At 72.1% G+C, this 111084-nt stretch carries 110 protein-coding genes and 1 pseudogene (1 of these 111 only partly in view); 61 read left to right on the top strand and 50 right to left on the bottom strand.

Going from position 1 to position 111084, the window contains the following annotated elements; genetic code table 11:
• The first annotated feature begins 145 nt into the window (after positions 1-145).
• From rpmH to OIE51_RS14330, 9 genes are all read left to right on the top strand, one after another.
• A complete protein-coding gene (rpmH, locus tag OIE51_RS14370) occupies positions 146-283 on the top strand; it encodes a 50S ribosomal protein L34 (RefSeq protein WP_059010105.1) in 138 nt (45 codons plus the stop codon).
• A 24-nt stretch (positions 284-307) separates the two neighbouring features.
• Positions 308-676, top strand: a complete 369-nt coding sequence (gene rnpA / locus OIE51_RS14365; protein WP_326598062.1) for a ribonuclease P protein component — start codon at positions 308-310, stop codon at positions 674-676.
• Entirely contained in the window at positions 673-987 is a 315-nt protein-coding gene (gene yidD / locus OIE51_RS14360; RefSeq protein WP_326598061.1) for a membrane protein insertion efficiency factor YidD, read from the top strand. Before rnpA ends, yidD begins: the two co-directional genes overlap by 4 nt.
• Before the next feature lie 12 nt (positions 988-999).
• Positions 1000-2025, top strand: coding sequence for a membrane protein insertase YidC (gene yidC, locus OIE51_RS14355; protein WP_326600634.1), 1026 nt, complete (start codon positions 1000-1002; stop codon positions 2023-2025).
• Between the two features lie 25 nt (positions 2026-2050).
• Entirely contained in the window at positions 2051-2560 is a 510-nt protein-coding gene (locus tag OIE51_RS14350) for a Jag family protein (protein ID WP_326598060.1), read from the top strand.
• Complete coding sequence (gene rsmG / locus OIE51_RS14345) at positions 2557-3288, top strand: 16S rRNA (guanine(527)-N(7))-methyltransferase RsmG (RefSeq protein ID WP_442811923.1); 732 nt, start codon at positions 2557-2559, stop codon at positions 3286-3288. Before OIE51_RS14350 ends, rsmG begins: the two co-directional genes overlap by 4 nt.
• Positions 3289-3572: 284 nt before the next feature.
• A complete protein-coding gene (locus OIE51_RS14340) occupies positions 3573-4646 on the top strand; it encodes a ParA family protein (protein WP_326598058.1) in 1074 nt (357 codons plus the stop codon).
• Positions 4643-5764, top strand: coding sequence for a ParB/RepB/Spo0J family partition protein (locus tag OIE51_RS14335; protein ID WP_326598056.1), 1122 nt, complete (start codon positions 4643-4645; stop codon positions 5762-5764). The genes OIE51_RS14340 and OIE51_RS14335 overlap by 4 nt, the downstream gene beginning before the upstream one ends.
• A gap of 47 nt (positions 5765-5811) precedes the next feature.
• Complete coding sequence (locus OIE51_RS14330) at positions 5812-6429, top strand: GNAT family N-acetyltransferase (protein ID WP_326598054.1); 618 nt, start codon at positions 5812-5814, stop codon at positions 6427-6429.
• A 100-nt stretch (positions 6430-6529) separates the two neighbouring features.
• On the opposite strand, the gene trxA is transcribed toward OIE51_RS14330, so the two are convergent.
• The 7 genes from trxA to OIE51_RS14295 all read right to left on the bottom strand — a co-directional run bounded on the left by trxA (position 6530) and on the right by OIE51_RS14295 (position 16316).
• On the bottom strand, positions 6530-6859 hold the full coding sequence (gene trxA, locus OIE51_RS14325; protein ID WP_326598052.1) for a thioredoxin: 330 nt from the start codon (positions 6857-6859) through the stop codon (positions 6530-6532).
• A 47-nt stretch (positions 6860-6906) separates the two neighbouring features.
• A complete protein-coding gene (gene trxB, locus OIE51_RS14320) occupies positions 6907-7875 on the bottom strand; it encodes a thioredoxin-disulfide reductase (protein WP_326598050.1) in 969 nt (322 codons plus the stop codon).
• Positions 7876-7987: 112 nt separating this feature from the next.
• Entirely contained in the window at positions 7988-8848 is an 861-nt protein-coding gene (locus OIE51_RS14315; protein WP_326598048.1) for a hypothetical protein, read from the bottom strand.
• On the bottom strand, positions 8845-9534 hold the full coding sequence (gene sigM / locus OIE51_RS14310; protein WP_326598046.1) for an RNA polymerase sigma factor SigM: 690 nt from the start codon (positions 9532-9534) through the stop codon (positions 8845-8847). The genes OIE51_RS14315 and sigM overlap by 4 nt, the downstream gene beginning before the upstream one ends.
• Positions 9535-9607: 73 nt before the next feature.
• Positions 9608-11296, bottom strand: a complete 1689-nt coding sequence (locus OIE51_RS14305) for a protein kinase family protein (RefSeq protein ID WP_326598045.1) — start codon at positions 11294-11296, stop codon at positions 9608-9610.
• Between the two features lie 232 nt (positions 11297-11528).
• Positions 11529-13931, bottom strand: a complete 2403-nt coding sequence (gene murJ, locus OIE51_RS14300) for a murein biosynthesis integral membrane protein MurJ (protein ID WP_326598044.1) — start codon at positions 13929-13931, stop codon at positions 11529-11531.
• Between the two features lie 51 nt (positions 13932-13982).
• On the bottom strand, positions 13983-16316 hold the full coding sequence (locus OIE51_RS14295) for a DUF6049 family protein (RefSeq protein WP_326598043.1): 2334 nt from the start codon (positions 16314-16316) through the stop codon (positions 13983-13985).
• A 100-nt stretch (positions 16317-16416) separates the two neighbouring features.
• On the opposite strand from OIE51_RS14295, the gene OIE51_RS14290 reads away from it, so the two are divergent.
• The gene (locus OIE51_RS14290; RefSeq protein WP_326598042.1) at positions 16417-17913 is read left to right on the top strand and encodes a CCA tRNA nucleotidyltransferase; all 1497 of its coding nucleotides are present in this window, start codon (positions 16417-16419) and stop codon (positions 17911-17913) included.
• A gap of 16 nt (positions 17914-17929) precedes the next feature.
• Here the strand turns inward: OIE51_RS14290 and OIE51_RS14285 are convergent, their stop codons facing one another.
• Genes OIE51_RS14285 through OIE51_RS14275 form a run of 3 tightly spaced genes read right to left on the bottom strand, consistent with a single transcriptional unit; the run spans position 17930 to position 23701 of the window.
• Positions 17930-19435 carry an MFS transporter gene (locus OIE51_RS14285; RefSeq protein ID WP_326598041.1) on the bottom strand — a complete coding sequence of 502 codons (1506 nt, stop codon included), beginning with the start codon at positions 19433-19435 and terminating at the stop codon, positions 17930-17932.
• An 8-nt stretch (positions 19436-19443) separates the two neighbouring features.
• Entirely contained in the window at positions 19444-20931 is a 1488-nt protein-coding gene (locus OIE51_RS14280) for a glycosyltransferase family 87 protein (protein WP_326598040.1), read from the bottom strand.
• Positions 20932-20977: 46 nt separating this feature from the next.
• A complete protein-coding gene (locus OIE51_RS14275) occupies positions 20978-23701 on the bottom strand; it encodes a transglycosylase domain-containing protein (RefSeq protein ID WP_326598039.1) in 2724 nt (907 codons plus the stop codon).
• Between the two features lie 400 nt (positions 23702-24101).
• On the opposite strand from OIE51_RS14275, the gene OIE51_RS14270 reads away from it, so the two are divergent.
• Both OIE51_RS14270 and OIE51_RS14265 read left to right on the top strand, forming a co-directional pair.
• Positions 24102-24722, top strand: coding sequence for a PadR family transcriptional regulator (locus tag OIE51_RS14270; protein WP_326600632.1), 621 nt, complete (start codon positions 24102-24104; stop codon positions 24720-24722).
• Positions 24723-24776: 54 nt separating this feature from the next.
• Entirely contained in the window at positions 24777-25859 is a 1083-nt protein-coding gene (locus OIE51_RS14265; RefSeq protein ID WP_326598038.1) for an inositol-3-phosphate synthase, read from the top strand.
• Between the two features lie 72 nt (positions 25860-25931).
• On the opposite strand, the gene OIE51_RS14260 is transcribed toward OIE51_RS14265, so the two are convergent.
• The 3 genes from OIE51_RS14260 to OIE51_RS14250 all read right to left on the bottom strand — a co-directional run bounded on the left by OIE51_RS14260 (position 25932) and on the right by OIE51_RS14250 (position 28555).
• Positions 25932-26963 (bottom strand): alanine racemase, encoded by a 1032-nt coding sequence (locus tag OIE51_RS14260; protein ID WP_326598037.1) that lies wholly within the window; start codon positions 26961-26963, stop codon positions 25932-25934.
• Between the two features lie 44 nt (positions 26964-27007).
• On the bottom strand, positions 27008-28126 hold the full coding sequence (locus OIE51_RS14255) for a lipid II:glycine glycyltransferase FemX (RefSeq protein WP_326598036.1): 1119 nt from the start codon (positions 28124-28126) through the stop codon (positions 27008-27010).
• Between the two features lie 105 nt (positions 28127-28231).
• Entirely contained in the window at positions 28232-28555 is a 324-nt protein-coding gene (locus tag OIE51_RS14250) for a hypothetical protein (protein WP_326598035.1), read from the bottom strand.
• Between the two features lie 204 nt (positions 28556-28759).
• On the opposite strand from OIE51_RS14250, the gene rpsF reads away from it, so the two are divergent.
• The 4 genes from rpsF to rplI all read left to right on the top strand — a co-directional run bounded on the left by rpsF (position 28760) and on the right by rplI (position 30504).
• Positions 28760-29050: a 30S ribosomal protein S6 gene (gene rpsF / locus OIE51_RS14245; RefSeq protein ID WP_326598034.1), complete on the top strand. Its 291-nt coding sequence runs from the start codon at positions 28760-28762 to the stop codon at positions 29048-29050.
• A gap of 118 nt (positions 29051-29168) precedes the next feature.
• A complete protein-coding gene (locus OIE51_RS14240; RefSeq protein WP_326598033.1) occupies positions 29169-29741 on the top strand; it encodes a single-stranded DNA-binding protein in 573 nt (190 codons plus the stop codon).
• A gap of 55 nt (positions 29742-29796) precedes the next feature.
• Entirely contained in the window at positions 29797-30033 is a 237-nt protein-coding gene (gene rpsR / locus OIE51_RS14235; RefSeq protein WP_003978893.1) for a 30S ribosomal protein S18, read from the top strand.
• Between the two features lie 21 nt (positions 30034-30054).
• Positions 30055-30504 carry a 50S ribosomal protein L9 gene (gene rplI / locus OIE51_RS14230; protein ID WP_326598029.1) on the top strand — a complete coding sequence of 150 codons (450 nt, stop codon included), beginning with the start codon at positions 30055-30057 and terminating at the stop codon, positions 30502-30504.
• 113 nt (positions 30505-30617) lie between these two features.
• Here rplI and OIE51_RS14225 read toward each other — a convergent pair whose 3' ends face one another.
• A complete protein-coding gene (locus OIE51_RS14225; RefSeq protein WP_326598028.1) occupies positions 30618-31949 on the bottom strand; it encodes an MATE family efflux transporter in 1332 nt (443 codons plus the stop codon).
• A gap of 330 nt (positions 31950-32279) precedes the next feature.
• Here OIE51_RS14225 and dnaB point away from each other — a divergent pair, with 330 nt between their 5' ends.
• Entirely contained in the window at positions 32280-33812 is a 1533-nt protein-coding gene (gene dnaB / locus OIE51_RS14220) for a replicative DNA helicase (protein ID WP_442811922.1), read from the top strand.
• Here the strand turns inward: dnaB and OIE51_RS14215 are convergent.
• The gene (locus tag OIE51_RS14215) at positions 33754-34209 is read right to left on the bottom strand and encodes a hypothetical protein (protein WP_326598027.1); all 456 of its coding nucleotides are present in this window, start codon (positions 34207-34209) and stop codon (positions 33754-33756) included. The genes dnaB and OIE51_RS14215 overlap by 59 nt on opposite strands.
• 47 nt (positions 34210-34256) lie before the next feature.
• Between OIE51_RS14215 and OIE51_RS14210 the strand changes: the two genes are divergently transcribed.
• On the top strand, positions 34257-35363 hold the full coding sequence (locus OIE51_RS14210) for a carboxylate-amine ligase (RefSeq protein WP_326598026.1): 1107 nt from the start codon (positions 34257-34259) through the stop codon (positions 35361-35363).
• Here the strand turns inward: OIE51_RS14210 and OIE51_RS14205 are convergent.
• From OIE51_RS14205 to OIE51_RS14180, 6 genes are all read right to left on the bottom strand, one after another.
• On the bottom strand, positions 35316-36236 hold the full coding sequence (locus OIE51_RS14205) for a methyltransferase domain-containing protein (RefSeq protein WP_326598025.1): 921 nt from the start codon (positions 36234-36236) through the stop codon (positions 35316-35318). The genes OIE51_RS14210 and OIE51_RS14205 overlap by 48 nt on opposite strands.
• 11 nt (positions 36237-36247) lie before the next feature.
• Entirely contained in the window at positions 36248-37189 is a 942-nt protein-coding gene (locus OIE51_RS14200) for an ornithine carbamoyltransferase (RefSeq protein WP_326598024.1), read from the bottom strand.
• Positions 37190-37375: 186 nt separating this feature from the next.
• Positions 37376-38380: an ornithine cyclodeaminase gene (locus tag OIE51_RS14195; protein ID WP_326598023.1), complete on the bottom strand. Its 1005-nt coding sequence runs from the start codon at positions 38378-38380 to the stop codon at positions 37376-37378.
• Positions 38377-39315: a diiron oxygenase gene (locus OIE51_RS14190; protein ID WP_326598022.1), complete on the bottom strand. Its 939-nt coding sequence runs from the start codon at positions 39313-39315 to the stop codon at positions 38377-38379. Before OIE51_RS14190 ends, OIE51_RS14195 begins: the two co-directional genes overlap by 4 nt.
• The gene (locus OIE51_RS14185; RefSeq protein WP_326598021.1) at positions 39312-40352 is read right to left on the bottom strand and encodes a pyridoxal-phosphate dependent enzyme; all 1041 of its coding nucleotides are present in this window, start codon (positions 40350-40352) and stop codon (positions 39312-39314) included. The genes OIE51_RS14190 and OIE51_RS14185 overlap by 4 nt, the downstream gene beginning before the upstream one ends.
• 470 nt (positions 40353-40822) lie before the next feature.
• Positions 40823-41278: a MarR family winged helix-turn-helix transcriptional regulator gene (locus tag OIE51_RS14180; RefSeq protein ID WP_326598020.1), complete on the bottom strand. Its 456-nt coding sequence runs from the start codon at positions 41276-41278 to the stop codon at positions 40823-40825.
• 149 nt (positions 41279-41427) lie between these two features.
• On the opposite strand from OIE51_RS14180, the gene OIE51_RS14175 reads away from it, so the two are divergent.
• Positions 41428-42687 carry an MFS transporter gene (locus OIE51_RS14175; protein WP_326598019.1) on the top strand — a complete coding sequence of 420 codons (1260 nt, stop codon included), beginning with the start codon at positions 41428-41430 and terminating at the stop codon, positions 42685-42687.
• Here the strand turns inward: OIE51_RS14175 and OIE51_RS14170 are convergent.
• Complete coding sequence (locus OIE51_RS14170; protein WP_326598018.1) at positions 42662-42811, bottom strand: hypothetical protein; 150 nt, start codon at positions 42809-42811, stop codon at positions 42662-42664. The genes OIE51_RS14175 and OIE51_RS14170 overlap by 26 nt on opposite strands.
• A gap of 117 nt (positions 42812-42928) precedes the next feature.
• Positions 42929-43378, bottom strand: a complete 450-nt coding sequence (locus OIE51_RS14165) for a GNAT family N-acetyltransferase (protein ID WP_326598017.1) — start codon at positions 43376-43378, stop codon at positions 42929-42931.
• Between the two features lie 263 nt (positions 43379-43641).
• Here OIE51_RS14165 and OIE51_RS14160 point away from each other — a divergent pair, with 263 nt between their 5' ends.
• Together OIE51_RS14160 and OIE51_RS14155 are read left to right on the top strand one after the other, a co-directional pair.
• Entirely contained in the window at positions 43642-44805 is a 1164-nt protein-coding gene (locus OIE51_RS14160; RefSeq protein ID WP_326600630.1) for a globin domain-containing protein, read from the top strand.
• Between the two features lie 125 nt (positions 44806-44930).
• Positions 44931-45737, top strand: a complete 807-nt coding sequence (locus OIE51_RS14155; RefSeq protein WP_326598016.1) for a pyridoxamine 5'-phosphate oxidase family protein — start codon at positions 44931-44933, stop codon at positions 45735-45737.
• 22 nt (positions 45738-45759) lie between these two features.
• On the opposite strand, the gene OIE51_RS14150 is transcribed toward OIE51_RS14155, so the two are convergent.
• The 3 genes from OIE51_RS14150 to OIE51_RS14140 all read right to left on the bottom strand — a co-directional run bounded on the left by OIE51_RS14150 (position 45760) and on the right by OIE51_RS14140 (position 48028).
• Entirely contained in the window at positions 45760-46254 is a 495-nt protein-coding gene (locus tag OIE51_RS14150) for an NUDIX hydrolase (RefSeq protein ID WP_326598015.1), read from the bottom strand.
• Positions 46255-46259: 5 nt separating this feature from the next.
• The gene (locus OIE51_RS14145; protein WP_326598014.1) at positions 46260-47426 is read right to left on the bottom strand and encodes a cystathionine gamma-lyase; all 1167 of its coding nucleotides are present in this window, start codon (positions 47424-47426) and stop codon (positions 46260-46262) included.
• Between the two features lie 230 nt (positions 47427-47656).
• Positions 47657-48028, bottom strand: coding sequence for a phage holin family protein (locus OIE51_RS14140; protein ID WP_326598013.1), 372 nt, complete (start codon positions 48026-48028; stop codon positions 47657-47659).
• Positions 48029-48076: 48 nt separating this feature from the next.
• Between OIE51_RS14140 and OIE51_RS14135 the strand changes: the two genes are divergently transcribed.
• Entirely contained in the window at positions 48077-48394 is a 318-nt protein-coding gene (locus OIE51_RS14135; protein ID WP_326598012.1) for a cupin domain-containing protein, read from the top strand.
• A 167-nt stretch (positions 48395-48561) separates the two neighbouring features.
• Entirely contained in the window at positions 48562-48777 is a 216-nt protein-coding gene (locus OIE51_RS14130) for a DUF5326 family protein (protein WP_326598011.1), read from the top strand.
• Here the strand turns inward: OIE51_RS14130 and OIE51_RS14125 are convergent.
• Positions 48740-50116: a YibE/F family protein gene (locus OIE51_RS14125; protein WP_326598010.1), complete on the bottom strand. Its 1377-nt coding sequence runs from the start codon at positions 50114-50116 to the stop codon at positions 48740-48742. The genes OIE51_RS14130 and OIE51_RS14125 overlap by 38 nt on opposite strands.
• Before the next feature lie 94 nt (positions 50117-50210).
• Between OIE51_RS14125 and thiC the strand changes: the two genes are divergently transcribed.
• From thiC to OIE51_RS14110, 3 genes are all read left to right on the top strand, one after another.
• Complete coding sequence (gene thiC / locus OIE51_RS14120; protein WP_326598009.1) at positions 50211-51851, top strand: phosphomethylpyrimidine synthase ThiC; 1641 nt, start codon at positions 50211-50213, stop codon at positions 51849-51851.
• 30 nt (positions 51852-51881) lie between these two features.
• Entirely contained in the window at positions 51882-52016 is a 135-nt protein-coding gene (locus OIE51_RS14115) for a hypothetical protein (protein ID WP_326598008.1), read from the top strand.
• Between the two features lie 161 nt (positions 52017-52177).
• Positions 52178-53503: a VWA domain-containing protein gene (locus tag OIE51_RS14110; protein ID WP_326600629.1), complete on the top strand. Its 1326-nt coding sequence runs from the start codon at positions 52178-52180 to the stop codon at positions 53501-53503.
• Here the strand turns inward: OIE51_RS14110 and OIE51_RS14105 are convergent.
• Positions 53500-54549: a BRO-N domain-containing protein gene (locus tag OIE51_RS14105; protein WP_326598007.1), complete on the bottom strand. Its 1050-nt coding sequence runs from the start codon at positions 54547-54549 to the stop codon at positions 53500-53502. The genes OIE51_RS14110 and OIE51_RS14105 overlap by 4 nt on opposite strands.
• A gap of 381 nt (positions 54550-54930) precedes the next feature.
• Here OIE51_RS14105 and OIE51_RS14100 point away from each other — a divergent pair, with 381 nt between their 5' ends.
• Positions 54931-56199: an NAD(P)-binding domain-containing protein gene (locus OIE51_RS14100; protein ID WP_326598006.1), complete on the top strand. Its 1269-nt coding sequence runs from the start codon at positions 54931-54933 to the stop codon at positions 56197-56199.
• Positions 56200-56242: 43 nt separating this feature from the next.
• Here the strand turns inward: OIE51_RS14100 and OIE51_RS14095 are convergent, their stop codons facing one another.
• A complete protein-coding gene (locus OIE51_RS14095) occupies positions 56243-56893 on the bottom strand; it encodes an FMN-dependent NADH-azoreductase (protein WP_326598005.1) in 651 nt (216 codons plus the stop codon).
• A 101-nt stretch (positions 56894-56994) separates the two neighbouring features.
• On the opposite strand from OIE51_RS14095, the gene OIE51_RS14090 reads away from it, so the two are divergent.
• From OIE51_RS14090 to OIE51_RS14080, 3 genes are read left to right on the top strand one after another with little or no spacing between them, the layout of a single operon-like run.
• On the top strand, positions 56995-57408 hold the full coding sequence (locus OIE51_RS14090) for a winged helix-turn-helix transcriptional regulator (RefSeq protein ID WP_326598004.1): 414 nt from the start codon (positions 56995-56997) through the stop codon (positions 57406-57408).
• A gap of 40 nt (positions 57409-57448) precedes the next feature.
• Positions 57449-58270: a J domain-containing protein gene (locus OIE51_RS14085; protein ID WP_326598003.1), complete on the top strand. Its 822-nt coding sequence runs from the start codon at positions 57449-57451 to the stop codon at positions 58268-58270.
• A gap of 9 nt (positions 58271-58279) precedes the next feature.
• Positions 58280-58615, top strand: coding sequence for a rhodanese-like domain-containing protein (locus tag OIE51_RS14080; RefSeq protein ID WP_326598002.1), 336 nt, complete (start codon positions 58280-58282; stop codon positions 58613-58615).
• Here the strand turns inward: OIE51_RS14080 and OIE51_RS14075 are convergent.
• Positions 58584-59786 (bottom strand): aminotransferase class I/II-fold pyridoxal phosphate-dependent enzyme, encoded by a 1203-nt coding sequence (locus OIE51_RS14075; protein ID WP_326598001.1) that lies wholly within the window; start codon positions 59784-59786, stop codon positions 58584-58586. The two genes, OIE51_RS14080 and OIE51_RS14075, sit on opposite strands and share 32 nt — an antisense overlap.
• 164 nt (positions 59787-59950) lie before the next feature.
• On the opposite strand from OIE51_RS14075, the gene OIE51_RS14070 reads away from it, so the two are divergent.
• The 3 genes from OIE51_RS14070 to OIE51_RS14060 are packed head-to-tail and all read left to right on the top strand — an operon-like array spanning position 59951 to position 62696.
• Positions 59951-60703 carry a DUF5819 family protein gene (locus OIE51_RS14070; RefSeq protein ID WP_326598000.1) on the top strand — a complete coding sequence of 251 codons (753 nt, stop codon included), beginning with the start codon at positions 59951-59953 and terminating at the stop codon, positions 60701-60703.
• On the top strand, positions 60700-61974 hold the full coding sequence (locus OIE51_RS14065) for an HTTM domain-containing protein (protein WP_442811921.1): 1275 nt from the start codon (positions 60700-60702) through the stop codon (positions 61972-61974). Before OIE51_RS14070 ends, OIE51_RS14065 begins: the two co-directional genes overlap by 4 nt.
• A complete protein-coding gene (locus OIE51_RS14060; protein WP_326597999.1) occupies positions 61971-62696 on the top strand; it encodes a TrmH family RNA methyltransferase in 726 nt (241 codons plus the stop codon). Before OIE51_RS14065 ends, OIE51_RS14060 begins: the two co-directional genes overlap by 4 nt.
• A 281-nt stretch (positions 62697-62977) precedes the next feature.
• Here OIE51_RS14060 and OIE51_RS14055 read toward each other — a convergent pair whose 3' ends face one another.
• Positions 62978-63679 (bottom strand): VWA domain-containing protein, encoded by a 702-nt coding sequence (locus OIE51_RS14055; protein ID WP_326597998.1) that lies wholly within the window; start codon positions 63677-63679, stop codon positions 62978-62980.
• A gap of 267 nt (positions 63680-63946) precedes the next feature.
• On the opposite strand from OIE51_RS14055, the gene OIE51_RS14050 reads away from it, so the two are divergent.
• Positions 63947-64195 carry a hypothetical protein gene (locus tag OIE51_RS14050; RefSeq protein ID WP_326597997.1) on the top strand — a complete coding sequence of 83 codons (249 nt, stop codon included), beginning with the start codon at positions 63947-63949 and terminating at the stop codon, positions 64193-64195.
• Positions 64196-64284: 89 nt separating this feature from the next.
• Positions 64285-65418, top strand: coding sequence for a nitric oxide synthase oxygenase (locus OIE51_RS14045; RefSeq protein ID WP_326597996.1), 1134 nt, complete (start codon positions 64285-64287; stop codon positions 65416-65418).
• A gap of 40 nt (positions 65419-65458) precedes the next feature.
• On the opposite strand, the gene OIE51_RS14040 is transcribed toward OIE51_RS14045, so the two are convergent.
• A complete protein-coding gene (locus OIE51_RS14040; protein ID WP_326597995.1) occupies positions 65459-66076 on the bottom strand; it encodes a dihydrofolate reductase family protein in 618 nt (205 codons plus the stop codon).
• Positions 66077-66162: 86 nt separating this feature from the next.
• Positions 66163-66351, bottom strand: a pseudogene (locus OIE51_RS26960) (Lrp/AsnC ligand binding domain-containing protein); the annotation flags it as partial.
• A gap of 45 nt (positions 66352-66396) precedes the next feature.
• Between OIE51_RS26960 and OIE51_RS14030 the strand changes: the two are divergent.
• Genes OIE51_RS14030 through OIE51_RS14005 form a run of 6 tightly spaced genes read left to right on the top strand, consistent with a single transcriptional unit; the run spans position 66397 to position 71062 of the window.
• Positions 66397-66513 (top strand): hypothetical protein, encoded by a 117-nt coding sequence (locus OIE51_RS14030; protein ID WP_442811920.1) that lies wholly within the window; start codon positions 66397-66399, stop codon positions 66511-66513.
• Positions 66514-66532: 19 nt separating this feature from the next.
• Positions 66533-67384: an NTP transferase domain-containing protein gene (locus tag OIE51_RS14025; RefSeq protein ID WP_326597994.1), complete on the top strand. Its 852-nt coding sequence runs from the start codon at positions 66533-66535 to the stop codon at positions 67382-67384.
• Positions 67381-68754 carry a molybdopterin molybdotransferase MoeA gene (locus OIE51_RS14020; protein ID WP_326597993.1) on the top strand — a complete coding sequence of 458 codons (1374 nt, stop codon included), beginning with the start codon at positions 67381-67383 and terminating at the stop codon, positions 68752-68754. Before OIE51_RS14025 ends, OIE51_RS14020 begins: the two co-directional genes overlap by 4 nt.
• Positions 68751-69881 carry a potassium channel family protein gene (locus tag OIE51_RS14015; RefSeq protein WP_326597992.1) on the top strand — a complete coding sequence of 377 codons (1131 nt, stop codon included), beginning with the start codon at positions 68751-68753 and terminating at the stop codon, positions 69879-69881. Before OIE51_RS14020 ends, OIE51_RS14015 begins: the two co-directional genes overlap by 4 nt.
• Before the next feature lie 14 nt (positions 69882-69895).
• Positions 69896-70735 carry a phosphotransferase family protein gene (locus tag OIE51_RS14010; RefSeq protein ID WP_326597991.1) on the top strand — a complete coding sequence of 280 codons (840 nt, stop codon included), beginning with the start codon at positions 69896-69898 and terminating at the stop codon, positions 70733-70735.
• Positions 70736-70771: 36 nt separating this feature from the next.
• Positions 70772-71062 (top strand): TFIIB-type zinc ribbon-containing protein, encoded by a 291-nt coding sequence (locus tag OIE51_RS14005; RefSeq protein ID WP_326600627.1) that lies wholly within the window; start codon positions 70772-70774, stop codon positions 71060-71062.
• A gap of 71 nt (positions 71063-71133) precedes the next feature.
• Here OIE51_RS14005 and OIE51_RS14000 read toward each other — a convergent pair whose 3' ends face one another.
• Positions 71134-71358 carry a DUF397 domain-containing protein gene (locus OIE51_RS14000; RefSeq protein ID WP_326597990.1) on the bottom strand — a complete coding sequence of 75 codons (225 nt, stop codon included), beginning with the start codon at positions 71356-71358 and terminating at the stop codon, positions 71134-71136.
• Positions 71358-72179 (bottom strand): helix-turn-helix domain-containing protein, encoded by an 822-nt coding sequence (locus tag OIE51_RS13995; RefSeq protein ID WP_326597989.1) that lies wholly within the window; start codon positions 72177-72179, stop codon positions 71358-71360. The genes OIE51_RS14000 and OIE51_RS13995 overlap by 1 nt, the downstream gene beginning before the upstream one ends.
• Positions 72180-72369: 190 nt before the next feature.
• On the opposite strand from OIE51_RS13995, the gene OIE51_RS13990 reads away from it, so the two are divergent.
• From OIE51_RS13990 to OIE51_RS13960, 7 genes are all read left to right on the top strand, one after another.
• Positions 72370-72708, top strand: a complete 339-nt coding sequence (locus tag OIE51_RS13990; protein WP_442812055.1) for a hypothetical protein — start codon at positions 72370-72372, stop codon at positions 72706-72708.
• A 71-nt stretch (positions 72709-72779) separates the two neighbouring features.
• On the top strand, positions 72780-73742 hold the full coding sequence (locus OIE51_RS13985; RefSeq protein WP_326597987.1) for an NAD(P)H-quinone oxidoreductase: 963 nt from the start codon (positions 72780-72782) through the stop codon (positions 73740-73742).
• Between the two features lie 114 nt (positions 73743-73856).
• Complete coding sequence (locus OIE51_RS13980; protein ID WP_326597986.1) at positions 73857-74096, top strand: hypothetical protein; 240 nt, start codon at positions 73857-73859, stop codon at positions 74094-74096.
• A gap of 358 nt (positions 74097-74454) precedes the next feature.
• Positions 74455-75081 (top strand): PadR family transcriptional regulator, encoded by a 627-nt coding sequence (locus tag OIE51_RS13975; RefSeq protein WP_326597985.1) that lies wholly within the window; start codon positions 74455-74457, stop codon positions 75079-75081.
• On the top strand, positions 75078-75809 hold the full coding sequence (locus OIE51_RS13970) for an ABC transporter ATP-binding protein (RefSeq protein ID WP_326597984.1): 732 nt from the start codon (positions 75078-75080) through the stop codon (positions 75807-75809). Before OIE51_RS13975 ends, OIE51_RS13970 begins: the two co-directional genes overlap by 4 nt.
• Positions 75806-78634 (top strand): ABC transporter permease, encoded by a 2829-nt coding sequence (locus OIE51_RS13965; protein WP_326597983.1) that lies wholly within the window; start codon positions 75806-75808, stop codon positions 78632-78634. Before OIE51_RS13970 ends, OIE51_RS13965 begins: the two co-directional genes overlap by 4 nt.
• 21 nt (positions 78635-78655) lie before the next feature.
• Entirely contained in the window at positions 78656-79222 is a 567-nt protein-coding gene (locus OIE51_RS13960; RefSeq protein WP_326597982.1) for a bacterial proteasome activator family protein, read from the top strand.
• Between the two features lie 162 nt (positions 79223-79384).
• Here OIE51_RS13960 and OIE51_RS13955 read toward each other — a convergent pair whose 3' ends face one another.
• From OIE51_RS13955 to pdhA, 3 genes are read right to left on the bottom strand one after another with little or no spacing between them, the layout of a single operon-like run.
• The gene (locus tag OIE51_RS13955; protein ID WP_326597981.1) at positions 79385-80770 is read right to left on the bottom strand and encodes a dihydrolipoamide acetyltransferase family protein; all 1386 of its coding nucleotides are present in this window, start codon (positions 80768-80770) and stop codon (positions 79385-79387) included.
• Between the two features lie 25 nt (positions 80771-80795).
• Positions 80796-81776 carry an alpha-ketoacid dehydrogenase subunit beta gene (locus tag OIE51_RS13950; protein WP_326597980.1) on the bottom strand — a complete coding sequence of 327 codons (981 nt, stop codon included), beginning with the start codon at positions 81774-81776 and terminating at the stop codon, positions 80796-80798.
• A gap of 5 nt (positions 81777-81781) precedes the next feature.
• The gene (gene pdhA / locus OIE51_RS13945) at positions 81782-82954 is read right to left on the bottom strand and encodes a pyruvate dehydrogenase (acetyl-transferring) E1 component subunit alpha (protein WP_326597979.1); all 1173 of its coding nucleotides are present in this window, start codon (positions 82952-82954) and stop codon (positions 81782-81784) included.
• Between the two features lie 366 nt (positions 82955-83320).
• Here pdhA and OIE51_RS13940 point away from each other — a divergent pair, with 366 nt between their 5' ends.
• Together OIE51_RS13940 and OIE51_RS13935 are read left to right on the top strand one after the other, a co-directional pair.
• Positions 83321-83980, top strand: a complete 660-nt coding sequence (locus OIE51_RS13940; RefSeq protein ID WP_326597978.1) for a response regulator transcription factor — start codon at positions 83321-83323, stop codon at positions 83978-83980.
• Positions 83981-84095: 115 nt separating this feature from the next.
• Positions 84096-84503 (top strand): pyridoxamine 5'-phosphate oxidase family protein, encoded by a 408-nt coding sequence (locus tag OIE51_RS13935; protein WP_326597977.1) that lies wholly within the window; start codon positions 84096-84098, stop codon positions 84501-84503.
• 108 nt (positions 84504-84611) lie between these two features.
• Here the strand turns inward: OIE51_RS13935 and OIE51_RS13930 are convergent, their stop codons facing one another.
• Positions 84612-85673 (bottom strand): phosphotransferase, encoded by a 1062-nt coding sequence (locus OIE51_RS13930; protein WP_442812054.1) that lies wholly within the window; start codon positions 85671-85673, stop codon positions 84612-84614.
• Positions 85645-87288 (bottom strand): protein kinase domain-containing protein, encoded by a 1644-nt coding sequence (locus tag OIE51_RS13925; RefSeq protein WP_326597975.1) that lies wholly within the window; start codon positions 87286-87288, stop codon positions 85645-85647. The genes OIE51_RS13930 and OIE51_RS13925 overlap by 29 nt, the downstream gene beginning before the upstream one ends.
• Before the next feature lie 239 nt (positions 87289-87527).
• Here OIE51_RS13925 and OIE51_RS13920 point away from each other — a divergent pair, with 239 nt between their 5' ends.
• Positions 87528-89177 (top strand): Stk1 family PASTA domain-containing Ser/Thr kinase, encoded by a 1650-nt coding sequence (locus OIE51_RS13920; protein ID WP_326597974.1) that lies wholly within the window; start codon positions 87528-87530, stop codon positions 89175-89177.
• A gap of 9 nt (positions 89178-89186) precedes the next feature.
• Here the strand turns inward: OIE51_RS13920 and OIE51_RS13915 are convergent, their stop codons facing one another.
• The 3 genes from OIE51_RS13915 to OIE51_RS13905 form a co-directional block, all read right to left on the bottom strand.
• Complete coding sequence (locus OIE51_RS13915) at positions 89187-90011, bottom strand: maleylpyruvate isomerase family mycothiol-dependent enzyme (protein WP_326597973.1); 825 nt, start codon at positions 90009-90011, stop codon at positions 89187-89189.
• 263 nt (positions 90012-90274) lie between these two features.
• Positions 90275-91558, bottom strand: a complete 1284-nt coding sequence (locus tag OIE51_RS13910) for a M18 family aminopeptidase (RefSeq protein WP_326597972.1) — start codon at positions 91556-91558, stop codon at positions 90275-90277.
• Positions 91559-91674: 116 nt separating this feature from the next.
• Complete coding sequence (locus OIE51_RS13905; RefSeq protein ID WP_326597971.1) at positions 91675-93501, bottom strand: acyl-CoA dehydrogenase; 1827 nt, start codon at positions 93499-93501, stop codon at positions 91675-91677.
• Positions 93502-93620: 119 nt separating this feature from the next.
• Between OIE51_RS13905 and OIE51_RS13900 the strand changes: the two genes are divergently transcribed.
• The 3 genes from OIE51_RS13900 (at position 93621) to aspS (ending at position 97412) form a co-directional block, all read left to right on the top strand.
• Positions 93621-94121, top strand: a complete 501-nt coding sequence (locus OIE51_RS13900) for an SseB family protein (protein ID WP_326597970.1) — start codon at positions 93621-93623, stop codon at positions 94119-94121.
• A gap of 148 nt (positions 94122-94269) precedes the next feature.
• A complete protein-coding gene (locus OIE51_RS13895) occupies positions 94270-95235 on the top strand; it encodes a pirin family protein (protein ID WP_326597969.1) in 966 nt (321 codons plus the stop codon).
• 395 nt (positions 95236-95630) lie between these two features.
• Positions 95631-97412 carry an aspartate--tRNA ligase gene (gene aspS, locus OIE51_RS13890; RefSeq protein WP_326597968.1) on the top strand — a complete coding sequence of 594 codons (1782 nt, stop codon included), beginning with the start codon at positions 95631-95633 and terminating at the stop codon, positions 97410-97412.
• A 60-nt stretch (positions 97413-97472) separates the two neighbouring features.
• Here aspS and OIE51_RS13885 read toward each other — a convergent pair whose 3' ends face one another.
• Both OIE51_RS13885 and OIE51_RS13880 read right to left on the bottom strand, forming a co-directional pair.
• On the bottom strand, positions 97473-97982 hold the full coding sequence (locus tag OIE51_RS13885; RefSeq protein ID WP_326597967.1) for an SgcJ/EcaC family oxidoreductase: 510 nt from the start codon (positions 97980-97982) through the stop codon (positions 97473-97475).
• A gap of 136 nt (positions 97983-98118) precedes the next feature.
• Entirely contained in the window at positions 98119-98658 is a 540-nt protein-coding gene (locus tag OIE51_RS13880; RefSeq protein ID WP_326597966.1) for a tellurite resistance TerB family protein, read from the bottom strand.
• A gap of 249 nt (positions 98659-98907) precedes the next feature.
• Here OIE51_RS13880 and OIE51_RS13875 point away from each other — a divergent pair, with 249 nt between their 5' ends.
• The 4 genes from OIE51_RS13875 (at position 98908) to OIE51_RS13860 (ending at position 102066) form a co-directional block, all read left to right on the top strand.
• Positions 98908-99690: a class I SAM-dependent methyltransferase gene (locus OIE51_RS13875; RefSeq protein WP_326597965.1), complete on the top strand. Its 783-nt coding sequence runs from the start codon at positions 98908-98910 to the stop codon at positions 99688-99690.
• Positions 99691-99804: 114 nt separating this feature from the next.
• Positions 99805-100008, top strand: coding sequence for a hypothetical protein (locus tag OIE51_RS13870; RefSeq protein WP_326597964.1), 204 nt, complete (start codon positions 99805-99807; stop codon positions 100006-100008).
• A 175-nt stretch (positions 100009-100183) separates the two neighbouring features.
• On the top strand, positions 100184-101200 hold the full coding sequence (locus OIE51_RS13865) for an ATP-binding cassette domain-containing protein (RefSeq protein WP_326597963.1): 1017 nt from the start codon (positions 100184-100186) through the stop codon (positions 101198-101200).
• Positions 101197-102066, top strand: coding sequence for an ABC transporter permease (locus OIE51_RS13860; protein WP_326597962.1), 870 nt, complete (start codon positions 101197-101199; stop codon positions 102064-102066). Before OIE51_RS13865 ends, OIE51_RS13860 begins: the two co-directional genes overlap by 4 nt.
• On the opposite strand, the gene OIE51_RS13855 is transcribed toward OIE51_RS13860, so the two are convergent.
• Positions 102051-105248: an ATP-binding protein gene (locus OIE51_RS13855; RefSeq protein WP_326597961.1), complete on the bottom strand. Its 3198-nt coding sequence runs from the start codon at positions 105246-105248 to the stop codon at positions 102051-102053. The two genes, OIE51_RS13860 and OIE51_RS13855, sit on opposite strands and share 16 nt — an antisense overlap.
• Positions 105249-105622: 374 nt before the next feature.
• On the opposite strand from OIE51_RS13855, the gene OIE51_RS13850 reads away from it, so the two are divergent.
• Positions 105623-106135, top strand: coding sequence for a GNAT family N-acetyltransferase (locus OIE51_RS13850; RefSeq protein WP_326597960.1), 513 nt, complete (start codon positions 105623-105625; stop codon positions 106133-106135).
• On the opposite strand, the gene OIE51_RS13845 is transcribed toward OIE51_RS13850, so the two are convergent.
• Complete coding sequence (locus tag OIE51_RS13845; protein WP_326597959.1) at positions 106108-106344, bottom strand: DUF2277 domain-containing protein; 237 nt, start codon at positions 106342-106344, stop codon at positions 106108-106110. The genes OIE51_RS13850 and OIE51_RS13845 overlap by 28 nt on opposite strands.
• 170 nt (positions 106345-106514) lie before the next feature.
• On the opposite strand from OIE51_RS13845, the gene OIE51_RS13840 reads away from it, so the two are divergent.
• Positions 106515-106982: a MarR family winged helix-turn-helix transcriptional regulator gene (locus tag OIE51_RS13840; protein WP_326597958.1), complete on the top strand. Its 468-nt coding sequence runs from the start codon at positions 106515-106517 to the stop codon at positions 106980-106982.
• A 188-nt stretch (positions 106983-107170) separates the two neighbouring features.
• On the opposite strand, the gene OIE51_RS13835 is transcribed toward OIE51_RS13840, so the two are convergent.
• The 3 genes from OIE51_RS13835 to OIE51_RS13825 all read right to left on the bottom strand — a co-directional run bounded on the left by OIE51_RS13835 (position 107171) and on the right by OIE51_RS13825 (position 110343).
• Complete coding sequence (locus tag OIE51_RS13835) at positions 107171-108166, bottom strand: ketopantoate reductase family protein (protein WP_326597957.1); 996 nt, start codon at positions 108164-108166, stop codon at positions 107171-107173.
• Positions 108167-108229: 63 nt separating this feature from the next.
• Entirely contained in the window at positions 108230-109312 is a 1083-nt protein-coding gene (locus OIE51_RS13830; RefSeq protein WP_326597956.1) for a L,D-transpeptidase family protein, read from the bottom strand.
• Between the two features lie 269 nt (positions 109313-109581).
• Positions 109582-110343 carry an LmeA family phospholipid-binding protein gene (locus OIE51_RS13825; protein ID WP_326597955.1) on the bottom strand — a complete coding sequence of 254 codons (762 nt, stop codon included), beginning with the start codon at positions 110341-110343 and terminating at the stop codon, positions 109582-109584.
• 305 nt (positions 110344-110648) lie between these two features.
• Between OIE51_RS13825 and OIE51_RS13820 the strand changes: the two genes are divergently transcribed.
• A protein-coding gene (locus OIE51_RS13820) for an acyltransferase (RefSeq protein WP_326597954.1) crosses the window boundary here: on the top strand, positions 110649-111084 show its beginning. The gene runs 728 nt beyond the window's last position; only the first 436 of its 1164 coding nucleotides appear in the window; its start codon is at positions 110649-110651; its stop codon lies beyond the right edge, outside the window.

Genomic DNA, 111084 nt, shown 5'->3' with positions numbered 1-111084 from the left:
GGCGAGGTCGAGTCTTCGACGGCTGCTGCCGCCTGCCTTCGGGCGCTGCGGGCTCCTCGTGGGCGCACGGTGGCAGCCGTCGGCGGTCCACACCTTGTCCGGGCACCTTGGGTGACGGGCACCGAAGATCTCTGGAGCCTCCGAGATGAGCAAGCGCACTTTCCAGCCGAACAACCGGCGCCGGGCCAAGACCCATGGCTTCCGGCTGCGGATGCGGACGCGGGCCGGCCGCGCCATCATCGCCACCCGTCGTAGCAAGGGCCGCGCCCGCCTGTCGGCCTGAGTCGCGGCTGACCAGGTCCATGCGGTGCTGCCCTCCGAGAACCGGCTGAGGCGGCGCGAGGACTTCGCGACCGCGATGCGCCGAGGGCGCAGGGCCGGACGCCCGCACCTCGTCGTCCATCTGAGCGGTGGTACGGACCCGCACCCGGTAGAAGAGCCTGTCTCTCCGCCGCGTGCGGGTTTCGTCGTGAGCAAAGCCGTGGGCAACGCGGTCGTCCGCAATCGCGTGCAGCGGCGCCTGCGGCACCTGATGCGGGACCGAGTGGCCCGGCTGCCCGCCGGTAGCCTGGTGGTCGTGCGGGCCCTGCCGGGTGCGGGCGACGCCGCCTACGCTCAGCTCGCCCGGGAGCTCGACGCCGCGCTGGAGCGGCTGCTGGGAGGGGTACGGACATGAAGTACCCACTGCTGCTGCTGATCAAGCTGTATCAGTGGACGATCAGTCCGCTGCTGGGGCCGGTCTGCCGTTATTACCCGTCGTGCTCTCATTACGGGTACACCGCCATCCACCGGCACGGTGCCGTCAGGGGGGCTGCGCTCACCGTCTGGCGCATCCTCCGCTGCAACCCCTGGTCCCGTGGAGGAGTCGATCATGTCCCGCCACGGAAGCGCCCGGTATGGCACCGGCGGCTGCGCGACCGTGTGCTGCCCCGGACCCTGTCCCACGCCTCGCCCGGGGGTGCCCCCGACAATGCCCAAGGAGCCTGACCCGTGGACACGATCAACTCGATCCTCAGTCCCCTCTACTGGGTAGTCACCCAGATCATCGTCCAGTTCCATCGCCTCTACAGCCTCGTCTTCGACGAGGACAGCGGCTGGGCGTGGGGTCTGTCGATCGTCTCCCTGGTGATCGTGGTCCGGATCGCGCTGATTCCGCTCTTCGTCAAGCAGATCAAGGCGACGCGGAACATGCAGGCGCTCCAGCCACGGATGAAGAAGATCCAGGAGCGGTACAAGAATGACCGGCAGCGTCAGTCCGAGGAGATGATGAAGCTGTATCGGGAGACGGGCACCAACCCGCTCTCGAGCTGCCTTCCGATCCTCGCGCAGTCGCCGTTCTTCATCGCCCTCTTCCAGGTCCTGAGCCACATCGCGGGTAACGACAAGGTCGGCGTGCTCACGCAGGAGCAGGTCGTCAGTGCCCGGCAGGCGACGATCTTCGGGGCGCCGATCGCGACCCGGTTCATGGACGGCGCGGAGAAGGTCGCGAGCCTGGGGGCCACGCTGACCGAGGTCCGGACGGTCACGATCATCATGATCGTGCTGATGTCGGCCTCGCAGTTCTACACCCAGCGTCAGCTCATGACGAAGAACGTCGACCTCACGGTCAAGACGCCGTTCATGAACCAGCAGAAGATGCTGATGTACGTCTTCCCGCTGATGTTCGCCGTCTTCGGCATCAACTTCCCGGTCGGCGTGCTGATCTACTGGCTGACCACCAACGTGTGGTCGATGGGCCAGCAGCTCTTCGTGATCAACCGCAACCCCACTCCGGGCAGCCTCGCCTTCCAGGAGCGTCAGGAGCGGCTGCGGAAGAAGGGCAAGCTCAAGGAGGAGCCGGCCGCGGTGGAGGACGAGAAAGCCGCCGAGGCCGCCCGTGCCGTCCGTACGCAGCCGAAGCGGCAGTCGAAGTCGCAGCGCCAGTCCGGCCCGGCGGCGCAGGCCCAGCCGGCCAAGAAACAGCAGCAGAGCAAGAAGACCCCGCCGGGCAAGCCCGGCAAGCCGTCAGCGAAAAGCAAGAAGTAGAAAGCCCGGAGAAGGAGTCCCACCCGTGACGGACACGACCTCAACCGCCGCCGCCGAGGACACCGATGTCCTGACCCGCCTGGAGCAGGAGGGTGAGATCGCGGCCGACTACCTTGAGGGGCTTCTCGATATCGCGGACCTCGATGGCGACATCGACATGGACGTGGAGGGCGACCGGGCGGCGGTGTCGATCGTCGCCGACGGCTCGGCCCGCGACCTCCAGAAGCTGGTCGGCCGGGACGGGGAGGTCCTGGAAGCCCTCCAGGAGCTGACCCGCCTGGCCGTGCACCGGGAGACGGGGGAGCGCAGCCGGCTGATGCTCGACATCGCCGGACACCGGGCCCGCATGCGGGAGCGGCTCACCGCCCTGGGAGCGGAGACCGCTCAGCGGGTGAAGGAGTCGGGAGAGCCGCTGAAGCTGCAGCCGATGACCCCGTTCGAGCGCAAGGTCGTGCATGACGCCGTGGCCGCCGCGGGCCTGCGCAGCGAGTCGGAGGGCGAGGAGCCGCAGCGCTGCGTCGTCGTCCTGCCGTGAGCGCGTCGTCGGCGGGCCCGGCCGAGGCCGGGCTGCCCGAGCCGCCCCCGTCGGCTCACGAGATCTTCGGGAACCGGCTGCCCGACGCCGTCCGGTATGCCGAGCTCCTCGCGGACATCGGGGTGCGGCGCGGTCTCATCGGCCCCCGGGAGGTGCCGCGCCTGTGGGAGCGCCACCTGCTGAACTGCGCGGTGCTCTCGGAGGCCGTGCCCGAGCAGGTGACGGTGTGCGACGTGGGCTCGGGAGCCGGGCTGCCCGGCATCCCCCTGGCCCTGGTCCGGCCGGATCTGCGCATCACACTGCTGGAGCCGCTGCTGCGCCGCACTAATTTCCTCCAGGAGGTCGTGGAGCTCCTGGGCCTGGACCAGGTGACCGTGGTGCGCGGCCGGGCCGAGGAGGTGCTGAGCACCTTCACCCCGGTCCACGTGGTGACCGCGCGGGCGGTCGCCCCGCTGGACCGGCTCGCCGGCTGGGGGGTGCCGCTGCTGCGGCCCTATGGCGAGATGCTGGCGATCAAGGGCGACACCGCCACCGACGAGCTGAAGAACGCGCGAGGCGCGCTGGCCAAGCTCGGCGTCGTGCGCAGCGCGGTGCTCCAGGTGGGGGCCGGGCTAGTGGATCCGCCGTCCACCGTGGTGCGGGTGGAGGTCGGGGAGAGCCCCGGCGGGGTGCGGTTCGCCACCAAGCGGGCCAGGGCCGCCCGACGCGACGCTCGCCGTTCCCACTGACATTCGGCGCGGTGCGCGGCTCGATTCGCCCGATGCGAGGGCAATAGAGCCGAATATATCTCTGATGCGGAGTGTCGTTCGCGCCGCGCCCCGGACGCATGGGCATCGTGTTTCACGTGAAACGCCGCTCGCTGCTCCAGGGAATCATCAGCCGTGGGCGCGCTGCCGCCGAGCCGCGCGACCGCCGACCCTCCCGAAGTACATCCGCAAGTGGGTCGCCGGTATCCACAGGCGGTCCGTCATCCACAAGTACCTGGTCTTCGCTGGTTCACGACCCCCAGGGCATGGCAGTCTTTGACCCCACGAAGGCTGCACGTGTCGAGGAGAGTGAACCATTGCGGTCCGACGCCAATATCGCCGGGTCGACGGCCGATCCGGTCCCCGGCCCTCGGTCCGAGCCGACGGACGCTCCCGGGGGCGCGGTCGATATCGCCCCGGTCGCGCCGCCACCCCCGGGCGCATCACCGGGTCGGGCGGCCCAGCAGGCGGTCGAGGCCATGTACCGGGCGGGGGGAAGCCTCCCGAGACCGGAACAGACCCGGATCATGATCGTCGCCAACCAGAAGGGCGGCGTCGGCAAGACCACCACCACGGTCAATCTGGCGGCCTCCCTGGCCCTGCACGGAGCCCGGGTGCTGGTGATCGACCTGGATCCGCAGGGCAATGCCTCGACGGCGCTGGGAATCGACCACCACGCCGATGTGCCCTCCATCTACGACGTGCTCGTGGAGAGTAAGCCCCTCGCCGAGGTGGTCCAGCCGGTCCGCGATATCGAGGGGCTTTTCTGTGCCCCCGCGACCATCGACCTGGCCGGTGCCGAGATCGAGCTGGTGTCTGTGGTGGCCCGCGAGAGCCGGCTGCTGCGGGCCATCAGCTCCTACGAACAGCCGCTGGACTACGTCTTCATCGACTGCCCCCCGTCCCTCGGGCTGCTCACCGTGAACGCCATGGTGGCCGGCGCCGAGGTGGTCATTCCGATCCAGTGCGAGTACTACGCGCTGGAGGGCCTGGGCCAGCTCCTGCGGAACGTGGAGCTGGTGCGGGGCCACCTCAACCCCCGGCTCCATGTCTCGACCATCCTGCTGACGATGTACGACGGGAGGACCCGGCTTGCCTCGCAGGTGGCGGACGAGGTCCGGAGCCATTTCGGTGAGGAGGTTCTCCGGACCAACATCCCGCGCTCGGTGCGGATCTCGGAGGCGCCGAGCTATGGACAGACGGTCCTCACCTACGACCCGGGATCCAGCGGATCGCTCTCCTATCTGGAGGCGGCGCGGGAGATCGCGGTGCGCGGAGCGGGTGGCGGCCAGCCCCGGACGCAGCGGGGACAGCACAGCCCGATGAAGGGGGCGTCGTGACCGAACGACGGAGAGGACTCGGCCGCGGGCTCGGTGCGCTGATTCCGCCCGCACCGACGGGTCCGGACGAGCACGCGGTCTCGGCGATCGACCCGGGTGCCGTCTCGCCTGCGGCGGTCCCGGTGCTGGCGCCCGACCGGGCGGTTCTGATCCCCACGGCACCCTCGGCCGAGAGCGACGGGCAGAACGGCGTTTCACGTGAAACGCCGTTCGCCCCGTCCACGGGTGCCGGAGCGAGCGGGGAGGTCGCCGGGGCGCACTTCGCGGAGCTGCCCCTGGACTCGATCACGCCCAACCCGCGCCAGCCGCGTGAGGTCTTCGACGAGGACGCGCTGGCGGAGCTGGTGACGTCCATCAAGGAAGTCGGCCTTCTCCAGCCGGTCGTGGTGCGGCAGTTGAGTAAGGACCGCTACGAGCTCATCATGGGCGAGCGGCGGTGGCGGGCCTGCCGGGAGGCGGGACTGGATGCCATTCCGGCGATCATCCGGGCCACCGACGACGACAAGATGCTCCTGGACGCGCTCCTGGAGAACCTGCACCGAGCCCAGCTGAATCCGCTGGAGGAGGCCGCCGCCTACGACCAGTTGCTGCGGGACTTCAAGTGCACCCACGACGAGCTGGCCGAGCGCATCGGCCGCTCGCGGCCCCAGGTGTCCAACACCCTCCGGCTGCTGCGGTTGTCCCCTGCCGTGCAACGCCGCGTGGCCGCCGGGGTCCTGTCGGCGGGGCACGCTCGGGCTCTGCTGTCGGTCGACGACCCGGCGGAGCAGGACCGGCTGGCCACCCGGATCGTGGCCGAGGGGCTGTCGGTGCGGGCGGTCGAGGAGATCGTCACGCTGCAGGGCTCGGTCGCAAAGCAGAATGGCGCGCGCGGCCGGGGACCACGGGCGGGCCGCCGGATCGCGCCGGCCCTGGACAGCCTCGCCGGCCGGCTATCCGACCGGTTCGAGACCCGGGTCAAGGTCGACCTGGGGCAGAAGAAGGGCAAGATCATCGTCGAGTTCGCCTCGATAGAGGATCTGGAACGAATCCTCGGTCAGTTGGCCCCCGGCGAGGGCCCGGTGCTCGACCAGCACCGGCTTGAGCAGGAGTCCGACGGGGCCGAGGAGAACGGCTGAGACCGGTGTCCGGTCGCGGTGGACGCCCCATGGATACGATGGCATCCATGGGGCGTCAGCTTGTTCCGCTCACCCTGGACAACCTCTCCGACCTGCCGTCTCCCTGCCGCGCCTGCGTCTTCTGGGAGTTGGACCCGGTCACCGGGGCGAGGGCGGAGCGGGACGGCCACGCCGACGTGGAGAAGGAGTCCTGGGTCTCCTCGCTCCTGTCCGAGTGGGGAAGCTGCGGCAGGGTGCTCTATGTGGACGGCCGTCCCGTGGGATTCGTTCTCTACGCGCCCCCCGCGTATGTGCCTCGCTCCGGCGCCTTCCCCACCAGCCCGGTGTCGGCCGACGCGGTGCAGCTGATCACGGGCTGGATCGCCCCCGGATTCCGGCGGCAGGGCCTGGGGCGGACCATGACGCAGGCCATGGCAAAGGATCTGCTGGGGCGCGGGGTGCGGGCGATCGAGGCGTTCGGCGATGCCCGGTCGCGGGAGCCGATGTGTGTGCTGCCCGCCGAGCATCTGCTGGCGGTGGGCTTCGAAATCACCCGCCCGCATCCCGCGTTCCCCCGGCTGCGGCTCGAACTGCGCCGGGCCGTCTCCTGGCGCACGGACATGGAGCTGGCGCTCGACCGGCTGCTCGGCGGTCCCAAGCCGATCCCGGCTCTCGGGCGGTCCTGACACGGCAGCGGTCCTGACACGGCAGCGGTCCTGGAATGACAGAGAGCCCGTGGCGTTTCACGTGAAACGCCACGGGCTCTCCCTGTCGTGTCCCGGGGTACTAGCTGATGAAGTCGGTCAGATCCCGCTCAATGGCGGCCTTCGGCTTGGCACCGACGATCGTCTTGACCACATCGCCGCCCTGGTAGACGTTCATGGTCGGGATGGAGAGGATGCCGTACTTGGCGGCGGTCACCGGGTTCTCGTCGATGTTCAGCTTGACGACGGTGAGCTTCTCGGCGTGCTCGGCGGCGATCGCTTCCAGGGCCGGGGCGACCTGGCGGCAGGGACCGCACCACTCCGCCCAGAAGTCGACCAGCACCGGCTTGTCGCTCTGGAGGACCTTCTCCTCGAAGTCGGCGTCAGTGGCGGTCACGGTGGCACCAGCCATGGTGCTTCTCCTTGTCTTTCGGGGTGATGTGCGGCAGAGCCTGGCCGTCAGACCTGGACGTCTGACGTGATCGACTCGGCGTCGGCCAGGGCGGCGAGATACCGCTCGGCGTCCAGCGCGGCGGAGCACCCGGTGCCGGCCGCGGTGATCGCCTGACGGTACGTGTGGTCAACGACATCTCCGGCGGCGAAGACACCGGGGATGTTGGTGCGCGTGGTGGGGGCGTGCACGCTCAGGTACCCCTCGGCGTCCAGGTCAAGCTGTCCCTTGAAGAGATCGACGCGGGGGTCGTGTCCGATGGCGACGAAGAGTCCCGTCACCGGGAGGGCGGACGTCTCGCCGGTCCCGGTGTTCCTCAGCGTCAGCCCCGAGAGCTTGCCGTCGGTGCCATGGATCTCGGCCACCTCGCTCTCCCAGACGAATTTGATCTTCGGGTCGGCGAAGGCACGCTCCTGCATGGCAGCCGAGGCCCGCAGGGCGTCCCGTCGGTGGACGATGCTGACGGTCCGGGCGAAGCGGCTGAGGAAGGTGGCCTCCTCCATGGCGGTGTCGCCGCCACCGATCACCGCGATGTCCTGCTCGCGGAAGAAGAAGCCGTCGCAGGTCGCGCAGTAGGACACGCCGCGGCCGGAGAGCTCGTCCTCGTTCGGCAGCCCCAACTTGCGGTGCTGGGAGCCGGTCGTCACGATGACGGCCTTGGCCCGGTGCACCGTGCCCTCGCTGTCGGTCACGAGCTTGATCTCGCCGCTGAAGTCGACCGACACGATGTCGTCCGCGACCAGCTCCGCACCGAAGCGCTCGGCCTGGGCCCGCATGTTCTCCATCAGATCGGGCCCCATGATCCCGTCCTTGAAGCCGGGAAAGTTCTCGACCTCGGTGGTGTTCATGAGGGCGCCGCCCGCGGTGACCGAGCCTTCGAAGACGAGCGGGCTGAGCGAAGCACGAGCCGTGTAGAGAGCGGCGGTGTAGCCCGCAGGTCCGGAGCCGATGATGATCACGTTGCGGACGTCGCTCACGGGATTCTTCCTTGTCTCGGGATCTCGGACCCAGGACCCCCGGGGGGGTCCGTAGTCCATTAACGGATCCTAGGGTCCCAGACATTCCCGTGCTCCCGCCGCCGCGCTGCGGTCAATCGCGGGGATAGCTCTCCTGGACGAGGATCTCCGCGGAGGCCGCCGACGCGGCGCTGACACACGCGGCGTCGACCAGATAGGCGTCCACCTGTCCGGGGTCGGCCGCGTGCGGCAACAGCACGAGATAGGCGTCAACGCCCTCGTAGTCCTCCTCCTCGGCGGCGAGCGGCAACTCCGGGCGGCCGATCGCCGTCCGTACACAGGCCGGCACGTCGGGAACGGCGAACTCGGTTGCCTCCGGCACGTGGTCGCTGTCGGGGATCGACCCGGCATCGGCCGATTCGGTGGTGAGCGCCTCGCCGCTCTCGGTCTGCTCGAGCAGCGCCCGCACCTCTGCCTCCAGCACGCCGGTGTCCCGCTCCACGGGACCCTCGGCAACCTCGTCCGCCACGGTGTCGGAGTCCGCTCCCCCGCCGATGTCCATCGACTGCAGAGCGGTGACCCCGAGTCCCAGCCCGACAAGGGCACCGACCGCCGCCAGCGCGAACCGCGGCCTCCTGCCACGCCACCCTCCGCTGGGTTCGCGCGCTGCCGCCCTCGCGCGTGCTCCCTCCGTTTCACGCGGTCCCTCTGTTTCACGCGGCCCCTCTGTTTCACGCGGCCCCTCTGTTTCACGTGAAACAGACCCGGCAGCGGCGTTCAGGGCCGCATCGATGCGGGTGGCGATGTCGTCGGGGAGCGGGCCCGGGTCGGGGAGGACAGCGAGTTCGTGGCGGAGAGCCGCGAGGTCGGCCCGGATATCCGCGCAGGGGGCGCACTCGGTGAGGTGGGTGTGTAGCCGGGCCGCGTCGGCGGGAGGCAGCAGGTCTTCGTCGAGCGCCGCGATCTCGGCGGGCTCGGGGTGGGTGTTGGTCATGACGGCGCCCCTCCTCCCCGCACGGTCTCGGTTTCTCCCGGGTCCCTCGGTGGTGGGACGGACGGGCTCGGCGCCTGGTTCCTTGCCGGCTGGTCCTCCGCGGCCCGGGGATGCAGATGGCGCAGCAGGGGCAGGAGTCGCGCTCTGGCGCGGGCGCAGCGGCTCTTCACCGTGCCGACCGGGGTCCCGAGGATACGGGCGGCCTCGGCGACGGGATAGCCCTGCATGTCCACGAGGACCAGAGCGGCGCGCTGTTCGGCCGGGAGCTGCGCGAGGGCGGCGTGCAATTCGCGCCGCAGGTCCTGGCGTTCGGCAGGGACCTCGGCGGATTCCTGGGGCTCCAGCAGGGCTTCCAGCCGCTCCGGCTCCGGCATGGGCGAGGTTCGCCGGCTCTGGGCCTTGCGGGCCCGGTCCAGGCAGGCGTTGACCGTGATGCGGTGGAGCCAGGTGGTGACGGCGGACTGGCCGCGGAAGGTGTGAGCCGCTCGGTAGGCCGAGACGAATGCGTCCTGAAGGGCGTCGGCCGCCTCCTCCCGGTCCCCCAGCGTCCGGAGCGCGACGGCCCACAGCCGGTCGCGGTGAAGACGGACGAGCTCGGTGAAGGCGTCGGGATCGCCCGCGACGTGCCGGTCCAGGAGCTCCTTGTCACGGTCCACGGCAGGCTCGCGAGGCAGGCGTCTGCCCATGGCGGACCCTTCCCCCTTCCTGATCTGCCGGGCCTGTTCTACCGGCTCCCGCCGCGGACAGCCCGGCTCCGGGCTATTCGGCGACGGCGATGTTCGTGATGCGGCCACGGTAGTTGCCATCGCTGCCCTGGGGCAGCTCGGTCAGCCAGACGAGAACGAACCGTGTCTCGACCGGGGTCTCCGCGCTGAGGGTCAGCGAGTCTCCGGTGTCCTCGGCGAGGGACGTGAAGCCGTCGATGGTGGCGGGCACGCTGTCGGCTCCGGGGGCCGCGCGGAATTCGACCGTGGTCTCACCGATGGCGTCGACGGTGATGGAGGAGACCCGCCGGGATTCGCCCAGGTCCAGGACGAGGCCGAGACCGGGCTTGAGGTTGCCGAACGACGGGCCGTAGTAGTTGCTCGTCTGCCAATAGGACGCGGGGTCGCCGTCGATGGTGTGCGGGGTGTCCTCCGGGTTCTGGCCCCCGCTGCCGCTCGCATAGGGGTCGAACTCGGTGACGTCCTCGATGGTCACCAGCTCCGGGACGGGCGGGTCGTCCTCGCCGGCGGCGGGCGGGGCCGCCGGCGAGGACGCCTCGGCCGGGGCATCGCCCTTCAGAAGGGCGTCCGCGAGCTGCCAGCTTCCGAGGCCCAGTGCGGCGATGAGGAGCGCGGAGACGCCCCACTTGAGGGCGGCCCCGGTACGGCCGGGCAGGGCGGGCATCACAGCCGCCGTGCCGACCGCCCCGGCGGGGGGGACAGCGGAGGCGCGGTGAGCGGTCAGGGTGCCGCGCTGATAGGTGGTGTGTTGGTAGCCCACCAGGTCGGTCGGGGTGGGATCCGGCGGCGGGATGCGGGGGAGGGTCGCGAGGGTCTGGCTGAGCTCTTCCGGGGTGGTGAAGGGCAGCTCGTGGCTGGCCGCGGTGGCGCCGTTGTTGTCCAGGGCGCGCATGGCGAGCTCGGAGAGCCCGCGGTGGACGCCCGCCCGGACCTGTTCCGGGGTGGCCAGCGGGTCGCGGGAGCCCTTTCCGAGGCCCGCCACGCCTCTCAGACCGTACGCGCCGTCGCCGTAGGGCCAGCGCTGCGTCAGGGCGGCGTACAGCAGGGCACCGATGGCCTCGGTGTCGGCGCGGCGCGGCTCGCGCGAGGTGATCCCGCGGAGCGCGGCGTCGACGGCGAGGCCGCGGATGCGGAACTGGCCGGGGCCGGTGCGCAGCACGGTGGCCGGGGTCAGCCTCAGGTGCGCGAGGTCTTTGCGGTGGGCGGCGGCCATCGCCTGGGACACCTGGCTGGCGAGCGCGTAGACCTCGAAGGGGTCGAGGGGACCGGTGTGCAGGACCGTGCTGAGCGGAACGGCGTCCGGCAGCCACTCGTGGATGACATGGACGAGGCCGTGCTCCTCGGCGGCGTCGAGAACCTGCACAAAGCGCAGATCGCCGACCAGGGCGGCGGAGCGGGCTGCGCTGAGAACGGCGTCGGAGCGCTCGTGACCGACGGGCAGCACATGGACGCCGACGGCTCGGCGCAACTTCTCGTCGACGGCACGCCAACCGCTGAAGCCGTCCAGTCGGGTGATGCACTCCTCAAGCCGGTAGCGCTTGGCGAGTCGGTAACCGCTGTGCGGCTCGGGCGGCAGAGAGGCTTCCGGGGGACCCTCGGCGGCGCCGGTACCGTCGGTATTCCCGGTGCCCTGGATGCCTTCGGTGTGCTCGGTGTGCTCGGTGTCCTCGTCCGTCGGCCCGTCGGCCGAGGGGCCGGCAGCCTGGGTGTCCTCAGGGTCCATGGCGTGCTGGGCGCTCGCTGGACGCTGCGGTGAGCTCGTCGCCGTGCTCCGTTCCGCCACCGTCGTTCCCGCCTCCCCGATCTTGGCTGCCGGATGTGACCCTGCCAGATTCATTGTGCCGGTAGTCCGTCACCCTGCACGACATGTGAGTACGACCGCAGGTTGTACGGCGCGTGGCGCCGGGGTTGCGTGCGCGGGCCCTGTGCGGTGATTACGGCGCACAGGGAGATGTTCAGCGTCCCAGACGGGCGCGGACCATGCCCACCAGAGCGTTGAGCTCCTCCACGCGCATGCGGCGCGCGGCGACGAAGAAGACGCCCAGCAGGATGACGCCTCCGACGGTCAGGGCCGCCAGGGAGCCGAGGATGCCCTCGCCGGCCGCGCCGAGGATGGCGAATCCCGCCACGCCGCCGAGCAGCGCGGCCGGGATGCTGGCCCCGGCCAGCCGGATGTAGGTGCGCAGCACCCGGGCGCCGTCCAGGTCGGCCCGCATCCGGTCGCGCAGGCGGCGCCAGGCGATCATGACGCCCAGCGTGTAGGCGAGGCCGTAGCCGAAGGCGATACCGGCGACCACCCAGCGGTCCGGCAGGGCGACGAAGCTGAGCCCGGAGAGGACGATCCAGGCGGCGGAGACGATCACCGTGTTGTAGAAGGGCGTGCGGGTGTCCTCGTAGGCGTAGAAGGCGCGCAGCACGACGTACTGGGCGGAGAACGGGATCAGGCCCAGGCCGAACGCCATCAGGATGTAGCCGAACGAACGGGCGCTCTCCTCGCCGGCCGAGCCGAAGAGCAGGGTGCACATCGGCACGCCCAGGGCGAGGAAGGCGAAGCCGGTGGGGACGATCGCCACGGCGGAGGTGCGCAGGCCCTGGGAGAGGTCGTCGCGCACGGCGGTGGTGTCGCCGTCCGCCGCCGAGCGGGAGAGCCGGGGGAGCAGCGCGGCCATGACCGAGACCGTGATGATGGCCTGCGGCATCTGCCAGATCAGCAGCGCGCTGTTGTAGGCGATGAAGCCGGTGCCGGGGTGACCGTCGCGCTGGGCGCTCTCACCGGCCCAGGTGGCGATTTGGGTGACGACCACGAGCCCGACCTGGTTGGCGAGGACGAACAGGACCGTCCACTTGGCCATGGTGGCGGCCTTGCCCAGGCCGTGACCGCGCCAGTCGAAGCGGAGCCGGACGCGGAATCCGGCGGCGCGCAGGTAGGGGATCATCGCCAGCGCCTGGACGACCAGGCCGAGGAGGGTGCCCACGCCGAGGAGGCGGACTCCCTCGGGGGTGATGGTGGTGACGCTCATGCCCGAGGTGCGCTGGGTGCCGTAGACCCACAGGAACATCCCGAGGGTGAAGATCACCACGATGTTGTTGAGGACCGGGGTCCACATCATCGGGCCGAAGCGGTCGCGGGCGTTGAGGATCTGGCCGAGCACCACATGGACGCCCATGAAGAAGATGGTCGGCAGGAAGTAGCGGGCGAAGGTGACCGCGACCTCGTTGGCGGCCGGGTCGTCCGCGATGGTGGCGGACATCATGCGGATCAGCAGCGGGGCGGCGAGCACGGCGGCGATGACGAGACCGGCGAGCGCGACCATGACCAGAGTCAGGAGGCGGTTGGCGTAGGCGTCGCCGCCGTCACTGTCCCGCTTCATCGCCCGGACGAGCTGGGGGACGAAGACCGAGTTCAGTCCACCGCCGATGGTGAGGATGTAGATCATGGCCGGCAGGGACCAGGCGACGGTGTAGGTGTCGCCGAGGACCGCCGCCCCGAGCGCGGCGACGAGGACGAGCTGCCGGAAGAAACCGGTGACGCGGGAGACCAGGGTGCCGGCGGCCATGATGGCGCTGGAGCGCAGCAGCCCGCTGACCCGGCCGGTCCGTTTCGCGGCGGGCGGCGGGGCGGGGGTCGGCTCGGAGCGCTGCCGTGGCGTTGGCCGCCCGGGGGCGGCCGGGGGTGGGCCGGGCGGCATGCCGCCCGCCGCGCCGGGCGGCGCACCAGGGGTGACCGGCCCCGGCTGCTGGTCGCGGAAGAGGTGCGCGAACGCGTCGTCGGTATCGGGGCGGCTTCCCTGCCGTCCTGGATCGCCCTCCCCCGCGCCTCGCATCAGCCCGTCGATGCCGGTGTACGGGGTCGCCGTCGGGTCGTCCCCGTGCGGCAGCCGGCGGGAGACGCCGTCGGGCTCGGGGGCGGGCGTGGGAGCCCAGCGCCGCGGGTCGGGGGCGTAGGGGGAGGGCGGCTGCTGCTGGTACGGCGCGGCCGGATCAGGGGCGCCGCCGGGTGGCGGTGGCGGCTGCGCGGACGGGTCATACGGCGCCTCGCCGACCGGACCCTGAGCCAGGGGGGCCTGGGCCAGCGGGTCGTGGGTCGCGTAGGGATCATGCTGGTCGCTGTCCGCGAGGTACGGGTCGTAGGCGGGGTGCTGGTGCTGGTGGACCGACGGGTCGTAGCCCTGCTGCGGGTACGGCTCCGGCTGGTAGGCGGGGGGGCCGTAGGCGCGCGGGTCCTGGACGGGCGGGGGGTAGGCCGCGGGATCGTAGGCGGGCGGCTGCTCGGGGTGGTCCCGCTGGTCCTCCGGCCAGCCGGACGGGTCTCCACCCCCCGGCGCCTGGCCGCGTTCACGGTCATACGGCGCTTGCATCGCTACCCCACCTCGAATTTCCGGGCCGGCGGTGACCCTCCGGCTGGCGGCTCACTCGTTGGGGTCCAGCCTCTCACTCCCGGGCGGGGCGCCGCTGACGTCCGCACCGGTGTCGGTGCGGCTCTCATCCCCGGACCCGTCCGTGTCCGCGCCGGTGTCCGAGCCGATGTCCGTGCCCGTGGCGTCCGCCGCGGACTTGCGGGCCGCGCGCTTGCGCTGGCTGTACATCCGGATGCCCGCGAGGACCATCAGCAGGATGCCGCCCGCGATGACCATCATGACCTCGGAGGTGATCGACGTGACGTCGGCCTCGAAGGTGATCTCCTCGCCGTACGCCTTGTCCTCGGTGGTGTAGAGGCGGGCCGAGAGCTGCATGACGCCGTTGGCGCGCGCGGTGGCGGTGAATTTGAACGACTGGCTGTGGCCGCCGTTGACCCGCACGTCCTGCGCCCCGCTGACCTCCAGGCCGAGCTGCCGCAGGGAGACCAGCCGCAGCTCCAGGTTGTGCACGTCCTGCACCAGGTTGTTCTGGACGGTGACCGGGATGGTGGCGCTGCGTCCGGACAGTGTGATGTCGGACTTCGGGATGAGCTGGACCCGCTCGGTGAGGGCCACCAGGCCCTCCTGCACGGAGTCGCCGTACTCCTCGACCTCCTCTTCGCCGCTCCGCCAGGAAGTGGACATCTCCCGCCTGATGGCGTTGCCGAAGGGGTCGTTCACCCGGTCCGGGTCGGTGAGAATCACCAGGAAGTCCGCCAGGGTGCGCTGGGTCTCGCGCATCGACTGGAAGGTGCTGGTGGACAGCTCCTGCTCGCGCAGCTCCGCCGGGTACTCCTCGGCGGACGGCACCCGGTTGTTCGCCGCGGGGTCGGGCGTGGCGTCCGCCGCCTCGGACAGGTCGGCGAAGGCGACCCAGTCGCCCTCGTCCCGGACGCCGCGGATGGCGGCGGCCATGGCCTGCGCCTGATCGGCCGTGGGCATCCGCTGGGGAGCCAGCACGACACTGCGCTCGTTGGCGGGCGCTTCGAGGGTGATCGCCAGCGTCTGGGCCAGGAGCTGCTGCTGCGCCAGCGCGGCGGCCCCCGTGCGGGTCAGGTCGCCCTCGAAGAGGGTGGAGAGCCGGGCGTCCGAGACGATCGCCGTGGTGCCGCCGCCGATGGGGCGGGCGGCGGTCGGGGTGTAGGACAGGGCGTCGCCGGGACGGAGGCTGTCGCTGCGGGTGATGACGTGCGTGGCGCCCGCCGAGGTGGCCACCGACACGATGGACGGGTCGATGGCCCCATCCACCGGCCAGGCGAAATCGGTGCTGGGCTCGGTGTCCACCAGCACGGTTTCCACCGTCTGGGCCGACGTCTCGGTGGCGGTGGCGAACTGGGACAGGGCGCCGTGCACGTCCATGCCCTGGTGGGCCAGCGACGCGACATCGGGGTCGCCGAAGGGCAGAGCGATGACCTCGTCCTGGCGCACCGCCTCCTCCAGCATCAACAGCCAGGCGAGGGCTTCCTCCTGACCTGTGCCCGGGACCAGGCCGGTGTCCGTCTCGACCAGGTGCTCCTCCCGCATGGCGTCCACGGAGGCCAGCAGGTCGGGGTCGATCACCCAGGTGACCGGCAGGTCCGCGCCGAGCGAGACGAGCTGGTACAGCCGGCCGCCGGGGGAGATCTCGCGGAGCAGGTCATCGTTACGGAAGGCCGGGGTCTGCTCCTCGTCCGCGTCCGTCCTGGAGGTGAGGTGGGTGGTGGAGACCAGCGGCCACAGCACGGTGAGCCGGGTCTGCGGGGACTGTGCGCCCGGGTCCGGCTGCCAGGGCAGCAGGGTCCGGCCCAGGCCCAGGACCTGGTCCCCCCAGCGCTCGGCCTCGGTCTGCCCGGTCAGCCCGACGCCGAGCTGATAGACGCCGGGCTCGCCCAGGGCCAGCTCGGAGACCGGGACGCGGAGGGAGAACGTGGCGGACATCCCGGGCTGGATGGTGCCGATGTCCTGACCATGGCCTCGCACTATCAGACCGTCGGTGTCGTAGTCGAAGCCGGTCCGCGCCATCGCCTGGTCGATCGCGGAGCGGCTCGACAGCGGCACTCCCTGCCGGGCGGCGACCGAGCTGTCGATGATCGGGGAGTCACCCTCGTTGGTGATCGTGCCCCGGATGGTGAGGGTGTCGTCCTCGCCGGGCACGGCGGGGCCGAGATCGGTGATGGAGATGGTCGCCCGTCGGTGGCCGGTGCCGAGCTCCTCGCCGGGCGCGCCGGCACTCGCCGACGGAAGGGGTGCCAGCCCGGTCAGCAGTGGGAGGGCGATCACCGCGGCCAGTAGTGAGGCCAGCCGCCGAGCGCCGCGCACCCGCATCCCCGACACCGCCACGCGCCAGCCCCGTTCCCTGGAGTCCACAACCCGCCCTCATGGTAACGATGATCGGCTTGCCGAGGTGTCCCGGACGGGGGCACCAGGGGGCACCCGGGCCGCGCACCGCCACGTACGCTGTGCTGTTGTGCCGAACGACAGGAAAGACACACCGCCCCGCCAGACGGCCGCCGGTCTCGGGCAGGTGCAGCGGCGGGCCGTGAGTGAGCTGCTGCGGGTCTCCCCCCTCGCTGACGACCTCGCCTCCCGATTCCAGCAGGCCGGGTTCTCCCTGGCCCTGGTCGGCGGCTCGGTGCGCGACGCGCTGCTGGGGCGGCTGGGCAACGACCTGGACTTCACCACCGACGCCCGGCCCGAGGATGTCCTGCGCATCGTGCGGCCCTGGGCGGACGCCGTCTGGGAGGTCGGAATCGCCTTCGGCACGGTCGGCTGCCGCAAGACCGCGCCGGCCGGTGCGGCCGACGGTGGCCCGAAAGACTTCCTGCTGGAGATCACCACCTACCGGTCCGAAGCCTATGACCGGACCTCGCGCAAGCCCGAGGTCGTCTACGGCGACTCCCTGGAGGAGGACCTGCTCCGCCGGGACTTCACGGTCAACGCCATGGCCGTCGCCCTGCCGCAGAAGGATTTCATCGATCCGCACCGCGGGCTCGCCGATCTTGCCGAGCGCGTCCTGCGCACCCCCGGTACCCCCGAGGAGTCCTTCTCGGACGACCCGCTGCGCATGCTCCGCGCGGCGCGCTTCGCCGCGCAGCTCGACTTCACGGTCGCGGAGCCCGTGCGGGACGCCATGACGGACATGGCCGACCGGATCGACATCGTTTCCGCCGAGCGGCTCCGGGACGAGCTGAACAAGCTCCTCCTCGGCGACCACCCGCGCAAGGGCATCACGCTGCTCGTGGACTCCGGGCTCGCCGAGCACGTGCTGCCGGAGGTGCCCGCGCTGCGTCTGGAGCGCGACGAGCACCACCGACACAAGGACGTCTACGAGCACAGCCTGACGGTGCTGGAGCAGGCGATCGCCCTGGAGACTGGCGAGCGGGACCTGGTACTGCGGCTGGCGGCCCTGCTGCACGACATCGGAAAGCCCCGGACCCGGCGCTTCGAGAATGATGGCCGGGTCTCCTTCCACCACCACGAGGTGGTGGGCGCCAAGATGGTCAAGCAGCGCATGACCAAGCTCAAGTACCCCAACGAGATGATCAAGGATGTGGCGCGGCTGGTCGAGCTGCATCTGCGGTTCCACGGTTACGGCACGGGCGAGTGGACCGACTCCGCCGTGCGCCGCTACGTCCGCGACGCCGGTCCCCTGCTGGACCGGCTGCACAAGCTGACCCGCTCGGACTGCACGACCAGGAACAGGCGGAAGGCCCTCGCGCTCTCCCAGGCGTACGACGGGTTGGAGCAGCGGATCGAGCAGCTCAAGGAGCAGGAGGAGCTCGACGCGATCCGGCCGGACCTCAACGGCAACGAGATCATGGAGATCCTGGGCATCGGCCCCGGCCCAGAGGTCGGCGAGGCATACCGGCATCTTCTGGAACTGCGCCTGGAGAACGGCCCGATGGGCCGGGAGGATGCCATCGCCGCCCTGAAGGAGTGGTGGGCCGCCCAGTCCGGCGAGTGACCCGGCGGGACCACCGTCACTCGGTCTCCTCCTCGTCCGTTTCACGTGAAACAGGCGGGGATGTTTGCGGGGGTTCGGGGGTCGTCCCCCGGGGTGTGGCGGTACGTGAAACAGGCGGGGATGTTTGCGGGGGTTCGGGGGTCGTCCCCCGGGGTGTGGCGGTACGTGAAACAGACGGGGAGGTGGAGTGGGTGTCCGGGGGTGCGGGGGGCGCGGCGTGGGAGAACGGGCCGTGGTGGCGAGGGAAGGCCGTGGTGGCGGCGGTGGCCGCGTAGAGCGCGGAGACCGTCAGCAGGAGCGCGGCGGAACGGCCGTCCGGGGGCAGCATCAGGGAGGCGAGGCCGGCCGCGCCGACGAACGTGGTGTTGAAGATCATGTCGTAGAGCGCGAACACCCGGCCCCGGAAGGCGTCCGCCACGGCCGCCTGCACCACCGTGTCGGTCACGATCTTGGTGCCCTGCGAGACCAGCCCGAGCACGAACGCGGCGAGGATCACCGGCACCGGCCGGAACGGCAGCCCCAGGGCCGGTACCAGCACCGCCGCCAGCACGGCGCACAGGGCGAACCAGCCCCGCCGTCCCAGCCGGGTCACCGCCCAAGGGGTGATCAGCGCGGCGACGAAGAATCCGGCTCCCGAGGCGCCGATCGCCGCGCCCAGCCAGGCCAGGCCGCCGTTCCTGTCGTCCGACCAGGCGTAGCGGCAGAGCATGAGCACGGTCACCAGCAGCGCTCCGTAGCAGAAACGCATCACACCCAGCCCGCCCAGCGCCCAGGCCGCCGTCGGTCGCGCGGAGAGGTGCCGGAGTCCGGCCACCAGCCCCCGCGTGGTGTCCGCGAGCGCCGCGGGGAGGCTTGCCGGGGCCGTGCCCTCGTCCGGTCCGAGCAAATCGGGCGCCATGCGCAGCGCCGCCAGGCCCGCCACGCCGTAGACGCCGGCCGCGAGCAGGAGGGCCAGCGCGTTCTCGACACCCTCGCTGTGGGCCAGTATCTGTACCGCGAACGCCGTCCCGCCGCCGATCGTGGAGGCCAGGGTCCCGGCTGTGGGCGAGAGCGAGTTGGCGACAACCAGCCGTTCGGTGTCCACGACGTGGGGGAGTCCGGCGGAGAGGCCGGACAGGATGAAGCGGTTGACCGCGGTGACTGACAGCGCGGAGAGGTAGAAGAGCCAGTCGGGCACGCCCGACAGCACCAGCGCGCAGGTCCCGGCCGCCAGCACGCTCCGCAGCAGATTCCCGTGGAACAGCACCTGGCGCCGTCGCCACCGGTCCAGCAGGACCCCGGCGAAGGGACCGAGCAGCGAGTACGGCAAGAGCAGCACGGCCATCGCGGCAGCGATGTCGGCCGCGCTGGTCTGCTGCTCGGGGGAGAAGACCACATAGGCGGCGAGGCCCACCTGGAAGACCCCGTCGGCGAACTGGGAGAGCAGCCGGACGGTCAGCAGCCGCCGGAAACCGGGGAAGCGCAGCAGGGTGCGCAGATCGGTGGCGACGGTGGGGCGTTGTCCCGGTCTCTCACGTTTCACGTGAAACGTCATGCGTCGGGCTCGGTCCGGGCGTCGGCCGGGAGCCGTGGGGCGGTGCCCCAGTCGACGAACGCGGCCGGGGCGGCCGGGGCGGGGCGCCGGCGGCGCAGCGTCACAACGTCCGCGGCGCCGTCCAGGACGCCGCCGCCCGGGTCGTCGGACCCGTCGCGGCGGACGATGTCGTACTCGGGCCGCAGGACGTCGCGGACGACCAGGACGCACAGGTAGGCCGTCCCCAACAGGTGCACCGCGATGGCGAGTTGGTATCCGCCGGTGGACAGCCCATGCTGGTCGTCGGTGTTGAGGAAGGCGAGGTACATCCAGATGCCCAGGAAGTACAGCACCTCGCAGCTCTGCCAGACCAGGAAGTCGCGCCAGCGGGGCCGGGCGAGGACGGCCAGCGGGACCAGCCACAGGACGTACTGCGGGGAGTAGACCTTGTTGGTGAGGATGAACAGCGCGACGACGAGGAAGGCGAGCTGCGCGACCCGTGGCCGACGGGGCGCGGTCAGGGCCAGCAGCGCGATCGCGGCGCAGCCCAGGAGGACGAGCACGGCCGCGTAGGTGTTGACAGCGCTGAGGTCGGCGTCGGTGCGCTGGCTGATGACCAGCCACACGGAGCCGAAGTCGACGGGCCGTTCCTCGCTGAAGGTGTAGAACTCGGCCCAGCCCTCCCGCGCCGCGATCAGCACGGGAAGGTTGACCGCCAGCCAGGCGCCGACGGCGCCCCCGGCCGTGGCACGGAACTCCCGCCACCGTCCGGCGCGCCAGCACAGCACCAGCAGCGGTCCCAGCAGCAGCATCGGGTAAAGCTTCGCCGCGGTGGCCAGGCCGAGCAGGACTCCGGCGGCGAAGGGGCGGCTGCGCGACCACATCAGCAGGGCGCAGCAGGTGAGGGCACCGGCCAGCAGATCCCAGTTGATGGTCGCGGTCAGTGCCAGCGCCGGGGCGAGGGCGACCAGCAGGCCGTCCCAGGGGCGGCCGCGATGGATGCGGGTCACGCAGACCGCGATGACCACCGCGCAGATCATCAGCAGCCCGGAGTTCACGAGCCAGTAGATCTGTCCGGGACTCGGGTCGGTGGAGCCGCCCGGTGTCAGCCACGCCGCGACCTCCATGAACAGGCCGGTGAGCACGGGGTATTCCAGATACTCCATGCCGCCGGACAGCTCCGCCGGGATGTGGTCGACATACGGCACGAGCCCGTCGGCGAAGCCGCGCCCCTGATACAGGTGCGGGATGTCGGAGTAGCAGGCGTGGGTGTACTGGTCGGCCGGGCCGTGGAACCAGCCGCTGTCGTAGCACGGCGCCTTCTGGGCCATGCCAAGGGCGAACATCCCGATGATCACCAGCGCCACGACCCGCGCCGGGCTCCACCAGCCGCCGACGGACACGGCCCGCCGGCCGGCCGGTCCGCCGATCAGCTCACTGCCCGCGGCGGCCGTGTCGTCCTGGAGGGTGGGCCGCGCCGCCGCGCGCGGAGGGGGATGCACCATGTCCACATCCTGCCGCACGGCCCACCGTCAGACGGTCAGGGCACGGCTATCCCGTACCGCCGAACAGCCCGCCGCCGTCACTCCCCTGATTGCCGTTGCCCGCGTCGGTGCCGGTATCGGTGCCGGTGTCGGTGCCTTCGTCCGTGCCGGTGTCGGTGCCTTCGTCCGTGCCCGCGTCGGTGCCGGTATCGGTGCCGCCGGTTCCGCAGGTCGGGTCGAAGGGGGCGCAGGTGTCGCTCGGCTCCGGAGTGGTGGGCTCGGCAGTGGTCGGGTCATCCGTCGGCCGTCCGCGGTCATCCGGATCCTCGGTCTCCTCCGGCTCCTGGGTCTCGTCCGGCTCCACGGGTTCCTGCGTTACCGGGGGCGGGCTCTCCGCGCCACCGCCCCAGCGGGTCTCACCGATCTCGCCCGGCTCGGGGAACTCCTCGACCGGGTCACCGGCGGTGGCCTCCTGCATGAAGGCCAGCCAGATGTCGAGCGGCAGTGAGCCACCGTTGATCCGCTCGCGGTCCGCCGTGCCGTACATCGGCATGAAGCCCATCTGCTCGTCGCCCACGAGGTCGTCCTCGGAGTCGGGGAGCCGCCACATGCCGATGGCGGTGGACAGCTGGCGGGTGTAGCCGACGAACCACGCGCTCTTGTTGTCGTCCGTGGTGCCGGTCTTGCCGGCCACCGGCCGGTTCAGGGCCTGGGCGGGCTGGGCGCTGCCGTCGTCACCCTCCACGACCTCGGTCAGCACGTCGGTCACGTTGTCCGCCACCGCCGAGTCGAACGCCTGGGAGGTCTCGGACTCGTGCTCCCAGCTGAAGCCCAGCCGGCTGTTCTCCACGCTGATCACCGAGTACGGCTCGGCCTGCTCGCCGCTGGCGGCGAAGGTCGCGTAGGCGGAGGCCATCCGGATCGGGCCCGGGGTGGAGACACCGAGCGCGAAGGTGGGCACCGTGTCGTCGGCCTTGCCAAGGGTCTCCTCCAGCAGCCCGGCGTCGATCGCGGCCTCCTTGACCGTCGCCGGTCCCACGTCCATGCCGACCTGGACGAACGGGGCGTTGGCCGACACCTCCATGGCTTCCCGCAGGGTGATGTCTCCCTGCGAGTGACCCTCGAAGTTGTTCTGCCGCCACTCGACCGGCTCGCCCGTCTCCTCGTCGTCGACCATGAGGGGATCGCCGTTGTAGTGGTGGATGAGGAGCTGGTCCTCGCTGCGGTACACGCTGTCCGGCGAGAGCGGGGTCCGCTCGTCCTCGTCCTGGTCCACGGGCCCCTCGGGGTCCCGTATGCCATCGCGCATCGCCGCCGCCAGCACGAACGGCTTGAAGGTCGAGCCCACCTGGGCGCCGGGGTTGTTCGCGTTGTTGACGTAGTGCTCGGTCCAGTCGACACCGCCGTAGATGGCGCGGATCGCCCCGTCGCCCGGCACCACCGTCGCGCCGCCGAACTGGACGTGCCGGTCCTCGTCGCGCGCCTCGGGATCGATGTTCTCCTCGCGGACCTGCTCGACCGCGGCCTCCATCTGGTCCACCATCTCCTCGTCGAAGGTGGTGTAGATCTGATAGCCGCCCGCGTCGAGGTCTTCGCGGCTGACGATCTCGTGATTGATCAGGTAGTCGTCGACGAGCGTGGTCAGGTAGCCGATCTGCCCGGCCTTCTCCATCGCCTTCGTCGGCTCCTTGGGGGCCGGGAAGCCGTCGGTGGCGATCTGCTGGCGCTCCGCCGCGCTCAGGCCCTCACCGACCTCGACCCGCCGGTCCAGCACCCAGGCCCACCGCTCCTCGGCGCGCGCCTGGTTCTCCTCGTTGACGCCCTGGGTCTCGCCGCCCGCCCACGGGTCGTACAGCTCGGGGCCCTTGAGCAGGGAGGTCAGGAACGCGCACTGGCTGGGGGTGAGGTCGATCGCGTTCACCCCGTAGTACGCCTGGGCGGCGGCCTGGATGCCGTAGGCGCCGCGGCCGAAGTAGGAGGTGTTGAGATACCCCTCAAGGATGTCCTCCTTGGAGTACTCCGCGCCGACCTTCACCGACAGCAGCAGCTCACGCCCCTTGCGCTCTATCGTCTGGTCCTGCGTGAGGTACATGTTCTTCACGAACTGCTGGGTGATCGTCGAGCCGGACTGCGTCTCGCCGCCGCGCGCCATGTTCACCACGGCACGGCCGATGCCCATCAGGTCGATGCCGGGGTCCTCCCAGAAGGTGGCGTTCTCCGCGGAGGTCACGGAGTCCTGCATCGCCCGCGGGATGTCCTGGAGGTCGAGGTTCTGCCGGTTGACGTTGCTCTCGCCGGCGACGACCATCCGGGAACCGTCTTCCCAGTAGTAGACGTTGCTTTCCTGGACGGCCATGTCGTTCGCCGTGGGGATGTCCGTCATGGCGTACGCGACGCCGATCAGGCCGATCAGCAGCCCGAAGAAGGCGACACACGAGCCCAGCACCTGCTTCCACGACGGCACGAACCGCCGCAGCCCGAAGTACCCGGAGCGCGGGTAGTCGATGAACCGCTTGCGCCGCGCGGGCTCGGCCCGCCTGCGTCGGCCACCTCCGGTCATGCCCCCGGTCACGCCCTCGGCCGCGCTGGCCGCTCGCCGCCGGCCCCCACCGCGCTGCGCGGCCCGCCTGGCCTCCGCCCGGCTGCCGTACGGCCGGTCCGGTGTCGCGCCCGGCGAACCGCCCGTGGAACCGCCCGCGGGCGGCACGGGCGGGGGCGAGGCCCGGCGACCGGACGGTGCCGCTGCGCGACGACCGCGGCCCTGCGGCGGCTTGCGACGGTGCTCGCTCATGGGACAGCTACTCCTCGGACAGACACACGTGTCTGAAGACGGCAGGTACTTCTCGTGGCATCCAGTCCCCCGATGTGCGGTCCGTCCCCGAGTCCGGGCGCACTGCACCTGGAACGAGGACGCCGCTCGGCGCCACAAGGTTCCCGGTCGTGGTGGTCTGCACGGCCCCCAGCCTACGCAGCCGCAAACTGCCAACTTTCCCTGCGATCAGGGCAATACGGGCATTACGCATCCCGTGAAGTGAAGATGTGACCCCCCTCACCGCGCCCCCACTTGCCCGGTCCGCCGCCTCGCTCTATCGTGGCGATGTATCGAGCTGATACATCGGCTCAATGCATCGCACCAACAATAAGGCTCGAAAGGCAAGGCACGACCCATGAGAACGGAGGTGACCCCCCAGGTGAGCCGACGTTCCGGTGTCCTGGAGTTCGCCGTTCTCGGTCTCCTCCGCGAGTCCCCGATGCACGGATACGAGCTGCGCAAGCGGCTCAACACCTCGCTCGGTGTCTTCCGGGCGTTCAGCTACGGCTCGCTCTACCCGTGCCTGAAGGCGCTGGTCCAGCAGGGCTGGCTGGCCGAGGAGACCGGCCGCGCCGTGGACGACCCCCGCGCCACGCCTCTGTCCAACCGCAGGGCCAAGATCGTCTATCGGCTCACGGCCGACGGCAAGGAGCGCTTCGAAGAGCTCCTCGGCCAGACGGGACCCGACGCGTGGGAGGATGAGCACTTCGGCGTCCGCTTCGCCTTCTTCGGCCAGACCTCGCGCGACGTGCGGATGCGCGTCCTCGAAGGCCGCCGCAGCCGCCTGGAGGAGCGTCTCGCCAAGATGCGCGCCTCCATGGCCCGCACCCGCGAGAAGCTGGACGCCTACACCCTCGAACTTCAGCGCCACGGCATGGAGTCCGTCGAACGCGAGGTCCGCTGGCTCAACGAGCTCATCGAGAGCGAGCGGGAAGGACGCGACCGCGGCGGCGCCCGTGAGCGCGACCCGTCGGACCCTTCCGACGACACCACCACCTAACCTCCCCGCGAAGAAGCGGGGTCATGTCGAGAACACACACAGGGAGCAACCGGAATGGGTTCGGTTCGCGTAGCCATCGCCGGCGTGGGTAACTGCGCCGCATCGCTGGTACAGGGCGTCGAGTACTACAAGGACGCCGCCCCGGACACCCGGGTCCCGGGTCTGATGCATGTCCAGTTCGGTGACTATCACGTCTCGGACATCGAGTTCGTGGCCGCCTTCGACGTCGACGCGAAGAAGGTCGGCACCGACCTCTCCGAGGCCATCGGCGCCAGCGAGAACAACACCATCAAGATCTGCGACGTGCCCCCCTCCGGCGTGACCGTGCAGCGCGGGGAGACCCACGACGGTCTGGGCAAGTACTACCGCGAGACCATCGTCGAGTCCGACGCCGACCCCGTCGACGTCGTCCAGGTCCTCAAGGACACCCGCGCCGACGTGCTCGTCTGCTACATGCCGGTCGGCTCCGAGGACGCCGCCAAGTTCTACGCGCAGTGCGCCATCGACGCCAAGGTCGCCTTCGTCAACGCGCTGCCCGTCTTCATCGCCGGCACCAAGGAATGGGCCGACAAGTTCACCGAGGCCGGTGTGCCGATCATCGGTGACGACATCAAGTCCCAGGTGGGCGCCACCATCACGCACCGCGTGATGGCGAAGCTCTTCGAGGACCGCGGCGTCATCCTCGACCGCACGATGCAGCTCAACGTCGGCGGCAACATGGACTTCAAGAACATGCTGGAGCGCGAGCGCCTGGAGTCCAAGAAGATCTCCAAGACCCAGGCCGTCACCTCCCAGATCCCGGACCGGGACCTCGGCGAGAAGAACGTCCACATCGGCCCCTCCGACTACGTCGCCTGGCTCGACGACCGCAAGTGGGCCTATGTCCGCCTTGAGGGCCGTGCCTTCGGCGACGTTCCCCTCAACCTGGAGTACAAGCTCGAGGTCTGGGACTCGCCCAACTCCGCCGGCGTCATCATCGACGCCCTGCGCGCCGCGAAGATCGCCAAGGACCGCGGCATCGGCGGCCCGATCCTCTCCGCGTCCTCGTACTTCATGAAGTCCCCGCCCGTGCAGGTCTTCGACGACGTCGCCCGCGACAACATCGAGAAGTTCATCCGGGGCGAGATCGACAGCTGAGCACCCCCGCGTGCGCGAAGGCGGCAGTCCCGGTCCGTTTCCGGGGCTGCCGCCTTCTCACGCGCCACCCTGTCAGCGATCGACGATCCGGTCCACCGACGTCGTCGTATGGCGCAGGATCACCCGGAACTCGTCGCCCACCTTCGGGCCCTTCGCGTCGTCCGGCACGAACAGGATCGACACCTGCATGTGCGGCGGCTCCGCGAACCACCGCTGCTTCCCGTCCCAGACGAACGGCGACAGATTCCGGTTCACCGACGCCAGACTCGCCCGCGCCATGCCCTTGGCCCGCGACGTCATCCCGTGCAGCGCCTTCGGCGCCTCAAGGCCGACCCCGTGCGACGTGCCCCCGGCCACCACCGCCAGCCAGCCCGTCCCCGGCGCCTTCTGCTGCCGGTACCCGAACCGGTCGCCCTTGCCCACCGGCGTCACGTCCAGCACCGCCGCCCGGTACTCCGTCGCCTGGTGGTCCCCCAGCCACAGCCGCGTCCCGATCCGCGCCCGGAACCGCGTCTGCGGGAACTGCTGCCGCAACCGCGCCAGCTGCTCCGAGGTCAGGTGACTCACGAACATCGTGTGCAAGGGCAACCGCGCGGCCCGCAGCCGGTCCATCCAGCCGATGACCTCCTCGACCGCGTCCGTGCCGTCCGTCCGGTCCAGCGGCAGATGGATCGCGAACCCCTCCAGCCGCACGTCCTCCAGCGCCGACTGCAGCTTCCCCAGATCCGTCGGCAGCACCCCGTGCCGCCGCATCGAGCTCATCACCTCGACGACCACCCGGGACCCCACCAGCCCATAGACCCCGTCCACCGACGACGCCGACCGGATCACCCGGTCCGGCAGCGGCACCGGCTCCTCCATCCGCCGGTAGGGCGTCAGCACCAGGATGTCCCCGCTGAACCGGTCCTTCATCGCCGCAGCCTCATAGGTGGTGCCCACGGCCAGCGTGTCGAGGTCCATGGACGACGTCTCGTCCGCCAGCCGGTCATGACCGAAGCCATAACCATTGCCCTTGCACACGGGCACCAGATCGGGGAAATCAGCCACCACCGACCGCTGGTGCGCCCGCCAGCGGTCGATGTCGACATAAAGGGTGAGCGCCATGGCCGGTGAGACCTTTCTTTCAGCTACCTCTGCGAGGGAAGGAGTCAGCGCCTCGACATATAGATGTCGAGGGCCTTGTGGAGAAGCTTATTGAGCGGGAAGTCCCACTCGCCGAGATACTCCGCCGCCTCACCGCCCGTCCCCACCTTGAACTGGATAAGTCCGAAGAGATGGTCGGTGTCCTCGAGCGAGTCACCGATCCCCCGTAGGTCGTACACGTGTGCCTGCATCGCGTAGGCGTCCTGGAGCATCCGCCACTGCATCGCGTTCGACGGCCGGACCTCGCGCTTGTGATTCGCGGAAGCCCCGTACGAATACCAGACGTGCCCCCCGACGACCAGCATCGTCGCGGCGGCCACCGCCTCACCCTCGTGCATCGCCAGATACAGCCGCATGCGGTCCGGGTCCTCGGCGTTCATCGCCCGCCACATCCGCTGGAAATACCCCAGCGGACGCGGCCGGAACCGGTCCCGCTCCGCCGTCACCTCGTACAGCCGCTGCCACGTCTCCAGATCGTCGTGGCCACCCCGCACGACCTCGACGCCGGCCTTCTCGGCCTTCTTGATATTCCGCCGCCACAACTGGTTGAAGCCCTTGTGCACGTCCTCCAGCGAGCGGTCCCGCAGCGGGATCTGGAACACATACCGCGGCTGCACGTCCCCGAAGCCCGCGCCGCCGTCCTCGCCCTGCTGCCAGCCCATCCGCCGCAGCCGGTCCGCGACCTCGAAAGCCCGCGGCTCGATGAACGTCGCCTCGACATCCCGCAGTCGCTTCACATCCGGGTTCTGGATACCGGCCTTCACCGCCGCCGCGTTCCACCGCCGGATCACCACCGGCGGTCCCATCTTCACCGAGAACGCGCCCTGCTGCTTCAGATGCGCCAGCATCGGCTTCAGCCACTCGTCCAGATTGGGCGCGTACCAGTTGATCACCGGCCCCTCGGGCAGATACGCCAAGTACCGCTTCAGGCGCGGGATCTGCCGGTACAGCACCAACCCCGCGCCCACCATCTCACCGCTGGGACCGAACCACCCGAGCGACTCCGAACGCCACTCCGCCTTCACGTCCCCCCACGCCGGCACCTGCATATGGCTCGCCGAGGGCAGCGAGCGGACATACGCCAGATGCTGCTCGCGGCTGATGGTCCTCAGGGTCAAGCTCATACGGGGCGCTCCTCCGGCGTCAGTCGCAATCGCAGGGTCTGGCCGGAAGCCTAACGGCGCCCGCCCCCGCACGGGACGCGCGGTGCCGTGCGCGGCAGCCCGGAGCTAGCCGACGAGACCTCCGAACAGACCGCCGTTGGCCGTCCCGAGGTAGAAGCCGACCGCCGCCGCCCCCAGCCCGATCACGGCCGCGAAACGCTGCCCCGTCGTCGCCGAGATCAACTGCGCCCAGCCGCCCGTCGCGATCCCCGCGAGCCCCGTCCAGCAGCTCACCAGATGCAGCCCCGGGAAGATTGACGTGATCACCGCGACCGCTCCCAGCAGCAGCGTCACCGCCGCGAAACCGTTCTCGACCGGATGCGGCCTGCCGTCCGTGTTCAGCCACGAACCGACTCGGGCCATCGGACCGTGGTGTGCCGTATGAGTCATGAGACACCTCCTCGCCGCGTATCCCCCAGGTGTCCAGATTGCTACGTTTTCTCGCCGGATTTCAACCCGGAGAGACAACCGGGTACGGTGTACTTTCCGCCCTCTTGGGGAACGCGCGCGTCTCCCACCCGAGCGGATCGCATCACGACCCTCCTGCCACGGATCGTCCGTGGCCGCCTGAGTCCAGAGGAGGTGGGTTTTCGCATGCGTCACTACGAGGTGATGGTCATCCTCGACCCCGAGCTCGAAGAGCGCTCGGTCTCCCCGCTGATCGAGACCTTCCTTTCTGTTGTCCGCGAGGCCAACGGAAAGGTCGAGAAGGTCGACACCTGGGGCCGTCGCCGTCTCGCCTATGAGATCAACAAGAAGCCCGAGGGTATCTACTCCGTGATCGACCTCCAGGCCGAGCCTGACGTCGTCAAGGAGCTCGACCGGCAGATGAACCTGAACGAGTCGGTCATGCGGACCAAGGTCCTCCGCCCCGCGACCCACTGAGTCAAGGCCCCACGGGCCCTGCCGCTCAGCGAGCGTCCGGGTACGCCGAGTAGCACTGTCAGTGCCATAAGTAATCATCGCAGCATCAGCAGTTAACCCGCGCCGAGAGGTACCCCCAATGGCAGGCGAGACCGTCATCACGGTCGTCGGCAACCTGGTCGACGATCCCGAGCTGCGCTTCACCCCATCCGGTGCGGCCGTCGCGAAGTTCCGCGTCGCGTCCACACCCCGCGTCCTCGACCGGCAGACCAGCGAGTGGCGGGACGGCGAAAGCCTGTTCCTCACCTGCTCGGTCTGGCGGCAGGCCGCGGAGAACGTCGCGGAGTCCCTGACCAAGGGCACCCGCGTCATCGTCCAGGGCCGCCTGAAGCAGCGGACCTATGAGGACCGGGACGGTGTGAAGCGCACGGTCTTCGAGCTGGAGGTCGACGAGGTCGGCGCCAGCCTGCGCAGCGCCACCGCCAAGGTCACCCGCTCCGCCGCTCGCGGCGGACAGGGCGGTCCCGGCGGCGGAGGCGGCTGGGGCGGTCCCGGCGGCGGCCAGGGCGGTGGAGGCGGCCAGCAGGGCGCCCCCGCCGGCGACCCCTGGGCGACCGGAGCCCCGGCCGGTGGCCAGGGTGGCGGAAGCGGCTGGGGCGGCGGTGGTGGCGGTGGCGGTGGCGGTGGCTACTCGGACGAGCCGCCCTTCTGACGGGCTCGCTCGACCCCCGCACCCACACTTCTTTTGATTCCACCGGAGAGACACCATGGCGAAGCCGCCCGCGCGCAAGCCGAAGAAGAAGGTTTGCGTGTTCTGCAAGGAGAAGATCTCCTACGTCGACTACAAGGACACGAACCTGCTGCGGAAGTTCATCTCCGACCGCGGCAAGATCCGTGCCCGCCGGGTCACCGGCAACTGCACCCAGCACCAGCGCGATGTCGCCACTGCCGTCAAGAACAGCCGTGAGATGGCGCTGCTGCCCTACACCTCCACCGCTCGCTAAGGAAAGGGTGACTGAAGCGTCATGAAGATCATCCTGACCCATGAGGTCTCCGGCCTCGGTACCGCCGGCGACGTCGTCGAGGTGAAGGACGGGTACGCCCGCAACTACCTGCTGCCCCGCGGTGTGGCCATCCGCTGGACCAAGGGCGGACAGAAGGACGTCGAGCAGATCCGTCGCGGTCGCAAGATCCGCGAGATCGCCTCGATCGAGCAGGCCAACGATGTCAAGGCCCAGCTCGAAGGCGTCACCGTCCGCCTCAAGGTCCGCGCCGGCTCCGGCGGACGTCTCTTCGGCTCCGTCACCCCGGCGGACATCGCCTCCGCGGTCAAGACCGCGGGCGGCCCCGATGTCGACAAGCGCCGCATCGAGCTCAGCACGCCGATCAAGAGCCTCGGCACGCACCGGATCTCCGTCCGGCTGCACCCCGAGGTCGTCGCGAACGTCGGCCTCCAGGTCGACGCCGCGAAGTGACACCGGAGCAGCGGTGACTCCGGTGCGGTGACACCGGCGGAAGGCCGTGCCCTCGTCGCGGGGGCGCGGCCTTTCCCCGTCCGTCCTCGGGGACCGTCCCCGGGGGGCGGTTCTCAGGCCCGCACCGCTCCCGTCACCAGCCAGCGGCCCGTCCGCGCCCGCAGCGTCAGCGTCACCAGCCGCGCCGTCATCGACAGCCCGGCGATCGCCCACCACAGCGCGGTGACCCCGCCGCCGAGGACCGGCACCAGCAGCGCGACCGGCGCGAACACGGCCAGCGTCAGCAGCATGGCCCCGGCCAGGTACGGGCCGTCCCCCGCGCCCATCAGCACCCCGTCGAGCACGAAGACGACCCCCGCGATCGGCTCGGTGACGGCGATCACCAGCAGGATGGGCAGCAGTCGGCTCCGCACCTCGGGATCGCCGGTGAACAGCAGCAGGATCAGCGGGCTGGACGCCGCCACCAGCACCGCGAGTCCCGCGCCGGAGACCGTCCCCCACCACACCATGCGGCGGCAGGCGGCCCGCGCGCCGGCCGCGTCGCCCGCGCCGAGATAGCGGCCGATGATCGCCTGGCCCGCGATGGCGATGGCGTCCAGCGCGAAGGCGAGCAGGATCCAGACGGTCAGCCCGATCTGGTGGGCCGCGATGTCGGTGTCGCCCAGCCGGGCGGCCACGGCGGTGGCGATGAGCAGCACTCCGCGCAGCGAGAGGGTGCGGATCAGCAGCGGCACTCCGGCCCTGGCGCCGGCGAGGATGCCGGCCGCGCTGGGGCGCAGCGAGGCGCCGTGCGCGCGGGCGCCTCGGACGACGACCCGGAGGTAGACGGCGGCCATGGCGAGTTGGGCGAGCACGGTGCCCCAGGCGGAGCCGGCGATGCCCCAGTCGAAGCCGTAGAGGAAGAGGGCGTTGAGGGCGATGTTCGCGGTGAAGCCGCCGACGGCGACGTAGAGCGGGGTGCGGGTGTCCTGGAGCCCGCGCAGCACGCCGGTCGCGGCGAGGACCATCAGCATCGGTGGGATGCCGAGCGCGCTGACCCGCAGATAGATGACGGCGTGCGGGGCGGCGGTGGCGGAGGCGCCGAAGGCGTCGACGAGGGCGGGCGCGGTCGGCAGCACGACGGCGACCAGGACCAGGCCGAGGATGACGGCGAGCCAGATGCCGTCCAGTCCCTGGCGGATGGCGGCGGACAGGTCGCGGGCGCCGACGCTGCGGGCCACGGCGGCGGTGGTCGCGTAGGCGAGGAAGACGAAGACGTTGACGGTGGTGGTGAGCAGGGCGGCGGCGACGCCGAGACCGGCGAGCTGGGGGGTGCCGAGGTGGCCGACCATGGCGCTGTCGGCCATCAGGAAGAGCGGCTCGGCGACGAGCGATCCGAAGGCGGGCAGGGCGAGCGTGAGTATCTCTCGGTCGTGGCGGCGCATGCTCGGTGACGCTGGGGACATGGTCCGATCCAAACATCCACAGGTAATGGATGCAAGGGTCTCTTACCCCTTACTTGACGTGTGCTGCGGTGTGATGGTCGGCCCTGGCCGCCACGATCTCGGCACAAGGGGCGAAGTTTTTCCCGCACACAGGCGGTGGATGAAGAAACCGCAGGTCAGGGTCGGTATGCGGAGAGTGGGCGAAAGTTCTCCACAGCCTCGTCCCCCGGTTCGTCCACAGGAATCACCGAGTCATCCACAGGGACCGATCTGAAATCCACATAGCCTGTGGATAACTTGGTTGGTGCTCCCCTCCACGGGCCGTACCGTAGGTCCCCGCTCGACGCGGAAATGTCAGAGCTGTGCCGTAGGAAAGAGAAGCGACGCGGTGGTTCTGGCCGGGAGGAGGTGGGGTCGGTGACGGAGCTCGACGAGCACGCTGGGCCCTCGTGGGACGGTGAGGCGGAGCAGCACCTGTCCGTGTCCCGGCCGCGCCAGAGCTTCGAGGCGCGGGGCGCCGGGAATGGTGGGGACGGCGGCGACGAGGCGCGGGCGGCGTTCGAGCGGGTGCCGCCGCAGGACCTGGCGGCCGAGCAGTCGGTGCTGGGCGGCATGCTGCTCTCCAAGGACGCCATCGCCGACGTGGTGGAGGTGCTGCGTGGCCAGGACTTCTACAAGCCGGCGCACGAGACGATCTACAGCGCGATCCTCGACCTGTACGCGAAGGGCGAGCCGGCCGATCCGATCACCATCTCGGCGGAGCTGACCAAGCGCGGCGAGCTGGCCAAGGTGGGCGGCGCCGGCTATGTGCATTCGCTGGTCCACACGGTGCCGACGGCGGCCAACGCGGAGTACTACGCGGAGATCGTGCACGACCGGGCGGTGCTGCGGCGCCTGGTGCAGGCGGGCACCCGCATCACCCAGATGGGGTATGCGGCGGACGGCGATGTGGACGACATCGTCAACTCGGCGCAGGCGGAGGTCTACGCGGTCACCGAGCAGCGGACCTCGGAGGACTATCTGCCGCTGGGCGAGATCATGGAGGGCACGCTCGACGAGATCGAGGCGATCAGCAATCGCAGCGGTGAGATGACGGGGGTGCCGACCGGTTTCACGGACCTGGACTCGCTGACGAACGGGCTGCACCCGGGGCAGATGATCGTGATCGCGGCGCGTCCGGCGATGGGCAAGTCGACGCTGGCGCTGGACTTCGCGCGGACGTGCTCGATCAAGCACAAGCTGCCGAGCGTCATCTTCTCGCTGGAGATGGGGCGGAACGAGATCGCGATGCGGCTGTTGTCGGCCGAGGCGCGGGTGGCGCTGCACCACATGCGGTCGGGCAGCATGACGGACGAGGACTGGAACCGGCTGGCCCGGCAGATGGCCGAGGTGAACGAGGCGCCGTTGTACATCGACGACTCGCCGAACCTGTCGATGATGGAGATCCGGGCGAAGTGCCGCCGTCTGAAGCAGCGGAACGCTCTCCAGTTGGTGATCATCGACTATCTCCAGCTCATGCAGTCGGGCGGGAGCCGGCGGGCGGAGAGCCGGCAGCAGGAGGTCTCGGAGATGTCGCGGAACCTGAAGCTGCTGGCGAAGGAGCTGGAGGTGCCGGTGGTGGCGCTGTCGCAGCTCAACCGTGGCCCGGAGCAGCGGACGGACAAGCGGCCGATGGTGTCGGACCTGCGCGAGTCGGGCTCGATCGAGCAGGACGCGGACATGGTGATCCTGCTGCACCGGGAGGACGCCTACGAGAAGGAGTCCCCCCGGGCGGGCGAGGCGGATCTGATCGTGGCGAAGCACAGGAACGGCCCGACGGCGACGATCACCGTGGCGTTCCAGGGGCACTACTCGCGGTTCGTGAACATGGAAGGCGGCTTCTGAGCGAGCTGCCGACGGCCGCGGCAGGTGCGTCGCAGGTCGTCGACCCACTGGTCGGGGATTTCCCGGGGAAGGCAGTGGCCGCCGCGGTCATGGGCGGCAGGTTGACGTGGTTGTACCAGGCGGCGCGGTCGCTGTCGAGGACGCCGCGAACGCGCCGGTCGGTGCTGACGCCGGGTGGATTCTCGTACTCGACGAAGCGGATGCCGGACAGGAAGTGGCCGGCCGAGGCGACCGCCACCACGCGCGAGCCGCCGGTGACGAGGGCGGAGGTGCCGGAGAGGGCGATGCCGGTGAGGACGTCGTCGGCGGTGCCGTGGGTCCGAATCCGGTGCCGAGCTTCCGTTGTGCGGTGGTCATGGGGCCGACGGTAGGAGGTGGAGCGCACACCCGAGGTCAAGGCGTGATCCGCGGTGATACCGCCCGGTATGCGTCATGATGCGGTGCATGATCACGCTCGGGGTCGAGGAGGAGTACCTGCTGCTGGATCCGGCGCGCGGAGTTCCGGTGGCGCGGTCGGCGCGGGTGCGGGCGCTGGCGGGGGGTGAGGTGGGGGCGGAGCTGCTGCGGTCGCAGGTGGAGGTGGCGACTCCGGTCTGCGCGGATCTGGCGGCGGTGGGGACGCATCTGGCGCGGCTGCGGCGGGTGGCGGGCGCGGCGGCGGTGGCGGCGGGGTGCCGGGTGGCGATGACCGGGGCGGTGCCGTTCGCGGGACCGGATCCGGTGCCGGTGACGGACGAGCCGCGGTACCGGGCGCTGGCGGCGGATACCCCCCGGCTGATTCACGAGCACGCGATCAACGGGATGCATGTGCATGTCGCGGTACCCGGACGGAAGGCGGGGGTGGACGCGCTGAACCGGGTGCGGCCGTGGCTTCCGGTCCTGGTGGCGATGGGGGCGAACTCCCCGTTGGCGGACGGGCGGGAGACCGGGTTCGCGAGCTGGCGGACGCTGGTGTTCGGCCGGTGGCCGGTGAGCGGTCCGCCGCCGGTCTTCGCCGGGGCGGAGGACTACGAGCGGCGGGTGGCGGCGCTGCTCGCGTCGGGAGTGGTGCGGGGGCGCAATCAGCTCTACTGGCAGGCGCGGCTGTCGGATCGGTATCCGACGCTGGAGGTGCGGGCGGTGGACGTGCAGTTGCGGGTGGACGAGGCGGTGATGTTCGCGGGGCTGGCCCGGGCGCTGGTGGTGACGGCGCTACGCGAGGGCGCGGCGGGAGTGCCGGTGCCCGGCGTACCGCAGGAGCTGCTGCTGGCGGTGGGGTGGGGCGCGGCGCGGTGGGGGCTGGACGGGGAGGTGCTGGATCCGGTCGGGGGCCGGGTGCGGCCGGTGGCGGAGGTGGTGGGGACGCTGCTGGCGTACGTGGGTCCGGCGCTGGCGGCGGCGGGGGATCTGGAGCGGGTGACCGGGTCGGTGCGGCGGCTGTTGCGGGAGGGGACGGGGGCGGGGCGGCAGCGGCGGGCCCTGGCGGCGGGGGGCGCGGGGGCGTTGGTGGACCTGTTGACGGGGTCACCAGTGGGTGCGGACGGTGGCGGCGGGGAGGTCGAGGACCCGTAGCGGGACGTGGTGGGTGATCTGGCGGGGCGCGTCGAGGGTTTCGAGGCGGGTGGTGCGGGAGCGGGCGGCGGTGCGCAGGAGGCGCATGAGGTCGTCGCCGGTCGGGTCGGGCACGTCGGGATGGCGGTGCGCGCGGCGGCAGGCGAGGCCCAGGATGAAGTAGGCGGGGGTGAGGTCGTCCGGGCGGCGCCACAGGACGGCTTCGCCGCTCTGTTCGAGGGCGAGGATCCGCTCCAGATGGCGGAGGGTGAACTCGCCGAGGGGGAGGGGGCAGAGGGTGATGCCGCGGACGCGGTATCCGGCGTCGCGCAGGAGGTGGACGGCGCGGCGGGGGGTGGAGTAGCTGGCGATGGTGAGGCCGAGGTCGCTGTCGAGCGCGCGGGCGTGGCCGATGATCGCGGGGGCCCATTTGAGGCCGTCCGGTCCGCCGCTGATGGAGGGGCGCCGGGCGTCGGCCCGTTCGGCGAGCGGGACGTAGGGCGGGTTGCTGGTGACCACGAGGGGCCGGGGCAGCGGGGCGGGGGCGGTGGCGAGCAGTTCCTCGGTGGTGAGGCGGGCGAAGTCGGCGTGGGCGATGGTGACGCGGGGGTCGCCGCCCGGGGAGGCGTAGTGCTCGGCGGCCCAGGCGACGGTCTCCCGGCCCGAGTCGATGCCGTGCACGCGGGCGGCGCCGGCGCGGGCCATGGCGGCGGCCGCGGCGCCGCTGCCCGCGCCGAGATCGAGGACGGAGCAGCCGTCGGTGATGAGATCGCGGGCGACCCAGACACCGGTCTCCGTGTCGGCGGGCTCGAAGAAGACGCGGGGTGAGGTGGGAGGGACGAGGTCGCCTGCGGTGAGGTGCTGATAGCTGCGGACGCGGGCGGGGTTGAGCATGGGGCCTCGCTTCAGTGAGGGGTGGGGGCGGCCCATTCGAGGACGGCCATGGCGCTGGGGAGCTTCATGGCGGCCTGGGTCCAGGCGAGGGACTCGGGGCCGTCGAGGACGTCGCCGGCGACCTCGTCGCCGCGGTGGGCGGGGAGGTCGTGCATGAAGGCGGCGCCGGGCCAGCGGGAGAGGAGACGCCGGTCGACGTGGTAGGGGCGGAAGCTCTCGCGCCAGTCGGGGTCGGCCTTACGGGTGCCGGTGGTCTGCCAGCGGCTGGTGTAGAGCACGTCGATGTGGCCGGGGGCGAGGCCGAGGTCGTGGATCTGTTCGATGACGGCGCCGGTGGTGCCGGCGCGGCGGGTGGCGGTCTTGAGCTCGGTCTCGGGGAGGCCGTAGCCGGCGGGGCTCGCGAAGGTGGCGTGGGCGCCGGGGACGGCGGCGAGGGCGTGGGCGAGGGCGACGGCCGTGTTGTTGCCCTCGCCCACGTAGAGCAGGCGGATGCCGGTGAGGTCGTCGCCGAAGGCGGTGGTGAGGGTGGCGAGGTCGGCGAGGGCCTGGGTGGGGTGTTCCTCGGCGGCCATGGCGTTGACGACGGGGAGCCGGCCGGCGCGGGCGAGGGCGCGGAGGTCGGCGAGGGGTCCGGCGGTGCGGGCGACGAGGAGGTCGAGCATGGCGCCGAGGACGCGGCCGGTGTCGGTGAGGGTCTCCCCGGTGTTGAGCTGGAGGTCGTCGGGGCCGTAGGTGACGGGGGTGGCGCCCAGCCGGAGGGCGCCGACGGTGAACGCGGTGCGGGTGCGGGTGGAGGTCCGGGTGAACAGGACGCCCGCCGCCCGGCCGTCGAGGGGGCGGTCGTGGGCGCGGGGGTCGCGGTGGAGCGCGGCGGAGCGGCGGACGAGGCCGGTGAGGGTGTCCGGGCGCAGCTCGGCGAGGGAGAACAGGCCGGTGGCGGGGGTGTCGTCCATGGGGCTTCCCTTCTGAGGAGATGGTGCTGCGGGGGAGATGGCGCTGCCTGGGATGTGGCCGCACGGTCGTGTGGCCGGCGCGGTCGTGCGGTTGTGCCCTCGTGTGGCTGGTGATCGTGCGGCTGCGTGGTCGTGTGGCCGCGCGGTCATGTCGCCGCGCGTTCGTGGGGCCGCGCGGCGGGGGTGTCACAGCAGGCCGATCTCGTGCCCGTGGCCCTTGGCGCGCGCGATGTGGTGGAGGGCGTCGAGGAGGCCGACGTCGAGGATGGCCATCCCGAAGGGGTTGCTGACGACATGGCCGGTGGTGGGCCGGATCGCGGGGACGCGGCCGGTGAGGACCTGGCCGAGGGTGCCGTCGGGGGTGATCTCGCCGTCGCGGATCAGGCCGCCGAGGACGCGGCGGGGGTTGTCGGTGACGAGCCCGACGTCGTCGACGAACAGGCCCTGCGCGGTGTGGAACACCTCGGGCAGCAGGTCGTCCAGGGAGACGTGGGCGATGAACGTGCCGGGCAGCGGCCAGGCGGCGGGCAGGTAGCCCCGGTCGCTGGTGGTCGTGAGGACGAGGACGGTGGCGGCCCGGACGGCGTCGCGCGGGTCGTCGTGGACGTGGGGGGTGAGCCGGGGGTGGTGCCGGTGGGTCCAGTCCGCGAGGGCCTCGGCGCGGGGGCGGGCGAGGTCGTGGAGGTGGAGGTGGGTGGCGCGGGGGAAGGCGCGGGCGGCGAACTCGATGTGGGCGCGGGCGAGGGCGCCGCAGCCGACGAGGGTCATGGCGTCCCAGTGGCGGGGGCCGAGGTGGGTGAGGCTGACCATGGTGTAGGCGGCGGTGCGGGCGGCGCTGAGCCAGCCGGCTTCGGCGAGGAGGCGGGGGCGGGCGGTCTCCGGGTCGAAGAGGAAGGCGACGCCGGTGGCGCGTTCGTGGCCGTGGGCGGGGTTGCTGGTGGCGGCGTTGATCAGCTTGAGGCCGAACGTGGCCGGTCCGTCGTCGTTCTCGACCGCGCCGGGCATGGCGAGGCAGCGGCAGGCGGCGCCCTCGCTGTTGGTCCAGGGCAGGTAACTCTCGGCGGGGAGGGTGACGCGGCCCTCGGCGTGTCGGCGCAGGACGTGTTCGACGACGGCGCACAGGTCGACCTCGGCGGCGCAGGCGCGGATGGCGTCGCGGTCGAGGCAGAGCAGGCCGGGCGGCGCGGTCATCCGAGGAGCTCCGCGGCGTGGAAGGCGTCGCGGCCACCGGGGACGTCGAGGGCGCCGGCCTCCTCGAAGAGGCGGACGGTGTGCCGGGCGGTCACGCGGATGGAGGCGTTGACGCGGTCGGGGGCGTAGGCGTCGCGCAGGACGTCCTCGGCGGCGGCCGGGGTCAGCCCGGCGGCGGTGAGGGAGTCGCGCACGGGGCGCGGGTCGGGGTGCAGGCTGGAGCGGATCAGGGCGGGGGCGCAGCGGGCGATCCGGGCGCGGCGGGCGGGGGGTTGCTGGGCCCACAGGTCGCGGAAGAAGCGGGAGAAGAAGGCGTGGTGCCAGCCCTCGTCCTTGGCGTGGTCGCGGACGATGTCGCGGACCACGGTCAGGACGCGGGGGTCCTTGGGGACGTCGTTGAGGATGCCGGTGATGAGGGTCTCGAAGACGACGACCTGGAGGAGCTGGGCGAGGACGGGGCTGTCGGGAAGGGCCTGGGCGCCGGTGGCGTCGAGACGGCGGAGGAACGGGTCGAAGGCGTAGGGCAGGGGGGTGATGCCGGTGGCGGTGGAGATCTGGTCGATGACGTCGAGGCTGTAGAGGGAGTGGTAGCCCTCGTCGCAGTAGATGCGGTAGGCGTCGAGGCGCACGTCGGTGCCGGTGTCGACGCCGCTGCGTCCGCCGGCGATGCGTTCGGTGGCGCGGTTGACGACGCGGGTCTCGAAGTGGGCGGTGAACGAGAGGTAGTGGAAGAGGTGGCGGGCGAGGAGTTCGGCGCGGCGTGGCGCGGGCAGGGCCCGGACCAGGGGGTGGTCGTGGTAAGGCACCAGGTCGGGGGGGAAGTAGAGGCGGCCGGCGTCGAGTTCGTCGCCGAGGCGGCGGCGCGGGCCGGTGCGGACGCCCGCCCGGCCGTACCAGTCGCGTGCGGCGGGGCGTGGCGCGTCGCCCGGCTTCATGGAGCCCCTCCGGTGCCGGTGGGGGTGGGTACGGGGGGTCGGCCGGCGCCGACGACGTGGATACCGCGGGCGATGTCGGTGGGGGTGATGCCGTTGAGCCGCCGCCAGCGCGGGGAGTAGACGGTCTCCCGGTAGTGGTCGCCGCCGTCGGGACACAGGCAGGCGATGTCGGTGCGGCCGGGGCCGGCGCGGAACATGCGCAGGGCGGCGGCGATCAGCGCGCCGGAGCTGGCGCCGACGGTGATGCCGGTGGTGTCGGCGAGCCACAGGCAGGCGCCGACCGCGTCCCGCGGGCTGACGTGCACGGCCTGGCGGTAGCCGCCCGGGAGGAACGCGGACGGCCGGCTGGCGCCGATACCGGACAGGACGCGGGGGCCGGGAGGACCGCCGAGGGCGGCGGAGCCGGTGATGTCGACGCCGATCAGCTCCCAGTCGGGGCGGGCGGCGGTGAGGTAGTCGCGGAAGCCCGCGAGGGTGCCGCCGGTGGAGACGGCGACGAGGACGCGGGCGGGGCGGCCGTGGGTCTGGGCCCGCAGCTCGGGGGCGGTGCCCTGGGTGTGGGCGCGGGGGTTGGCCGGGTTGGCGTACTGGTTGGGCCAGACGAGACGGGGCTGCGCGGCGAGCCGTTCGCGGATGTGGGCGAGGCGGCTGAGGAGGTAGCCACCGGCGCCGTCGGGCCGGTCGACGGTGATGACGTGTCCGCGCAGCGCGCGGATGGCGGCGACGAGGGAGGCGGGGCTGCGGGGGTCCATGACGGCGGTGAACGGGACGCCGTGGGAGGCGGCGAGGGCGGCCAGGGCGACGCCGAGGTTGCCCGAGGTGGATTCGATGATCCCGGCGTCGGGATCTATCCGTTCGGCGACGTCCCGCCACAGCGCCCGGGCGGTGCGGTCCTTGACGGAGCCGTGGGCGTTGTGCGATTCGAGCTTCAGCCACAGGTGGCCCGGGAGACCATCGACGGAGAGCTGGAAGGTGACGACGGGCGTGAGGGGGGCGGGCGGGCCGCCGGGGAGTGCCTGGAACTCGCTGTCGGGCATGGTCTGTCCCTGGGTGCGGCGGTCCCCCTCGCTGGTGCCTCTGTTCTAACCCGCCCCCCATATACCCGCAAATCGGGCATGGGTGGCGATCGGGCGCGGGGTGGCCGAGGTGGGGCGTGTGCGAGGCCGGAGGCCATGAGGATCTTGGTGATCGGGGCGACCGGAACCCGCGGTCGCGCCGGCGGTCGGTGGCGGCGCGCGGGCGCGGGCCGGCAGCGGCCGGCCCGCGCCCCGGGGCCCGGCGCGACATCACCCGCCTCTTGTCCCGGGGTCGGGCGGGGCGAGGGGGGCCTCGCGCGACTCGAACCCGAGGCGGCGAGGTCGTCGGTGACGATGCCGATGAGATCGAGTCGAGGTGTCATGCCCCGCAGCCCAGGTGCCGCGCGGGCGGGGGGCCTTGAATGAATCGGACGTCGGCGGGCGGCGGCGCGTCGCGCGCCGCCGCTCCCCGCGAGCGGGACTGGCCGGGACTAGCCGGCCGGGTCGAACTGCGACGTGCGGACCGCCGCCACCAGCGGGGCGAGGGCCGCGCGCCGTTCGGCCTGGTCGAGGGCTTCGCGCAGGGCCGTGTCGTTCGTCGGACGGGCCTCTTCGAGAAGCCGGCGGCCGGCCTCGGTGACATCCGCGTAGATGCCGCGCCGGTCGGTGGCGCACAGGTAGCGCGTGAGCAGGCCGCGGTCCTCCAGGCGGTTGACCAGGCGGGTGGTGGCGCTCTGGCTGAGGACGACCGCGTCGGCCAGCTGGTTCATCCGGAAGTGGCCGCCGTCGCCGTCGTGCTGCTGACTGAGGACGTTCAACACGGAGAACTCGCGGACGCTGAGCCCGTGGCCTGTCTGGAGCGCGCGCTCGATGTGCGCCTCGATGCGGTCGTGCAGCGCGGACAGGGCACACCAGCCCTGGGCGAGGCCCGGATCCGGACGTGTCATCGCCTCTCCCTGTCATTCCTCGTCGCCCTCGTCGGCGCCTCTTCAGCCTAGCTCATCGGCGAAATAGTCCGCGCTTGCATGTATAGGGCGTCTGCAATTATTGTCTAGGCCGGTAATGCTTGTCTGCACAGACCTGGGAGGGTCGGCTCATGCCACTCGCGCTCTTGGCCCTGGCCATCGGAGCCTTCGGGATCGGCACCACGGAATTCGTCGTCACGGGCCTGCTGCCGGAGATCTCCGACGAGTTCGGCGTGTCCGTCCCCACCGCCGGCTTCACCGCCTCCGGCTACGCGCTCGGCGTCATGATCGGCGCACCGGTCCTGGCCATCGCCGGTGCCAAGGTGTCCCGCAAGCGGATGCTGATGCTGATGATGGTCCTGTTCATCGCGGGGAACGCGGTCTCCGCCGTCGCCCCCGCCTTCGGCGTCCTGCTGACCGGGCGGGTGATCGCCTCGCTCGCGCACGGCGCCTTCTTCGGCATCGGCTCGGTGGTGGCCGCCACCCTGGTCGCGCCGGAGCGGCGGGCCGGGGCCATCGCCCTGATGTTCACCGGGCTGACCGTGGCCAACGTGGTCGGCGTGCCCGCCGGCACCCTGCTGGGCCAGCAGGTGAGCTGGCGGCTGACCTTCGCCGCGATCACGGTCGTCGGCGTCGTGGCGCTGATCGGCGTCGCCGCGCTCGTGCCCGACGGCGCCGGGGACCCCTCACCCGCCGAGCGGGCGTCCGGCGGCGGACTGCGGGGCGAACTGGCGGCGTTCCGCAACGCGCAGGTGCTGCTCGCCATGGCGATGACCGTTCTCGGCTTCGGCGGCGTCTTCGCCGCGATCACCTACATCGCGCCGATGATGACCGACGCCGCCGGCTACGCGGAGAGCAGCGTCACCTGGCTGCTGGTCCTCTTCGGCGTCGGGCTGGTCGCCGGGAACCTGGTCGGCGGCCGGTACGCGGACCGCGCGCTGATGCCGATGCTGTACGCGTCGCTGGGCGCGCTGGCGCTGGCGCTGGCGGCGTTCACCTTCACCGCGCACGACAAGGTCGCGGCGGCGGTGACGCTGCCGCTGATCGGCGCCTTCGGCTTCGCGGCCGTGCCGCCGCTGCAGAAGCGGATCCTGGACAACGCGGCTCAGGCGCCGACGCTGGCGTCGGCCGTGAACATCGGGGCGTTCAACCTGGGCAACGCCATCGCCGCCTGGTTCGGCGGGCTGGTGCTCGCCGCGGGCGGCGGCGAGACCCTCCCGAACCTGGTCGGCGCGGCGATGGCGGCGAGCGCCCTGGTGCTCGCTGTGGTCGCGGCGCGGATGGAACGGCGCGGCGCGTCCCGGCGGAGCGGCGCGGTCGTCGCCTCCGGGGCCAGGGCCAGGGCCGGGGTGGAGCCGATGGCCGTCACTCCGTCCAGGGAACGGCCCTGACCTCGCCGGTGTTCGCGACGGTGACCCGGCCGCCGCCTGCCCTGCGGACCAGGATCTCGGCCGGGCCGTCGCTCGCGGTGGCGATCCGCCGGATCTCCCCGCGGGCGACGGGCGTGGACGTCACGGCCTCCAGCGTGGCCGACCCCGCCCCCCGCGGCGACTGCTTTTCCCCGCGAGCCCTACGACCCGCCCGGGCCCGTGTCGGCGGCGCCGATCCGGGGGCCGGCGGGCGTGAGTCCTGTCACAGAGCCAGCTTGAAACCGACGTGCGTCGCCTTGAAGCCCAGCCGCTCGTAGAAGCGGTGCGCGTCGGTCCTGGCCGCGTCGGAGGTGAGCTGTACCAGGACGCAGCCGCGCCGCCGCGCCTCCTCCACCGCCCGCCGGATCAGCTCACCGCCCAGCCCCGCGCCGCGCTCGGCCGAGGCAACCCGCACCGCCTCGATCAGCGCGCGTGAGGAGCCGCGCCGGGAGAGCCCGTGCAGAATGCTGAGCTGCAAACTTCCCACCACGCGGCCGTCCCGCTCGCCGACGAGCAGAAGCTGATTCGGGTCGGCGTCGATGCGCTCGAACGCCGCCAGATACGGGGCGAGATCGGCGGGGTTCTCGCGCCGCGCGCCGAGCATGTCGTCGGCGAGCATCGCGACGATCTCCGGGACGTCCGCGGGAAACGCCTGCCGCATGGTGATATTCATATGCACCGCAGTCTAAGAACACCCGGAAACACGCGAACCTCACACTCCTGGAGGGGGCTTGTGTCTCAGCCGTATAACGGTATGGTCGATTCCGCGCCCGGGTGGCGTGAAGGCGTTCATTTTATGGGTTGCGAGGAGCTCGATGGCCGGGTTTCCGGTTCACCACCCGCCCGGGGGTGAGCATGCTGACACGCTGTGCGACCGGGAGCTGATCGAGGCGAGGCAGGAGCATGACCGCGATATCGGCCGGCGACGGAGCCACCATGGCCGGAAACGGCAATGGGAATGCAAAAGAGGCGCCGTCGCCTGACGCGATGGTGATTCGGCGCACACTCGCCGAGATCGAACCGCTCGCGGATGACGTCACTTCGTACTTCTACGCACTGCTCTTCGTGCGGAACCCGGGCGTGCGCGAGATGTTCCCCATCGCGATGAGCGCGCAGCGCGATCGCCTCTTCCGCGCGCTGCTCACCGCCGCCGAACACATCGACGACACCGTCACGTTGACGGACTATCTCTTCAACCTCGGTCGCGGTCACCGGAAATACGGCACCCGGTCCGAGCACTACCCGGCCGTCGGCGAGTGCCTGATGGCCGCGCTCGAACGCTACGCCCCGCGCACCTGGGGTCCCGACGCCGAGGCGGCCTGGGTCCGCGCCTACACGGCGATCTCCCAGATCATGATCGACGCGGCGGCCGAGGACGAGTTGCGCTCCCCGCCTTGGTGGCTGGCCGAGATCGTCGGTCACGAACGGCGCACCAGCGACGTCGCCGTGGTCACCGTCCGCCCCGACCAGCCGTATCCGTACCGGGCCGGGCAGTACGCCAGCGTCGAGACCCCGTGGTGGCCGCGCGAGTGGCGGAGCTTCTCGTTCGCCTCCTGTCCGCGCTCGGACGGGCTGCTGTTGTTCCACGTCAAGGCCGTGCCGGCCGGCTGGGTCTCGCGGGCGCTGGTGCACCGCGCCCGGCTCGGCGACGTGCTCCGGCTCGGCCCGCCGGGCGGATCGATGACCCTGGACCACTCCTCGGGGCGCGGGCTGCTGTGCGTCGGCGGCAGCACCGGCATCGCGCCGATCAGGGCGCTGGTCGAGGAGGTCGCCGAGCACGGCGGGCGCCGCCCGGTCGAGGTGTTCTTCGGCGCCAACCGCGACGCCGAGCTGTACGACCTGGACCACCTCCTCGGCCTGGAACGCCGCTACCCCTGGCTCGCGGTGCGCCCGGTCGTCGCCGAGTACGCCACGCGCGGCTTCGCCGGGCGGCTCCCGGAGGCGGTGCGGAAGTTCGGCCCGTGGCGGGAGTTCGACGGCTATCTGTCCGGTCCGCCGCAGATGATCCGCAAGAGCGTGGACGCCCTGGTGTCCGCGGGGATTCCGCCGGACCGGATACGGCACGATTTCATGGGGACGCCGGACGCGGCGGACGGCTGACACCGCCGGGGAGGCCGGCGAGTCCACACACGGAAAGCGCGAAGCGAATCAACGGCATGTCAAGTACGGGTAGTTCGGGAATCGGCACGGACACAGGCACAGACACAGGCACGGACGTCGGCACGGTGGGGCCCGACATCACCGGCCGGCCGGGCAGCGACGGGGAGCACGCCCTGCAGCGGCGGCTGGGCACCGAGGCGCGCGCCGACCGCTTCTACGACGAGCAGGTCCTCGACCATCTCAATGAGCGCATGCGGGACTTCGTCGCCCGCCAGGAGATGTTCTTCCTGGCGACCGCCGACCGGCACGGCGAGTGCGACAACAGCTTCCGCGCCGGCCCGCCCGGCTTCCTGCACGTGCTGGACCCGCGCGCCATCGCCTACCCCGAGTACCGGGGCAACGGCGTGCACGCCTCGCTGGGCAACATCACGGAGAACCCGCACGCCGGCCTGCTCCTGATGGACTTCGACCGGGCCAGGATCGGCCTGCACATCAACGGCCGCGCCAGCGTGGTGCCCGACGCCGAACTACGCGCCCACCACCCCGAGCTGCCCAGGGACACCGTGCCGGGCCGGGCCGCCGAGCTCTGGGTGCGGATCGACGTCGAGGAGGCGTACGTCCACTGCGCCAAGCACATCCCGCAGCTGGTCAAGGCCGCCCGGCGCACCGCCCGCGACTGGGGTACCGACGACTACAAGCGCAAGGGCGGGGACTTCTTCGGCGCCGCCCGCGAGGCCCAGGTCCGCCGCACGCGCGAGCTCAACGGCCGGCCGGTGCCCGCCGCCCTGACCGCCGGCCCCGAGCGGCCCGCCCCCCCGCCGCCCCCGCCGCCGGGCGCCGCGGCGTGGCGCGAGGAGGCGCGGCGCGCGCTGGAGCTGGCGCGGCGCCGGGGCGCGGGGACCGGCGAGTCCTCGGGCGGCTGGTTCGGTTGAGGGGCCGGCGGCCCCGCGCCGCTCAGGTGAAGTCGCGGGCGAGCAGCGCGCGGATGCCGGGGATGTTCCGGGTCAGATAGCGGCTGAGGGACCGCGGGACGATGTCGACGGAGGCCAGCCCCTCGGGCGTGAACGGCAGCCGCACGATCTCGTACGTGCCGCAGGGCGCCTCCACCTCGGGCCCGTGCCGCAGCGAGGGGTCCATGGAGGCGAGCCGGCAGGCGAAGAAGTGCTGCACCTTCAGGCCGGGCGGCAGGCCGTCGCCGTCGTCCGCGGTGCACGGGACGGTGTCCACGAAGGCCGGGACCGCGTCGGTGATCTTCGCGCCCAGCTCCTCGAACACCTCTCGGTGGAGGGCGTCCAGCACGGTGGCGTCCGTCGGCTCGACCCCGCCGCCCGGCGTGATCCAGTACGGCGGGCGGTCGGGCTTGGTGCGCTTGATGACGATGAGACGGTCGGACTCGTCGAGCAGGATGGCGCGAGCGGTGCGCTTGACCACGGGTTGTGCTGGGGTCATGCAAGTCATGTGGCCCGGTTGGCCCCGGGTGAAACCTCCGCCCCCGCCACCTCAAGCGCCCGGCACACGTCCGCGACAAGATCCTCCGGGTCCTCCACGCCCGCGGAGAACCGGATGAACCCCGTCGGCACCGCGTCGCCGCCCCACCGCCCGCGCCGTTCCGCCGTCGAGCGCACCCCGCCGAAGCTCGTCGCGTCGTCCACCAGCCGCAGCGCCGCGAGGAACCGCTCGGCGTGCTCGGGGTCCGGCAGCACGAACGAGACCACGCAGCCGAACCGCCGCATCTGGCGCACCGCCACGGGGTGCGCGGGGTCGTCGGTCAGCCCGGGGTAGCGCACGCTCGTCACCTCGGGCCGCTCGCGCAGCGCGGCGGCGACGGCCAGCGCGTTGGTCTGCTGCCGCTCCACGCGCAGGTGGAGCGTGCCCAGCCCGCGGTGGGCGAGCCACGCCTCCATCGGGCCGAGGATGGCGCCGGTGGTGGTGCGCCAGCGCCGGATCTCTCCGGCCCGCTCCGGATCGCGGCAGGCGACATAGCCGAGCAACACGTCGCCGTAGCCGCTGAACGCCTTGGTGCCGCTGGCCACGGACAGGTCGGCGCCCAGGTCGAGCGGGCGCTGCCCGAGCGGCGTGGCCAGCGTGTTGTCGACGGCGACGAGCGCGCCGCGCGCGTGCGCGGCGTCGGCGAGGCGGCGGATGTCGCACACGTCGAGCCCGGGGTTGGACGGGGTCTCCAGCCACAGCAGCCGCAGTCGGCCGTCATCGTCACCGTCGAGGGCCGTGAGCTGGGCGTCGCCGCCGGTGGGGGCGGTGCGGACACGGACACCGGTCGTCTCCAGCCGCTCGCGCAGCCGCGGCAGGAGCTGATAGCCGTCGGACGGCAGCACGGCCGTGTCCCCGGGGCGCAGCAGTCCCATCAGGACGGCGGCGATGGCGGCCATGCCGGAGGGGAAGACGACGGCGTGCGCCTCCTCGCCGGGGGACTCCAACTCGGCGACGGCCCGCTCCAGGCCGGTCCACGTCGGGTTGCCCTCGCGGCCGTAGCCATAGGTGGCGTCGGCCGGGTCGCCCGGCAGGTGGAAGTGGGCGGCGAACACCGGCCCCGGCATCGGGGGCTGATACGCCTCGGCGGCGGGCAGCCCGGCCCGCACGGCACGTGTTCCGTCGCCGGTCATCGGCCATCCCTCGTCGTCCGTCGCTCCGGGTCACTCATACCGCCCTGTCCCCTGCCCCGTCCCCGCCCCGGCACGCCATCCCCGGCCGCCGTTTCGCCGCGATGGCGTCCGCAGGACGGCCTCGGCCCTCGGGGAACGGCGGCTGTCGGCGGTGCGGACGAAACGGACCCGGAGGACCAGGGAGACCGGGGAGACCGGGGAGACCGGGGAGATACCGGAAGGGGCCCGGCTCAATCACTGTCCAGCACCATGTTGACCGTCCACGACACGATGGAGATGATCAGCCCGCCCAGCACGGCCGGCCAGAAGCCGTCGACCTCGAAGGCGTCCCCGGCGAGCGCGCTGGTCAGCATCAGCATCAGGGCGTTGATCACCAGGGTGAACAGGCCCAGCGAGAGCACCAGCAGCGGCAGGGACAGCACCTTCACGATGGGCTTGACGACCAGATTGACCAGACCGAAGATCAGCGCGACGACGAGCAGGGTCGCCGTCCTGCCTCCGGTGCTCGTGTCGTCGTCGCCGAGGGTGATGTCTCCCACCAGCCAGACGGCGGCGGCCAGCGCCACGGCGTTGGCGACGAACCGGAACAGAATGCTTGTCATAGAGAGATCGTTTCAGATGGCACGAGGGGCGCAAGGGGAATGGGCGCGATGAAGGAGTTCCGGCTGGACGCGCTGGAGGCGGAACGGGTCGCGTACGACGGCGCCTACCTCCGTTTCCTTCGCGAACGCAACCTGTCGGCAGGGCTCTACGCGCTGGGCGCGGGGCAGGCCGACACGCAGCGCCCGCAGGCGCAGGACGTGCTCAACTTCGTCGTCAGCGGGCGGGCGTCGCTGACGGTCGGCGGCGAGACCACCACGGTGGCGCGCGGCAGCGTGGTCTATGTGCCGGCCGGGACGCCGGCCAGGTTCCACCACATCACCGAAGACCTGCGGGTCATGGTCGTCTTCTCGCCGCCGGAGGGCTGACGCCCGGCCCCCGGCTTCCGGCCCGCCGGCTTCGGCGCCCCGGTTCTCAGGGTCCGGGTCAGGGAACGGTCAGGGGAGGACCGGGGCCGCCCGGCCTCCCGGCGCCGGTCCGGCGCGCATAGCATCGAGGCGATGGCGAGACGGATGCGCGAACAGGAGCCGTGGCGATGAAGGAAGCCTTCAAGACCCTGCCGTGGTGGCTGCGGTGGGTCGCCCTGCCCGCCGTCGCGCTGGTCGTCTTCGGGGTCCTGCTGATCGGCGTGGTGACCTGGCTCGTCGCCGTCCTCTTCCGGCTCCTGCTGATCGTCGCCCTGGTGGCCGGCCTGATCTTCCTGGTCCGGAAGATCACCTCCTCCTCGTCCTCCTCCGGTGGCGGTTGGTAGCGCCGCCGCCCGGCGCCGGGGTCCCCGTCCCGGCGATCTGCGCCGGATGCCGGTCGGCGCTCACCACGAGCGCCGCGAGCACGGTGGTCACCGGCACCGACGCCACCAGGCCCACCGACCCCACCAGCGTCCTGACGATCTCCTCCGCGACCAGCTCGCTGAACGTCACGGTCCCCACGCTGCTCTGTGCGATCGTGAACAGCAAAAGCAGCGGCAGGGCCGCGCCCGCGTAGGCCAGCACCAGGGTGTTGACCACCGAGGCGATGTGGTCGCGGCCGATGCGCATCGCGGCCCGGTAGAGCTTCAGCCAGCTCGCCCCCGGCTGAGCCTGCTTCAGCTCCCACACGGCGGAGGTCTGGGTCACCGTCACATCGTCCAGCACGCCCAGGGAGCCGATCAGGATGCCGGCGAGCAGCAGCCCCTGGATCTCGATGTCCGGATAGAGACTGTGCACCAGCCCGGTCTGGTCGTCGGTGTTGCCCGTCAGGTGCGCCCAGTCGATGAACAGCGAGCCCAGCAGCCCGATCAGCAGCAGCGAGATCAGCGTGCCGAGCACGGCGACCGAGGTGCGGGCGTTGACCCCGTGGCACAGATACAGCGTCACCAGCATGATCACGCTGCCGCCGATCACCGCCACCAGCAGTGGGTTCGAGCCGTGCAGGATGGCGGGCAGGATGAACAGCGTCAGCACCGCGAAGCTCACCACGAGACCGATCAGCGCCAGCAGCCCGCGCAGCCGCCCCACCGCGACCACCGCGAGGGCGAAGACCCCGGCGAGCAGCAGCATCGGCGCCTTCCGGTCCACGTCCGTGACGCTGTACTGCAGCTCCTCGGGCGCGTCCGGGGCATAGGCGACGATCACCTTTTGCCCCTCGCTGTACCGCTGGGTCGCGTCGGGCGGCACGATCTCCTCGAACGTCCGCCCGGCGTCCGGCCCGGACGTCACCTCCACCGTCGCCTGCTCGCAGGTCCCGTCCACGCCCCGGGGCACCTGCACGCCGATGTCCTCGCAGGACACCTCGGCCACCTCGGTCACGCGGGCCCGTTCGTGCTGCTGGTCGAAGCCGACGCCGGTGTGCTCGTCCTGCTCGGGGGCGCCGCCGGGCCACAGCACCACCAGCCCGGCCACCATCACGGCGGCGAACGGGATCAGCACCGCCGCTATCACCCGCCGCAGATGGGCCGAGACGGGTGCGGCGGGGCCGTGCTGGTGCGTGTGCCCGTGGGCGTGGGGGGGAAAGTCCTCGGGTGCCGTCACGTTCCGATCATCGCCTAAACGGTCCGGCCCCCTGTTCAGCCGGTCCGGTGTGCCGTTAGCGTGGGGTCGCGATTCGCACATCGCGGGAGCTCCGAGCACGGGGCTGAGAGGGCGCTGGGGCTGCGCCGACCGCCGAACCTGTTACCGGGTAATGCCGGCGTAGGGAGTAGATCTGATGACCACGCAGGATGACGCACGCACGCCCGTCATCGGTTCGCACAAGGGATATATCACCGGAAGCCGACCGGATCTGCGGGTCCCGGTGCGGCGGGTGCACCTCACCGACGGCAACGCCGTCACGCTGTACGACACCTCCGGGCCGTACACTGACCCGGCCCGCATCACTGACGTCCGCGAGGGCCTGCCGCCGCTGCGGCACGCCTGGATCGCCGAGCGCCGCGCCGACGGGACGCCCGCCGTCACGCAGCTGGCGTACGCCCGGCGCGGGGAGATCACCCCGGAGATGGAGTTCGTCGCGATCCGGGAGAACCGCTCCCCGGAGTTCGTCCGCGACGAGATCGCGGCCGGCCGGGCCGTGCTGCCGGTCAATGTCAACCACCCGGAGAGCGAGCCGATGATCATCGGCAAGAACTTCCTGGTGAAGGTCAACGCCAACATCGGCAACTCAGCGGTCACCTCCTCCGTCGAGGAGGAGGTCGACAAGATGACCTGGGCCACCCGCTGGGGCGCCGACACGGTCATGGATCTCTCCACCGGCCGCGACATCCACACCACCCGCGAGTGGGTGCTGCGCAACTCGCCGGTCCCCGTGGGCACCGTCCCCCTCTACGAGGCCCTGGAGAAGGCCGGCGGCCGGGCCGAGGACCTGACCTGGGAGCTGTACCGGGACACCGTCGTCGCGCAGGCCGAGCAGGGTGTCGACTACATGACCGTCCACGCGGGCGTGCTGCTGCGCTACATCCCGCTGACCGCCCGCCGCAAGACGGGCATCGTCTCGCGCGGCGGCTCGATCATGGCCGCCTGGTGTCTGGCGCACCACCAGGAGAGCTTCCTCTACACGCACTTCGAGGAGCTCTGCGAGATTCTGCGCGCCTACGACATCACCTTCTCGCTCGGCGACGGCCTGCGCCCCGGCTCCATCGCGGACGCCAACGACGAGGCGCAGTTCTCCGAGCTGCGCACGCTGGCCGAGCTGACCCGCGTCGCCAAGGCCCACGACGTGCAGACGATGATCGAGGGCCCCGGGCACGTCCCGATGCACAAGATCAAGGAGAACATCGACCTCCAGCAGGAGCTGTGCGAGGAGGCGCCGTTCTACACTCTCGGCCCGCTGACGACGGATGTCGCCCCCGGCTACGACCACATCACCTCGGGTATCGGCGCGGCGATGATCGGCTGGTGGGGCACGGCGATGCTCTGCTACGTCACGCCGAAGGAGCACCTGGGCCTGCCGGACCGGGACGACGTGAAGACGGGCGTGATCACGTACAAGATCGCCGCCCACGCCGCCGATCTGGCCAAGGGGCACCCCGGCGCCCAGGTCTGGGACGACGCGCTGTCCGACGCGCGCTTCGAGTTCCGCTGGGAGGATCAGTTCAACCTCGCCCTGGACCCCGACACGGCCCGCGCGTTCCACGACGAGACCCTCCCGGCCGAGCCGGCCAAGACGGCCCACTTCTGCTCGATGTGCGGGCCGAAATTCTGCTCGATGAAGATCAGCCGGGGCATCGCCGAGCGCTTCGCGCCCGAGGGGGCCGAGGCGTTGAGCGACGCGGAGGTCGAGGCGGGGATGCTCGCCAAGTCCCGGGAGTTCGCGGAGACCGGGGGGCGGGTCTACCTGCCCATGGCGGACTGACGCGCGATCGGCGTACGGTGGCCGGCCGGGGTGGGCGCCCCGGCCGGCCACCGGGGCCAGGGGCCGGCCACCGCCGAACTCGCCGAGCCGCTGCGGCTGCTCCTCAGCAGCCGCGAACTCCCCGACGCCGAACGGGAGGAAGCCGCCGGGCTTGTGGCACCGTGACCGGTCGGCCGCCGGACGCCCCGGAGGCGCCGCGTCGGCCGGACCGCCCGCGCGAACTGGTCACCCGCGCCGCCGACATCGCGTGGCCCGCCCTCGGCATCGTCGGATCCTTCCGCGACGGCTTCGGGCTCCGCGCCGCCCGTTCGGGCAGACTGGGCCGCATGACTGCCATAACCCTCAGCAAAGGTGCGAACGTTCCGGTCGGTGCGGTGTCGGTGCGCGCGGTGTTGTCGTGGTCGGGTGGTGTGGGGGCGCCCGATGTGGACGCTTCGGCGTTGCTGCTCGGCGGTGACGGTCGGGTGCGGGGGGATGGTGATTTTGTTTTCTACAACCAGCCCAAGCACGCGTCGGGTGCGGTGCGGCATGGGGGAAAGCGGGCCGGGGCGGATGTGGTCGAGGTCGATCTCCCGGTCGTGGAGCCGGGGATCGAGCGGGTGGTGCTGGCGGCTTCGGCGGACGGTGGGACGTTCGGGCAGTTGAGTGGGTTGCGGCTGACGCTCTCGGACGCCGGAACCGGTGTCGACCTGGCTGTCTTCGATATGGCGGCGACGAGTGAGACAGCTTTTGTGAGTGGTGAGTTGTACCGGCGGGGTGGTGGGTGGAAGTTCCGTGCGGTCGGGCAGGGTTACGACTCGGGGCTGGCGGGGCTGGCGACCGACTTCGGCATCAGCGTGGACGACGACCAAGTCGACCAAGTCGACCAAGTCGACCAAGTCGACCGAGAGGACGGACCGGAGCCGGCATCCGAGCCCGCCCCCCAGGAGCGGCTGCCCGTCGACATGGCCAAGCGGCTGTCGCTCCGTAAGGAGAAGGTCGTCATCAGCCTCGGCAAACGCGGCGCCGCCGGAGTCCGGGCACGGGTTGTGCTGGCTCTCGACGCCTCCGGCTCGATGTACTGGCTGTACGGGAACGGCACGGTCACCGACGTCGTGGAGCGGATGGCCGCCGTCGCCGCCGCCCTGGACGACGACGGCGAGATGCAGGCGTGGGTCTTCGCCTCCGAGGCCGCCCGGCTCCCCGACCTCAGGACCGATGACCTCGCCGACTGGCTCCCGGCGCACCTGAGCCTGCACGACAGCGGCGACGACGAGATGCTCGGCGAGATCCAGGTCGACCGGATCGGGTTCGGCAACGATGAGCCGAAGGTGATCAAGCAGATCCGCGAGTTCGTCACGGCCAACCCGGAGCCCGTGCCGACCCTGGTCCTCTTCTTCTCCGACGGCGGTGTCCACCGGGACAAGGAGATCAAGAAGCAGCTCGTCGCGGCGTCCGGGGAGCCGCTGTTCTGGCAGTTCATCGGGCTGGGCGACGCCGACTACGGCGCGCTCCGCCGCATCGACCGGATGAAGGGGCGGCGCGTGGACAACGCGGGCTTCTTCGCCGTGGACGACATCGGCGAGGTCCCGGACGAGGAGCTGTACGACCGGCTGCTGAGCGAGTTCCCCTCGTGGCTGACGGCCGCCCGCGACGCCGGGATCATCGCCTAGGCATGATGCAGGCCGTACACCGGCGTGTTGTGCACGGTGCCGATCTGCCGGATGCACTGGCGTTTCAGCAGAAACCGCAGACCGTCGTGCACCCGCGCGGCGGTGAGGCCGGTCCGCGCGGCGATCGTGGCGACGCCGAGCCGGACCTCGCCGCGTTCGGCCAGCGTCGGCGCGAGGACGACGGCGACGGCCCACACGTCATCGGTGATGGTCAGCCGGGTCCGCCAGGCCGTCAGGAGCTGCTCGGCGCTGAGCCGGGGCCCGCGCTGGCATGGCACGCGCGGCGCCCGCGGCGTGTCGGGCGTGGCGGGCGGCGCGTCGGGGCGCGGTGGCAGCTTGTCGACCAGGTCCTCCACCGAGTCCGCCAGCCGGGACATCGAGCGCGCGAAGTCCACCATCACATCGCGCATCGCCATCACCGACCGCTCCTGCGCCTCGCCGACGGTCCGCAGCACGTTGACGGTCTCCCACCGCGCGCGGTGGGCGTCCTCCTGGGTGGCGGCGAGCTTCTCGTCGCTGTCGGCGGTGTGCCGCTCCAGCCGGACGATGGCGTCGGCGACCTCCTTCGGCATGGCGTAGGCGGCGGACGCCCGCGGCGAGGCGGGCTGGACCTCGGCCTTGTCGAGCACGTACGAGCCGTCGCGCTGGACGGTCACGATGACGTCGACCATCCACCGTTTGAACGGCTGCGCGGTGGGTTTGGCGCAGCCGCCGACGAGGGCGACGAGACCGCGCAGATTCACCATCCGCATCGACTTCTTGAGCCCGTGACCTGCGATCTCACGCAAAGCGTCACTCCCGCGGACGCTTCGCGCGAGATCTTCGAGACGGGTGCTGTGCTCGCGCGACACGTGCGTCGCGAGGGCCTGTCGGGTGTTCGCGTAACCAAGCTCGGTGGCCACGTCGACCGCCGGGAACCAGTGGTCGCCGTCCGGCATCGTCAGCCGTCGGACGCGGGCACCGGTGGCCGCGTAGACGAAGTCGTCGATGTCGATGGCGCCCTCGCGGGGAGCCCGGCTGCCGAGAGCTTCGCGCTGTTCATCCATGCACCGGACGGTAAACAGAAGATCGCTCCAAATGACAGCAAACAGAGGCAACTTCACCCGTTCGTGGCTTACCATCCGGTTCGCCCGGCCTCGCCGTTGCCGTATTAAGCACACGATCCCTTCAATGCGCCGGGTGAACGCTTTCCGGTAGGCCGATCGAGGCGTCGCTCACCGGGCCGGGAACCGCCGTGAAAGATCGGTGGCATGTCGCCGCTCGATACCGAGGTGCCCGCCCTGCTGCTCCGGCTCGACCGCCATCCGTTCCGCCACGGTGCACTGGCCGCGCTCCCGCGGTCCCTCGGCGGGAGACAGCGGCCTTGACGGAGACACCGAGAACACAGACACCGAGAGAAGCGACAGGAAAGTGAGCGGTGAGGCGACATGCATGACCTCGTAGTGGTGGGCGCCGGGCCCTATGGACTGTCGATCGCCGCGCACGCGGCGGCGGCCGGGCTGGACACCCGCGTCTTCGGCCGACCGATGGCGTCCTGGCGGGACCACATGCCCGCCGGGATGTTCCTGAAGTCCGAGCCCTGGGCCACCGATCTGTCCGAGCCGACCCGGGAGCGCACCCTCGCCGCCTACTGCGCGGCGCACGACGTGCGCCCGGAGCACGGCGTCCCGCTGCCCGTCGACGCCTTCGCGCGGTACGGGCTGTGGTTCGCCGAGCGTCTGACGCCGCCCGTCGAGGAGCGGGAGATCATCGCCGTGGCCCCGCACGCCGACGGCTTCGAGGTCAAGGCGGTGGACGGCGAGCGGCTCGCCGCCCGGAACGTGGCGCTGGCGGTCGGCGTGATGCCGTTCGTCCACCTGCCGGGCGCGCTGCGCGGGCTGCCCGCCGAGCTGGTCTCGCACAGCAGTGACCACCGCGACCTCGGTCGGTTCCGGGGCGCGGATGTGACGGTGGTGGGCGCCGGGCAGGCGGCCCTGGAGACCGCCGCGCTGCTGGCCGAGGCCGGGGCCAGGCCCACGGTCGTGGCCCGCGCCGGCGGCCTGCGCTGGGACACCCCGCCCGCGCCGCTGCGGCGTGGCGGGCTCGCGGGCCTGCGCGCTCCGCACAGCGGGCTGGGCACCGGCTGGACGACGTGGGTGTGGTCCGAGCTGCCGTGGGCGGTGCGCCGCCTGCCGGAGGCGGTCCGCGCGCACATCGTGGCCACCGCGCTCGGCCCGGCCGGCGCCTGGTGGCTGCGCGAACGGTTCGAGGGCGTCGTTCCGGTGCGGCTCGGTCTGCGGCTGCTGCGCGCCGAGCCGTCCGGGGCGGGGGTGCGGCTGACGGTGGCGTCGGCCGGGGGCCGTCCCGAGGTGATCGAGACCGGGCACGTGATCGCCGCCACCGGCTTCGTGCCCGATCTGCGGCGGCTCGACCTGCTGGACCGGACGCTGCGCGACGGCCTGCGGACCGTGCGCGGGACGCGGGCGCCGGCGTTGAGCGGCGGGTTCGAGTCGTCGCGGGCCGGGCTGTTCTTCGCCGGGCTGCTGAGCGCGCCGTCGTTCGGGCCCGCGATGCGGTTCGTGCACGGGGTCTCGTTCACCGCCGGGCGGCTGACGCGGAGCCTGCGGGACGTGACAGGACAGCGGCCGGCCGCCGCCCCGCGCATGCCGGGCCAGGGCACGGACCGGCCGGTCCGTCCGGCGGGGGCCGCCCGGTAGGCCGGCGGCCGTTTCAGGCGTTGGCGGTTTCAGGTGTCGGCGGTCAGGCCGCGAGCCGCGCCGCCAGCGTCTTGGCCTTGGCCCTGGCGTCGTCGTGGGCCTTGGCGCGCGAGGCGTCGGCCGCGTCGATGAGGTCCGCCATGGCCGGGGTCGTCCGGGCGAGGGTCAGCTCGGGAACGATGAAGTGCAGGTCCATGCCGAGCACGGTGCCGAAGACGTACCGCAGGTGCGGCTCGGCGAAGTCGTTGCCCTCCTGCGGGGTGCCGGGCGCGTAGGAGCCGCCGCGGCTGGCGATGAGGGTGACCGGCTTGCCCAGCAGCGCCGACTGCTCGGTGTAGGCGGTACGGCCGAGGACGATCACGTGGTCCAGCCACGCCTTGAGCGTGGAGGGGATGGCGAAGTTGTACATCGGGGCACCGATCAGGACCGCGTCGGCCTCTTCCAGCTCCCGGGTCAGCGCGTCGCGCAGCGCGAAGTCCGAGCGCTGCTCGGGCGTCCGCTCGGCGGCCGGGGTGAGGGAGGCGTAGAAGGCGCCGGCGGTCAGGTGGGGCAGCGGGTCGGCGGCGAGGTCGCGGTAGACGACGGTGCCCTCCGGGTGCTGCTCCTCCCACGCCTCGCGGAAGCTGCGCGTCACCTCGCGGGAGACGGAGGTGTCGCCGTTGAGGGAGGAGTCGAGGTGCAGGAGCGTGGCCATGATGTCCTCCGGGTAGATTAGGTACTGCAAGGCCGTACGCAGCTATTAATATCACAGGGGCTTACTTTTCTGCACTTGCTCCCTTCGAGTAGGCTGGAATCATGCTGGAAGCCGACGCCGCGACAGGCGGCGAGCACGGCCCCCGGACCGGGAAGCCCGCCGACATCGCGCTCTGCACCGAGCCCGAGTCCGCGCTCCAGCGCGTCTTCCTGCTGCTCGGCAAGCGCTGGACCGGCGTCGTCATCGCCGCCCTGATGAGCGGCCCCGGCCACTTCGCGGAGCTCAAGCGCGCCGTCCCCGGCATCAGCGAGCGCATGCTGTCCGACCGGCTCAGCGAGCTGGTCCACGCCGGGCTGGTCACCCGCCACGTGCAGGAAGGCCCCCCGCTGCGCGTCAGCTATCGGCTGACCGACGCCGGGCTCGGGCTCCGCCCGGCCCTGGCCGAGCTGACCCGCTGGGCCGAGTCCCACCTGCCGGAAGAGGCCAAGGGCTGCCCGGGGGAGTTCCGTCCCTGACACCCGCCGGGGATCACCGGACAGGCCCTAGGCTGGGCGGGTGACGGACAACAGCGAGGCGGGAACGCGGGCGGGAGCCGACGAGGCGACGCGGCGGCTGGAGCGCGCGGTGCACGCCGCGGAGACCGCGCTGATCGAGTTCGAGATCGCGGTGGAGACCTTCCGGATCGAGGTGGAGAACTTCTCCCGGCTGCACGAGCGGCGCCTCGGCCCCCTCTACGCGCACCTGGAGGAGCTGGACGCGCGGATCGCGGAGGCCGTCGCGGCCAGGACCGGCGACCCCGAGGACCAGCGCCGCGCCCACGAGGCGCGCGCCGCCGCCGCGCCCATGCCGCAGGTCTCCGAGCTGTTCCAGGGCTGGCTCGGCTCCGACGGCTTCGGCCCCGAGGCGTACGCCATGCTCACCGAGCAGTCCGTGCGGGAGCCGCCCCGGGTCCGCCCCGGCGAGGAGGCCCGCCGCCTGTACCGCGAGCTGGTCCGCCAGTGCCACCCCGACCTGGTGTCGGACGCCACCGAACGCGACCGCCGCGACGCCTTCCTCACCCGCGTCAACCAGGCGTACGCGCGCGGCGACGAGGACGCCCTGCGCGACCTGGCCGCCGAGTGGGAGCGCGGCGGCCCGGGCCCCGGCCACGGTCCGGAACGCGACCTGGCCGATGAGCTGTACGCGCGCCTGGAGTGGCTGGCCGAGCGCAAGGAGCTGCTGGCCGACGCCGCCGCCGCGCTGGAGGACAGCGCGATCGGCTCCATGCTGCGGATGGCCGGGGACGACCCGGACCGGATGCTCGCCGAGATCGCCGAGGAGCTGCGGCAGCGGGTGGCGGCCAAGGAGGCCGAACTGACCGCGCTGCTGGCCCGATAGGGTCGGGACATGAGCTTCGCACTTCCGACCGTGACGGCCGACGCCGTGCCCGAGGGCGCCCCGCTGCTCGACGTCCGGGAGCCCGACGAATGGGCCGCGGGACATGTCGAGGGCGCGCTGCACATCCCGATCGGGCAGGTCGTGGAGCGGGTCGGCGAGATCACCGAGCACGCCGGGGACGAGCGGCTGTACGTGGTGTGCAAGGTCGGCGGCCGGTCCGCGCAGGTCACCGCCTATCTGGCGCAGCACGGCATCGACGTGGCCAACGTGCACGGCGGCCTGCACGCCTGGGAGGACTCGGGCCGGGCGCTGGTCAGCGAGGCGGGGGAGCCGTTCGTCCTGTGATCCCCGCCGGTCCCCCGGTTCCGGCCGGGACGGCGGCGAGCCGTTCCACCGCGGCGCGGATCGACTCCGGGCGCTTGCAGAACGAGAAGCGGACCAGCCACGGCGCGGCGTCCGCCCCCTGCTGGAACGCCGAGGTCGGGATCGCGACCACCCCGGCCCGTTCCGGCAGCTCGCGGCAGAACCGCAGCCCGTCCGTGAACCCCCAGGGCCTGATGTCCGCCTGGAGGAAATACCCCGCGTCGGCCCGGTAGGGGCGCAACCCCGCCTCGGCCAGGCCCGCGCCGAGCAGGTCCCGGTTGGCGGTGAGCGTCGCGCGCAGCCCGGCCGACCACTCCCGCACCGAGCCGAGCGCCCGCGCGATGCCCTCCTGGTACGGGGTGCCGGAGGCGTAGGTGAGCCACTGCTTGACGGAGGCGACCGCCGCCACCAGCCGCGCCGGGCCGCAGATCCAGCCGACCTTCCAGCCGGTGACGTTGAACGTCTTCCCGGCCGACGAGATCACGAGCGTCCGCTCCCGCATCCCGGGCAGCGTCGCGATCGGCACATGCCGGCCGCCGTCGTAGACCAGGTGCTCGTACACCTCGTCGGTGACCACCGTCAGATCGTGCGCGCGGCAGACGTCCGCGACCGTCGCCAGCTCCTCGGGTGTGAAGAGCTTGCCGGTCGGGTTGTGCGGCGAGTTGAGCACCAGCAGCCGGGGGCGGCGCGCGCCGGTGACGGCGGCGCGCAGCGCGTCCGCGTCGAGGGCGAAGCCGTCGCCGTCGGCGGCCAGCGGCACGGTCACCAGCCGGGCGCCGCTGAGCCGGGCGCCCGCCGGATAGGCGTCGTAGCAGGGGTCGAAGGTGACGATGTCGTCGCCGGGCCCGGTCAGTGCCAGGAACGCCGAGGCCAGCGCCTCGGTGGCGCCCGTCGTCACCAGCACCTCGCCGTCCGGCGCGTAGTCCAGTCCGTAGTGCTCACGCTGGTGCGCGGCCACGGCCGCGCGCAGGGCGGGGAAGCCGAAGGCGGGCGGGTACTGGTTCCGCCCGGCCAGCACGGCGGCGGACACGTCGGCCAGCAGGGCGGGGGGAGAGTCGAGCTCGGGCACGCCCTGGCCGAGGTTCACCGCGCCGGTGCGGTGGGCCAGCTCGGTCATCTCGGTGAAGATGGAGGTCTCGGTCGCGCGACTCATGTCCCCACCCTAGGCGGCTGTTCGGCCGCCGGGGCGCCCCCGCCGGGGATGCGTCCCCGGCCGGGCGCGATCCGGGACCTTGACCTGCCAAGGCGGCCCGGCGGCAGGTACGGTGCACGGGTCAACCCAGAGCGGTCCTAGTAGTCCCGTGGAACGAGCCGAGCATGCTGCCATCCGACACGGCACCGGAGCACGACGCCGAACACGACGCCCACCCCGCGGCCGGGCCGGAAGTGCCGACGGAGTCCGTCAGCCTCGGCGCGCTGTCCCTGCCCGCCCGGCTGACCGTCGCGGTGGCGGTCGGCGCGGTGGCCGTCTACACGGTCTGGCACCTGGCCATGGTCTTCCTCTTCGTGGCCCCGTCGAACACCCTCAGCGAGGACTACCGGGACACCGTGCGCGGCTACATCTATCCGGAGTTCGAGCAGAACTGGAAGCTGTTCGCGCCCAACCCCCTCCAGCGGCAGGAGGGCCTTGAGGTCCGGGCCGAGGTACGCGGCGCGGACGGCGGGACCGAGATCACCGACTGGCTCGACCTGGGCGCCATCGACGTCGAGGGCATCAGGCACAACCCGCTGCCCAGCCACACCGCCCAGAACCTGATGCGCCGGGCCTGGGACTTCTACGTCGGCGCGCACAACGAGGACGGCGATCCGGTCGGCCAGCGCGGCGAGCTGTCCGCGAGCTATGTGCACCGCATCGCGCTGCTGCGGCTCGGCGAGGAGACCGATCTCGACCTGGACGCCGTCGAGCGCCTCCAGCTCCGCTCCTCCACCACCCGCGTCCCGGCGCCGGACTGGCGCGCCGAGAACTACGACACCGACACCTACTACGAAGAGCTCGACTGGTGGGCCGTCACCGCCGAGGACCTGCCGCGGGGCGCTCTCGCCCAGGACGACGAAGGAGAGCAGCCGTGACCGTGCCCGCGCAGCGATCCGGCGGCACCACCGCCGCCCCCGGGAGCCCGGCCGACCCGCCGTCGCCGTTCCGCGGCCTGGGCAAGAGCTTCGACGCCGCCCTGGGCCGGGGGATCGGCAACGTCACCCGGCGCGTCCTCGGCCCCTACCAGACGGCCGTCGTCCGCATCGGCTTCGCGACGACGATGCTGCTGTTCCTGCTGCACGAGTGGGAGCACCGGCACGAGATGTACGGGCCCGACGCGCCCTGGGGCTTCGACCTGGCCACCCGGCACGTGAGCGGCAACCAGGCGTTCACCGTGCTGCTGTGGTCCGACTCGACGCTCTGGTTCGAGTTCGTCTACCACCTGGTGATCCTCGCCTGCGTCGGCCTGCTGCTGGGGTGGCGGACCCGGGCGATGTCCCTGCTGTTCATGGTCGGCGTGCTCTCGCTCCAGAACCGCAGCGTCTTCCTCGGCGACGGCGGCGACAACGTCATCCACCTGATGTCGATGTACCTGGTCCTCACCCGCTGCGGCCGGGTCTGGTCGCTGGACGCGCGCCGTGCCGAGCGCGAGGAGGGGCGGCCGGGCCGTGACCCGGTGGGCGTCACGCTGTGGGTGGTGCTGGGCGCCGCGCTGATGGCGAGTCTGCTCGGCGGGAAGCTGGACAGCTGGATCTGGGGCCTGTTCTTCACCGGCATGTGGCTCGCGCACGGCTTCTGGTGGCTGGTCCGGCGATACGCCCCCGGCGAGCCGCGCATCGTCTCCGACATCGTCGCCAACCTGATCCACAACGCCGCGCTGTTCGTGATCATGGCCGAGGTCTGCGTCATCTACTCCACGGCCGGCTGGTACAAGATCCAGGGCTCGCGCTGGCAGGACGGCACCGCCGTCTACTACCCGGTGCGGCTCGACTACTTCAACGTCTGGCCCGAGCTGACCGACATCCTCGTCAACAGCGGGCCGATCGTCATGATCCTCACCTACGCCACGGTCTTCATGCAGGTGATGTTCCCGTTCACGCTGCTGAACCGGAAAGCGAAGAACTGCCTGCTGGTGCTGATGATCGGCGAGCACATCGGGATCGCCGTGCTGCTCGGCCTACCGTTCTTCTCGATGGCCATGATCGCGATGGACAGCGTCTTCCTGCCCACCGCCTTCCTGCTGTGGCTCGGCTCCCGCGCCCGGCGGGCCGCCGAGCCGGTGCGCCGCCGTCTGCGGCGCACCCCGCCCCCGCCGCCGGACGCCGCCGCCGAGGTGCCGGAGCGCGCCCCGGCCTGGGCGAAGTGACCGACGGCCGCTGGCGCGAACTGGCCCCCCGGGCTGTGTTGCTGGACGGCTTCCACGCGCTGAAGCACGCGCTGCGCTTCGGCGCGGAGATTCCGCTCGCGGTGGCGGCCGACAAGGCCGCCGCGCTCGATCTGGCCCGCCGGCTGGCCCCCGACCTGACCGAGCCGCTGGCCGCGCTGCTGACCGAGACCGGCGTGGACGGGCTGCGCCGCGTGGTCCCCCGCCCGCACCCCACCGGCGTCGCCGCCCTCGCCGTCCCCGCCCCCCGCCCGCCGGCCGCCACCGGGCGCACGGCTCCCGTGGTGCTGCTGGACAACCCCCGCCACCTCGGGAACATCGGCGCCGTGATCCGGCTCGCGGCGGGCATGGCGGCAGCGGGCGTGATCACCACCGGCACCGCGGACCCCTGGCACCCCACGGTCCTGCGCGCCGCCGCCGGACTGCATTTCGCACTGCCCGTCAGCCGCGCCGACCTCGCCTCCCCGCCCACCGGGCCGCTCTACGCCCTCGACCCGGCCGGCCGGGACATCGCCGCGGTCCGCCCGGCGCCCGGCGCGGTGCTGGCCTTCGGCTCGGAACGCGCGGGCCTGTCCGACGAGGTGAAGGCGCGGGCGGCGGAGCTGATCTCCCTGCCGATGCGCCCCGGAGTCTCCAGCTACAACCTGGCCACCAGCGTCGCCATGACGCTCTACCACTGGCGGGCCGGGGCGGTCGCCGGCTGACGCCCGGCGGCGGGCCGCGCGCCTCCGTTCGGCGGCCGAAGGCGGGCCGTGTTCCCGCGACCGGCGGATGACGGCCCGGATCGTGTCGCGGCGTCGAGGGCGAGGAGCGAGTGGTCGCCCGGCGAGCCGTCCCGGTCGTGGCGGTGGAACACGGTCAGGCCCAACCCCCGGCCCAGCACCGTTCGGCCGCCGCCAGGTCGCGGGAGGGGCGGGCGCTCCTGAGGTGCGCCTTGGCGGCTACGGGCATGGCGGCGGCTCCCCGGGTGCTCGTGCCGCGTTCCCTACGACAGGACGCCGGCGGCGCGCGCCGCGTTCAGCCACTGGGGGAACTCGCTCATCAGCGCGTCGTACAGCTCCTCGCTCGGGACGGCGCGCGGGTCCGCCCCGGCCGGGAAGAAGCCCGCGTTGTCCACGGCACGTCCGGCCAGGTCGTCCAGCCTGCGCAGGAACGTGAACGGGTCGTCGCCGAAGCCGATGAACTGCCAGAACACCGGCAGCGTCGACACCTCGGTGAGCAGGGCGGCGGTGGCGCCCTTGTCCTTCGGGGCGCCGTCCGTCTGGAAGATCACGAAGGCCGGGTCCTTGGTGCCGGAGGCCAGGTAGTGGTCGAGGACGGCCCGCATCGCCTTGGCGTAGAAGGTCTTCCCCATGTGGCCCAGGGTGTCGTGGATCTCGGCGATCCGGCCCCGGTGGGCGCCCAGCGCCAGGTCGGCGCGGGTATGGACATCCGTGGAGAAGAAAATGGTCGGCACCACGCCGTCGTCGTCGAAGTGCGCGGCCAGGCCCAGCGCCTGCTCGGCCAGGTGCTGCACGGTGCCGTCCCGGTAGAAGTCCTTCATCGAGCCGGAGCGGTCGAGGACCAGGTAGACGGCGGCGCGCACGCCCAGCAGCCGGTGCTTGCCGAGGCTGACGCCGGCGGACTTGTAGAGGTTGACCAGGTCGGGAGCGGTGGCGGTGACCTTCTCCAGGCTTATCGGGCTCATGATGGCTGTCCTCGGTCTCTCGGGGGCCGTTCGGTGGCTGGCTCCAGGTATCCCATGAACCCGCGCCGCGCGTCTCCGAGTTCCGCGACGCCGCCGGTGCGTTCGCTCACCGCCGGGGAGTCGAACGCCTGGACCTTTCTCACCCGGTCCGCGTCCCCCGAAGGAGTTTTCCGTTGCGCAAGGCGGCGGAAACTCGTCACCCCCTGACACGTGGACCCCCCACAGTGGTTCCCGGCACGACGCGGAACGGAACGCGAGGGAGCCGTGATGGCCTGGGCTGACGGCGTATGCGTGGTGGACACGAGGAGCGGCAGGATCGGCCGGATCACCGGGCGGGCGGGTCCCCGGCTCAGCCTCCGCCCGCTCAGCGGCGGCGGCCGGACGTGGGCCTGCCCGTCGGACGCGGTGCGCGCCGCCACGGAGTGGGAGCAGCGCAACGCGGACGTGCTGGACGCCAACTGGCGCTTCTGGCGGGTCGGCTCGCGGCAGGGCGGCGAGAAACCTACTCGCCGGTAGTGGTTTTCGGCCGGTGCACATCAACTACGCTGGCCCACGGCGGGGGTGACGCAGCAGGCTCGGCAGACGCACGCGACACCGGGGAGCTCATGCATCACGACCAGTGGCGGATGCCGGACTGGACGGAGGCCGAGGAGTTCATCCGGCTCTTCCACTCCGAGCACCCCAACCAGCCCGTGCCGCTGTCGATGCGCCTGCGTCAGGTCCGCGAACACCTGGAGACCTACGGCACCTACCGCCACACCCGCGCCGAGCTGGACTTCGGCGCCCGCGTCGCCTGGCGCAACTCCAGCCGGTGCATAGGCCGGTTGTACTGGCAGAGCCTGCGGGTCATCGACCGCCGCAACGCCGTCACCCCCGACGACATCCACGCCAACCTCTGCGATCACCTGCGGATGGCCACCAACGACGGCCGGGTCCGCCCGATGATCTCGATCTTCGCCCCCGCCACCCCGTACCGCGCCGCGCCGCTGGTGTGGAACAGCCAGCTCGTCCGCTACGCCGGCTACCGCGCCGAGGACGGCACCGCGATCGGCGACCGGGGGCAGACCGGCTTCACCGAGACCGTCCGCCGCCTGGGGTGGCAGTCGCCCGGCGGCTGGTTCGACATCCTGCCGCTCGTCATCCAGACCCATGGCGACAAGCCGCAGCTCTACGACGTCCCGCGCGAGCTGGTGCTCGAAGTGCCGCTCAGCCACCCCGACTTCCCCGGCTTCGCGCGGCTGGGCCTGCGCTGGTACGCGGTGCCCGCCATCTCCAACATGCGGCTGAGCATCGGCGGCGTCGACTACCCGCTCGCGCCGTTCAACGGCTGGTACATGGGCACCGAGATCGGCGCGCGCAACCTCGTGGACCCCGACCGCTACGATCTGCTGCCCGTCGTCGCCCGCCTCCTCGGCCTCGACACCAGCAGCGAGTCCACGCTGTGGCGGGACCGCGCGCTGGTCGAGACGAATATCGCCGTCCTGCACTCCTTCGAGGCGGCCGGCGTCAAGATCACCGACCACCACACCGAGTCCCGCCGCTTCCTCACCCACCTCGCGCGCGAGCGGGAGCAGGGCCGGATCGTGCCCGCCGACTGGAGCTGGATCGTGCCGCCGGTCTCGGGCGGCATCACCCCGGTCTTCCACCGGTACTACGACGAGGCCGAGCTGCGCCCCAACTTCCACCTGGACGAGGACGCCCGGGAGCGGTCCACCGGCGGCTGCCCGGTCGACCACTGACCGTCCGGGCCGCCGTGCCGCGCGGCGGTCGCGGTCGTGGCTACTCGGGGGCCGGGAACGAGCCGTACTCCGGGGCGCCGGCCGGCTCGTAGACGTGCAGCACGATCCCGGACGCGGTGGTCTCGACGCGGGTCAGCCGCAGCGCGAGCGGCGCGATCCCCTCGGCGAACAGCTTCTTCCCGCCGCCCAGCACCACCGGGTGGAACAGCAGCCGTACCTCGTCGATCAGGCCCTCGGCCAGCAGCGACCGGGCCAGCTCCGCGCTGCCGCTGATGCCGATCTCCCGCCCCGGTCGCTTCTTCAGCTCCGCGACCCGCGCCGGGACGTCGTCGGAAAGGATCGTGGTGTTCCGCCACTCCGCCGTCCGCAGCGTCCGCGAGGCGACGTACTTGGGCAGGGCGTTCAGCTTGGTGGCGATCGGGTCCGCCGGATCGGTGACCCTCGGCCAGTGCGCGGCGAAGATGTCGTAGGTCCGGCGGCCGAGCAGGAAGGCGTCCGCCTCCTCGAACCAGCCGGTCATCAGCCGCCCGAAGTCCTCGTCGGCGTACGGGAACGACCAGCCGCCCCGGGTGAACCCACCGCTGGTGTCCTCCTCCGGCATGCCCGGCCCCTGCACGACGCCGTCCAGCGTCAGGAACTCCGTCAGGGTCAGTCTCATCGCGCTCGTCTCCTCGCGTCCCGTCCGCCGCTCGGCGGCCCGTCCCCTTCGGACCCGGCGCCGCGCGAGAACTCATCGGTGGGCTGCCCGTCCGGCGGCAGGTCGCGTTCCTCGAACACCGGTGACGTGCGGGTGCTCAGCACCGCCGGCATCGCCCGGACGCGGGTCAGGACCAGCTCGCGCGGCTTTCTGTTGTCCGCCGTGCGCACCAGCGGCAGCACATCGAAGTCCCCGCTGACCAGGGCGAAGGGGCGGCCCCCGGCAGCGCCTCGGAGAAGCCCCGGGCGCACGAGGGCCCGGCCGCCCCCCCCCGGCACGTCGTGCGGCTCTCCCTCACCTTCGGCCACCGCGCCCGCGACGGCGCCACGGCGGGCGGCTTCCCGCGGCACGTCGCCGATCTGGTCGAGTGGCCGGTGCTCCTGCCACGGGACCGGTGACGGCGGGTACCGTGCCCGTATGGCACCCCGACGGGCGGTACCCGGATCACAGCACCCGCACGAGGCCGTCGTGCTCGCCGGCGGCGCCGCGCGGCGGCTCGGCGGCGCGGACAAACCCGGCGTCCGGATCGGCGCCCGGACGCTCCTGGACCGGGTGCTCGCCGCCTGCGCCGGGGCCGGCGCGGAGCGGTGCGTCGTCGTCGGCCCGCGCCGCCCCACCGCGCGGTCCGTCGTCTGGGCGCGCGAGGACCCGCCGGGCGGCGGGCCGCTGGCGGCTCTCGACGCCGGACTGCGGCACACCACCCGGCCCCTGGTCACCGTGCTCGCCGCCGACCTGCCGTTCCTCGACCCCGGCACGCTCCGCGCGCTGCTGGCCGCCGCCCGGGAGGCCGACGGCGCGCTGCTCCAGGACGACTCGGGGCGCGACCAGCCGCTCACCGCCGTCTACCGCGCCGAGCCGCTCCGCCGGGAACTCGCCCTGGTGCGCGCCGAGTACGGAACGCTCGCCGGGCTGCCCCTGCGACTGCCGCTGGCCGGCCTCACGCTGCGGCGCGTTCCGTTCGCCGGCGGTCTCGACTGCGACACCTGGGCGGACATCGCCACGGCACGCGCCCGGATCAGGGACGATGGGACCGTGCTGGACGAATGGATCGCCGCGGTCAAGGCCGAGCTCGGCATCGACCCCGACGTGGACACCACCGCGCTGCTCGACGCCGCCCGCGACGCCGCGCACGGCGTGGCCCGCCCGGCCGCCCCGCTGACGACGTTCCTCATCGGCTACGCGGCGGCCCTGCACGGCATCACGCAGGCCGACGCGGCCCGTAAGATCTCGGCGCTCAGCGAGGCCTGGAGCCAGGAGCGGCAGCCGTGATCGACGACTTCGACGACGCCCTCGCGCTGGCCAACGGCCCGTTGCCGCCGAGCGGTTCGCACGACGGGGCCCGAGCGCGCCCGGTGCCGCCCGTCCCGCCCGGCGCGGACCCGGCGGGCGAGGACCGGGCCGGGCCGGGGACCGGCCCCGCCGCCCACCCCACGACCGCCACGGCCAACGCCGCCGCCGACGCCGACTGCGCGCTCGTCAGCCCCGCCTGGGACAGCGCCCGCGCCACCGCGCACCGCTGCGTCCGTCCGCTGCCGCCGCGCCGCCTGCCGATCGACCTGGCGCTCGGCCACACGCTGGCCGCGCCGCTGGCCGCGCTCACCGACCTGCCCGCGTTCGACACCTCCGCCATGGACGGCTGGGCCGTCGCCGGACCCGGCCCCTGGCGGGTGACCGACGCCACCGGCGCGCTGGCCGGCGCCCCGGCCGTCCGCCCGCTCACCGATGGCGAGGCCGTGCCGATCGCCACTGGTGCCCGCGTCCCCGACGGCACCACCGCCGTGCTCCGCTCCGAGCACGGCACCGTGGAGGAGGGCCGGCTGCGCGGCACCAACCCGCAGCCGGGCGCCGACATCCGCCCGCGCGGCCAGGAGTGCCGCACCGGCACCGAGCTGCTCCCGGCCCGCACCCCGCTCACCCCCGCGGCGCTCGGCCTGGCCGCCGCCGCCGGCTACGACCAGCTCCCGGTCCGCCCCCGGCCGCGCGTGGAGGTGCTGATCCTCGGTGACGAGCTGCTCTTCCGTGGCCTGCCGCACGACGGCCGCATCCGCGACGCGCTCGGCCCGATGACCGGCCCCTGGCTCGCCGCGCTCGGCGCCCACGTCCTGGTCACCCGCCGGCTCGGCGACGACGCCGACGCCCTGCACGAGGCGGTGAGCACCAGCCGCGCCGACCTGATCGTCACCACCGGCTCCACCGCCGCCGGACCCGTGGACCACCTCCGCGCGGTGCTGCGCCGGCTGGGCGCCCACCTGCTCGTCAGCGGCGTCGCGGTCCGGCCGGGCCACCCCATGCTGCTGGCCGAGCTTCCCGGCGGCAGACCGCTGGTGGGCCTCCCGGGCAATCCGCTGGCCGCCGTCTCCGGCCTGCTGACCCTGGCCGCGCCGCTGCTGTGCGCGCTCGCCGACCGGCCGGTGCCCGCCGAGCGGCGCGCGGCGCTCACCGACGCGGTGCGCGGTCACCCGAGGGACACCCGGCTGGTGCCGGTCGACTCGCCCGAGCCGGGCCGCGCCCGGCCGTTGAGCTACGCGGGCCCGGCCATGTTGCGCGGCATCGCCGCCGCCGCCGCCCTCGCGGTCGTCCCGCCGGGCGGCGTGGCGGCGGGCGACGAGGTTCGCCTGCTCGACCTGCCCCGCGCATGAGGCTCCCGGGCTCCCCGCCGCCCCGCGGCGAGCAGGACGACCCGTCGCCCGGTGTCGCTCTGCCGCGCTATGTGGCGGGCCCGCTGGTGCAGGTGATCCGGCGGCTTGGCATGGCGGGGGCGGTGATGGCCCTGGCCGTCCTCCTGGTGTACTCGGACCGGAGCGGCTACCAGGACAACCACGACGGCGAGGTCGGCTTCCAGGACGTCCTGTACTACGTGACCGTGTCGCTCTCCACCACCGGCTACGGCGACATCGTCCCGGCGAGCGACGGCGCGCGGCTGATCACGACGTTCCTGATCACCCCGCTCCGCGTGCTGTTCCTGATCATCCTGGTCGGCACCACCCTGGAAGTGCTGACCGAACGGACCCGCGATCAGTGGCGTCAGGCCCACTGGAGGAAGAACGTGCGCGATCACACCGTCATCGTCGGCTTCGGCACGAAGGGCAGATCAGCGGCCGAGACCCTGATGAGCGGCGGCCTCGGCCAGGACCAGATCGTGGTCGTGGACCCCAGCGGCCGGGTCGTCGAGCAGGCCAACGCCGACGGCTACGCGGGCGTCGTGGGGGACGCCACCCGCAGCAGCGTGCTGCTGCGGGCCAGGGCCGACCGGGCCCGGCAGGTCGTCATCTCCACCCAGCGCGACGACACGGCGGTGCTGGTGGCGCTGACCGTGCGGCAGTTGAGCAAGTCGGTGCGGATAGTGGCCTCGGTGCGCGAGGAGGAGAACGTGCCGCTGCTGCGGCAGTCGGGCGCCGACTCCGTGATCACCAGCGCCAGCGCCGTCGGTCGGCTGCTCGGCCTGTCGATGATCAGCCCGAGTTCGGGCGCGGTGATGGAGGACCTGATCCAGCACAGCAAGGGCCTGAGCCTGCGCGAGCGGCCGGTCACCAAGGCGGAGGCGGGCCGTTCCCCGCGCGAGTGCGACGACCTGGTGGTGTCGGTGATACGCGGCCACCGGCTGCTGCCGTTCGACGACCCGGGCGCCGCGACGCTGGAGCTGACCGACCGGCTGGTCGTCATCCACCGGGTGCGGCCCGAGGAGGCGAAGGCCGCGGCGGAGAAGGCGGCGGAGAAGGACCGACGTGAGCGCGGGCCCGGCTCCTGGCGCATTCCGCGCCGTTGAGCCGGCCGACAGACATGACCGAGGAAGTCCTCGCGGACCGTCCCGAGAGCACGGTGATCCGCACCGGCGGCACCGTGGCCAAGACGCACGCCGCGGACACGGACCCGGCGGCGCTGGCCGTGCGGCTGGCGGTCGCGGCCCACCCGGCCGTCGCGGGCGTCCTGCTGCCGCCGCTGCCGCCCGCGGCCGTGGCGCGGTCGGCCGACGGGCGGCCGGTCACCCGGTGGCCCTACGGCGCGCCGGTGGGGCGCGGCGCCATCCCCTGGGAGGCGGCGGGCGCGCTGCTGGCCCGGCTGCACGCCGTGCCGCCGGCCGCGCTGGACGGCCTCGGGCCGCTCCCGGCGGCCCGGGGCCCGGTCCGGGCGGCGCACGCGGTGGCCAGAATGCGCGAGGGCGTCGACGGCCGGCGGTTCGCCGCGGCCCGGCGGGCGGTCGAACGGGCCTGGTCGCGGATCGACTTCCCCGCCCCGTCGGGGGTCGGCGTGGCGCTGTGCCACGGCGACTTCCACTTCGGGCAGCTCGTCCGTCACCCGGTGCCGGGTGGTCCGTGGCGGCTCATCGACGTGGACGACCTCGGCCTCGGCGACCCGGCGTGGGACCTGGCCCGGCCCGCCGCCTGGTTCGCGGCGGCGCTCATCGGGCCCGGCGAGTGGGACCGGCTGCTGGGCTCCTACCAGGCGGCGGCGGGCAGGGCGGGCGAGGATCCCTGGCCCGGGCTGGACGTTCCGGCCCGCGCGCTCACCGCCCAGCTCGCCGCGCGGGCCCTGGTCCGGGCGAGCACCGACGGCGCGACCCTGGAGGAGGTCGGCGAGGCTCTGGTCGACTCCTGTGTCCGGATAGCCGCGCTGCCGTAGGGTGAACAAGCCAGCGAGTCGACCATGGAGCCGATGATGCAGTGTCCCAAGTGTGGCGCGGCCATGCACACCTACAGCCGGAGCGGGATTCAGATCGAGCAGTGCAGCAACTGCCGGGGGATCTTTCTCGACTACGGCGAGCTGGAGCACATCACCCAGCTCGAATCCAACTACGCCCCGCACACCCAGCACGCGGCCCCGCCCCCGCCGCCTGTGCAGCAGCACTACCAGCAGCCGGGCCCGGCGTGGGGAGCCCCGCACCACGGCGGGCACCACCGCCCGCACCACCGCAAGGGCGGCTTCTCCGGTCTGTTCTTCTCCTCCTGACACACCGGCTCCGCGCGTGAGAAGCCCCGCTGTCCTGGTTCGGACAGCGGGGCTTCGGCGTGCCGCCGGGGTCAATGGGCGTGCAGGTCCCCGGACGCGACGGCAGACAGGAAGCTGGTCCAGCCGTTCGTGGTGAAGGCGAGAACCGGACCCCTGGGGTCCTTCGAGTCCCGCACCGGGACCGCCCCGGTCGCGGCGGCGAGGTTCCGCGCGCACTCGACGCATTGCCCGCCGTTGCCGCTGCTGTGTGTGGACTTCGTCCACTCCGCGCCGGAGAGGTCGAACGTGCTTTTCATCAGGAGTACTCCTCCAACATCACCTTTTTGATGAATGCCAGCGAATCGTCAGGCGACAGAGCGTCCGCCCGCAATCGATCGTAGATCGCGGCGGCTGCTTGCACCTGAGCGGCCGAGTCGATCACATGGCCGCCGGTCCACGATTCCTCCCACAGCAGGGTCGGTTCCTCGGCGAACGTCATCAGCGTGAAACTTTCCGCGGCCGGTGGTGCCCCGGTGGCGAACGGCAGTACTTGGAAAGTGATGTGCGGGGACTCGGCCTCGCCCAGCAGATGGCCGAGTTGGGCGCGCATCACGTCGCGCCCCCCGATATGACGACGCAGGCAGCTCTCGTCGAGGATCACCCAGAGGAGTGGGGGGTTCTCCCGGTCGAGGATCTCGTGCCGCCGCAGCCGCGCCTCGACCTTGCGTTTGACCCACTCCTCCGAGGCGGTGGGATGCGACGTGCGGTAAATGGCATAGGCATAGTCCTCGGTTTGCAGCACACCCAGCACGAGGTTCGCGCTGTAGTCGAGGATGCTCTCCGCCTCCGCCTCCAGGTGGACATACGGCTCGAACCAGGACGGGTGTTCCCTCCGGTTGATGCGTTCGCGCATGCGCGCGAAAAAGCCGGAGGTGTTGAACACGCGGTCGCACGCGGCGGCGAATTGCGCACTGCCGAGCAGCAGGCCGTTCTCCACCTTGCTGATGTAGGGCGGCTGGTAGTGCGTTTCGTCGGCCAGCTCCTTCTGGGTCAGCTTCGCGTGCAACCGGGCCTCTTTGACCTCGCAGCCGAAATAGGCATAGCCGTCGCTCGATTCACTACCGCTGAAGACGTTCACCTGTTCGCTTCCCTGACTTTCCAGATCCGTGGGAAACCCCAAAACCCTGTGTTTCGGGCACCTCGGAGGGTGATGGTTGGAGTACGCAAGGTAAGTACCCACGGCCGACGGAGAGTCATATGGCATCCACTGAACCGCCTGAACCGGTTTCCTGTACGAGCTTTCACCTGAGGGAGGTGACGGCGGCGTGATGGTGCATGTGGCCCTGCGAGGTGTCGAGTTCTCCGGCGCGAGCGACTGGCCCGTGCCCGAGGGGAGCGACAGCGGAAACGAGTGGAAGACCGGCCGGTGCTGGCTGTACTGCCGCCGGGAGGACGTCAGCGTGCTGTGGATCGGCCCGATCCGCACTCCGTACCTGGACGGCGAGATGTACGGCTGCGGCCAGTGCGTCGCCGAGCTGGTGCACACCGTGCGCGAGGAGCAGCGCCGCGCGGACCTGCGGCTGCGGCGGCTGTGCGAGCACCGGGATCTGGAGAAGCGGGAGGGCAAGACGTTCTGCACGGACTGCCACCGGCAGATCTACCTCTGATCCGTCTCTGATCCGCCTCCGAGCCGCCTCCGAGCCGCCACCCGGCACGGTGGGCGGTAGCGTCTGTGCCCATGCGCGCGATCACGATTCCGGAAGCGGGCGGCCCCGAGGCACTGGTGTGGGCGGAGGTCCCCGACCCGGTCCCCGGGCCGGGCGAGGTGCTCATCGATATCGCGGCCTGTGGTGTGAACCGGGCCGACGTCCTCCAGCGGCAGGGCTTCTACGACCCGCCGCCCGGCGCCCCGCCCTACCCCGGGCTGGAGTGTTCGGGCACGGTCGCGGTGGTCGGCCCCGGCGTCACCGGGTGGCGCGCGGGCGACGAGGTGTGCGCGCTGCTGGCCGGCGGCGGGTACGCCGAGCGCGTCGCGGTGCCGGCCGGGCAGGTGCTGCCCGTGCCGGCGGGCGTCGACCTGGTGACCGCGGGCGCGCTGCCCGAAGTCATCTGCACGGTGTGGTCGAACGTCTTCATGACGGCCGGCCTGCGCGCCGGTGAGACGCTGCTCGCGCACGGCGGCGGCAGCGGCATCGGCACCGTGGCCGTGCAACTCGGCAAGGCGGTCGGGGCACGGGTGGCGGTCACGGCGGGGAGCGCGGCGAAGCTGGCGCGCTGCCGCGAGCTGGGCGCCGACATCCTGATCAACTACCGGGAGCAGGACTTCGCCGCCGAGTTGCCCGGCGGCGCCGACGTCATCCTCGACATCGTCGGCGCCAGGTACCTGGAGCGGAACGTGCGCACGCTGGCGGCCGGCGGGCGGCTGGTCGTCATCGGTCTCCAGGGCGGGGTGAAGGCCGAGCTCAACCTCGGCGCGCTGCTGGCCAAGCGGGCGTCCGTCACCGCCACCTCGCTGCGGGCCAGGCCGCCGGCCGAGAAGGCGGCGATCGTGGCCGAAGTGCGGGAGCACGTCTGGCCGATGCTGGCGGACGGACGGCTGCGGCCCGTTGTGGACCGCGTGCTGCCGCTGTCCGAGGCGGGCGAGGCGCACCGGGTGATGGAGGCGGGCGACCACGTGGGGAAGATCATCCTGACGCGCTGAAGATGCCGGATCTGTTCGGGTATGTGACGCTGGACACATCATCGGACTGGGCAGAATGCAGAATGGCGTGAAGGGTCGGGACCTGTGAGGTTGTGGGCGGGAATCGCGGTGGTCATGGCGGCATCCGTCCTGGCGGTCCTGTTGCCGTCGGCCGCCCTCGCCACCCCCGGCCATCGGCCCTCTCCCCCGCCGTCGCCCGTGGCGGTCGCCGAGCCCGAACCCGAGCTGGACACGGCCCGCTTCGCGGCCCGCCCCCAGGGCGGTGAGGTCCTCCCCGTCCTCCCCCTCGGCACCGGTCTGGCCTGCCTCGGCCTCGGCATAGGAGCGCTCGGCCTCCGCCTGCGCCAACCCTGACCGCCCGCCCTCCCCCCACCGCCCCCCGGCCCGGCCCGCCCCGCGCGCGACCTGCGCCGGGTCGGCGGTCCGCGCCCGACACCCGGCCTGACGCCTGGCAGGGGGCCTGAGGCATGGCCACCGTCCCGCACGGGGCCTGCGCCGGGTCGGTGGTCCGCGTCGGCACGGGGCCTGCGCCGGGGCGCGTGGCGCGCTCCGCTGCCCGGCTGGGGCTCGTTCCTCCTGGTCGGTCCCGGCGCCCGGCTCCGGCCGGCGTCCGGCACTCGGCCCGCACTCGGCTCCGCCGGGGCCCTCGCTTCGGCGCCTTTTCCCAGCTCCGCCTTGCCCGGCGGGTGCATACTCGGTATACATACTCGGTATGTCCATCAGATACGGGCTGCTGGCCCTCCTGGAACAGGGCCCGCGCTACGGCTCGCAGCTTCGTGCCGAGTTCGAATCCCGCACGGGGTCCACCTGGCCGCTGAACATCGGTCAGGTCTACACCACCCTCGGCCGTCTGGAGCGCGATGGCCTGATCGTTCCCGAGGGGGGTGGTGACGCCAAGCAGCAGCTCTACTCCATCACCACCGCCGGCCGGCAGGAGCTGGGCGAGTGGTTCACCCAGCCCGTCGACCGCACGCAGCCCTCGCGCGATGAGCTCGCCATCAAGCTGGCGATGGCCGTCGGCACGCCCGGCGTCGACATCACCGCGATCATCCAGGCCCAGCGCCGCCACACGCTCGCCGCCATGCAGGACTACACCCGTCTCAAGGCCCGCGCGCTGGCCGCCGGGCCCGGCAGCGGCGGCGACATCGCCTGGCTGCTCGTGCTGGAACAGCTCATCTTCTACGCCGAGGCCGAGAGCCGCTGGCTGGACCACTGCGAGTCCCGCCTGCTGCGCCTCGCCGCCGCCCGGCCGCGCCCGGTGACGCCGCCCGCGCACGACCCGGCCGGTCCCGCCGAGCCGGCCGACCGACCGAAGGCCCGAGGGGGGACCTCGTCATGACCACCACCGCACCCGTGCTGCGCCTGGCCACGCTCACCCGCGTCCACGGCAGCGGCGTCGCCGCCGTGCACGCTCTGAAGAGCGTCGATCTGGCCGTCCACGCGGGGGAGTTCGTCGCCGTGATGGGCCCGTCCGGGTCGGGCAAGTCCACGCTGCTGACCCTGGCCGGGGGTCTGGACACCGCCACCGAGGGCCAGGTCCTGGTCGAGGGCCACGACCTGGGCGGCCTCAGCCGTGCCGCGCTGGCCAAGGTCAGGCGCACCAGCATCGGCTACGTCTTCCAGGACTACAACCTCATCCCGGCCCTGACGGCCGCCGAGAACGTCGCGCTCCCGCGTGAGCTGGACGGCGTCTCCGCCCGCGTCGCCCGCCGCGAGGCGCTGGCCGCGCTCGCCGAGATCGGCCTGCCCGAGCTGGCCGACCGTTTCCCCGACGAGATGTCCGGCGGCCAGCAGCAGCGCGTCGCCATCGCCCGCGCCTTGGTCGGCGACCGCCGCCTGGTCCTCGCCGACGAACCCACCGGCGCCCTGGACTCCGAGACCGGCGAGGCCGTCCTCGCCCTCCTCCGCAGGCGCTGCGACGAGGGCGCCGCCGTCGTGTTGGTCACCCACGAGTCCCGGTACGCCGCCTGGGCGGACCGGGTGGTCTTCCTGCGCGACGGCACCATCGTGGACCAGACCGTCGCCGGCTCGGCCGAATCGCTGCTGACCGGCGGAGGAGCCCGATGAGCAGGCTCCACTCCTGGCGGCTCGCGCTGCGCATAGCGCGGCGCGACGCCCTGCGCGCCAAGGGCCGCAGCGCCCTGGTCGTGGCGATGATCGCGCTGCCCATCCTCGGGGTGACCGCCGCCGACCTGGCCTTCCGCTCCGGCGAGCTGTCGCCCGCCGAGGAGCTGACGCGCGAGCTGGGCGAGGCGGACGCGCGGTTCTCGGTCTACAGCTCAGGCGCGCCCATCCTGCAGGCGCCGGTCGGCGACATGACGCAGTCGACCGGCGAGGAGGACTGGGGCGACCCGGTCGACCGGCCGCCGGCCGAGGTCGAGGAGCAGCTCACCGGGCTGCTGCCGCCCGGCACCCGGCTGCTGTCCGACCATGAGCTCCTGGGCACCGTCCACACCGAGTCCGGGCTGTTGCGGACCGACGTCAGGGAGCTGGACGCGGCCGATCCGGCCACCGAGGGCATGCTGACCCTGCTGCGTGGCCGGTACCCCGAGCGCGCGGACGAGGTCGCCGCGACGCAGGCTTTCCTCGACGAGAGCGGCCTGCGCGTGGGCTCCGAGGTGCGGTTCCAGGACGACGACGCCACGTTCCGCGTCACCGGCGCCTACGAGCTGCCGGACCATCTCGACCGCGCCCAGCTCGTCGCGCTGCCCGGCGCCGTCCTGCCCCGGCTGGACCCGCGTGCGCAGGTGGCCCCCACGTTCCTGGCCGTCGTGCCGGACGGTGGCGTCACCTGGGACACGGTCCTCGCGGCCAACGAGGTGGGCCTGAAGGTCGACTCCCGCTCGGTGATCCTCGACCCACCGCCGGACTCGGAGGTCCCGATGTTCGCGGACGGCATCGACATCGGCAACGTGGCGACCGGGGCCGACACCACCCTCGTCGCCGGAGTCGTCACCGTCGTCTCCCTGGTGATCCTGGAGATCTGCCTGCTGGCCGGCCCCGCCTTCGCGGTCGGCGCCCGGCGTTCGCGCCGCCAGCTGGGCCTGGTCGGGGCCAACGGCGGCGACCGTCGCCACCTGCGCGCCATCATGCTCTCCAGCGGCCTCGTCCTCGGCCTCGCCGCCGCCGTCATCGGCATCGCGGGCGGCATCGCCCTCGCCTTGGCCGCGCACCCGCTGATCGAGAACCAGAGCCACCAGCGGTTCGGCCCCTGGGACTTCCGCGTCGCCGAGCTGGCCGGGATCGGCGCCCTCGCCGTCCTCGTCGGGCTGCTCGCCGCCGTCATCCCGGCGATCAACGCGGCCCGGAGCAGCGTGCTCGAATCGCTGACCGGCCGCCGCGGAACGCGCCGCGCGAGCCGGGTGCTGCCCACCATCGGCCTCACCGCCCTGGTGCTGGGCGCCTCCCTCGCCATCGTCGGCGGCCTGGCCTTCGACGGCACGGTCGTGGTCGCCATCGGCGCGGTCACGGCCGAACTGGGCCTGGTCGCCCTCACCCCCGTGCTGGTCGGCGCCGTCGGCCGGCTGGGCCGCCGGCTGCCGCTCTCCGGCCGCCTGGCGCTGCGCGACGCCGCCCGCAACCGGGGCCGCACCGCGCCCGCCGTCGCCGCCGTGCTGGCCGCCGTCGCCGGGACGATCGCGGTGTCCACCGTCATCACCAGCGACGAGGCCCAGGACCGCGCCCAGTACGAGGCGGCCCTTCCTGACGGCGTGGTGACCATCGGCGCCTCCGACACCGAGCAGCGCGACCAGCTGGACGAGGCCCGCGCGGCGGCCGAACGGGAGCTGCCCGTCGCCCGGCGCGTCGACGTCTCCCAGGTCCACACCGGGAACGCGGCGTGCTACCCGGGCGCCCGGTCCGCCGGCGAGGAGGACTGCGGGTACCTGGAGCTGGTGGTTCCCCCGGAGCGGATCTGCCCGCTGTGGGCGCCCGACGCGGACCTCCTGCCGGTCGAGGAGCGCCGCGAGCTCAACGGCGACCCGCGCTGCGTCGATGAGGGGAGCCTGGGATACGGGGAGCTCACGTTCTGGGTCGCCGGACCTGAGCTGCTCACGGTCCTGGGGGCCGACGACGACCAGGTCCGCCGGGCCGGTGAGGCGCTGGACCGGGGGGAGGCCGTCGTCTTCGGTGACCGGTACGTGTCCCGGGCGGGCGAGGTCACGCTGAACCTCTGGGACACCTCCCCCGAGTGGGCGGAGGACGGGACCCCGGCGACGCCGCCCGACCGGTCGGCCACGTTCCCCGCCCACCGGGTGGACGGCGACGGCTACGGAATGCCCGCGCTGATCTCGCCCGCCGCCGCCGAGGCCGCCGGGCTGCTCACGGGCGAGACGAACACCTTCTACTCGACCACCCGGATGCCCACCGGCGCCGAGCGTCAGGCGTTCGACGGCGCGCTGGGCGCTCTCGGCGTCGCGCCGTGGACCTACATCGAGACCGGTTACCACGGCGACACCGGGGCCACCCTGCTGATCCTCGCCCTCGCCGCGCTCGTCATCACGCTCGGCGCCGCCGGGATCGCCACCGGTCTCGCCCAGGCCGACTCCGAGGCCGACCTCGCCACCCTGGCGTCCGTGGGCGCGTCACCCCGAGTCCGTCGTACCCTCTCCGGACTTCAGTGCGGGTTGATCGCCGCGATGGGCGTGCTGCTCGGCGCGGTCTCCGGGCTGATCCCGTCAATCGGCCTCCGGCTGGCCCAGCACCGTGCGGACGTGGCCATGTGGGAGCGAGGCTGGAACGAGGGGTGGGCTTCGGGCGTCCGACCGGACCTGTTCATCGCGCTGCCGTGGGCGACGTTCGCGCAGCTCATCGTGGTCGTGCCGCTGATCGCGTGCGCGCTCGCGGCGCTGCTGACCCGCTCCCGGATCCACCTCGCGCGGCGGGCGGGGTGATGGCCGTTGCATGATGGGGGTATGACTCAGCCGAGGAACGAACCACCGCACGAGAACTCGCAGATCCTGGTCGTGGGGCCGGACGGGATGGCGCTCAGCAGCGCCATGGCCCGGGGCGGTGGCGAGGGCGACGAGGAACAGTCGGAGACTCCGTTGACCGAGATGGTGGAACAGCCGGCGAAAGTCATGCGGATCGGCAGCATGATCAAGCAGCTCCTGGAGGAGGTCAAGGCCGCGCCGCTGGACGAGGCCAGCCGGGCCCGGCTGCGGGAGATCCACGCCAGCTCGGTCAAGGAGCTGGAGGAGGGGCTCGCGCCGGAGCTGGTGGCGGAGCTGGGCCGGCTCTCGCTGCCGTTCACCCACGACAGCGTGCCCACCGAGGCCGAGCTGCGGATCGCCCAGGCGCAGCTCGTCGGCTGGCTCGAAGGTCTGTTCCACGGTATCCAGACGGCGCTCTTCGCCCAGCAGATGGCGGCCCGGGCGCAGCTCGAACAGATGCGGCGCGCGCTGCCGCCGGGCGCGATGGGCGAGGAGGGCGGCGAGCAGGGCGAGGCGCGCGGCGGCGCCCGTTCCGGCCCCTATCTGTAACCGACACCCCCTTTTTTTGTTCACTTTTCATACGGGAAGCGGCACCCACCGAAGGCGGCACCCGGAGCGCTCGGCGCCCGGGTGCCGCCTTCCGCCGTCGTCCCCGCCGCGCCTCAGCTCCCGGTGCGCCTCAGCCCCCCGTACGCCTTGGCCAAGTACGCCTCAGCTCCACGTGATGAGCCGCCGCGGACGCTCCAGCACGGCGGCGGTGTCGCGCAGCACCTTGGAGCCCAGCTCGCCGTCCACCAGCCGGTGGTCGAACGAGAGCGCCAGGGTGGTGACGTGCCGCGGCCTGATCTCGCCCTTGTGCACCCACGGTTGCTGCTTGATCGCGCCGAACGCCAGGATCGCGGACTCCCCGGGGTTGAGGATCGGGGTGCCGGTGTCGATGCCGAAGACGCCGATGTTGGTGATCGTCACCGTGCCGTCCCGCATGGCGGCCGGGGATGTCCGGCCCTCCCTGGCCGTGGCGACCAGCTCGGACAGCGCCCTGGACAGCTCGGGCAGGGTCTTGCTCCCGGCGTCCTTGACGTTCGGCACGACCAGGCCCCGGGGGGTGGCTGCCGCGATGCCGAGGTTCACGTACTCCTTGTAGACGATCTCCTGGCGCTCCTCGTCCCAGGAGGCGTTGATCTCCGGGTTGCGGCGGATCGCGACCAGCAGCGCCCTGGCGACGAGCAGCAGCGGGTTGACGCGGAGCCCGGCCAGGTCCGGGTCCCGCTTCAGCCGCTCCACGAGCTTGAGCGTGCGGGTGACGTCGACCGTCACGAACTCGGTGACGTGCGGCGCGGTGAACGCGCTGCCGACCATGGCCTGCGCGGTCGCCTTGCGCACCCCCTTGATCGGCACCCGCCGCTCCCGGGGGTCGGCCGCCTCGACGGCGGGCGCGGGAGCGGGCACCGGGGCCTGAGCCGGCGCCGGGCGCTCGGCGGCGGCGTGCACGTCCTCCCGGGTGACGACCCCGTTCGCCCCGGTGGGCGTGACCGAGGCCAGATCGATCCCCAGGTCCTTGGCCAGCTTCCGCACCGGAGGCTTGGCCAACGGCCGCCCGCCGTCGGGGACGTCCTCCGGCGCGGCGGGCGGCGCCGGCACGGCCGCCGGCGGCTCCGGCGGGCCCGCCGCCGGACCGGGCTCCGCGCCGACGGCCGCCGGGGCCTGCTGCCTGCGCGGGCGGCGCTTCGTCGGGGCGGCGGAGACTCCGTAGCCGACCAGCACCGGCTGGCGGGCCGCGGGGGCCTCCCCGTTCTCACCGGTCGCCGCGGCTTCCCCGGCCTTACCGGCCTCCCCGGTGGGGTCCGTGTCGACTCTGATGATCGGCGTGCCGACATCCACCGTGGTGCCCTCCTCGAAGAGGAGCTCACGGACCTCGCCGTCGTACGGGATCGGCAGCTCGACGGCGGCCTTGGCGGTCTCGACCTCCACCACCACCTGCCCGTCGGTCACCGTGTCGCCGGGCTGGACGAGCCACTTCAGGATTTCGGCCTCGGTGAGCCCCTCACCCACGTCCGGCATTCTGAACTCGCGGTAGCGCTGTGCCTCAGCGGCCATCGTCACGACTCTCCTCAGCCTTTCCTCAGTACGCCAAGGCGCGGTCGACGCTGTCCAGCACCCTGTCCAGCCCGGGGAGGTACTCCTCCTCCAGCCGGGCCGGCGGATACGGCGCGTGGAAGCCGCCGACCCGCAGGACCGGGGCCTGAAGATGGTAGAAACAGCGCTCCGTGATCCGGGCCGCCACCTCCGCGCCCGCTCCGAAGAAGACCGGCGCCTCGTGGGCGACGACCAGCCTGCCGGTCTTCTCCACCGACCGCTGGAGCGTGTCGAAGTCGATCGGGGAGACCGACCGCAGATCGATCACCTCCAGCGACACCCCGTCCTCCTCGGCCGCGACCGCCGCCGCCAGCGCGGTCTTCACGGTCGGACCGTACGCCACCAGCGTCAGATCCGTGCCCGGCCTGACCACCTTCGCGGCGTGCAGCGGCCCGGGGATGCCCGCCGCGTCGACCTCGCCCTTGTCCCAGTAACGGGCCTTGGGCTCGAAGAAGATCACCGGGTCGTCGCACTCGATGGCCTGCTGGAGCATCCAGTAGGCGTCCGACGGATTGCCGGGCGCCACGATCTTCAGCCCCGCCACGTGCGCGAACAGCGCCTCCGGCGACTCGCTGTGGTGCTCCACCGCGCCGATGCCGCCGCCGAACGGGATGCGGACCACGACCGGCAGCTTGACCTTCCCCAGCGATCTGGCGTGCATCTTCGCGAGCTGCGTGACGATCTGGTCGTACCCGGGGAAGACGAAGCCGTCGAACTGGATCTCCGCGATCGGCCGGTACCCGCGCAGCGCCAGCCCGATCGCCGTCCCGATGATCCCGGACTCGGCCAGCGGTGTGTCGATGACCCGCTCCTCGCCGAAGTCCTTCTGCAGGCCGTCCGTGATCCGGAAGACGCCGCCCAGCTTGCCGACGTCCTCGCCCATCACCAGGACCTTGGGGTCGCTCTCCAGCGCCTTGCGGAGCGAGGAGTTGAGCGCCTTGGCCATCGCCATCTTCTCGGCAGTCATGTCGGTCAGACCCCCTCGTGCCCGTGCTCGTGGTCCGCGAACGACGCGACATACGCGGCGTACTGGGCGCGCTCCTCGTCCACCAGCGCGTGGCCGTCGGCGTAGGTGTGCTCGAACATCGCCATGCCGTCCGGATCCGGCATGGTCCTGATGGCCTCGCGGACCCGCCGGGCCATCACGTCGCTCTCCCGCTCCAGGTCCGCGAAGAACGCCTCGTCGGCCGCGCTCTCCCGCTCCAGGCAGCGGCGCAGCCGCAGGATGGGGTCCTTGCCCTCCCAGACCTCCAGCTCCTCCTTGCGGCGGTAGCGGGTCGGGTCGTCGGACGTGGTGTGCGCGCCCATCCGGTAGGTGAACGCCTCCACCAGCATCGGCCCCTGGCCGGTGCGTACGTGCTCGGCGGCGGCGCGGGTGACGGCGAGGACGGCCAGCACGTCGTTGCCGTCGACGCGGACGCCGGGGAAGCCGTAGCCGGCCGCCCGTTGGTAGAGCGGGACGCGGGTCTGCCGCTCGGTGGGCTCGGAGATGGCCCACTGGTTGTTCTGGCAGAAGAAGACGACGGGCGCGTTGTAGACGGCGGCGAACGTGAACGCCTCCGCCACGTCGCCCTGGCTGGAGGCGCCGTCCCCGAAGTACGCCACGACCGCCACGTCGGCGCCGTCCTTGGCGACGCCCATCGCGTAGCCGGTGGCGTGCAGTGCCTGGGACCCGATGACGATGGTGTAGAGGTGGAAGTTGTTGGTGGTGGGGTCCCAACCGCCGTGGTTGACGCCGCGGAACATCCCGAGCAGCAGCGTCGGATCGACGCCGCGGCACCAGGCCACGCCGTGCTCGCGGTAGGTCGGGAACACGTAGTCGTCGTCGCGCAACGCGCGGCCCGAGCCGATCTGCGCCGCCTCCTGGCCCAGCAGCGACGGCCACAGGCCCAGCTCGCCCTGGCGCTGCAACGCGGTGGCCTCGGCGTCGAAGCGGCGGGTGAGCACCATGTCGCGGTACAGACCGCGCAGTTGCTCGGGGGTGGTCTCCAGCGCGTAGTCCGGGTGCTCGACGCGCTCGCCCTCGGGGGTCAGGAGCTGCACCATCTCCGGGCGCGGGGGCCGCCTTCTCGCGGCGGCGGTGGTCGTCTTCTTCGTCGCGGCCCGGCGCGGCTTGCCGCGCGGCGCGGTGCGTTCCACGGTCACTCGTGCTCCTCCGTCGGTCCGGTCCCCGGGGTCTCCGGGCGGCCAGTGCGGGCCCATCCGGTCCCGTACGGCGCACGGGGTGGGGTGCGGCGCGGACGGAACCGAGCGGTGTGGTGTCCCGTTCGTGTCCCGTTCGATCGCCCCATAAGAGCACGGTATCCAGTCGGATCTCAACCCGACAAAGCGCCCCTGACCTGCGGATTTACCTGGAAATCCAAGTAGTTCACCGTGGTTGCGGAACGGCACTGGTCCAAGCCTCGCAGGACCGTGGGACCCTTGCACGTTAACGCGGCCGGGCGGGTCGCGGGAAGGGGCCGGGAGTGGCCGGAAGGCGCGCGGTCCCCGCTCCTGTGTGAGACTGGCCGGGTGGGCGAGAACGGAGAAATCACCGTATTCCTCCTCGATGATCACGAAGTGGTCCGCCGCGGCGTGCACGAGATGCTCGCGATGGAGCCCGACATCGAGGTGGTCGGCGAGGCCGGTACCGCGGCCGACGCTCTGTCCCGTATCCCGGCCGTCCGGCCGGACGTGGCCGTGCTCGACGTCCGGCTGCCCGACGGCAGCGGCGTCGAGGTCTGCCGCGAGGTCCGCTCCCGCGACGACTCGATCAAGTGCCTGATGCTCACCTCCTACGCGGACGACGAGGCCCTGTTCGACGCGATCATGGCCGGGGCCTCCGGCTATGTCCTCAAGGCGATCCGGGGCGACGAGCTGCTCTCGGCCGTCCGCGACGTCGCCGCCGGCAAGTCGCTGCTCGACCCCGACGCGACCCAGCGCGTGCTGGCCCGCCTGCGCGGCGACCCCGGCGAGGGCGACGACCGGCTGTCCCGGCTCACCGACCAGGAACGCCGCATCCTCGACCTGATCGGCGACGGGCTGACCAACCGGGCGATCGGCGAGGAGCTGCACCTCGCCGAGAAGACGATCAAGAACTACGTGTCCAGCCTGCTGGCCAAGCTGGATATGGAACGCCGCTCGCAGGCCGCCGCGTACGTGGCCCGGCTCCAGGCCGAGAAGCGGCGCTGAGCCGCCGGCCGCGCCGGGCCCGGCGTCCGGCCGCGCGGAAACGGGACCATCGGCCCTGGCATCCGGGACCCTCGCCCCCGTCCGCCCGGCGCCCCGGACGGGCAGGGTGGAGGACATGCCAGGACACCCCACCCCCGACGACCAGCTCACCCAGCTCACCCACGCGCTGCGGCTGCTGCCGCGCGTCCCGCACGGCCACGCCGCCGTGACCTGGCGCGCGCTGCCGCGCATCGTGCCCGCCTGCCATCTGGTGACCGGCGACCGGGTGCTGCTGCGCGTGCCCACCGGCCAGGCCGGCGCCCGGGTCCTGGACGGCTCCGTCGTCGCGTACGAGGCGAACAACCACGGCGGCGACGGCCCGCCCTGGGGCGCCCAGCTCATCGGCACCGCGACACTGGCCGACCCCGACGCGTCGGAGCGCGCCGCCTTCCCCGCGCCCCCGGCGCACGAGCGGCAGCCGGAGTCGGCCTATCTGCGGCTCATCCCCCGCTTCGCCTCCGTCCGGGACGCGACCCGTAGCTGAGCGATCCGTAGCTGAACGACTCGTCCCTGAGCGACCCGTAGCTGAACGACCCGTCCCTGAGCGCCCCGCTCCCGGGCCGCTCCCGGGCCGCTCCCGGGCCGGCCCGCGCTAGTCGCAGAAGCTGTCGCGCACCGCGGGCGCGTGCCGCGTCCACCAGCCGACCAGCGCGGCGGCGGCCGGAAACTGGTGGTCGACGCGGCCGTCCTGCCGCTCGTAGTGCCACCGCAGCATCCAGAAGTCGTTCAGCCGCTCCCACCACACCCGGTGGACGGCCGCCGCCAGCTCCACCGGCGAGGCGCCCGTCGCCGAACGGTACGCGCGGGCGTAGGCGCGCACCTTCGGCAGCTCCAGGCTGCCGTCCGGGCGGAGGAAGAAGATCACGGCGGCCCGTACGGCCTCCTCCGCCCGGGGCCGCACCGCCAGTCGGTCCCAGTCCACGATGGCCACCGGCTCCACCGGCCCCTCCGTCCGGTACAGCAGGTTCAGCGGGTGGAAGTCCCCGTGCACCCACCCCTCGGCGGGCACCTCGGCGCGGCCCGGCCGCAGGTGGGTGTGAGCGCTCAGCAGCGTGCGGCGCTCCAGCAGCCGGTGCTCGGCCAGCGCGTCGAAGCCCGTCCGGCGCGGGCGGCTGCGGACCCGGACGAGAAGCTGATCTATCAGTGCCTGCGTATCGGCGGGCCGGGCCGCCGGCTCCAGCTCCGGTAACCGCCGCGGCGACCAGCGCACTATGACCTTCTCCAGCGCCCGGTGCACGCGCCCGAGCAGAGTGCCCAGGCGACGGCTCTGCGTCCGGCTCAGCTGCCCGCCGTCGCGGTGCCGGCCCTCGACCCACGGATGCAGGGCGTAGCAGCGGCTGCGGTGCACGACGACGGTGTGCCCGTCCCGGTCGGCCAGCGGCGGGGCGACGGGCAGCCCCAGCTCGGCCAGTGCCGCCGTGGCGCGGTGTCGCCCGGCCAGGGGTATCACGGCGTGCGGGTCACCGCTCAGGTGGTGCTTGAGGAAGAACAAGCCACGGGTGGTGGCCAGCCGGTACCCCCGGTTGAGCAGCCCCTCGGCGAGCGGCTCGCAGGCGACGGGCTCTCCGGCGCCGTAGCGGCGCAGCAGATCGGTGAGGGTGCGTGCGCAGGGCCCGGGCGCCGGGTCAGCCGACGGCACCGGTGGTGTTGGGATCGCCGTCGGTGCCGATGTCGGTGCCGCCGTCGTCGGTGCCGATGTCCGTGCCGCCGTCGTCCGTGCCGACGTCGGTGCCGCCGTCGTCCGTGCCGACATCGGTACCCCCGTCGTCCGTGCCGACGTCGGTGCCGCCCTCGTCGGTACCACCCTCATCCGTACCGCCCTCGTCCGCCGGGGGCGTCGTCTCGGGGTCCGTCGGCGGAGTCGTCTCGGGCTCGGTCGGCGGCGTGGTCTCCGGCTCGGTCGGGGTCTGGGTCTCGGGCTCGGTCCAGTCTTCCGTCGGCTGCGGAGTGTCCTCCGGCGCGCTCGGCGTCTCCGGATCGGTCTCCTGGCCCTCGGTCTGCGTCTCGTTGTCCGGCGCCGTGGTGTCCGACTGCGTGGGAGAGCCGCCCGGACCGTCCTCGCCGCCGATGTTGGCCGCGACGAGCACGCCGCCGCCGATGGCGATCAGCGCGAGCAGCGCCACCAGGATCAGCCGGCCGCGCCGGCCGTTCCCGTCGCCGTGGTCGTCGCGACCGCCCGCGCCGCCGTTGGGGTCGCCGAGCAGCATCGGCGCCGCGTACTGCCCGGTCGGCGTCTCGGAACGCGCCATCGCCGTGGTCGCCGTCCCCATCGGCGGAGTGCCGGCGACGCCCACGACGGCGCCGGTGTTCCACAGGCCGTGGGTGTGGCCGCCGTGCTCGGCGAGCATCCGCAGCGCGTACTGCACCAGCCCGCGCATCTCCTCGGCGGACTGGAAGCGGTCGTCCGGGTCCTTGGCGAGCGCGCGCATCACCAGGCCGTCCAGCTCCGGCGGCACCTCCGGCGCCACCTCGGACGGCGGCCGGGGCGTGTCCTGCACATGCTGGTACACGACCGCGAGCGGCGTCTCACCGATGAACGGCGGGCGCAGCGTCAGCAGCTCGTACAGCAGACATCCGACCGCGTACAGGTCGGAGCGGGTGTCGATGACCTTGCCCAGCGCCTGCTCCGGGGAGAGGTACTGCGGCGTGCCCATGACCATGCCGGTCTGCGTCATCGTCTGCGCGGCGCCGTGCAGGGCGCGGGCGATGCCGAAGTCCATCACCTTCACGGTGCCGGTCTCGGTGATGATGACGTTGGCCGGCTTGATGTCGCGGTGCACGATGCCGTGCTGGTGGCTGTAGGCCAGGGCCTCCAGCACGCCGGAGACGATGATCAGCGCCTGCTCGGCGGGCGGCGCCTCGGCGTCGATCAACAGCTCCCTGATCGTCTTGCCGTTGACCAGCTCCATCACGATGTACGGCACCATGCGGCCGTTCATCGTCTGCTCGCCGGAGTCGTACACGGCGACGACCGCGTGGTGGTTGAGCCCCGCGACCGACTGCGCCTCGCGCGTGAAACGGGCCTTGGAGACCGGGTCCTCCGCCAGGTCGGACCGCAGCAGCTTCACGGCGACCGTGCGGCCGAGCCGCACGTCCTCGGCGGCGAAGACCTCCGCCATCCCGCCCCGGCCCAAGCGGTGCGTCAGCCGGTAACGACCGTCCCCCACAAGGCTGTCGCCACCCCATACCGTCGGCGGCTCGGGCACTTCGCTGCCGGTCGCCCCGGGCTCTTCGTCGCCTGAGCCCGTGGCGCCTTGCTCCTGTGCCATCAATCCTCGCCGTAGTCGCTGGGTCCCTCGGCAATCAAACCCGCTCCGAGGCGCCGCTGACAAGTTGGGCGCCGGCCGCGGTCGCGGAAGGGACGGCGGGCTTGACGTGCCGGGACGCTCCGGCCGGTCGGGCCCCGGGCACCGGTCCGTATGATGCGCGGCAAGGACAGGGCGAGGACAACGAACGAGAGCGCCCGGCCCCGGACGCGGACCGGGCCGCCGCCTAGGGGGAAATCCGGATGAGTGACCACGCGCAGCCGCCTGCCGACCTCAGGGGCCGCTCGGTCGGCGGCGGCCGGTATCAGCTGCGCGACCTGCTCGGCACGGGCGGCATGGCCGCCGTGTACCTGGCCTGGGACACTGTCCTGGAACGGCACGTCGCGGTCAAGACCATGCACTCCGCGATGAGCCGCGAGGACGCCTTCCGCGAGCGGTTCAAGCGGGAGGCGCAGTCGGTCGCCAAGCTCGCGCACACCAACATCGTCTCCGTCTTCGACACGGGCGAGGACCGGGTGGACGAGGGCCCGGTGCCGTACATCGTCATGGAGTACGTCGAGGGCAAGCCGCTGCGCACGGATCTGGAGGAAGACGTCGCCCGGTACGGCGCGATGCCCGCCGACAAGGCGCTGCGCGTGACCTGCGACGTGCTGGCGGCACTGGAGATCAGCCACGAGGCGGGTCTGGTTCACCGGGACATCAAGCCGGGCAACGTCATGATCACCCGGCGCGGTGTGGTCAAGGTGATGGACTTCGGTATCGCGCGGGCGACCCAGTCCGGGGTGACCGCGATGACGCAGACCGGGATGGTCGTCGGCACGCCGCAGTACCTCTCGCCGGAGCAGGCGCTGGGCCGGGGCGTGGACGCGCGGTCCGATCTGTACTCGGTGGGCGTGATGCTCTTCGAGCTGCTCACCGGGCGGCTGCCGTTCGACGCGGAGTCGGCGCTCGCCTTGGCCTACGCGCACGTCCAGGAGGAGCCGCCGGCGGCGTCGTCGTTCAACGCGGCGGTCGCGCCGGCCATCGACGCGCTGGTGGCGCGGGCGCTGCGGAAGAACCCCAACGAGCGTTTCCCGTCCGCCCAGGCGTTCCGCGCGCAGTGCCTGGGGCTCGCGGACACCATGGCGCCGGGCGCGGTGGCGCCGCGGATCGTGCCGGGCGCGCCGCTGCCGGGCGGCAGTGGCGCGGGCGTGGCGCAGTCGGTGTTCCCCGAGTTCGGTGCCCCGGTCGCCTCGCCGTACGCGCCCACCCCGCCGGCCGGCGGCTATGGCTTCCCGCCGGGGCGGCCGACGGCGGTGCCCCCGTACGACCTGACGCCCGGCCAGGGCGCTTCGCACGGCGGGAGCGGCGGCGGTGGCGGTGGCGGTGGCGGTGGCGGTGGCGGTGGTGAGCGGAACAGCACGTTGATGGTGATGCTGGCGGCCGTGGTCGCGATCGCCGTGGTGGCGGCGGTGACGATAGTCGTGGTGCTCAGCAACGGAGACGGCGACGGCTCGCCGCAGGCGGACGGCGGCACGGAGACCGGCCGGTCGACCGAGCCGGAGGAGGAGAACGGCGGGGGCGACGACGAACGCCGCTACAAGGAGGGCGACCCGACGCGGACGATCGACTCCTCGCAGTGCGTGGGTGCCATGGACTACGGCGACCAGAACAACCACCCGGGCGCGGTGATGATGCCCGACTTCTACGACGTCCACATCGACAGCGTGAAGGAGTGCATACGCGACGCCGGCTGGAGCTACGAGGAGGAGCTGTTGTACAAGGACGAGGTCCTCAAGGGCGAGGGCATGGTCGTGGACCAGTCGCCCCGGGCCTACGGCCCGTACAACCCGGACGAGGACGGCCCGATCGTGCTGACCGTCTCGACGGGCTACGAGCCCCTGGAGCAATGAGGCGCGGCCTCAGTGCGCGACCGGGAAACCGGTCAGGATGCGCTCGGCGAGGTCCGTGTCACCCTCGATCTTCACCTTGTCGGCGATCTTCTTCGGCCGCACGCGCCCGCCGGCCAGCCGCACGAACGTCTCCCAGTCCGTCGTGAACGTGACGACCGGCCCGAGCGAAGGGGCGCTGTCCACCGTGCCCTTGCCGTTCTCGTCGACCCGGACCGTGCGCAGGAACTCGACCGGCCCGTGCACGTCGAACACGACCGCCGACTTCTTCGGCGCGCCCGCGCTCTCCGCGACCACCTTGGGCAGCCGCTGGAGCAGCACGTCGCGGGCGGTGAGCGCGGCGGCGCTGTCGAGGTCGCCGGGGCGGCGCAGCGCGCGGCGGAGGTCCTGCTCGTGGGCCCAGACGTCGAAGACCCGCATTTCGAGGAAGTCGGCCAGCGGCATCTTGCCGTAGAGCGGGTAGGAGATGATGTCCTCGGGTCCGCGGCGCTCGTTCCGCAGCTGGCGGGCGCGGCGGATGATCGTGTACTCCAGCTCGCTGGTCATCTCCGGGCCGGTGTGGTGCCGGCGGACGTCGACCTGGACCTCCAGGTAGCGGGTGGTCTCGTCGACGACGTGGTAGAGGTCGCGCGGGAGGGTGTGGATCGGCCGCGGGTCGCCCAGCGCCTCGCACTCGCCGCCGATCACGTGGGAGACGACGTCCCGGACCGACCAGCCGGGGCACTCGGTGGGCCGGTTCCACTCGCCCTCCACGAGTGAGGAGACGAGCTCCGATATCGCCTCGATGGACTGGGTCCATGCGTCGATAGACGGTTGCAAGCTCGTGTGGACTGTCACGGGACCCCTCGTGGCGGTGCGTCGCTGGCTGGGTGTTCACACCGTACGCCGCGCGGGCGCGGCCGGTGAATGCTTTCTGGAGACGAATCCTAGGGGTCCGGCACGGCCGCCAGCCACCAGAGGGGCGGTGGCGGGACCGGACGGTTCCGCCGTGCGGTGCGGTGCCGCCCGGCCCCTGACCTTCAGGATTACGGCCGCGTTTCGCCGCGTGATGACGGGGCGTCGTCATACCCGCGATGGCCGCCGCCGACATGACGGTCGGTTCAACGGCCGGTAAGGAACGCGGTCATGGCGTTGGCGAGGAGGAACGGATCGGCGGCTCCGCACAGTTCCCGTGCGGAATGCATGGAGAGAATGGCGACGCCGACGTCGACCGTGGCGATGCCGTGACGGGCCGCGGTGATCGGTCCGATGGTGGTGCCGCAGGGCATGGCGTTGTTCGACACGAACGTCTGGTACGGCACTCCGGCGCGCTCGCAGGCCGTCGCGAAGACCGCCCGGCCGGTGCCGTCGGTGGCGTAGCGCTGGTTGACGTTGACCTTGAGGATGGGGCCGGCGCCCGCCATCGGGCGGTGCGTGGGGTCGTGCCGCTCGGCGTAGTTGGGGTGGACGGCGTGGCCGGTGTCGGAGGACAGGCAGAACGACCCGGCCAGGGCCCGCGCGCGGTCCTCGTAGCCGCCGCCGCGGGCGTTGACCGATCGTTTCAGCACGGTCCCCAGCAGCGGCCCCTGGGCGCCCGTGTCGGACTGGCTGCCGTTCTCCTCGTGGTCGAACGCGGCGAGCACCGGGATGTACGCCAGGTCCTGCCCGGCCACGGCGGCGAGCGCGGCCGTGGCGGCGTGCACGGACAGCAGGTTGTCCATCCGGGGGCCGGCCAGCAGCTCCCGGTCGCGGCCGAGGTACGCGGGCGGCTCGACGCTGTGCGCCATCAGGTCCCAGCCGACGACATCGCGCCCGGCCAGCCCGGCCTCGGCGGCGAGGAAGTCGATCAGCTCGCCCTCGCGCGGCGTGCCGATGCCCCAGATCGGCGTCATGTGCTGCTGCCGGTCCAGCTTCAGCCCCTCGTTGACCGCGCGGTCGAGGTGGACGGCGAGCTGCGGCACGCGCAGCAGCGGCCGGTCCACGTTGACCAGCACACTGGACCCGTCCCGCAGCGCGAGCCGCCCGGCGAGCCCGAGGTCGCGGTCGAGCCAGGTGTTGAGGAGGGTGCCGCCGTAGATTTCGACGGCGACCTGCTTCCAGCCCAGTCGCCCGGTGTCGGGGAGGGGCTTGACGCGCAGATTCGGCGAGTCGGTGTGCGCCCCGATGACCCGGAACGGCGTCGCGGCCGTGGCGCTCTCCGGCACATACCACGCGATGAGCGCCCCACCGCGCAGCACGAACTTCCCCCCGGCCACCCCGTCCCAGACCGCCCCCTCCGCGACCTGCCGGAACCCGGCCTTCTCCAGCCGCCCGGCGACGTTGGCCACCGCGTGGTAGGGCGATGGGGAGGCCGTGAGGAACCCCATGAGGTCATCGGCGTGCGAGCGGTCGAGGGGTGCAGTCATGGTCTCAGGATACGAACGGACGACCGCGGGGGTTCCCGCTGGGAACGCGGGCGGGTCCCGGTCCCATGGGCGGGGACCGGGACCCGGGGGGGCCGTCGGAGGCGGCGGGGCGTGGGTTAGAACGCCGCCTCGTCCAGCTCCATGAGGGACAGGTCCGTGTTCTCGGCGATCACGCGGGCCACGGCGACCTCGGGCAGCACGGAGGCCGCGAAGTGCCGGGCGGCGGCGAGCTTGCCCTCGTAGAACGGCTTGTCCTTCGGCGCCGCGTCCGCCAGCTTGGCGGCGGCCACGGAGGCGCCGCGCAGCAGCAGGTACCCGACGACGATGTCGCCGGCCGACATCAGGAAGGCCGTGGTGTTCAGGCCCACCTTGTAGAGGGACTTGACGTCCTTCTCGGTGCCGGCCAGGTCCGTGAGCAGGACGCCGACCGTGGCCTCCAGCTCGCCGACGGCGCGGGAGAGCTGGTCGCGGGCGCCGGCCAGCTCCTCGCCGCCGGGGGCCTCGGCGAGGAACTTCTTGATCTCCTCGGAGAGCGTGGTGAGGGCCTTGCCCTCGTTGCGCACGATCTTCCGGAAGAAGAAGTCCTGGCCCTGGATCGCCGTGGTGCCCTCGTAGAGGGTGTCGATCTTGGCGTCCCGGATGTACTGCTCGATCGGGTACTCCTGGAGGTACCCGGAGCCGCCCAGGGTCTGGAGGGACTGGGCGAGCTGCTCGTAGGACCGCTCCGAGCCGTAGCCCTTGACGATCGGCAGCAGCAGGTCGTTCATCGCGTCGAGGGCGGAGATGTCCTCGCCTGCGGCCTGCTTGACGATGATGTCGTCCTGGAGGCTGGCCGTGTAGAGCGCCAGGGTCCGCATGCCCTCCGCGTACGCCTTCTGCGTCATCAGCGAGCGGCGCACGTCGGGGTGGTGCGTGATGGTGACGCGCGGGGCGGTCTTGTCGGCGAACTGGGTGAGGTCGGCGCCCTGCACCCGCTCCTTCGCGTACTCCAGGGCGTTGAGGTAGCCGGTGGAGAGGGTGGCGATGGCCTTCGTGCCGACCATCATCCGCGCGAACTCGATGATCTTGAACATCTGGCGGATGCCGTCGTGCTTCTCGCCGAGCAGCCAGCCCCTGGCGGGGTGGTTCGCGCCGAAGGTCATCTCACAGGTGTTGGACGCCTTCAGGCCCATCTTGTGCTCGACGTTGGTGGCGTAGGCGCCGTTGCGCTCGCCCAGCTCACCGGTCTCCCAGTCGAAGTCGTACTTGGGGACGATGAACAGCGACAGGCCCTTGGTGCCCGGGCCGTGGCCCTCGGGGCGGGCGAGCACGAAGTGGATGATGTTCTCGGTGAGGTCCTGCTCGCCGGAGGTGATGAAGCGCTTGACACCCTGGATGTGCCAGGTGCCGTCCTCCTGGCGGATCGCCTTGGTGCGGCCCGCGCCGACGTCGGAGCCCGCGTCCGGCTCGGTGAGGACCATGGTGGCGCCCCAGCCCTTGTCCACCATGAGGTGCGCGATCTTCTGCTGCTCCTCGGTCGCCTCGTCGTAGAGGACGCGGCCGAAGGCCGGACCGCAGGCGTACATGTGGATCGCGGGGTTGGAGCCGAGCACCTGCTCGCCCATGGCCCACAGCAGCGAGCGGGGGGCGGTCAGGCCGCCGAGCTCCTCGCCGATGCCCAGGCGCCACCACTCGGCGTCCATGTAGGCGCGGTAGCTCTTCTTGAACGCCTCGGGCAGCGGCGCGGTGTTGGTCTCCGGGTCGAAGACGGGCGGGTTGCGGTCGGCCTCCGCGTAGGAGGCGGACAGCTCGTTCTCCGCCAGGCGGGCCAGCTCGGCCAGCATGGTCTTGGCGGTGTCGGCGTCCGTCTCGGTGAAGGGACCCGTTCCGTATACCGCGTCGCGGCCAAGGACCTCGAACAGGTTGAACTCGATGTCGCGGAGATTCGACTTGTAGTGCCCCATGGCGACGACTCCGTAGCAGGTTCCGGGAAGTGAAGTGACTCCCATGATGCTACCCACCGGTAATAAGAAGCAAGCCGTTGTGAGACATCTGTGGGCCCGCGATCAGTACGCTTGCTCACATGTACGGCTATGACCAGTCGGGCTATCCCGGCCAGCAGCCCTACGGGGCCCAGCAGCCCGCCGCAGCCGGATACGGCGGTCAGCAGCTCTATCCCGAGCACCAGCAACAGCAGCAGTCGGCGGCTCCTGCCGCGCCCCCCGCGCCCCCCTCGTTCACCGACGCGCTCCGGGCGTACACCTCGGGCGCGATGGCGAGCGAGGAATTCCACGACATCTTCCTGGGCGCCAAGATCTACTGCCCGCGTGGCGACAGCCCCGGCTTTCTGGCCCTGCACAACACCCAGCAGCCGGTGATCCCGCTCTTCACCTCGCTGAAGGAGCTGCGCAGGTACGCGGGCAAGGAGTCGCGGTACTTCACGGTCACCGGCGGCGAGGTCCTGGACCTGCTGCCGTCGGGGTACGGATTCGCGCTGGACATGGAGGGCGACCACCGGATCGTGATGGACGCCAAGGCCGTGGAGGAGATGGTCGACTACACGATGCGCCGGATGTACGGCTAGCCGCCGACCGTCGCCGACCGTCGCCGCGCGGAACGGGCGGAACGGGCGGACTGCCCCGGGGCGTCGCCGAGGAGCCGGGGAACAAACGCCGTCTCGACTGCCGTTTACGATTCAACTATCCTGTGCGCAGCCGACGAGGAGGCCCCCGATGCCCGCGATCACCGTCGAGAACCCGCTCACCCTTCCCCGCGTCACCACGCCCGCCCCCACCGCCGTCCCCCGGCCCGTGCGCGCGGTGGTCACCGCGCCGTCCGGGTTCGAGGGCGAGGGCTTCCCGGTCCGCCGCGCCTTCGCGGGGCTCGACTACCGGCACCTCGACCCGTTCATCATGATGGACCAGATGGGTGAGGTGGAGTACGCGCCCGGCGAGCCCAAGGGCACGCCGTGGCATCCGCACCGGGGCTTCGAGACCGTCACCTATCTCCTCGACGGCACCTTCGTGCACCAGGACTCCGTCGGCGGCGGCGGCGTCATCAACGACGGCGACACCCAGTGGATGACCGCCGGCTCCGGGCTGCTGCACATCGAGGCGCCGCCGGAGTCGCTCGTCGTCTCGGGCGGCCTCTTCCACGGCGTGCAGCTCTGGGTGAACCTCCCGGCGAAGGACAAGATGACCACCCCCCGCTACCAGGACATCGGCGGGAGCAACGTCCGTCTGCTCTCCACCGAGGACGGCGGCGCCCTGCTGCGGGTGATCGCGGGCGAGCTCGACGGCCACCAGGGGCCCGGCGTCACCTACACGCCGATCACCCTGATCCACGCGACGGTCGCGCCGGGCGCGGAGATCACGCTGCCTTGGCGCCCGGACTTCAACGCGCTGGGCTACGTACTGGCCGGCCGGGGCGGCGTCGGCTCCGACCGGCGCCCGGTCGAGCTCGGCCAGACCGTCGTCTTCGGCCCGGGGGACACGCTCACGGTCCGTGCCGACACGACCCAGGACGCGCGGACCCCGGAGCTGGAGATCCTGCTGCTCGGCGGCCTCCCGATCCGTGAGCCGATGGCGCACTACGGCCCGTTCGTCATGAACACCCACGTCGAGCTGGCCCAGGCGTTCGACGACTTCCAGGCCGGGCGCCTCGGCCGGATCCCGGCCGCCCGGACCTCCGACGCCTGACCCGATGCCTGATGCCCGACGCATGTCCCGTTCCCCAGGTCGTGTGGTCTGGCCCGCCGCGGGAGGCGGCTCCTCCCGCAGCTCGAACCAGATCGTCTTGCCGGCGCCCTGGGGGACCAGCCCCGGGCGTCGGCGAGCGACTGCGTCAGCGGCGGCCCCGCCCGGCTCGCCCGGCTCGACAGGCCGAGCGGCTCGGCGGGAGCGGCGTCCGTCGTGGCCACGCCGCGAACGTCGTCCCCTTCCCACACCCCGACCCCGGAGCCGGTCAGGACATCCTCGGTGCGCATGTTTTCTCACTGTATGTCCATGTTTCCGCGCGCGATGAGCAGGGCTGGGTCAGGGCGGTAGTCTGAGGCTCGACCACCACGAAACCGTGTCGACGACTTGGAAGTACGATGCATCGGTACCGGTCCCACACCTGCGGCGAGCTGCGCCCCGCGGACATCGGCAAGGATGTCCGGCTCTCGGGATGGCTGCACAACCGACGGAATCTGGGCGGCATCCTCTTCATCGATCTCCGTGACCACCACGGCGTCGTGCAGCTCGTCGTCCATCCCGAGACGCCCGGCGGCGAGGCGGTCGACGAGCGGCTCGGATCGCTCTCCAAGGAGACCGTCATCCGCGTGGACGGCCGGGTCGTCGGCCGGGGCGAGGAGAACATCAACGCCGAGCTGGCCACCGGCGAGATCGAGGTCGAGGTCGCCGAGGTCGAGGTGCTGGGCGCGGCCGACCCGCTCCCGTTCACCATCAACGCCGAGGACGGTGTCAACGAGGAACGCCGCCTCGAATACCGCTTCCTCGACCTGCGCCGCGAGCGGATGCACCGCAACATCATGCTGCGCTCGGCCGTCATCGGCGCCATCCGCCGGAAGATGACCGATCAGGGCTTCCTGGAGCTGGCCACCCCGATCCTGTCCGCCACCTCCCCCGAGGGCGCGCGCGACTTCCTGGTGCCGTCGCGGCTGCACCCCGGCGAGTTCTACGCGCTGCCCCAAGCGCCGCAGCAGTTCAAGCAGTTGCTGATGATCGCCGGCTTCGACCGGTACTTCCAGATCGCGCCCTGCTTCCGCGACGAGGACGCCCGGGCCGACCGTTCGCCCGGCGAGTTCTACCAGCTCGACATGGAGATGAGCTTCGTCGAGCAGGAGGACGTCTTTCAGGTCATCGAGAAGGTGATGACCGAGCTGTTCGAGGAGTTCGGCGGCGGACGGCACGTCACCTCGCCGTTCCCGCGCATCCCGTTCCGCGAGGCGATGCTCAAGTACGGGTCGGACAAGCCGGATCTGCGGGCCAAGCTGGAGCTGGCCGACGTCTCCGGCATCTTCGCCGACTCCGGCTTCAAGGCGTTCGCCGGCAAGCACGTGCGGGCGCTGGCGGTGCCGGACACGGCCGGGCAGCCGCGGCGGTTCTTCGACCAGCTCGGGGAGTTCGCCATCGAGCAGGGTGCCAAGGGCCTGGCCTGGGTGCGGGTCGGCGAGGACGGCACGCTGACCGGCCCGATCGCCAAGTTCCTCACCGAGGGCGACGTCGCCGCGCTGCTCGGCACGCTGGGCGCGGGGCCCGGCACCGCCGTGTTCTTCGGGGCCGGCGAATTCGACGAGGTCTCCCGGGTCATGGGCGCGGTCCGGGTGGAAGCCGCCCGCCGCGCCGGGCACTTCGAGGACAACGTCTTCCGCTTCTGCTGGATCGTGGACTTCCCGATGTTCGAGCGGAACGACGACACGGGCGCCGTCGAGTTCTCCCACAACCCGTTCTCCATGCCGCAGGGCGGCCTCGCCGCACTGGAGGGCAAGGACCCGCTGGACGTGCTCGCCTGGCAGTACGACATCGTGTGCAACGGCGTCGAGCTGTCCTCCGGTGCCATCAGGAACCACGAACCCGAGGTCATGTACAAGGCGTTCGAGATCGCCGGGTACAGCCGGGAGGACGTGGAGCGCGAATTCGGCGGCATGCTGCGAGCGTTCCGCTTCGGCGCCCCGCCGCACGGCGGGATCGCCCCGGGCGTCGATCGCATCGTGATGCTGCTGGCCGACGAGCCGAACATCCGCGAGACGATCGCCTTCCCGCTCAACGGCAACGCGCAGGACTTGCTGATGGGAGCCCCCGGCAGGGTGGACGAAAGCCGCCTGCGGGAGCTCCACATCAGCGTCCGGGACTCGGCCCGCCAGGCTACGTAGCCAGGCTGGCCCGCCAGGCCACGTAGCCAGGCCGGCTCCCGGTCGGTCCGCCGGTCCCGGTCAGCCCTCCGGCATGGCCGAGGAGTGGTGGTCGACGATCAGCCACTCCCCGGTGTGCTTGTCGCGCTCGTAGACGAACGTGTAGCGGGCGACGACGTCATACGGCACGCCGGTCTCCGGGTCGGTCAGGTGGAACGTGTAGCCGCCCGAGTCGACCGCCCCGTCCTGGCCGAGCAACTCCACATAGGACTCGTTGATCTCGCCGGACGGGTGCTGGAGGAGGAAGTGCTCGAAGTAGTCCACGATTCCGGCGTGATCGTGGCGGATCAGGTTGGAGAGGGTCGGCTCCAGCACGGCCTCCGGGGCGTAGCGGTCGGCGACCCGCTCGGGGTCGCCGGTCGCCAGCGCCTCGTTCCACTCGCCGAACAGGGCGCGGATCTCCTGCTTGGTCGGCCCGTGGCCATGGTGTCCGTCGGGGGTGAGGGCTTGGACGTTCGTCGTCACCGAGGTGATCAGAAGCCCGCTCACGGCCGCGGCCGTCGCCGTGCGGGCACGGATAAAGGTGCGCATGAGCACACGATCCCCGGCGCGGGTCAAACACCCGGCAAAGGAAAGCAAAGCGGGACGCGGGGTGGGGCAAGGGTCTCGTCAAGGCGAGTCAACCCCAGTCAAGTCCGCCTCGGTGACGGCGATTCGGGTGGCGATCTCAGAGATCGAACTCGGTCGGGGAGACCCCGAGCACCGTGCACACCTCGCGGATGACATGCTGCTCGGCCTGCGCGAAATAGCCGTCGGCGGCGGCGATGACGACGCCCATCTGGACCACCGCCCTGGCCTCCATCGGCTTCTTCCGCACCTTGGCGATCTCCTGCATGACCTCGGCCCGGCCGGACTGGAAGTTCGACGCGAGCTGGTCCGCGTGCTTGTTGAAGCGCTGGCGCAGCGAGTCCGGCGGGAAATTCTGGAGGACGTCGTTGCTCATGATCAACGACTCCACGCGCTGCCGCTCGGCGGCGTCGATCGTGCCGTCGGCGGCGGCGACCAGGGCGCACATCGCCATGCTGGCGTCCCGGAACGCACCGCTCTTCAGCTCCGCCTTCACCGCCGTGAGCTGCGTCTTGAGGGTGCTGACGAGCTGCGCCTTCGTCCCGCCGCCCGCGCCGTGCGAACGCGACCCGGGCGGATGACCGCCCCCACGCGACTGCAAACCCTTGGCCGAGTCCTTGATCCGGTCCCACATCGCCATGCAGTTGCTCCAGCTTCTCGCTCGTGTCTGTCTGTCCCCCGGTTGGTACCCCGGTAACGAGAACCGACCCGCGAGTGGTTCCTCGGCCGTCACGGCCGGTCACCGCAGCGTGCGGAGCCGTTGACTGTTCGCGACCACGGGGAGCCCGCACGATACCCCAGTGCGTCAACACGCCCACCCCGCCGATCACCGGCCCGTGGCCGCGCGTCCGGTGGAGAGCCGTGCCCCGGGTGGACCAAGCTGGCCGTCATGCACAGTGATCGCCGCAAACTGTCCGTGAACCGGGCCACCATCGCCCACAAGATCCGTTACGCCGCCCGCAATCCGGCCCGCGTCAAGCCCTACCTGCGGCGCCTGGGCCGCGACACCTGGCTGCGCCTGAAGCACCGTGACCACGTGGCGTACTACCGGGCGGTGATGGCCTCGGACGTCGGCGTGGACCCGGCGGCGGCGGTGGGCAGCCGCAGCCACGAACGCTGGCTGGCGCTGGGGCAGATGCAGTTCGACTACCTCAAGGGACACGGCCTGGAGCCTGGTCACCGCATGCTCGACATCGGCTGCGGCAACCTCCGCGCGGGCTGGCGGTTCATCGACTATCTCGACCCGGGCGGGTACTACGGCATCGACATCTCCCCCGACATCCTGATCAGCGCCAAGAAGACGCTGGTGGCGTTCGACCTCCAGCCCAAGCTGCCGTACCTGACCATCACGGGCGATCTCACGCTCGACTTCCTGCCCAGCGGCCACTTCGACGTCGTGCACGCGCACAGCGTCTTCTCGCACTCCCCGATCGAGGTGATCGACCAGTGCCTGGCCCACGTCGGCCGCGTGCTGGCGCCCGGCGGCTTCTTCGACTTCACCTTCGACCGCACCGAGGGCCGCGAACACCACGTGCTGCGGGAGGACTTCTACTACCGCACGGAAACGCTCGTCGCGCTGGCCGAACGCCACGGGCTGCGCGCCACGTTCATGCACGACTGGGAGAAGCTGCCGCACGGCCAGTCGAAGATCCGGGTGGTCACCGCCGACTGACCGCCGCCAACCGTCCGTTGACCGCGGACCGTTGACCGCCGTCCGTTGACCCCGTCCGTTGACCGCATGCCGGGACCGCATGCCGGGACCACCGGGCGGGGTATAGGTGCTCCTATGGGCCGACCTGAGGACGAGTGCGCGGGTCCGCACCGCCAGTGCCAGGCGTGCACGGGGCAGCGCGTCGAGTTCCGCGAGACGTTCTACGTCCCGGGCTCCGGGCGTGCCCAGGGCGTGGCCGCGCCGCACGACTGCTGGCACTGCAAGGGCCGTGGCTACGCCTGCCAGGCGTTTCCCCGCTGCACGCCACCGCACGAGTAGCCGCGTCCAGACGTGCCCGGCCATGTCTGGCGTCGGCCGGTGCGCCCGCTAGATCCGATCTCGCGACCGCTGGTCCTCGTCTCGCGCCCAAAGGGGTGACACACAGGACCGGCGGGACGATGAGTTCCGGCGGCCCCCGAGGTCTACCGGGGGAGTGGATCCGGGAGGAGAAGAGATGAGTGGGCGCAGCGGCGAACCGGCGATTGAGACCACCGGGCTCGTCAAGGCATTCGGTGAGAAGCGGGCGGTGGACGGCGTCGACCTGACGGTGCCCGCCGGCACGGTCTACGGGGTGCTCGGGCCGAACGGCGCGGGCAAGACCACCACGGTCAAGATGCTCGCCACCCTGCTCCGCCCGGACGGTGGCGAGGCGCGCGTGTTCGGGCTCGACGTCGTGCGCCAGGCGGACGCCGTGCGCGGCAGGGTGAGCCTGACCGGGCAGTACGCCTCGGTGGACGAGGACCTGACCGGCACGGAGAATCTGGTGCTGCTCGGACGCCTGCTCGGTCACCGCAAGGTGGCGGCCAGGGAGCGGGCGGCACAGCTCCTCGACGCCTTCGGGCTGTCCGAGGCGGCCGGGCGGCAGGTCAAGGCGTATTCGGGAGGCATGCGGCGGCGCCTCGACATCGCGGCCAGCATCCTCAACACCCCGGATCTGCTCTTCCTGGACGAGCCGACGACCGGGCTCGATCCGCGCAGTCGCAGCCAGGTGTGGGACATCGTGCGGGCCGTGGTCGCGCAGGGCACCACCGTGCTGCTGACGACGCAGTATCTGGACGAGGCCGACCAGCTGGCCGGGCGGATAGCCGTCATCGACCACGGCCGGGTGATAGCGGAGGGCACCCCGGGCGAGCTGAAGTCGTCGGTCGGCTCGGGCTCGATGCGTGTGCGGCTGCGGGACGGGCGGCGGCGCCCGGACGCCCAGCGGCTGCTCGCCGGGGTGCTGGAGGCGCCCGTGCAGCTGGAGGCCGATCCGGTGGCGCTGACCGCGCGGATCATGCCGGACGGCGGCACGGCGGGCCCGGCCGAGCTGGCCTCGCGGGCCCTCGCCGAGCTGGCCAGGGCCGGTATCACCGTCGACGACTTCTCGGTCGGGCAGCCCAGCCTGGACGAGGTGTTCCTGGCCCTGACCGAGAAGAAGGACGCGCAGCGCGACGCGCGGCGAGAGCTGAAGAAGGAGGCCATGGCATGACCACCGCGACGAAGGACACGACGGTCGCCGCCGAGGAAGCCGGCGACGACCACTACATCCCGGCCGCCGAGACCATCCAGGCCGTGCTGTCCCCCGGGCGGCGCCCGGCGCGGCCCAGCGCGCTGTCCGCCTCGATCACCTTCGGCTGGCGCGCGATGCTGAAGATCAAGCACGTGCCGGAGCAGCTTTTCGACGTCACCGTCTTCCCGATCATGATGACGCTGATGTTCACCTATCTGTTCGGGGGCGCGCTCGCCGGCTCCACCGGCGAGTATCTGCAGTATCTGCTGCCGGGCATCATGGTGATGAGCGTGGTCATGACCACGATGTACACGGGGGTCGCGGTCAACAACGACATCACGAAGGGCGTCTTCGACCGCTTCCGCACCCTGCCGGTGTGGCGGCCGGCCGCGATGGTCGGCTATCTGATGGGCGACGCCTTCCGCTACACCATGGCGTCCCTGGTGATCCTGGCCGTCGGCCTGATCATGGGGTACCGACCGGACGGCGGCGCCGTGGGTGTGGCCGGGGCCATCGCGCTGCTTGTGGTGTTCTCGTTCGCGTTCTCGTGGATATGGACGATGTTCGGACTGCTGCTGCGCTCGGAGAAGTCGGTGATGGGCGTCAGCATGATGGTGCTCTTCCCGCTGACCTTCCTGAGCAACATCCTGGTCGAGCCGGCGACCATGCCGGGCTGGCTGGAGGCGTTCGTGGACGTCAACCCGGTCACGCACCTGGTGGCGGCGGCGCGCGGCATGATGGACGGCAGCACGGACGTGGGCGAGATCGGCTGGGTGCTGGTGGCGAGCGCGGTGCTGATGGCCGTGTTCGGCTCGCTGACCATGCGCCTCTACAACCGGAAGTGAGCCTCGTCCGCTCGGCCGGGGCGATAGGCGCACATCGCTCCGGTGGTGACGGTGGCCCGCAGGTGGGCGGCCAGCTCGGGGTGCCGCTGGTCGAGGCGGCGGAGGGTGTCCCGGATGCGGGCGGTGACGGTCTTGCGGGCGCGTTCCGCCTCGTCGCCGAGGCGGCGGACACGGCCGCCCAGTCCGGCGGCGGCGCGCAGCTCGTCCAGCAGCGCGGCCCGTTCGCGGTCGAGCTCGGCGGCGCGGCCCTCGTCGCCGGCCTCCGCGGCCCGGTCGATCTCCGTGTCGAGCAGCTCCAGGTGCTTGCGGTACCGAGCCTTGGCCTCGTCGTCCAGCACCGGGTCGCCGCCGAGCCGCTGGACTCCCTCGGGGCTCAGCAGCCGCACGGCGGGGATGTCCGTGCCGGGGTGGCCGATCAGGGTGTGCAGGTCGCGCAGGCCCTTGGCGTCGGGCATGTGGACGGTGCGCCCGGCGTAGCCCAGGGTCCAGACAGTGCCGTCGAAGCGGAACTCGTCCGCCACGCGCCCGGGGCGCGTGGCGGACGCGCCGGGGGCCGGGGCGGGGGGACTGGCGGCCGAGGGGAGGGCGCGGGCGACGCGGCGCGCGATGTGGCGCATGCCCAGCTCGGCCGCCTCCCGGGCGACTTCGTTCAGCAGGGCCCGAGCGGCGTCCGCGTCGCCGGGCGCCGCCCGGGCGAGCAGCGCGGGCGCGAGGAGTGAGCGCGCCTCGACCGACCAGGTGCGCGCCCGCAGCCGGTCGGCGGCGCGGGCGGCGGCGGTGAAGCCGGCGACGGCCGCGTCCCAGCGCTCCTCGGCGGCCTCGACCACCGCCGACCAGAGCACCATCGGGCCGCTGATGTCGAAGCCGAACAGCGATACGGCCCACTGATCGGTGAACGGCGCGAGCGCGGTCCTGGCCCGTTCGCACAGCACCGGATCGCGGGACGCCGCCGCGGCCTGCGCCTGGAACCGCAGCCACAGCGCCTCGATGGAGGGCGGGTACCGCTCGCTCTCGGCGGCCTCCAGCATCCGCAGCACAGTCTCGGTGTCGCCCTTCTGGGCCGCCGTGATCCCTTCGATCAGCTCCGGGAAGGGGTAGTCCCGCCTGGTCAGCGACCGGTGCAGCTCGTCCAGCTCGGCGAACCGGCCCTGGGCCTGGAGCCAGGTCCAGTAGAGGTGGTGGTCGTACTGCTCGTACTCCTGGGCGTGTTCGTGGTCGACGCCCATCGCGCGCACGCTCTCCCGGTGCGCCTCGGCGTCCGCGAAGCGGCCCTGGAGGACGGCGATGATGCCCTGGTCGATGGCGGAGGAGAGGCGGTAGCGCGGCAGCCCCAGCCGGTCCACCATGGCGACGAACTCGCCGAGCTGATCGATGTAACGCGGGTCGCCCTGTTCGAGCAGCGCGACCCAGCGCAGCGACGCGGCGAAGTGCTCCAGCTCGTGGTCGCCCCTGCGTCGGGCCAGCGAGATCATCTCGCCGGTGAGCGCCTCGCGTTCGGCGGCCGTGCCGAGTCCCCAGATCACATCGTGGCGGGCCCAGAGACTGAACGCGAGCGCGTCGTCGTCCTGGCCGCGCCGGGCCAGCACAGCGGTTCGGACGGTGAGTTCGCGGGCGAGGCGTTCCACGGCGGCCGGGTCGTCGGGCGGCAGGGCGGCCTGAGCCGGATCGGTACGGCCGCCCAGCCGGTGGTGGGCCTCGCGGAGCAGCTCGGTCTTGAGCGTGCTCAGGCCGCCCTGGTGGCGGGCGCCCTCGGCACGGAACAACGAGAGCGCCACCCGGGCCAGCAGCTCGGCGTCGTCCAGCGCGCGAGCCTCGGCCACGGCCTCCAGGAAGATCCGGGTGCCCTCCTCCCGGGCCCGCGCGTGCCACAGCTCGTGGGCGAACTCCAGGCCGATCAGGATCCGTCGGCGGGGATCGACGGCGGCGGCCAGCTCGTAGGCACGGCGGTGATGGCCGATCGCCTCCTCGAACGCCATCCGCCCGATCGCGTCGTCCACGGCGGCCCGCAGCACCTCCAGGGCGCGGACCGGATCGACCTCGGCCCCGGCCAGGTGGGCGTGGCGGGCCAGGTCGGCCGGCGGGACCCGGTCCGCGAGCGCCGGGGAGTCGTCCAGGGCCCGGACCACGGCGGCGTGCCGACGGCGCAGCTCGTCCTCGCCCAGCGCGTTGTAGAGCGTCTCGCGCACCAGGTCGTGCGCGAAGGCGAACCGGCCGCCGCCGCGCTGCGTGACCAGGCGGGCGGCCACCGCGTGCCCGAGTAGCCCGTCCACCTCGGCGGCCGGTGCCCCGGCGGCGGCGCTCAGCACCCGCCGGTGGAACTCGCGGCCGAGCACGGCCGCGCGGGTCAGCAGCCACACCACCCGTTCCGGCAGCAGGCCGAGCCGCCGCCGGACCGCGTCGCCCACGCCCGGCGGGATGGTGGTGACCGCGCCGCCGCTGTGCCAGAGGCGGGCGGTCTGTTCCACGAAGAACGGGTTCCCGCCGGTGCGCCGATGCACCTCGGCGACCAGGCCCGGCTCCGGCACGCGGCCGACGGTGCGGGTCATCAGCGCGCCGACCTCGTCCGCCGAGAGACCGGCCAGCGCCAGCGTGGTGGCCCGCGCCACCAGCGGAGTCATCAGCGGACGCAGCGGGTGGTCGGCCGGCTCGACCTCGGCGTCACGGTAGGTGCCGACGAGCAGCAGCCGTTCGAACCACGTGTGCTGGGCGACGAAGTGGAGCAGCCGCAGGGACGCGGTGTCGGCCCAGTGCAGGTCGTCCAGCACCACGACCACCGGCCGCTGCTGGGACGCCGTGACCAGGGCCGTCGTCACCGCGTCGGACAGCTCGAAGCCGCCGGCCTCGCCCTGCGGGCCGCTCTCCCCGAGCAGCGGGCCCAGCTCGTCGGCCACCGCCTCCCGGACCGTCGCCCACTCCGCGGCGCGGGCCGAGCGGCGCAGTGCGCGGACGACCTGCACCCACGGCCAGTACCCGGGGGCGTTCTCCGAGTCCCAGCAGGAGCCGCTGAGCACCAGGGCCCCCAGCGCCCTCGCCTCTTCGGCCGCGCCCGTGACGAGCGCGGTCTTGCCGATGCCGGGCTCCCCCGCGACCAGCACCAGGCCGCCGTGACTGGCCGCGGCCCGGGTGATCTCGGTACGTAGCATCCCTGCGGCGTGCTCCCGGCCGATGAGGTCCTCGAACACCTGTGCCTTCTGATCTTCCGTGGGTCTGGATGCTGTACGAGGATGACACAACGCGCCCTTCCGCCCCGCGCGTTGTCGCGGACGCCTATGTCGGTACCCTGGCCGACCTCGATCCGCTGGTGGGGACCCGGCTGGGCATCCGGCCGGGCGTCGACGCGCTGCCGGACTTCTCGCCGGACGGGCAGGAGGCCCTCGCCGGGGCGCGAGGCGGCCCGCGCGGCGGCGGGCGGGGCGTTCGACCTGAAGTCCTGGCACATGGCGGCCCTGTCACTGGGCTCGCCGGGCCTGGACGACCTGGCGAAGGAGCTCGCGACACTCCGCTGACCCGGGGGAATCTCGTTGTTCTCGGAGGGGGCCGCGCGGAGACTGGGGCGGTGATCATCAGACGTGAGGTTCCCGGGGATCATGCCGCTGTCCGTGACGTCACCGCCGCCGCCTTCGGCAAGGCGGACGGGGCGGTGCCGGTCGAGGCGGTGCTGCTGGACGAGTTGCGTGAGTGCGAGGGGTGGCTGCCCGCGCTGTCGCTCGTCGCCGTCGCGGGGGAGGATGTCGTCGGGCACGTGGTCTGCACGCGCGGCCACGTCGGGGAGCGGGCGGCCGTGGGGCTGGGACCGCTCAGCGTGCGGCCCGGACACCAGCGGCGCGGGGTGGGGCTCGCGCTGGTGCACGCCGTCCTCGGGGCGGCGGACGCGCTGGGGGAGCCGTTCGTCGCGCTGCTCGGCAGCCCGGCGTACTACGGCAGGTTCGGCTTCGGGGCCGCCGCCGGGTACGGCATCGAGGCGCCCGACCCCGCCTGGGGCCCGTACTTCCAGGTGCGCCCGCTGACCGCCCACGATCCGGCGGCGCGCGGGATCTTCCGCTACGCCGAGCCGTTCGACCGGGTCTGACCGGCGCCCCTGACCTCCAGGTGGTCCAGCAGGTGCTGGGTGGCGGCCGTCACCGCCGCCACCGCCTCCTCGAACACCGCGCGGTTGTGCGCCGCCGGCGCCCTGAAGCCGCTCACCTTGCGCACGTACTGGAGGGCCGCCGCGCGGATGTCCTCGTCGGACACGTCGGTCGTCGCGGGCGGGCGGAGTGTCTTGATGCTGCGGCACATGCCTCCAGTCTGCCCGCTGCCGTGACTCCGCGACCCGTGGGGGCGGTGTGGGACGGCCTGGGGGCGGCGGGGGAGGGCGGGGCGGCGTGGACAAGACGCCCGCCGCACGGTGAACATGGGAGCAGGGCCGCCCCACTCAGTGGGGTGGGGGAGCGGGGAGGGCACTGGTCATGTCCCGAGCGGACCGGCTGGCGGAGATCCGGAGGTTCGGGCCTCGCCATCTCGCGTCGTACGCGCTGTTCAACCAGGCCGTGGCCGACCATCTGGGCCTGCATCCCACCGATGTGCAGTGCCTGCGGCTGATCTCGATGGAGCCCGGGCCGTTCACCACGCGCCGGGTCGCCGAAGTGACCGGCGTCACCAGCAGCGCCGCGAGCCGTCTCCTCGACCGGCTGGAGCGCGCCGGCTATCTGACCCGGCGGCGCGACGAGCACGACCGGCGGCGGACGCTGGTCAGCCTGGTCCCGGAGGCGGAGCGGCGGCTTGAGTCGCTCTGGGACTATCTGGGCGAGGCGTTCGAGGCCCGGTTCGAGGACAACTCCGACGAGGAGCTGGCCGTCGTCGTCGAGTACATGCGGCGCAGCATCGAGCTGGCGAACCTCCAGATCGAGCGGCTGCGCGGGCTGGCGCCCGGCTGAGCGGTCAGGCGCGACGCGGTCCGTCCAGCGTCACGGCCAGCGTCACGGCCAGCAGCCGGTCGGCCCGCTCGCGCGGCACCTGACCGCGCGGCCGACGGAAAGCCACACCCGGGATCCCTGGGGGGCAGCCCACCCCGCGCATCCCGGCTCGGCCCGTTCCGACAAGGTGGGACGGGGAGACTGATCGGTCAGCGCGCCAGTGCCTCGGCCAGCTCCGCGACCGGCAGTGAGCCGGGCGGGCGGCCGCGGCGGGCGAAGTCGTCGGCCTGCCGCTGGAGCAGCTCGTTGACCGGCGTCGCCACCCCGTGGGTCCGGCCGAGCAGCACGATCTCGCCGTTGAGGTAGTCGGCCTCGATCGAGCCCGTGCCCCGGCGCAGGCTCTGCCACGAGGAGCCGCCACCCCGCTCGGCGCCCCCCACCGGCCGTGGCTCCAGCCGGTCGCCGCGCGCCTCGGCCTGCTCGGCCTCCGAGGCGTGCGCGATCCCGGCCGCCGCGAGCACGGCGACGCCCTCCGCGCGGGCCCGCGCCAGCAGATCGGTCAGCGGCGGCTGCCGGATCGGGCCGCAGAGCGCCTCGATGGCGTTGCCCAGGTTCGCCAGCAGCTTGGCGTACTTCCACCGCATCACGTCCGGCACCACGGGCGCCAGGAAACGGGACCTCTCCAGATCGAGGGCGACCCGGCGGGCCGTGTCGTCCACACCGCCGGGGAAGCGGCCGAGGTGCAGCATCCCGGTCAACGGCGCGGCGGACGCGGTGACCTGACCCGGCTCCAGGAACTGCGCGGGCAGCCACACGCAGACGCCGTACACCCGGCGGAACCGCCGCAGCGCGAGCGTCTCGTTGACCACGCCGTTCTGCGCGGTCAGCACGGGCAGCGACTCGCCGGCCGTGCCGCCTCGCGCCACCGGGCGGGCCGCCCAGACGTCCAGGGCGGCCACGCTGTCCTGCGACTTGACGGCGAGCACCAGCACGTCGTCGCGGCGGAGGTGGACCTCGTCCGGACCCTCCGCCACCGGGATCGGCAAGGTCAGTGACCGGCCGGGGGTGTTGAGCCGCAGCCCGCTCTCCCGCAGCGCCCGCCCGTGCGCGCCGCGGGCCACGAGAACGACGTCGTGTCCGCTCTCGTGCAGCCGCCCGCCTATCGCTCCGCCGACCGCCCCTGCTCCGATGATGATGTAGCGCATGGGGGCATTGTCGCTCGCGTGTTCGCCCCCCGGCCGGGTGGCCTGGTCACCCGGCCCACCCGATCACCAGTAGACGACGACCTTGTCGCCCTCGTGCACCGCGTCGAAGAGCTGGGCGATGGCGGCCTCGTCCCGCACGTTCACACAGCCGTGGGACGCGCCGTTGTACCCGTTGGCCGCGAAGTCCTGCGAGTAGTGCACGGCCTGGCCGCCGTCGAAGAACATCGCGTACGGCATCGGCGAGTCGTACAGCGTCGAGTGGTGGTTGCGCGACTTCCAGTACACCTCGAACTCGCCCTCGCGGGTGGGCGTCTCCGCGGCGCCGAACCGCACGTCCACCGTCATCCGCACCTCGCCGTCGATCACCCACGACAGCGTGCTGGAAGTCTTGGAGACGCAGAGCACCCGGCCGGTCATGCAGCGCTCGTCCAGGTCCTGGGCGGGCTCCACGTCCGGGATCTCCACCGGCGGGAACATCTCCTCCTCGGTGGGCGTCTCGGTCTCGTCCGTGAGCGCCGCCCACGTCGGCTCGAAGACCGTGCCGGTGGCCTCGATCCCGGCCGACTCCTGGTATGCCCGGACGGCGGCGGTGGTGACGTCCCCGTAGTACCCCGTGGGGTTCTCGTCGAAGTGGCCGAGCTGCTTCAGCCGCGCCTGGAGCTCGCGCACCTGCTCCGAGTTGTCCCCGTAGCCCAGCACCTGCTGCGGCGGGTGCAGCTCCTCCTCGGTGGGCGTCTCGGTCTCGTCCGTGAGCGCCGCCCACGTCGACTCGTAGACCGTGCCCGAGACTTCGAGCCCCGCCTCCCGCTGGTACTCCGAGACGGCGCCGAGCGTCACATCCCCGTAGAAACCGGTGGGCTGGGCCACGAAGTGGCCGAGCTGCTCCAGCCGGGCCTGGAGCTCGCGCACCTGGTCCGACTCGTCGCCGAAGCCGAGAACGACCTCCTCGGCCGGCTCCTCGGTCTCCTCGTCCTCGCCGCCCTCGGAGTCATCCGGGCCGGGCGACTCCTCCTGCGTGGACTCCTCGCTCGACGGCTGATCGGACGCCTCCTGCCCCTCGGCGGAACAACCGGTCAGCAGCAAGGCACTTGTGGCGAGCGCCGCGGCGGCGGAGAGGACGGACTTTCGAAAGAGTGCGGCGCGCATCACGGTTCCCCCTGGAGTTACTGGGCCTCATAGGACCTCATAGGACCTCATAGGTGAAGATGCGCGAACCACCTTGTTTGTTGCGCCCTCTGCCATAACAATGCGGCCACGGAGAGGCGACCAAACCGTCAGCGCGGCAGCGCGCGGACCTCGTTGACCGAGTCGGCGTCGGCGGGCGTCTTGTCCTCCCGGTGCGCACGACGTGGCGCGACAGCCGCCGGCAGCATCGGTCCATGGTCACCCCGCGGACCGGGGTCCGCGGCGCGGCCTCACCCGCCGTCCGTCTCCAGCGCGGCCGGTCCGCCGTCGAGCAGCACCTCGACGCCGTCCTCGGTGACCTCGACGGAGGTCGCCTCCAGCGCCAGCGGGTACTCCTCGTGCTCGGTGGGGTCGGACAGCGTCTCCGCCACCCGCTCGACCAGGTCGCCCGGCACCGCCATCCCCAGGAACGACGCCTCCGTCACCTCGAACGCGACGCGGCCCTCCCGCAACGCGGGCTTCACGGCCACCTGGCCCAGCCCGCCGCCGATGTCCAGCACCACGGTGCCGGAGGCCGGGTCCGCGCGGGCGGCGCCGACCGTCAGCCCGCCACCGCCACCGCCACCGCCACCGCCGCTGTCCGCCCGGCCGGCCAGCGCGGGCAGCGACTCGGTGGGCACCAGGACCTCGGCGTGGGTGGCGGCCACCGTGCCGCCGCTGCCTGAGCCGAGCCCGTCCAGGCGCACGTCGTTCAGCCGGACCCGGACCGAGGCGTCGGTCACCCGGCCGATCCTGGCGTGGTCGCCGCGCATCTCGATCCAGTCCAGGTGCCGCCCGGCGAGGGAGCCCAGCGCGAGTCCGTCGCCGGTCTTCACCTCGACCTCGCCGTCCAGGCTCCGGCCGGCCGCCTCGGAGATGCGTCCGTGCACCACCGCGCGGGCCGCCACCTCGGCCGCCACGGTGAGCCCGGTCACCACGGCCGCGACGATCAGGGCGATCCGGACCCCGCGCCGCCGCAGGGCCCGGCGCGGCAGGGCCATGAACGCGCTCACATCCCACTCCCTCCGTGGTCGCACCGGGGCGGCCACCGGTCGCTCCCGCTCGATTGTTCACCACGTCCGACGGCCCTCCCGCACCGCTCCCGGTCCGGGTACTGTGCGAGAGGCACCTGGATGAGGCCCCGTGGGCACCGCTGGGCCGCCCGGAGTTCACTGTGTGGACGCCTTCCGGCGGCGGGCCGTTTTCACCGAGCGGCTAATAGTTCACGGGCAGCGGATTCCGGAGCCAGGTCCGGCGCCTGTGGCATCAGCCCTGCCGTGACGGACGGCACCACACCACCGAACCAGCGATCGGAATCATGCTCCCCAAGACCGAACCCGCATCCGCCGAACCCGCATCCGCGCCCGCGCCCGCGCCCGCGCCCGACGCGACGGCACCGGCACCGTCGCCGCTACCGGACCAGAGCGTCCCCGCCCCGATTCCCGCGCCGCGCTCCACCCCGGAGAACGAGCACCGGTACGACATCGACGTGATGCGACTGGTCGCCTCCTGCGCCGTCATCCTGGGCCACGTCTCCGCTACCTTCCTCACGGCCGTGGACCGCGAGGAGTCCAACGGACGCTCGGCGTACTGGATCGGGCACATCGGCGACGCGATCAACCAGTTCGCGGTGCCGATGTTCTTCGCCATGGCGGGCTGGGCCGTGCTGATGGGCGCGCCGCCGAGGAACAGCTCGCGGATGTGGCAGCGGATCAGGCGCAACGGAGTGCCGCTGTTCGTCTGGACCGGCGCCT

Origin of the sequence: Streptomyces sp. NBC_01803 (assembly GCF_035917415.1) — a bacterium.
Lineage (GTDB): Bacteria > Actinomycetota > Actinomycetes > Streptomycetales > Streptomycetaceae > Streptomyces.
The sequence above is the reverse complement of the archived record's forward strand: the minus strand, read 5'-3'. Positions and strand labels throughout refer to the sequence as shown.

Bases quoted from the DNA above. Each gene is read 5' to 3' on its own strand.
- rpmH (WP_059010105.1), top strand. From the start codon at position 146: ATGAGCAAGCGCACTTTCCAGCCGAACAACCGGCGCCGGGCCAAGACC.
- yidD (WP_326598061.1), top strand. From the start codon at position 673: ATGAAGTACCCACTGCTGCTGCTGATCAAGCTGTATCAGTGGACGATC.
- OIE51_RS14340 (WP_326598058.1), top strand. From the start codon at position 3,573: ATGGCAGTCTTTGACCCCACGAAGGCTGCACGTGTCGAGGAGAGTGAA.
- OIE51_RS14330 (WP_326598054.1), top strand. From the start codon at position 5,812: ATGGGGCGTCAGCTTGTTCCGCTCACCCTGGACAACCTCTCCGACCTG.
- trxA (WP_326598052.1), bottom strand. From the start codon at position 6,859: ATGGCTGGTGCCACCGTGACCGCCACTGACGCCGACTTCGAGGAGAAG.
- OIE51_RS14315 (WP_326598048.1), bottom strand. From the start codon at position 8,848: ATGACCAACACCCACCCCGAGCCCGCCGAGATCGCGGCGCTCGACGAA.
- sigM (WP_326598046.1), bottom strand. From the start codon at position 9,534: ATGGGCAGACGCCTGCCTCGCGAGCCTGCCGTGGACCGTGACAAGGAG.
- OIE51_RS14305 (WP_326598045.1), bottom strand. From the start codon at position 11,296: ATGGACCCTGAGGACACCCAGGCTGCCGGCCCCTCGGCCGACGGGCCG.
- murJ (WP_326598044.1), bottom strand. From the start codon at position 13,931: ATGCAAGCGCCGTATGACCGTGAACGCGGCCAGGCGCCGGGGGGTGGA.
- OIE51_RS14280 (WP_326598040.1), bottom strand. From the start codon at position 20,931: ATGGTGCATCCCCCTCCGCGCGCGGCGGCGCGGCCCACCCTCCAGGAC.
- OIE51_RS14275 (WP_326598039.1), bottom strand. From the start codon at position 23,701: ATGAGCGAGCACCGTCGCAAGCCGCCGCAGGGCCGCGGTCGTCGCGCA.
- OIE51_RS14265 (WP_326598038.1), top strand. From the start codon at position 24,777: ATGGGTTCGGTTCGCGTAGCCATCGCCGGCGTGGGTAACTGCGCCGCA.
- OIE51_RS14260 (WP_326598037.1), bottom strand. From the start codon at position 26,963: ATGGCGCTCACCCTTTATGTCGACATCGACCGCTGGCGGGCGCACCAG.
- OIE51_RS14255 (WP_326598036.1), bottom strand. From the start codon at position 28,126: ATGAGCTTGACCCTGAGGACCATCAGCCGCGAGCAGCATCTGGCGTAT.
- OIE51_RS14250 (WP_326598035.1), bottom strand. From the start codon at position 28,555: ATGACTCATACGGCACACCACGGTCCGATGGCCCGAGTCGGTTCGTGG.
- rpsF (WP_326598034.1), top strand. From the start codon at position 28,760: ATGCGTCACTACGAGGTGATGGTCATCCTCGACCCCGAGCTCGAAGAG.
- OIE51_RS14240 (WP_326598033.1), top strand. From the start codon at position 29,169: ATGGCAGGCGAGACCGTCATCACGGTCGTCGGCAACCTGGTCGACGAT.
- rpsR (WP_003978893.1), top strand. From the start codon at position 29,797: ATGGCGAAGCCGCCCGCGCGCAAGCCGAAGAAGAAGGTTTGCGTGTTC.
- rplI (WP_326598029.1), top strand. From the start codon at position 30,055: ATGAAGATCATCCTGACCCATGAGGTCTCCGGCCTCGGTACCGCCGGC.
- OIE51_RS14225 (WP_326598028.1), bottom strand. From the start codon at position 31,949: ATGTCCCCAGCGTCACCGAGCATGCGCCGCCACGACCGAGAGATACTC.
- dnaB (WP_442811922.1), top strand. From the start codon at position 32,280: ATGTCAGAGCTGTGCCGTAGGAAAGAGAAGCGACGCGGTGGTTCTGGC.
- OIE51_RS14210 (WP_326598026.1), top strand. From the start codon at position 34,257: ATGATCACGCTCGGGGTCGAGGAGGAGTACCTGCTGCTGGATCCGGCG.
- OIE51_RS14205 (WP_326598025.1), bottom strand. From the start codon at position 36,236: ATGCTCAACCCCGCCCGCGTCCGCAGCTATCAGCACCTCACCGCAGGC.
- OIE51_RS14200 (WP_326598024.1), bottom strand. From the start codon at position 37,189: ATGGACGACACCCCCGCCACCGGCCTGTTCTCCCTCGCCGAGCTGCGC.
- OIE51_RS14195 (WP_326598023.1), bottom strand. From the start codon at position 38,380: ATGACCGCGCCGCCCGGCCTGCTCTGCCTCGACCGCGACGCCATCCGC.
- OIE51_RS14190 (WP_326598022.1), bottom strand. From the start codon at position 39,315: ATGAAGCCGGGCGACGCGCCACGCCCCGCCGCACGCGACTGGTACGGC.
- OIE51_RS14185 (WP_326598021.1), bottom strand. From the start codon at position 40,352: ATGCCCGACAGCGAGTTCCAGGCACTCCCCGGCGGCCCGCCCGCCCCC.
- OIE51_RS14180 (WP_326598020.1), bottom strand. From the start codon at position 41,278: ATGACACGTCCGGATCCGGGCCTCGCCCAGGGCTGGTGTGCCCTGTCC.
- OIE51_RS14175 (WP_326598019.1), top strand. From the start codon at position 41,428: ATGCCACTCGCGCTCTTGGCCCTGGCCATCGGAGCCTTCGGGATCGGC.
- OIE51_RS14165 (WP_326598017.1), bottom strand. From the start codon at position 43,378: ATGAATATCACCATGCGGCAGGCGTTTCCCGCGGACGTCCCGGAGATC.
- OIE51_RS14160 (WP_326600630.1), top strand. From the start codon at position 43,642: ATGGCCGGAAACGGCAATGGGAATGCAAAAGAGGCGCCGTCGCCTGAC.
- OIE51_RS14150 (WP_326598015.1), bottom strand. From the start codon at position 46,254: ATGACCCCAGCACAACCCGTGGTCAAGCGCACCGCTCGCGCCATCCTG.
- OIE51_RS14145 (WP_326598014.1), bottom strand. From the start codon at position 47,426: ATGACCGGCGACGGAACACGTGCCGTGCGGGCCGGGCTGCCCGCCGCC.
- OIE51_RS14140 (WP_326598013.1), bottom strand. From the start codon at position 48,028: ATGACAAGCATTCTGTTCCGGTTCGTCGCCAACGCCGTGGCGCTGGCC.
- OIE51_RS14135 (WP_326598012.1), top strand. From the start codon at position 48,077: ATGAAGGAGTTCCGGCTGGACGCGCTGGAGGCGGAACGGGTCGCGTAC.
- OIE51_RS14130 (WP_326598011.1), top strand. From the start codon at position 48,562: ATGAAGGAAGCCTTCAAGACCCTGCCGTGGTGGCTGCGGTGGGTCGCC.
- OIE51_RS14125 (WP_326598010.1), bottom strand. From the start codon at position 50,116: ATGTGCGAATCGCGACCCCACGCTAACGGCACACCGGACCGGCTGAAC.
- thiC (WP_326598009.1), top strand. From the start codon at position 50,211: ATGACCACGCAGGATGACGCACGCACGCCCGTCATCGGTTCGCACAAG.
- OIE51_RS14110 (WP_326600629.1), top strand. From the start codon at position 52,178: ATGACTGCCATAACCCTCAGCAAAGGTGCGAACGTTCCGGTCGGTGCG.
- OIE51_RS14105 (WP_326598007.1), bottom strand. From the start codon at position 54,549: ATGGATGAACAGCGCGAAGCTCTCGGCAGCCGGGCTCCCCGCGAGGGC.
- OIE51_RS14100 (WP_326598006.1), top strand. From the start codon at position 54,931: ATGCATGACCTCGTAGTGGTGGGCGCCGGGCCCTATGGACTGTCGATC.
- OIE51_RS14095 (WP_326598005.1), bottom strand. From the start codon at position 56,893: ATGGCCACGCTCCTGCACCTCGACTCCTCCCTCAACGGCGACACCTCC.
- OIE51_RS14090 (WP_326598004.1), top strand. From the start codon at position 56,995: ATGCTGGAAGCCGACGCCGCGACAGGCGGCGAGCACGGCCCCCGGACC.
- OIE51_RS14080 (WP_326598002.1), top strand. From the start codon at position 58,280: ATGAGCTTCGCACTTCCGACCGTGACGGCCGACGCCGTGCCCGAGGGC.
- OIE51_RS14075 (WP_326598001.1), bottom strand. From the start codon at position 59,786: ATGAGTCGCGCGACCGAGACCTCCATCTTCACCGAGATGACCGAGCTG.
- OIE51_RS14070 (WP_326598000.1), top strand. From the start codon at position 59,951: ATGCTGCCATCCGACACGGCACCGGAGCACGACGCCGAACACGACGCC.
- OIE51_RS14055 (WP_326597998.1), bottom strand. From the start codon at position 63,679: ATGAGCCCGATAAGCCTGGAGAAGGTCACCGCCACCGCTCCCGACCTG.
- OIE51_RS14050 (WP_326597997.1), top strand. From the start codon at position 63,947: ATGGCCTGGGCTGACGGCGTATGCGTGGTGGACACGAGGAGCGGCAGG.
- OIE51_RS14045 (WP_326597996.1), top strand. From the start codon at position 64,285: ATGCATCACGACCAGTGGCGGATGCCGGACTGGACGGAGGCCGAGGAG.
- OIE51_RS14040 (WP_326597995.1), bottom strand. From the start codon at position 66,076: ATGAGACTGACCCTGACGGAGTTCCTGACGCTGGACGGCGTCGTGCAG.
- OIE51_RS14025 (WP_326597994.1), top strand. From the start codon at position 66,533: ATGGCACCCCGACGGGCGGTACCCGGATCACAGCACCCGCACGAGGCC.
- OIE51_RS14015 (WP_326597992.1), top strand. From the start codon at position 68,751: ATGAGGCTCCCGGGCTCCCCGCCGCCCCGCGGCGAGCAGGACGACCCG.
- OIE51_RS14010 (WP_326597991.1), top strand. From the start codon at position 69,896: ATGACCGAGGAAGTCCTCGCGGACCGTCCCGAGAGCACGGTGATCCGC.
- OIE51_RS14005 (WP_326600627.1), top strand. From the start codon at position 70,772: ATGCAGTGTCCCAAGTGTGGCGCGGCCATGCACACCTACAGCCGGAGC.
- OIE51_RS14000 (WP_326597990.1), bottom strand. From the start codon at position 71,358: ATGAAAAGCACGTTCGACCTCTCCGGCGCGGAGTGGACGAAGTCCACA.
- OIE51_RS13990 (WP_442812055.1), top strand. From the start codon at position 72,370: ATGGTGCATGTGGCCCTGCGAGGTGTCGAGTTCTCCGGCGCGAGCGAC.
- OIE51_RS13985 (WP_326597987.1), top strand. From the start codon at position 72,780: ATGCGCGCGATCACGATTCCGGAAGCGGGCGGCCCCGAGGCACTGGTG.
- OIE51_RS13980 (WP_326597986.1), top strand. From the start codon at position 73,857: ATGGCGGCATCCGTCCTGGCGGTCCTGTTGCCGTCGGCCGCCCTCGCC.
- OIE51_RS13975 (WP_326597985.1), top strand. From the start codon at position 74,455: ATGTCCATCAGATACGGGCTGCTGGCCCTCCTGGAACAGGGCCCGCGC.
- OIE51_RS13970 (WP_326597984.1), top strand. From the start codon at position 75,078: ATGACCACCACCGCACCCGTGCTGCGCCTGGCCACGCTCACCCGCGTC.
- OIE51_RS13965 (WP_326597983.1), top strand. From the start codon at position 75,806: ATGAGCAGGCTCCACTCCTGGCGGCTCGCGCTGCGCATAGCGCGGCGC.
- OIE51_RS13960 (WP_326597982.1), top strand. From the start codon at position 78,656: ATGACTCAGCCGAGGAACGAACCACCGCACGAGAACTCGCAGATCCTG.
- OIE51_RS13955 (WP_326597981.1), bottom strand. From the start codon at position 80,770: ATGGCCGCTGAGGCACAGCGCTACCGCGAGTTCAGAATGCCGGACGTG.
- OIE51_RS13950 (WP_326597980.1), bottom strand. From the start codon at position 81,776: ATGACTGCCGAGAAGATGGCGATGGCCAAGGCGCTCAACTCCTCGCTC.
- OIE51_RS13935 (WP_326597977.1), top strand. From the start codon at position 84,096: ATGCCAGGACACCCCACCCCCGACGACCAGCTCACCCAGCTCACCCAC.
- OIE51_RS13925 (WP_326597975.1), bottom strand. From the start codon at position 87,288: ATGGCACAGGAGCAAGGCGCCACGGGCTCAGGCGACGAAGAGCCCGGG.
- OIE51_RS13920 (WP_326597974.1), top strand. From the start codon at position 87,528: ATGAGTGACCACGCGCAGCCGCCTGCCGACCTCAGGGGCCGCTCGGTC.
- OIE51_RS13910 (WP_326597972.1), bottom strand. From the start codon at position 91,558: ATGACTGCACCCCTCGACCGCTCGCACGCCGATGACCTCATGGGGTTC.
- OIE51_RS13905 (WP_326597971.1), bottom strand. From the start codon at position 93,501: ATGGGGCACTACAAGTCGAATCTCCGCGACATCGAGTTCAACCTGTTC.
- OIE51_RS13900 (WP_326597970.1), top strand. From the start codon at position 93,621: ATGTACGGCTATGACCAGTCGGGCTATCCCGGCCAGCAGCCCTACGGG.
- OIE51_RS13895 (WP_326597969.1), top strand. From the start codon at position 94,270: ATGCCCGCGATCACCGTCGAGAACCCGCTCACCCTTCCCCGCGTCACC.
- aspS (WP_326597968.1), top strand. From the start codon at position 95,631: ATGCATCGGTACCGGTCCCACACCTGCGGCGAGCTGCGCCCCGCGGAC.
- OIE51_RS13885 (WP_326597967.1), bottom strand. From the start codon at position 97,982: ATGCGCACCTTTATCCGTGCCCGCACGGCGACGGCCGCGGCCGTGAGC.
- OIE51_RS13880 (WP_326597966.1), bottom strand. From the start codon at position 98,658: ATGGCGATGTGGGACCGGATCAAGGACTCGGCCAAGGGTTTGCAGTCG.
- OIE51_RS13875 (WP_326597965.1), top strand. From the start codon at position 98,908: ATGCACAGTGATCGCCGCAAACTGTCCGTGAACCGGGCCACCATCGCC.
- OIE51_RS13870 (WP_326597964.1), top strand. From the start codon at position 99,805: ATGGGCCGACCTGAGGACGAGTGCGCGGGTCCGCACCGCCAGTGCCAG.
- OIE51_RS13865 (WP_326597963.1), top strand. From the start codon at position 100,184: ATGAGTGGGCGCAGCGGCGAACCGGCGATTGAGACCACCGGGCTCGTC.
- OIE51_RS13860 (WP_326597962.1), top strand. From the start codon at position 101,197: ATGACCACCGCGACGAAGGACACGACGGTCGCCGCCGAGGAAGCCGGC.
- OIE51_RS13845 (WP_326597959.1), bottom strand. From the start codon at position 106,344: ATGTGCCGCAGCATCAAGACACTCCGCCCGCCCGCGACGACCGACGTG.
- OIE51_RS13840 (WP_326597958.1), top strand. From the start codon at position 106,515: ATGTCCCGAGCGGACCGGCTGGCGGAGATCCGGAGGTTCGGGCCTCGC.
- OIE51_RS13835 (WP_326597957.1), bottom strand. From the start codon at position 108,166: ATGCGCTACATCATCATCGGAGCAGGGGCGGTCGGCGGAGCGATAGGC.
- OIE51_RS13830 (WP_326597956.1), bottom strand. From the start codon at position 109,312: ATGCGCGCCGCACTCTTTCGAAAGTCCGTCCTCTCCGCCGCCGCGGCG.